The sequence below is a fragment of the Oceanobacillus chungangensis genome (assembly GCF_003369565.1).
Lineage (GTDB): Bacteria > Bacillota > Bacilli > Bacillales > Amphibacillaceae > Oceanobacillus > Oceanobacillus chungangensis.
On sequence record NZ_PIOD01000001.1, the window covers coordinates 1 to 115,343 of the forward strand.

The following is a 115,343-nucleotide window of genomic DNA, read 5'->3' on the forward strand; positions in this document are numbered from 1 at the left end:
TTTTAAATTCTTCACTATATTTGACCATAAAAACACCCCCGAAAGTTAGATTTTCTACTCTAACTTTCGGGGGTCGGTACCTTTATTCAGTCTCTTTTAGTTTGTAGTAATTTATTCCAATTGTATTACTACATAAGTGCAACTAAGGCTGTCACCTAAAGGATTAGTTAAACCTTAGTTTTCTAATACTTGTATAAAGGAAAATAATAGAATGTATTAGGTTCTAAGTGAAAGGGATCTGCTGTTGGGTTTAATTGTTTGAAGTCAGCCATTATCATCGGTATATCTAACTGATTATTATTATCAAAATTAATTTCCTCTATTACAGATAAAACTGTATCACCAATAGTGATTTTTATTTGCGTTATAGTATAATTAGATTGAGGAGATTGTTCAAAAAGACTAGCATTTTCTGGACTTGATGTACCATTAATCGATAAGTCTTTATAAATACTTATACATAATAAAATAAATAGCATATAGATTATTAATCGTTTCATAAAATAATAATATTCTCCTTTTTTGAAACTTATTATGAAATGAATACGTATTACTGACATAGGGAGGTGTTCATTTGGAAATTTTTGATTTGGTTTGGATTGGTTTTGTGATCACTGGACTTGGAACTTTATTTTTAATTGGTGAAGTATTAGTTAATGCACGCGGTATTTTCGGTATTTTGGGAATAGGCTTTATTACTGTTTATTTTGGTGCATACCTCGAATCAAGTTCCTTTATCATTATGCTTATTTTATATTTCGTCGGATTATTACTTATAATTATTGATGGTAAAGTCTTAAATGATGGTACTTTAGCGACGATAGGCTTGGTCATTATGTTAACTGCCGTTGCACTTGCTTCACCTAATTTTACAGCGGGTTTATATTCGGTACTAGGTGTTTTAATTGGAGGAGCTGCCTCGTTCCTATTCCTGAAAGTATTCAAGAAAAGGCAGATGTGGACGAAACTTGCACTAAATGATCAATTAACAACGGAAGCAGGATATAATTCCATGAATATGGATTACGAGTTGTTAATTGGCCAAACTGGAGTTACATTAAATAACATGCGACCAGTTGGTACAATTAGAATTGATAATAAGGACTATAGTGCCGTATCTGACGGACAATGGATTGAAAGTAATAGCAGGATCCGTGTTGTTCAAGTAGATGGAACAAAGATATTAGTGGAGAAGTTACGATAAAAAATAGCATGTAAAAGCGATCATTCTCAATGTGTGGAATGATCATTTTTTTCGAGAAGAAATAACATAAGTGACCAAGAATTTATAGAAATCAGTCTGTTTTTAAATAAATTTAGCTTAATTGTAAAATTTATGTTGATTTTCTGTTTTGAAGATGATAATATAACTATTGTCGCTTCGGACGCTTCATACATAATCAAGTTTTTAAAAGAAAATAAAAAAATAAAAAAGTGTTGACAGATATTGAAGAACATGATAAATTAGATTTTGTTGCTAATTATTCAAAGCAAACAAATGTTTCCAAATTGAATTACCAATCATAATTATTTTTCCACAGTAGCTCAGTGGTAGAGCTATCGGCTGTTAACCGATCGGTCGTAGGTTCGAATCCTACCTGTGGAGCCAAATTGGCGGCGTAGCTCAGCTGGCTAGAGCGTACGGTTCATACCCGTGAGGTCGTGGGTTCGATCCCCTCCGCCGCTACCAATTTAATAATGATTATGGCGGTCGTGGCGAAGTGGTTAACGCACCGGATTGTGGCTCCGGCACACGTGGGTTCGATCCCCATCGATCGCCCCATAACATTTTTAATAAGGACCCTTAGCTCAGTTGGTTAGAGCTATCGGCTCATAACCGATCGGTCGCAGGTTCGAGTCCTGCAGGGTCCATCATAAAAACTCGGAGGTATACCCAAGTCCGGCTGAAGGGATCGGTCTTGAAAACCGACAGGCGGGTCAAACCGCGCGGGGGTTCGAATCCCTCTACCTCCTCCATAGATTTCTAAAGTAGGACTAGCAAAGCAATTATTAATTTATATGGCTCGGTAGCTCAGTCGGTAGAGCAAAGGACTGAAAATCCTTGTGTCGGCGGTTCGATTCCGTCTCGCGCCATCATTTAAAAAACAAGCAGCTTGCTTGTTTTTTTATTTGTTTAACAGTATTTATATCGATCGGTTAGTAGTGAGAGTCAGATGAAATGCTGCACTGCTGTTTTCTGGATATTCTTCGTCCGGTAGTAAAATGATTTGTTTAGCTTTAATTTTGCGTCGTGGGATTAGCTAGAACCCTTAAATTTTGAAGTGAGCTTCCACAGCTATGGTAAGGTATCATTGAACATTTTCATTAATATCCAACAAATTTCTTCGTTTTATTTGGATTTAGAGCAAATAAATTGCAACTAGTAGCCAGCAGTGATAATCTACATATTAAAGGGTGATAAATCCCTTACATTATCATTTGAGGAGGAATATTCATGGCAAAATTTGAATTACCTGAATTACCATATGCATATGACGCATTAGAACCAACAATCGACAAAGAAACAATGAACATCCATCATACGAAACATCACAATACGTATGTTACTAACTTAAATGGTGCATTAGAAGGTTTAGCTGATCTTCAAGATAAATCTCTAGAGGATTTAATTAGTAATTTAGACGCTGTACCTGAGAGCGCTCGTACTGCAGTACGTAATAATGGTGGGGGACATGCTAACCATAGTCTTTTCTGGAAAGTTCTATCTCCAAACGGTGGTGGAGAACCGACTGGCGAATTAGCTGAGAAAATTAATGCGAAATTCGGTAGCTTTGATACATTTAAAGAAGAATTTGCAAAAGCTGCTACAACTCGTTTTGGTTCAGGTTGGGCATGGTTAGTTCTTAATAATGGCCAACTCGAAGTAACAAGCACACCAAATCAAGATTCACCACTTATGGAAGGTAAAACACCTTTGTTAGGTCTTGATGTATGGGAGCATGCGTACTACTTAAATTATCAAAACAAACGCCCAGATTATATCTCAGCATTCTGGAATGTAGTTAATTGGGATCAAGTTGCTAACAACTATAACGAAGCTAAATAATACAGTAATGATAATGAGCCTAAAAAACACGCGAATCTTTCGCGTGTTTTTTGCATATCTAACACTCAACTGTTCACACTAAAGGATAGTAAAAGGAGTAGTTGTATGCAGGCAATTCGAAAATTTATTAATAACAAAATGAGTATGAATCGAGATTTACTATTATTATTAGTTATTGGCGGATTATACGCTCTAGGCATTTTTCTGTCTAATACATTTGTAAATATTTACATATGGAAGCAGTCGGGGGATTATATAACCATTGCTCTTTATAATTTAGCAACTTATATTTTTCAAGCGATGACCTTTATTGTTGCTGGAAGGTTTGCTAAAAGAGTTGATCGCATTATTGTTCTTCGATTAGGAGTTATTTTTTTAGCTTTATTTTTCTTAAGTGTATTGTTAATTGGTAATCATGCTTCAACCTATAACTTCTTGTTAGGGAGCCTGCTCGGAATAGGGTATGGTTTTTATTGGTTGGCATTTAACGTATTAACTTTTGAAATCACTGAGCCAGATACAAGAGATTTCTTCAACGGATTTTTAGGAATTTTACAATCGTTTGGCGGAATGATTGGTCCATTATTAGCAGGGATTATTATTTCCAATATGAACGCAAATGTAGGATATACAACAATATTCACAATTTCTTTAATCTTGTTTATTTGTTCTGTAGCAATTAGCTTTCTGCTGAAAAGAAGAAGTGCAGAAGGAAGCTACCAATTTTTCCAAGTATTAAAAGAGCGGAAAAATAATAAGAATTGGAAACGAATATTGCATGCGCACTTTTTACAAGGGCTACGTGAAGGAGTCTTTGCATTTGTTATTTCGATCTGGGTGTTTGTGCTAACACAAAGTGAATTTGCTTTAGGGATATTCAATTTATTTCTTTCTGGAATATCCATTGTTCTATATTTTTTTGCTACAAAATATATTAAACCTGCCGCACGGAAAAAGGCAGTCCTGATTGGTTCTATCCTGCTTAGCATTTCCAGCTTCATTTTCCTATTTCCGATTGACTTCATCTTTCTAATTGTATATGCAGTTTTTATTGGGATTGCATATCCAATTATAAATGTGCCTTACGTTTCATTGACATATGATGTAATCGGTCATGCACGTAATGCTAAGGAATTACGAATAGAATATATCGTTGTGCGCGAATTATTTCTTAATGTTGGCAGAATCATCTCGATTGTAATCTTTATCGTCCTGGTGCATCTCTTTACTGCAGTAAAAGTGATTCCAATCCTATTAGTTGTATTGGGATCAGCACATCTATTCATTTACCTATACGTAAAGAATATTTCATTAGGAAGTCACAAAAAAAGAGAAATCTTAATAAAAGATCAAATAACAGACGAAAAAGATCGCTAAATATGGTAAAATTTAATACGTAAGGAATTGGATTAGAATCTTGAAGTGGGGGAGAACCATTGGTTGACAAGAAGAAAAAAAAGAAGAAAAAACAACTCCCATTCCGTATAAATTTACTGTTTTTTGCTATCTTTCTCATGTTTTCTGTATTAATTTTACAGTTGGGAGTTGTGCAAATTTTAAATGGGGAAGCTTATCAGGAAGAAATTGACCGTACGATACAGGACACGACTAAAATTCCTGTACCACGAGGGAAAATTTATGATAGGAATTATAATGTTGTTGTTGATAATGAGCCGGTATACTCGATTACGTATACCCCTGCAAAAGGTACCCAGGCGGAAGAACGACTTGCTGTTTCAAAGAAATTAGCTGAATATATCTCAATGGATAGTGAGGAACATCTAGATAAAGTGACAGATCGAGATAAAAGGGAATACTTCTATTTATTGAATAAAAAGAATAAAAAGGAAGTAGATGAGCGATTAACAACTGAGGCTAAGGCCGATATGGACAATGGAGAGGTTTATAATGCGACAATCGATTTAATTACCGATGAAGAGATAGCCAATTTCTCCAAACAGGAATTAGAAGTTATCGCAATTAAACGGGAATTGGATAAGGCATTTTCGTTAACACCGCAAATTGTTAAAAATGAGGGTGTAACTGCAGAAGAGTATGCACAAGTATCCGAGCACCTTAGTATATTGCCAGGAATTAATGCAACAACCGACTGGAATCGCAATTACGTTTATGATGGGACAATCAGAAGTATAATCGGCTCTATCACAACACAAAAAGAGGGGATTCCAGCTGAACAGGAGCAATATTATTTAACGAGAGGCTACAGCAGGAATGATCGTGTTGGCAAGAGTGGTCTAGAAGAATTTTACGAGGATATTCTAAGAGGAAGAAAAGAACAAATTGAGTATACCACAACGAAGAATGGGGTTGTTGTTGATTCAAAGACCATTGTTGAAGGGCAACGTGGGAAAGACCTCGTACTAACAATAGACATGGAATTCCAGGAAGAAGTAGACAAGATTGTAAGAGAGGAATTACAAACCGCTATCAATAAGTTTCCATATCAAAACCGTTTCCTCGAAGATGCACTTGCTGTTGTAATGAACCCGCAGAATGGCGAAATCTTAGCAATAAGCGGGCAGCATTATGATCGCGAAACAGGGGAATATGCGAATGAGGATTATCGAACATTGTATAATGCGACTGAGCCGGGATCTGCTATCAAAGGTGCAACAGTACTTGCAGGGTATGAATCAGGAGTTATTACGCCCGGACAAACGTTTTATGACAGACCGATTCAAATAGGTCAAGGCGGACCATGGAAAGGGTCATGGGACAACCTTGGAGCCGTTGATGACTTGAATGCATTAAAGATGTCATCAAACGTATACATGTTCTATATTGCGCTAAGAATGGGTGGAGACTACCGCAATCCATATCCAAATGGAAGCAAAACATCATTAGATGTTCAAGCATTTCAACAAATGCGCAACTACTTCTGGCAATTTGGACTAGGGGTTAAAACAGGTATTGATTTTCCTTATGAAGCAACTGGCTATGTTGGACCTGATCCACTGGCAGGGAACCTATTGGACTTTGCTATCGGACAGTATGATACGTATACAACGATGCAGCTTGCACAATACATCTCAACAATTGCAAATGGCGGCTATCGCGTACAGCCGCATTTCCTGAAAGAAATACGTGAACCAATTGGTTCCAAAGAAGAAATTGGTCCAATTTATCAAAGTTATGGTACAAAGGTGCTGAACAAAATTGAAATGGAAAATATCGAAAGGATTCAGGAAGGATTTCGCAGAGTTTTCCATTCTGACCGTGGTACAGCAGTAAGCTTCTTTAATGATAAAGATTACACATCAGCAGGGAAAACAGGTACAGCGGAAACAGAAAGATATGAAAATGGTGTTAAGATAGATACAGAAAACCGCACATTAGTGGGCTACGCACCGTTTGAAAATCCGGAAGTCGCTTTTGCTGTCGTTGTGCCGGGTCTGGGAATCGTAACACAACAGCATCAAATAAATAATCTGATCGGTGAAAGAATACTTGATACCTATTTTGAAATGAAAGAAAATGGCGGTATTCTTGACGAAGGTACTGATACTGAACAAGATGAGGAATTATAAGAAGTGAAGGTCTAAACTATTTAGGCCTTTTTCTTCGTTAAATTAGTATTATTTCCAATTCTATATTTTCTGTGATAAGCTATATCATATAGTTTAATACATTAATGAGTTGAAAAGTATGGAGATTGTAATGAATAAATATTGAAGGGGCTGACCAAATTGGTTACACGTGATCAATTCCAACAAGAACTTGAAGAACTAGATAAGAGTATTATTGAACTTGCGCGAGATGCAGGTAAAGCATTGCAAGATGCAATTGAAGCACTATATAATCAAGATTCTGATTTAGCAAAACGTATCATTGAAGAGGACAGTAAAATAGATCGTAAAGAATTAGATATTAATAATAAAGCAATCCTACTTATTGCAAAACAACAGCCAGTTGCAACCGATCTTCGTAGAATTATCATCGTCTTACGAATTGTAACAGATATTGAGAGAATGGCTGATAATGCGAAGAATATTGCTAGATCGACGATTCATTTAGGAGAAAATACGTCAATGCTTCCGCAGGGGTTAAGAAAAATGCAGGAAATGACGATGGAAATGCTAGAAGTTGCTATTCTTGCTTTCCAGAAAGAAGACATTGTCAGTGCAGGGAAACTTGCAGAGATGGATGATAAAGTCGATAAATTGTATAAAAAAGTTGTTAGTGAACTACTTGGTGAAACAGCAACTAATCCTGATAAAATTCAATTTGTTATGCAGGTATCATACTGTGGTCGGTATGTAGAACGATTCGCGGACCATATCACAAATATTGGTGAAAGTATTTTATACTTAGTAAAAGGTGAAAATTTCAATCTAAACTAAAAGCTATAGGGTAGAAACGTAGAAAACGTTTATCTACCCTATAGCTTATTTTGTAATTGCTTCTGCTAGTTCATAAAAACTCATGGCACTAGTTACCTTATGTGTTCCCATTCTAACTTTAAGTGTATAATCATGTTCGTCTAAATAATTATTAAATTCACTAGCATCATCAATAATTCCTTGATCAGCCAGTACGGAAGTGATGGTAGATGCAGGCATACCTGGCTCAATATTCAATGTATAATTAATGATTTTTTCTTCTTGCTTTTTCTCTGGAGTTGAAGTTTCTTCTTTTGTTTCTGCTTTTTCCTTCTTGCTTTGATTTGCGGCTTGCGTTTTTTCTGTCTCTTCTTTCACAGGTTCTTTAGTCTTAGTAACTTCCTTTTTGTCAGTTGCTTCATTCTCAGCTTTTTCTTCAGAATCAGTGTTGATATTTTCGCTCTTAACGGATAAAGAAATATATTCGTCACTAGTTAATACATGGTAACCATCTTCCTTAATTAAAGGAATCATTTCTTCAGCTGATAATTCATCCAGTGTATTGGAATTAGAATCAAAGAAAAATATACCAATAACCATAATGATTCCAGCAGTAAACAAACCGATGGCGAATGTACGGATGGTTTTTTTCATTTCTGTTTTCCCTCATTTATTCATTAATTATCCTAGATAGATTTCATAGTCTTCAGGAACAATTATTATTTTCTAGTAAAATTTTCAGCTAGATCATTTGGTAATAATTCTTCTTCAAGTACTTTAATTTTCTTTTGCATTTGATATGTATCTTTCATGTTTGTCATCGATAGTTGCTCCACTTGACGTTCGAGTTCTTCTAATCTATCATTCATAAAAAATGATATTATAAATAAGACGACAGCTACTACAATGATTGTAATTACTGCATAAATCATTCGTTTCCCTCCTATTTTATTCTCCATTAATAGTTATACCATAGATTCTAGTGTTAGAAAACCTTAAAATAATTGTAACTGATTGTTGATTGTTTTAAAAAACTCTGCTATTATAATAAAAGTCTGTAGATCATTTTCTATGCTGTTTAGAAAGTATCAATTTGTATAGAAGATACTGCGAACGTCACTTGGAGTTATGGTGACAATCAGAATTATTTAAAATTTTACATCGTTAGATTTAATAGTTTGGAGGGAAAACCATGCGCGTAAACGTTACTCTTGCTTGTACTGAAACAGGAGACCGTAATTATATTACGAAGAAAAACAAACGTAATAATCCTGAACGTATTGAGCTTATGAAATATAGCCCACGTCTAAAAAAACATACTTTACATCGTGAAACGAAATAGTAACCATAAATGAACTCTTATCTTATTATCGGATAAGAGTTTATTTTTATATTTTATTGTCTGTTCACTTTAGAATACAGCGAAGTCCTAATGGTATCCATAATCTTGTTATAGATACCTTATAAATGTAACAATTGTCACAACTTTGTTATCATGATAGGAAGGGAAGGTGACATATGTTTTTAAATGAGCAATATACTTTATATCAAATTGCAATTCATTTCTTAAGAAAGGAACAGTTTGAGATCCTTACAATAAATGAACATGCAGACGAAATTTGGTTGGAGAAGTATGCAAATAAGAAATCAACAATTATCCGACTTGTCCATAAAGGATTTGACTGGCAAAATCACTTACGAAAAGATATTGCGCAAGTTTTCCAAACGGTACACAATATGCAGCGAATGATAAAAGGGAAAGATATTGAATTACATAATGTCTATGTTGCAACTAATGCTCCAGTTGATGACTGGGAAAGACTGAAAAAGCCAATGCAATTGAATGATAAACGCCCAAAAAAGATGAAGGTATACTACTTAGACCAAGGAAATATTCATCAGGAGATTGATCGGTTACAATCTGATACTTGTGACCAGCCCATTACGATTAATAATAATGCTGACGAATCAGAGAAGGAAAATATTGTTAAGGAAATGAAGAATCAGGTAATCGAGTTGTTTCAACAGAAGAAAAAGGAATTTCAAAATATTTTCTCGAGAAGCAAACCATTTTTTACGTATTTTCTAATTGTGATTAATATTATTCTGTTTATTTTATTAGAAATGAACGGTGGAAGTACTGCAACTGCTACCTTAATTGAATATGGTGCCAAATATAATCCAGCAATTTTAGAAAATAATGAGTGGTGGCGAGTAATCAGTGCAACATTTTTACATATTGGTTTTCTACATCTAATCATGAATATGCTAGCATTATATTACTTGGGAACAGTTGTGGAGCGAATTTATGGACGCTTTCGTTTCCTAATCATTTATTTTCTGGCTGGAATCGTTGGGGGACTTGCGAGTTTAGCTTTTACTGTAAATATATCAGCAGGTGCTTCAGGTGCCATCTTTGGATTGTTTGGCGCTTTATTATTCTTTGGATTGATTTACAAGCAGATTTTCTTTCAGACGATGGGATATAACATTTTATTAATCCTTGGTATTAATCTGATCTTCGGTTTATTCGTTCAACAAATTGACATGGCTGCACATATAGGTGGTCTTGTAGCAGGGTTTATTGCCTCTGCAATTGTATATCTTCCTAAGAAAGGTAGTATTAACAAACAATTATTAGCTGTAAGTGTATATATGATATTATTTGTCGGTATCGTTATTTTAGGATATGAAAATAATAATCAAAATCAGGCATACCACTTGATGGTTGCGGAAAATTCAATACAGGAAGAAAACTATCAGGATGTTATTGAATCAACAACTCTAGGACTAGGTTTACCTGGGGATTTACAAGGAGCACTGTTATTCCATCGTTCTTATGCTTATATTGAGTTAAACAAAATTAATTTAGCTATTGATGATCTTGAGAAGAGTCTGACCTATGATGAGCTTCCAGAGTCTTATTATAATCTAGCGATCCTTTACTATAATACAGAGGAATTGGAGAAAGCAGAGGATAATATTATTCTAGCATATGAGTTGAATCCTAAGCTTGAAGGACTTGCTGAACTCTATGAATTAATAACTGGTGAACCAGTAAAAGAATGAGGATAAGTATTTTTTGTTAATCTTTTTCTTATATGAAAGTATGAATAAGAATATCTTATTTATACAATCGTTGGTATAATAATTGTGGTGATTGTAATGAAAAATGTTTATGATGTGCAACAAATACTTAAGAAATTCGGTACCTTTATTTATAGTGGTGATCGGATTGGGGATCTTGAGTTAATGGTGATGGAGATTGAAGATTTATTTAAAATGCGATTTATTGAAAATGAACAATATCTCCAAGCAAGGCTTATTTTAAGAAAAGAAAAAACTAGGTTATATAAGTGAAGGGGTGTTAAGCATGAATGAAGAGATACTAGTTGGAATTGATATTGGTGGGACGGCAGTGAAACTTGGCTTTATCAATTCTCAAGGAGAAATTTTAAAGAAATGGGAGATTCCAACAAACTTAGCAAATGCAGGGAATGGAATCATAGACGATATTTGGAACTCGATAAAAGCACAATTAGATCAAGTAGATATAAAAAATAAAACGATCCTTGGATTAGGTGTTGGGGCGCCAGGATTTATTGAAGCGAAAACAGGGTATGTTTATGTAGCTGTTAATATAGGCTGGAAGGACTTTGATTTGGCACAGAAATTAAAAGAAAAATCTGGTCTACCAGTCTTTGTGGAAAATGATGCTAACTTAGCTGCGCTAGGTGAGAACTGGTTAGGAGCCGGTGAACAGGCTGATAATATGATTGCGATTACGCTCGGGACCGGTGTAGGTGGAGGGATAATTGCCAATGGGAAGGCATTGAATGGTGAGAATGGCATGTCTGGTGAAATTGGCCATATTACAATTGATCCGAATGGGTATTCATGTAATTGTGGACGTAAAGGATGCTTAGAAACCATTGCGTCTGCAACTGGTATTGTTCGACAGGCGATGGACTACATAAACGATAATGGTAATAGCAGCATTGCGGCATTCTACGAGGAAAATGGGAAATTAACAGCGAAGGATGTTTTTGATTTAGCAAGTGAAGGTGATGAAGGTTGTGAAGCAATCGTAAATAACACTATGGAAATTTTAGGGTTAACGATTGCTAATATGTGTACAATAATCAATCCATCAAAGGTATTAATCGGTGGGGGTGTTTCTAAAGCTGGAGACCATTTGTTAACAAAGATTACAACTGCATTTGAAAAATATGCACTTCCTAGAATCCAAGAGGCTTGTGAGATTAGAATTGCTAAATTAGGCAATGATGCTGGAATTATTGGTGGAGCATATCTTGTCAAACAAAAGCTTAAGCAATAATACTTGTAATTTATTGTCGGAAAATGAAACTTTTTATACGCATTATTCGTCATAGTTAGTAGCTGTTAAAATGAAACTATAGTAATCTGATAAAGGATGATTGAAAAATCATCCTTTATCTACATTAATTAATAATTATAATAAATATTAGCTAATGGTATTGTTGAATTTCGATAATTAACAGTGAAGCACAAATTTATAGGAGGAAATATTGTATGGAGCTTAAGTCAACCAGATTACCATTATATGCAATAGCTACGGTACTATTTGGTTTGAAGACTTATCTAGTCTATCGCTTTATGTTTGCAATTGAACTCGATAATTTTTTGCAAGAAATTATATTATTTATCAACCCTTTTGTTTCCGCATTTTTACTTTTTGCTATCAGTGTTTGGTTTAAAACAGATGAAAAACAGCTGAAATATATTCGGTACAGTGCACTCATTGCATCGTTTATCATTTTTGCAAATCTAGTATTTTATCGTCAATTTGATGACTTCATTACGCTTCCGCAATTATTTCAAGGTAGTAATATGGCAGACTTAGGATCTAGTATTCTCACATTAATAAAAATCTATGACATATTTCTATTTACTGATGTATTGTTCATTTGGATATGGAGTAGGAAGAATATTTCTACATTAACCGTTACTTACAATCGTAGAAGAAAAGCAGCTACATTGACTTTATCGTTATTATTAATAGCAACGAATTTCCTAATTGCCGAGTCGTCCCGCCCGCAATTATTCACACGTGGATTTGATCGAGAATATTTAGTTAGAAGTGTTGGACTATTTAACTATCATGTTTATGATATTATCGCACATTCTAAAGCAGAGAGCAGACGTGCTTTTGCAGATGGAAATGAACTGCTGGATGTTCAAGAGTATATCGAAGAGAATGTGAAACAAGATGAAAATTCTAACTTGTATGGCGCTGCAAAGAACAAAAATATTATCTTTATTAATGCAGAATCTTTACAACAATTTGTGATTCATAACGAGGTGAATGGGGAAGAGGTAACTCCATTTTTAAATCGACTAATTAACGATGAAGATACTTATTACTTTGATAACTTTTATGAACAAACTGGCCAGGGCAATACAGCTGATTCTGAGTTTTTAGTAGAAAATTCTTTATATCCACTAGATAGAGGAGCGGTGTTCTTCACCCATGGCGGTAACGACTTTAATGCAATTCCAGAAATTATTGATGATGAAGGCTATGAATCTTATGTCTTTCATTCCAACAATAAAAGCTTTTGGAATCGGGAGCAAATGTACGAAAGCTTAGGTATTGATTATTTCTACTCAGAAGAAGCGTTTGATGTAACAGAAGATAATTCAATCGGCTGGGGTTTAAAGGATAAACCTTTCTTTGAGCAATCCATCCCTTATCTACAATCATTAGAACAACCATTTTATGCGAAATTTATCACTTTAACGAATCATTTTCCATTTGATATGGATGAAGCAGATAAATCAATAGAACCATATCATTCAAACTCAGATATTCTAAATAACTATTTTCCAGCTGTTCGCTACATGGATGAAGCGCTTGAAGATTTCTACGAAAAGTTGAAGGAAACAGGGCTATATGAGAATTCGATATTTGTAATTATGGGTGACCATATAGGAATTAGCGCTAATCATAATGAAGCTCTGAGTATGTATCTAGACAAAGATGAGATTACACCAATCGATCAGCTAGAACTGCAACGTGTTCCGTTTATCGTACATATTCCTGGCAATGGAAATGGAAAGGTTATTTCTGAAGTTACTGGACAAATCGACGTCAAGCCAACCTTACTTAATTTACTTGGTATTGATGCAGGATATGATATTCAGTTTGGAAATGATTTATTTGCTGATAATCGGAAAGGCTATATTGCATTGAGAAATGGTGACTTTATTTCAGAAGAGTTCATTTACACAAATGGAAGCTGTTATTTAATTGAAACAGGGGAACAGATAGATGTGACAGAGAAAAAAGATTACGTTATTCCAGAAAGAGAGCATACACTATTAAATGCGTGTAATAAAATAAACGAGAAGGTAAAAACTGAATTAAAACTTTCAGATGATTTGATTTACGGTGACTTGTTTCGCTTTATTAATTTTGACAAAAAAGGCTAACCAATAATGGATAGCCTTTTTGTGTAGCATATGTTTACTAGCCAGTAATCTCAGAAATAATAGTTGCTATTGAGAAAAAGCCAAACGCTAATGCTGTAATGGCTGAAAAAGCAAGTGCAAAAAGATTTTTATATTTCAGCTGACGAATGACAGATATTACGGCAAGCAAAGCAACCGCAAGAAATACAATCCCTAAGACAATATGCATGAATTTCATGCCTCCTTAAACGCTTTCTTTTCAAGTTGATTCACTATTCATATGTATATAACTATTCTATACTTATTGTATAGCAATCGACTGTTCTTGTCGAGCAATAATAGTTACAATCAAGTGTATCGATTTGTAAAAAAATAATATTTCATTGGACAGTGAAGACACTGCAATTTGCCCATTTACAGAGTCTTTTTTTGGTCTTGAATAGCCATAAATCGTAAGAGGAGATGCCAAGTCCAGCCCCGACGCCCAGCGAGATTTTTCTAACGACTTGACAAGATAAGTCAGAATCGACTGGCCATACTTCCTGAGCAAGGAATGTTCGATCAAATTCGTCACATCGTATGACATTCTCGAACTACTTTAGGTAAACCCTTTTTCTGCTTCTAATGGAAGCATTCCTTGACCTATTGGGATGTAATTTTACGTCGTTAAGCGGGCGCTTTGGCATTAGATTTTAATGACCGAATCCAGGTACAAGTATAAATTCTGAATACCATGTGAAACCAACCATGAAGACTGTAAGGTAGGCACCGAATAAATACATATACATCCTCTCAGATAATTTCAAATAACCCAATGTAAGGAAAAATACTGTTTGTACTAGGGATAATATTGCTGCTGGGATCATATCACCTACGTAAAACATGACTGTAAAAATACTAGTCCAAAAGCCAAGCATACGAAACACACGATCCATTTCTTTTCCCCCCCTTTGTATTTAGATAGCGTTATCACAATAATTATATATGAGTAACTTAATATTGTAAATGAAACACCATTTACAATTGCAAGATTTGCTGTAAAAGTGCAAATTTATAGGTTGATTGTCAAAGGTGTTTGTATGATTGCGAGTGATAAGAGCTATCGTTTAAGTCCAGGTCTGCAATGTGGATTTCCGCTCCTGACTGTCGCTTTTCATGAAAAGTAGTTCAGTCTGGAGCGGCAGAGCAATCTATTTTTCAATTATGTTACTCGATGTAATTTAGTTTTAAAAAACTATTGATTGATTTTTTAAAAACTTTATTTGTTCTGATGGGGTGCTTGTCGCTCGTAGTCAATGTATTAATTATTGTATAGCGATGGTTTTTATTCGTTAAAATTGAGATATTCAGCTCATGCGTTTGATTTATGCTTCTAATGATTGTAATTTTCACTATCCCATCAGGAAAATGATAAATTGTATCAGTATTAGGTATCCCATATTTCTTAATCTCTTGTTTGAATTGCTCTCGCTGCATTTGGAATAATGTTTCAATCTTTACTTGTTCGATTTGATTTTCAGTAAGCTGAAGATCATTCCGGTACATTGTTATATTTGTTGTTACGATTATGAAAGCGACTGCGGTAATAAATAAAACATATGGCAAGAAGAAACCTTTTTCGTTATTCATAAAATACAATTCTTTTTTCATACGCATTCCCTTGTAAAGTTGTAACCCTAATTAAGAATCCAATAGGGTCATGGATAAATGTTAGTTCTTTTACATCGAACAAAAATATTTCATGACCAGTTCCATCTACTTGTCTGCGAATAAGTGAATCATATTTTTCTATGGTTGTGATTGCAGGCTTATTATTTATCTTTTGCAGTAATTGTAGTTTTCCATCAGTAATAGAAATATCAGTAGATCTAATTACTTCATCTCTGAGGAATTGGAAAAATTGATAAACAGAAATCTGTTCATAATTTGATGTATTCGTTGTTCCATTTAACAGATATCCTGTGAACGGCAGTGTGATGAAAAGGATTGTAATCGCGAATAGCATTGAGACAAAAGTAAACCCACGTTCATGTAGCATATATTCCAAATAAGCAGATGGTCTCTTTTCTTTTTCTAACATTTTCCCAATTCACACATCCCTTTATATAATCACTTTCCGTTGAGAAGCGGAATACTGCCTGCCTCCGATTAATTTCTTTTATATGCTCCGTCGGCTTCCGCAATGGATTTCCTACTATGAATGACTGCAACTCATCGTGTAAGGTGTGAATCATAATCCGGCGATCACTTAATACTTTTTGTTCTTTTTCCACCGTTGAAACAATTGGAATGATAGTAGTGATCACGGAAAATAGAATTACTGATGCAACGATAACTTCAATCATAGTGAATCCATTATTCTTCATTGATGTAAAACCTCCCTTTTCCAAGAGGGAAGACAATGTCAAAATCTTTTTCACCCACATTTATTTTGATCTTTCGAGGGTTAATAATGCTCCCGTATTTATTAAATACAATCGTATCTTTGTTTTTAAAATCTATTTGAAATCCAGGGGGGTACTTTCTTATGGCAAAAGCTGGTTTCCAACCTTGTAGAATGCTGTAACGATCGTTATAGAAACGGATACTAAATGAATCATCGACTGTTGTACTAAGGTTTTGAATCATTAACATATCGAATTCAAGCTGTTCAATAAATTTTGTTGTTTGTACTTTCTCGATATTGCTTTTATTTATAGGTACAATGAATAAAAGCATTACAGATAAAATAGAAAGAACAATTAGCATTTCTAATAGTGTGAAGCCTTTCTTATTTGTTACGAACCATTTATAGGCTAACTTTTCCATTTGTAATACTCAATTCATTTCCATTAGGACATGTTGTTTGTTTGTCTGTAATATAATTAGGAACTAGCGTACTTATGTCTGTTGCTGTTAATCCTGATTCAATAAAATATGCATCTGCTTGTGACTGTACAAGTGCGACAAGAGCTTCACATCCTTTATCATTAACATCTGCGCTTCTTCCACTTAAATTTGGAACAATCAGGATAATTAGAACTGTAATGATCATTAGTACAATTAACATTTCAATCAATGTGAAGCCTCGATTATTATTTAACATTTTATTTGCTCCTTTTAAATTGTATTTATTAACTCAAACATCGGCCACATCAGTGTTACGTAGATGAAGACGATAAAAAGTGCTAGTAAAATAAAGAATACTGGTTGTAAAAAGGTGATGAATTTCATTAATTTATCTTCAATATCCTCCATAAGTAAGTCGCCATAAACCGATAAATCCTTCTCCAATGCGCTAGTATCCGCATTCTTTTGGAAAATAGATACTAGCTGTTCCTCAAATAACGTGAATTGTGAGAGGAGATACGTAATATGTAGTCCTCTTGATAATTCAGCGCTAATTAAAGTTGCGTAATAGGTGATAATGGGTATTTTTTGTTGATTTGCCATATGTTGTAGAATTTCTTTGAAGGACATACCAGTTTTTAAAAGGGAACTAAAGTGAAGTGCAAAAAAGTAGGAGGTTTGGGCTTTTATGAAGCTTCGGTAAATTGGGATTGATTGATATATTTTTATTTGGTGTACAATAGAAATTCGGTGTTTCATAAGGTGCCATGTTGCGAACACTATCATACCTAATATTCCTATCGCAATTAGGCCTGTCATGAAAAGGTCAATTAGAATAATCGAGATAACGATGATAGAAGATGCATTGGTATTTGATTGAAACATTTCCATAAAGGAAGGGAGGACCGACTGTTTGATAAATAAGAGTAGCAATGAAAAGATTATAAATAATATTAGTGGATACCTTGCCATTTGCTGAAATTTCTTCGTATAATTCATTCGTTGTTCAAACATTTCGATACTTTTCATTATGCTGCCTTGCAAATCACCATTTGCCTGTACAAAATACAAGTAGTTGGTAATGGCCTGATGAAACCTTGCTTTTTCGAACGCTCGATCAATTGTCATGCCATTTTGCAAGGAGGTGATTATATGGGTTGCTATTGGTTGCAAACTTTTATCCCATTTCATTGTTTCCATCGCTTCTAATAATGGGTAGCCATTTTCTAATAAGCGATGCAATCGTTTCAAGAAGCGGAGCTGAATTTCTTTCGGAAGTTTTTTCTTATGAATGATGAAAGGTCTCCTCAGAAATAAATCCATAAGCAAATGCCTTCTTTCTTAAATGATAAAATGATTGGAACGGAATAGATTTACGAATATCAACTCCTTTCAGTGCATCTTTTAGCTGGGTTTCGTCTAGAAGTTCGAGTACTGCAGCGCGTTGTTCTTTTTTGTTAATTGTTAAAGGTATTAATTGGATGGATGCAATAGCGATGAGTGTCTGCTCTAAAAAAATTTGTTCGATCCCCATTTCCTGTAAACGATGAATGGTTCCGAGGGTATCTTTAGCGTGCAGTGTACTTAGTACAAGATGTCCTGTTAAAGCAGCTTCAAATGCAAATTGCGCCGTGTATTTATCACGAATTTCACCAATCATTAGAATATCCGGATCATGTCTTAATGCGGCCCTCAATCCAGTCTGATAGGTGATTCCTGCCTTTTCGTTAACTTGTACTTGTAAAATATCGTCTATTTCTTTTTCAATGGGATCTTCCAATGTTATTGTCTGATATGATTCCTCTTGTAAAATAGCCTGTAATAATGCATACATTGTTGTCGTTTTCCCACTTCCTGTGGGCCCAGTCAGCAAAATTAAGCCAGCACGTTTAGAAATCCACTTTTTTAGTTTTTTAAATTGGGCTGGGAATAAAAATAAATTTTCTAGTGCAACATTCTCTGTTTGTGGGAGGATTCGTACAGCGAGGCTTTCCCTCTGGTTGACAGGAAGTGTAGATAAGCGTAATGAATATAGATTGGACTTTTCATAGTGCGCTAACGTTCCATTTTGTGGTTTGCGACTTTCCCCAATATCCATTCCAGAAGTAAATTTGTAAAATGTTAATAATAGTTGGTATTGTTCTGTTTTTATTTGCTTGAAGAGTTTTCGTTTTCCATGTATTCGGAAGTAAATATCGGTTTGCTTTGGAAATGGATAGAAGTGGAGGTCTGTTGCATGATGTTCAATCGCGGCTTGAAGTAGTCGTTTCGATAGTGTTGATGTGGGGTTCAAGTAGTGTCACCTCCTTGATGTTATTTCACTATGATTACTTAATTCGACGTGTTTTTATTAACTCCTTCTTTTTATGAAAAATATTTGTAGAAAAAGCAAGAATATTTTTTTCCTTTAAGTAAATAATAAAGATGATGTAGGTTGAATGTCTGATTATTAGAGGTGGCTAAATGAAAAGTAATGAATATGTAAAATTTATGACACAGCAAATAGTAACCTATATGGAATTACCTATGGAGGAAAGAAAAAAACGTAAATTAGAACAAAAGAATCCATCGATCTACGCGAATCATTGGCTAGGTGTTTTACCATTTGCATTAAGAGTTATGCGTAAAAAAGCGGAATAGCAGGAATCATGCTGCTATTCCGCTTTTTTATACAATATTCGATCATTAGAAGGATTTAAAAATGTGCTGGTCATAACACCATTTATTCACTCAGATAAAATATACCTCCATTAATAACATGGAACGTTATATTAGGCTCATATCGTTCTTTGATTTCATTTCGTTCTTTTTCCATCTGTTCATTCTCTTCCAATTCTTCATAGAAATGATTTAATGTGTCTAATTCCTCATTCAAGGCAAGCAATGATTCTTTGGCCCAATCCTTAGGTTGATCTTCAAGGTAATTTAGTACGAGCGATTCAATACGGGAAAAGCCGCTTTTTATTTTTATAAGTGGAGAAATTGTAAAGCAATAATCTGAAATCGTTGATTGTAAAGGAATCGTTTCCAAGTACCGCATCATATCTAATCTCATTTTTCCATTTACTAATTGTAGTCCAATGGAAAGTATATCGTCCTTTTTTTGTTTCCCTCGAAAACTAATTTTCATATTGATTACAAGCCAAGGGTATAATGGTGTGTTTGTTCTTGTATCAATCGTTTGAAACAACTTCGTGTACCGCTCATACTCCTGTAAATGATTCATGATTTGCTGTAAACGTGGACTGCCAAAATGAATCCAATCTCCTTTTTCAGCGCGTTTATCCGGATTGGTAATTAAGGTTAGTTGTAATGGCTGTCCTGCATTTCCCATTTTGTTAATATAGTGCCAGTAAAAAGGGCGATTCATTAATGCTAGATCCATCTCTTCCGTTAATTGGACTGTTAATATTCCATCTGTATTATCCATAATTTCGCAATTATGAGCAATAAAATAATCCTGCAAGAAATGATTTAAGTTAGTTATAGCCATAATGTTGCTCCTCGCTTTGGGGGTGATCAATCGTATCTTTAAGAATACTTGATAAATTATCTAACTTAATTTTCGCTTCACCGGAGGAAGTAGAGCCATCATAAATCTTTGTGATTTCTTTCTCCAGATTTGAAAGATTTAATTCGGACAAAATGGCATCTAAGTTACCGATCACTTGTTCAAAAAGATTAATTTTTTCATATAATAATGTCATAATATGTTCTTCAATTGTATTTTTGATTGCAAAATTATAGATCATCACATCTTGATTCTGACCGTAACGGTGTATTCTACCAATTCGTTGCTCTAATCGCATCGGATTCCATGGAAGATCATAATTAATCAAGTGATGGCAGAATTGGAGGTTGATCCCTTCACCTCCAGCTTCCGTTGCAATTAAGACTTGGGCATGATTTTGAAATAACTGACGCATCCAATCTTTTTTGCCGCGTTTGAAACCCCCGCGAAAAGGAACAGAAGTGATTCCATGCTGTTGCAAATACCACTGAAGATAGTGCTGTGTCGCACGATATTCAGTAAAGATAATAACTTTTTCATCACCAATCTTCTTAATTAATTCTACTGCCTTCTGGGCTTTAACATGATGTGGCAGCTGTTCTATTTTTGATATTAAGGTTTCAATGTGACTATTCTTCGTATTCTCTCCGCCAATTTTCTCTAATGACATATAACAAGCTTCACGCGACGAGCAAATCTCTCTTAAAAAGGTAATCTTAGAAAACGTCGAATGAGAAGACATGCTGGAATCTAGATATTCATAAAACGCTTGTTCTTTTTTTGTAAAATCAATCCAAATCGATTGGATATTTCGTTTCGTTTCCTGAAGGTCTGTATTGATTCGCGTATTTCGAATCATAACTTTCTGAATTAATTGCTTTAGGTACTGGTCTTCTTTTACTTTTTTTCGATCCTTTCCATACCTCTCTAGAAATGATTTATAGTTTCCAAGATGTCCTGGTTTTAAGATTGAAATTAGGTTGAAAATCTCGACTAATCTGTTTTGCACCGGTGTAGCAGTAAGTAATAAGCAATATTTTTTCTTTAATGCACGAACAAATTCATAGTTCTTAGTTTTATGGTTTTTTAATTTATGTGCTTCATCAATTAAAATAAAGTCATAGTCAACTTTAAGTATCTCCTCTCGATGTGGCGAACGTTTCGCTGTATCAATTGACGAGATAATAATATTTTGTTCCCAATTATAATTTTTTCGATGTGCAACTGCAGGAATATAGAATTTTTCATTTAGCTCCTGCACCCATTGACTAACAAGAGAGGCTGGAACAAGAATTAACGCATTTTTTACCATTCCTTTAATCATATATTCCTTTAGTATCAATCCTGCTTCAATTGTTTTTCCTAAGCCAACTTCATCCGCTAATATTGCCCTGCCGTTCATTGTTTCAACTACTTGCTCCGCAGCCTTTAATTGATGATCAAGAAAGGTCACGTGTGGCAAATGCTCTGGTGCACGAAGTCCCGTAAATGAAGGTGATATTCGTGTTAATTCTGCTTCATATGCCATTGAGAATAACTTCCATGAAGATAAGGCATCGTTTTTATCTAAGTTTTCTTCCAAATTACCTATAAATGCAGAATCTTTCGTAACATGAATAGAATCCATATGATACATCCTTTACTTCGAAATAAAATTTGGATTTTCCTATACCAATCCGAAAAATTATGATATTATTCAATTTAGATAGAGTTATTTTTTATACTATGCATAGTATAACCAAATATCATAATTTCATTTTAGCGGATGATTACAAGGGGAGAGCTTACGAATAGCGTAACGCCGACGGAGCAAGTGAAGAGCGAATCTCTCAGGCAAAAAGACTCTTGTAGGACGCAACTCTGGAGAGTGTTTACGAATATCGTAAACCACCTACGAAGCAAGTATTGGTATCATTTTATTTTTGTATGAAACCAATATGCAACTTTCTGGTAGAAGGACAGAGATTTCTTTAGTATTAAAGGAATCTCTGTTTTTATGCATTTCTTCATCATTTTATTCAAAGGAGTGGAAGAATGAGCAATTTAAAAAGAACACCAATATTTTCTGAATATGAGAAGTATGGTGCAAAAACAATTGATTTTGGTGGTTGGGACCTTCCAGTACAATTTTCAAGTATTAAACATGAACATGAAGTAACAAGAACGAAAGCTGGATTATTTGATGTTTCACATATGGGAGAAATAATTGTAAAAGGACCAAAAAGCTTGGCGTTCTTACAGCAAATGACTACCAATGATGTTGCTAAGCTTTCACCAAAACGCATCCAGTATACATTTATGTGCTATCCAGATGGTGGTACTGTTGATGACTTTGTTGTCTACATGATAGACGAGGAAGAGTACTTATTAGTAGTGAATGCTGCGAATACAGATAAAGACTATGAATGGCTAGTTAAAAACAATCATTATAGCGATGCAGAAGTAACAATTGACAATGTATCGAAAGATTATGCGCAGCTTGCATTACAGGGCCCTCTATCTGAAGAAATATTACAAAATTTAACCGACACTAATCTTAGTGAGATAAAATTCTTCCGTTTTGAAAATGTAGCTTTATCATCAATTGATAAGCCTGCAATTGTGTCTCGAACTGGCTATACAGGTGAGGATGGATTTGAAATTTATATTGATCCTTCCGCAGGACCTGAACTATGGAATTTATTACTGGAAACTGGTAAGGAAAAAGGACTAGAACCAATTGGTCTAGGTGCTAGAGATACACTTCGTTTTGAATCTAATTTAGCATTGTATGGTCAAGAGCTTTCGAAGGATATTTCTCCAATAGAAGCAGGACTTGGTTTCGCAGTGAAAATTAATAAGCAAGCTGATTTTATTGGTAAACAAGTTTTACAGAATCAAGTAGGAAATGGACCAAATAGAAAACTAGTTGGTATTGAGATGATAGATAAAGGTATTCCAAGACATGGCTATGCTGTGCTTAAAGACCAGGAGGAGATTGGTTATATCACTTCAGGAACGCAATCACCAACATTGGAGAAAAACCTTGGCTTAGCAATGATACAAACAGAATTTGCTGAAGAAGGTACCGAATTAACAATTCAAGTACGTAAAAGGGAGTTACGTGCTGTTGTTGTTAAAACACCATTTTACAAGCGCCAAAAATAGGGGGAGAGAGCTATGGATTTTCGTTATTTGCCAATGACAGAGACCGATAAACAGGAAATGTTAGATAGTATCGGTGTCAACTCGACTGAGGAATTATTTTCTGACATTCCGAGTGACGTTCGATTAAAAAGAGACTTAAACCTTAAGAAACCAACGAGTGAATATCAATTAATGAAAGAACTAACAGAACTGGCAAATAAAAATGCTAATTTGAAAGATTATCGTTCATTTTTAGGTGCTGGGGTATATGATCATTTTATTCCATCTGTTGTAAATCATGTAATTTCAAGATCTGAATTTTACACAGCTTATACGCCATACCAGCCAGAAATTTCACAAGGGGAGCTGCAAGCTATCTTTGAATTCCAAACGATGATTTCTGAGTTAACAGCAATGCCGGTTGTTAATTCTTCATTGTATGATGGCGGTACAGCAGTTGTTGAGTCGGTCTATTTAAGTACGACACATACAAAGAGGAAAAAAGTTCTTATTTCGAAAGCGGTACATCCTGAAACTCGTGCTTTAGTTGAGACTGCGGCTAAAGGGAAGAAACTGGATATTATTGAACTTGATATTCAGGATGGTCTAACAAATCTAGAGCAATTAGAAAAAGAATTAGATGAAAATACTGCAAGTGTCATTATTCAGTACCCAAATTTCTTTGGTCAAATTGAGCCATTAGATCAAATTAACGAACTCATTAAAGAACAAAAGAAAACAATGTTTATTGTTTCAAGCAATCCGCTTTCCTTAGGGTATTTAACGCCACCAGGTGAATTTGGAGCTGATATCGTTGTCGGTGATACCCAAGTATTTGGTATACCAGCACAATTTGGCGGTCCGCATTGTGGTTACTTTGCAACGACAGAAAAGTTAATGCGGAAGGTACCAGGACGACTGGTAGGTCAAACGAAGGACGAAAACGGAGCTCGCGGTTTTGTACTTACACTACAGACAAGAGAACAGCATATTAAACGTGAAAAAGCAACTTCAAATATTACTTCAAACCAGGCTTTAAATGCATTGGCAAGCTCTGTTGCAATGAGTTCGATTGGTAAGAATGGGGTAAAAGAAATGGCTGTTCTTAATATGCAAAAGGCGAGATACACGAAACAGCAATTACAAAGAGTAAATATCCCACCAACTTTTAGCGGACCATTTTTCAATGAGTTTGTAGTTAAACTATCTAAAGCTGTTTCAACTGTAAATGAGCAATTATTTGAAAAGGGTATTATTGGAGGTTACGATTTAGGGCTTGTATATCCAGAGCTCCAGAACCATATGCTAATCGCTACAACAGAAATCCGTACAAAAGAAGAAATAGATGCTTTTGTTAAAGAATTGGGGGATATCAATGGCTAATCAAGACTTTCCATTCATTTTTGAAAGAAGTAAAGAAGGCAGAACGAGCTATAATTTGCCCGAATTAGATGTTCCGGAAGTTAATTTGGAGGAAGAACTTGACGATTCCTATATTCGTAAAACAGCACCTAATTTACCAGAAGTAAGTGAATTAGAAATCATGCGTCACTTTACAGGGTTATCCAATCGAAATTATGGGGTAGATTCAGGATTTTATCCACTAGGGTCCTGTACAATGAAATATAATCCAAAAATAAATGAAGATGTAGCAAGACTTCCCGGATTTAGTCATGTCCACCCGTATCAAGATACGAAAACAGTACAAGGTACGATGGAAGTGTTATATGATTTACAACTTTCATTACAAGAAATTACTGGAATGCATGAAGTTTCATTGCAGCCTGCAGCAGGAGCGCAGGGGGAATGGGCAGCCTTAATGATGATTAAAGCATTCCATGAAGCAAATGGCGACTATAATCGTACGAAGGTTATTGTTCCTGATTCTGCCCATGGTACAAATCCTGCATCCGCGGCTGTAGCTGGTTTTGAAGCTGTTACAGTGCAAACGAATGAAACGGGTTTAGTTGATATTGAGGATCTGAAACGTGTTGTTGGAGATGATACAGCTGCATTGATGTTAACGAATCCGAATACATTAGGTTTATTTGAAACAGAAATTTTGGAAATGGCGGAAATTATCCATGGTGTCGGAGGAAAGCTATATTATGATGGAGCTAACCTAAATGCCATTATGGGATATACACGTCCGGGAGATATGGGATTTGACGCTGTGCATTTAAATCTTCATAAAACCTTTACTGGCCCACATGGTGGTGGAGGCCCAGGTTCTGGTCCTATTGGTGTATCAGAAGAATTAGCACCTTTTTTACCAAAGCCAGTAATTAGTAAAAATAATGGATTATATGAATTTGACTATAATCGACCGCAGTCAATTGGTCGAGTAAAACTATATTATGGTAATTTCGGGATTTATTTACGAGCATATACGTATATTCGTACAATGGGTGCAGAAGGACTTAAAAAAGTAAGTGAGTATGCTGTTTTAAATGCTAATTATATGATGCGTAAACTAGAAAAGGAATATGATTTGCCATATAAACAGCATTGTAAACATGAATTTGTTTTATCTGGAAAGATACAGAAGAAATTGGGAGTACGCACGTTGGATATTGCCAAACGTTTATTAGACTTTAACTATCATCCACCAACTGTTTACTTCCCATTGAATGTTGAAGAAGCGATTATGATTGAACCAACTGAAACGGAATCGAAAGAAACCTTAGATGGATTTATCGATGCCATGCTTGCTATTGCAGAAGAGGCGAAGACTAATCCTGAAAAGGTACAGCAAGCGCCATATAATACGATTGTCAAACGTATGGATGAAGCAACAGCAGCCAGAAAACCAGTTTTAACATATAAGGAAGACTAAGAATGGGATTATTGTTCCAATGAATTCGTTTGACTCATAGAAGAAGGGAAGGCCCCAAGGTTGATTTTAAACCTTGGGGCCTTCTTGAATTGCTGCAACTAAGAAGAATTTCTTTCTGCAATTCATTAACTACTTACGCTTAATTTTTCCGGTCCATTTCTTGAAACCACCTTTTAGCTGGTAGATTTCCTGGAAGCCCTTTTTGTGCAATAAGTGTGCAGCACGTGCCGATCTTGTACTGCCTTGACAATAGAGATATACTGGTTTATCTTTACGCAATTCAACTAGACGTTGACGCATTTGAGTCACAGGAATATTTCTAGCACCAAGAATATGACCGCCATCAAATTCTTGAGGCTCTCTTACATCAATAAGCTGTGCTTTACGATATCCTTCAACGAATTGTTCCTCCGTTAATACTTTTAAGAATGTGCGTTGTCTGTAAAATCTAAACAGCCCGAACGCAAGGAGTACAACTACTAAAATAATTAAAAATGCCATAATATTTCCCCCGTCTTTCACATATGTTCTATTCTATTATATGGCGGTTCTCTATTTTTTTCAAAGTTTATTTCATTATTTTTAGTACAGAGGTATTTGATACGAAGGTAATCGTGAATTTCTTGTCAATTTCTAAAATAGTTAAGTAAGCGATTTGTACATAACATTCCTATGATTGCTTACAGCCTTCTACATAAGTCGTTTTAAGTTTGATATTGACAAATAAGGTGTTTTACCCTTCAATATACAATATGTAGTTAAAAATAAATAAGATAACACAATATATTGTTTGATTGTCACTGATTGTGGTATTGTTATACTAGATATTTTATATTTTACTAGAGGAGCGATTGAATGACAACAATTGTCGAACGGAACAATAAGATTAATATTGATTCCTTAAACGAGGACATTAAACAATTTGAAGCTGTACACCCTATTACAGAAAATATGAACATTACCCATAAAGGGGTTTCTCGTTTAGTAATGCTAGACAGATATGCCTTTAAAGATACGGCAAAGAAAACCTTAAAAACAGGTGATTTCGTTGTTCTAACGGTAAAAGCTGATCCTAAATTTCCAGCGAGAGGATTAGGTTTTGTTGAATCAATTGATTGGGAAAACAATCTGGCAGATATCGCAGTCGATTCAGAGTTTGTTTCAGTCTTAGATGACGATACAGAGGCTGCTACTGGAATTGTTAAACGGTCATTAGATGTTATCGATAAACCTTTAGAAGTGTATTATGAGCAAATTGCAAAGCGAAATGCAACAGGACTTGCTACTGTTGAACAGACGAAAGAAAATCAAGAAAAATGGTTCCAGATTTTTAATGAAGAACTGTCAAATTTAAATTTCATCCCAGCAGGGCGTGTACTTTATGGCGCTGGAGCAAAAACCGATGTAACTTACTTTAATTGCTATGTAATGCCATATGTAAAAGACTCACGTGAAGGAATTTCTGATCATCGTAAACAGGTAATGGAAATTATGAGTCGAGGTGGTGGAGTAGGTACGAATGGTTCTACACTGCGACCTAGAAATACACTGGCAAGAGGGGTGAATGGAAAATCATCTGGATCTGTCTCATGGTTAGATGATATTGCTAAACTTACTCATCTAGTAGAGCAAGGTGGTTCAAGACGTGGTAAATTAGCATAGTGCTTCGTCTATAAATAAACCTCGTGAATTGCTGGAAAATCTTTATAGTAGCAAATGTTCGAGAGCATCCAAGTTTACTTTTATTTTTTATTATAAGCTTGAGATGAATAACATTGAAACTATATGATGCAAAACAAATCCAAAAATGTAATCTTTGGGGATTTAAATTATCTCGTAAAGTGAGATAGTTCTTAAAGATGGATATCAAACTGTCCGTTTTGGAGTATGACATTATTAATAATCTTAATCATGTTAAACGCATCAAACATGACTTGCTGGCTACAACGTAACTGGAAACGGTAGGCGTGAATGCTTAAAAACAGCAAGTGGATAAAGACTATCAGCAGCCAAGCTCCTTAGAGGGAGAAGGTTCAACGACCATCGAAAACACACTATATTTATAGTGGAAGCGAGTAGAGTAGGGATCAAGTGATCCCGAAGCGCGAGGGCACTCTAAAGTGTAAGATATGGTCTGAACTCTAAGGTGACTTAGAGAGTTGATTTAACGAATCAACGTAACGAATTGGCACAAATGATAATGCTCATAGATTCCCACCCGGACATTATTGAATTTATTATTTCTAAAATGCAAAATCCTAGAATACTTCGTTATTTGATTGAAAACACAAATGATAGTCAAATAAGAAAAATGGCAGAAGAAAAATTGAAATTTACGCCACTGACCAATACGGAAGAAGATTTGTATCAAGGTGTTGTTAATTACAAATCAATGCCAGGTCTAGGCGGATTCCCAGAAGCTGCAATTTATGAAGCTGAGGATAAATTAAGAAATGGTGGAACATATTCAGTACACAATCCAGAATTTTTAACAGGGGCAAATATTTCTGTTTGTATTACAAAGGAATTTATGGATGCTGTTGAAAATGATGATTGGTATGACCTTCGTTTTCCTGATGTTGAAAACTATACAGAAGAAGAAATGAAGACATATAATGAAAATTGGCATGAGGTCGGCGATGTACGTAAATGGGAAGAATTAGGATACGGTGTTAGAGTATATCGTCACATTAGAGCAAAGGAGTTATGGAAACTAATCAATATTTGTGCAACCTACTCAGCCGAACCTGGAATCTTTTTTATCGATAACGCAAATGATATGACGAATGCAAAAGCATACGGACAGCAAGTAGTTGCAACGAATCCATGTGGAGAGCAGCCGCTCGCGCCATTTTCAGTATGTAATCTTGCAGCAGTGAATCTTGCTGAGATGGCTAATAAGGAAACAAAAACGGTAGACTATGACAAGATGATTCAAACAGTTAGAACAGGTGTTCGCATTCAGGATAATGTAATCGATGCTACACCGTATTTTCTTGAAGAAAATAAGAAACAGGCACTTGGCGAACGAAGAGTTGGCTTAGGTGTAATGGGACTTCACGATTTATTAATTTATTGTGAAACAATTTACGGTTCGAAAGAAGGGAATGAGCTTGTAGATAAGATATTTGAAACTATCGCAACAACTGCCTATCGTACGTCGATTGAGCTCGCAAAGGAAAAAGGCAGTTTCCCATTTTTAGTCGGTGAAACAGATGAAGAGACAGCAGCATTGAGAGAAGCATTTATAAATACAGGCTATATGAAGAAAATGCCAAATGATATTCGAAATGATATTATTAAATATGGTATTCGAAACTCTCATTTATTAACGGTTGCTCCAACAGGAAGCACGGGTACGATGGTCGGCGTCTCTACCGGATTAGAGCCATACTTTTCCTTCTCTTATTATAGAAGTGGAAGACTTGGTAAATTCATTGAAGTCAAGGCAGATATTGTTCAGGAATATCTAGACAAAAACCCAGATGCTAATCCGGATCAATTACCTAATTGGTTCGTTGCTTCAATGGATCTTACACCTGAAGCACATGCGGATACACAATGTGTCATTCAACACTGGGTTGACAGCTCTATTTCCAAAACGGTAAATGCACCAAAAGGATTCACAGTAGATCAAGTTGAAAGTGTGTACCAACGGTTATATAGTGGCGGTGCTAAAGGTGGTACTGTTTATGTTGATGGTAGTCGTGACTCCCAAGTATTAACTTTGAAAGCAGAAGAAAACGTATTTGGCGAACAAACAGAATTATTTAAAGACGATGAAAAGCCGAAAGTTGTTTTAATGGATACAATTCAAGAATTAGGCAATACGAATGTCAATATTGGAAATGAAGTCGGAGACACCTGCCCAGTATGTCGTGAGGGAAGTGTTGAGGATATCGGAGGTTGCAATACTTGCACTAGTTGTGGTGCACAATTAAAATGTGGACTTTAAGCGTATAAGAATATGAATTTATGTAGTTTTGAAATAAAGTTGTGATGTTTATAAAAAGGTCACGATGATTATAAAAATTGCGAAGAAATACCTCTTTGGATATTATTATCTTAAGGGGTGTTTTTTTATGTCTGAAAGAACTAGAACATCTAAAATAAATAAATGGATTAAAGAAGGTCGTGGCTCTGGGATTGGCTCAGATTATAAAGGCAACACGAATACTTGTCCGATTTGGAACGAAATTACTTTTATTTAACTGAATACTCGGATTTTGTTATTTATTTCCGTTGGAAGACACAACTGTCATTGCAGATGAGTTAGGTATTAAACATCCAACAGATCCTAGAACGAATGGACGGCATTTAGAGGACTTAGCGATGGCACTTCTTCAACGATTGTTAAAATCAGAAGAAAGCATACGTACTGTTACATCTACTTTTGATAAAGAGGTATATCTCCCATTAGGAAGCGGTGTGACACTATTTCCTTATTTAGAAGAATATATAAGAAAGAGGCAGACAGATATATGAATAAATAATATAGATTTCAAGGTGTCTGCCCTAATTGTACTAATCTTTGTTCCGTAAAAGATCGTGGAATAATACAGTTAATAGGTTTTACTAAAATATTAGATATCAATTGTGAAGAATTATACTTAAACCTAACAAGAGCTAATTTAAGGAAATAAGTTATGATTAAATGTGAATACAGTAAAAATTCCTTGTTGCTAATTAGTAACTTGGTAATAAAATCAATATAGAGGTGGAATTATATGCCTAAAATTGACAATATACTAGCAGTTCTATGGATGCTAAGTTCAGGTAAAAAAATTACTGCAAAACAAATCTCAGAAAAGTTGGAGATGAATATAAGGACCGTGTATCGTTATATTGATACACTTTCAACAAGTGGTGTACCAATAATTTCAGACACAGGTCATAACGGTGGATACACTTTAATGAACAATTTTATTGAAGCTCCTCTTTTTTTTGATTTTGAGGAGCAAACCTCACTATTTCATGCTGCTGTTTTTGCAGAAGAGGCCGGATATTATGGAGGTGAAGCACTAAATAGGGCTATTTCAAAACTTAGCAAATATCCAAATCAAGAGCAAGAATCAAAGATAAACAAACATTTTAATAGTCTTGAAGTAATAAGTCGATTAAGTTCCCCCTCTCTGGTCCCTTTATTGAAGGAGTTGGAGATGTCCGTCACTGGCGGGTACTCAGTTAAAATTCATTACCCTAAGAGTGGCGAAAAGCAATTAAAGTATAGATTGCTCGACCCGTATAGAATTATCTATTGGAATAATAAGTGGTATGTGATTGGATTTTGTCATCTTAGGAATGAGATTCGTAGTTTTAGAGTAGACCGAATTAAAAGTCTAGTGCTAACGGAAAATAAATTTAATCGGGCAGAAAATTTTTCAGCAAGTGGCTTCTTTTTGAAAAACCTTCTTCCAACTATAGAAGATTATGAAAGAATTACTTCTTTAGTTATTAATGGGGATACAAGGACGTTAGATGATATTTGCCAACATTGGTTTTTAGGACATTATTTACAAGACCGGTCTTTAAATCAAGCAGTATTTCTTCTTGAAAAAGATATGCTAAATACATTTGTACCTTATTTACTTTTAGCTTATGGTAAATCTATTCAAGTTATTGAGCCAATAAGTCTAAAGGAAAGACTTGTTGAAGTTTTGACTGATTTAATAAAATTTTATCAAGTATGAAAACTTCCCTGACGGTAGTTGTCAGGGAAGTTTTATTATAATAGGATATATCAATTGTGATTGGAGTGTTATTATATGCAAACAAAAAATGTTTATCTTTATGTATTTAATACAATGTCAGACTGGGAATATGGTTATTTAATTGCTGAACTAAACTCAGGAAGATATTTCAAAAGGGACTTAGCACCTTTAAAAGTAGTCACAGTAGGAGCTAATAAAGAAATCATTACTACGATGGGAGGTCTGAGCATAAAACCAGATACTTCTCTTGGTGAATGTACTTTTGAGGGGAAAGATCTTTTAATCTTACCGGGTGGGACTACTTGGAGAGAAGATATTCATCAACCAATCTTGGAAAGAATTGGCCAATCTTTAAAGCTTGGCACTATTGTTGCTGCAATTTGTGGTGCAACTGAGGGTCTCGCAAACATGGGATACCTAGATTCTAGAAAGCATACAAGTAATGACTTAGAGTATATTAAAATGGTATGTCCTAATTATAAAGGAGAAAAATTTTATGAGATTGGGCCTGCGGTATCTGATGCGAATTTAGTTACTGCATCAGGAGTAGCGCCTCTGGAATTTGCGATGGAAGTACTAAAAAAAATAGATGTATTTACACAAGATACATTACATTCATGGTATAACCTGAATAAGACTCATAAACCTGAATTCTTCTTTCAGTTAATGAATTCAATAAATGGATGAGCTATCTAATTAGCTTTGTTAAAATAAGAACTGGTAAATAATACCCTTTGGTAATTATTATGGAACGACCCTCAAGCATCAGTTGCTTTTGTTAAAGATTGGATTTCAGAAAATGATCAAACTTTTTTATTAAAAAAGTAACCTCTTCGGTATGATGCCCCAAATGTTACTCAATATTACCAATAGATAAAGCAATTTTATCGAGAATTAATAGCATTAGAAAAGCTAGTAAGAATTACAGGTACATTATTTAGCGAACGATTAAACATATTCACCTCGCAATAACAAGTTATTTGGAAACATGCCATAGACTAACAAGTTAGTTAATGAAGTTACAGATACAGTCCAAGAGTTTCGAAATCGACGTTGTTGCATAGTTATAGACCAAATGTTGGAAGAAGATACTTGCGTGAGGTTTGATAAATTGAAGGAATCATGTGCGGTAGAACCAAGAATTTTTTAAAAAATAAAATCTTTCTTGAATATATAAGTAAGAGGCAGAAAATATTATACTAAAAAAAGATGTAATAGTCAGCTTTAAATGAATTAATCTTTGTTCTGCAAACGGACCCGATTGTTGGAAATTTGAGGGGGTGGAATAATGAAAGATTTTTATACAGCATTAAATTATGTAAATAAAATGATTTACGAACCCAATGACTTAACTGTAAAGTCGGTTCAAGAAGAAAAGCAAAATTCTAAGTATGGTGCTGGTACATTTCGATTATCTTCGAGAACAGTTCGTTTAAGAGTTGCAAATATAACCTCCACCAAAGTAGGGCAGTTTGTTGCATTTTTGGAAAAAGATGGAAATAATAAAAACCAAGCCTTTACATATGAGGAAGCACCTGAATTATTAGTTATAACTACTTTTAAAAATGATAGTGAGTTTGGACAGTTTATTTTTCCAAAAGAAGTTCTTTTCAAACAGAATATTCTTCGGTCTAATTCAACAAAGGGAAAAATGGCAATAAGAGTTTATTCTAGGTGGGATAAACCGACTAGTGAGCAAGCGATGAAAACTCAAAAATGGCAGTTGCCTTATTTTGTTGATATGAGTGATCCGGGTAAATTACCCATAGACAAAATAATAGAACTGTATTCGCTTTAATTCTATGCAAACGGGCGCGTTATTGAAGATAGGATCTCGGAAAGTTATCAAACTTTTTTACAAAGGATGTTTAATATATCACAAATAAAGACCCCGTTTTGATCACTCTTTTTTTCAAAACGGGTTCTTTAAATTCAACGGGAGATGTGGGTTTGTGAGGTATTTTTGATCAAACTATAATTCAAAGCAACAATTTAATGTGCTAATCGAATCGATTGGCTCATTTGTCATTACTTGTTAAACAAACACTATTAAGGTATCCTTAAATAAGAAACAATTTTGCACCAACTAAAAATTATTCTATGAATTGAGGTACTTACATGCCAACACCTAGTATGGAAGACTATATTGAACAAATTTATAATTTAATTGACAAAAAAGGATATGCTCGTGTTTCTGATATCGCAGAAGCATTAATGGTTCATCCCTCCTCAGTAACAAAAATGATTCAAAAATTAGATAAAGACGAGTATGTTGTTTATGAAAAATATCGTGGTTTTGTTTTAACTGAAAAAGGTAAGAAAGTCGGCGAAAGATTAGTTTTCAGACATGAATTATTAGAAGAGTTTCTTAAAATAATTGGTGTGGAAAATGAAAACATTTACGAGGATGTAGAAGGAATTGAACATCATTTAAGTTGGAATTCAATTGATCGGATTGGTGACCTTGTGAAGTATTTTCAAACAAATGAAGACCGGGTAGAAGATTTAAAACAAGTCCAGAAGATGAATAGAAATTAGTACACATGTTAGAAAAAGTAAATGTTTAACGGTAAGTTTTTTTGCCATTCGTACTCTAAATTTTGCGAGTTCTAATTTATTTACTTTTGCTTAAAATTAGTATAAAAGCAAAAGGGGAGAGAGTGCATGAAAATTGATGCCGTCTTTTCTGGTGGTGGAGTAAAAGCTTACGCTTATATAGGAGTGCTTAAAAGTATTGAGGAAAACAAACTTATTTTAGAGCGTGTTGCCGGAACATCTGCTGGTGCAATTGTAGCATCCTTAGTTGCAGCTAATTATACGTTAGAAGAGTTAACAACTACGATAAGTGAACTTGATTTGAAGCAGTTTATAGACCCACCAAAATTTACGAAATATCTACCAATGAGTAAATGGTTGCTATTATATTTTCAGCTGGGAATTAATAAAGGGGATCGCCTTGAAAACTGGCTCTATGATCTGTTAGCAGAAAAAGGCCTTTACACATTTAATGATATTAAAAACGGATATCTGAAAGTTGTAGTAAGTGACCTTTCACTCGGTAAGCTAATCGTGATACCTGACGATTTAAATCGAGTGTATGGAATTAATCCGAACCATTTTCCAATTTCTAAGGCTGTAAGAATGAGTGCAGGATTCCCCTATTTTTTCATGCCAAAAAAACTCCCCGGTAAAACGAATAAGAAAAGTATTATTATTGATGGAGGTTTGCTAAGTAATTTCCCTTTATGGATTTTTGAAAATGGGGATGGTCAAATTAATCGTCCCGTACTTGGAGTGAAATTTACTAGTAAACTTGAAAAATTGAATCAGCCTGCAGAAATAAACAATGCATATGATATGTTCCATGCGCTTTTTACAACAATGAAGCAAGCGCATGATGCACGGTATATATCGAAATCACAGCTAAATAACATATTATTTATACCAGTGGATGATGTCGGAGCAGTAAATTTTCATATTTCTCAAGATACGAAGGAGAAGTTATATCAATCAGGTAAAATCAATGCAGATAATTTTTTGAAACATTGGCCGAACTAAATTGAAAAAGAAAAGATCTGCTGCTCTTACAGAGAAGCACGATCTTTTCTTTTTGATTTATTCCCTTCAATAACTCTTAAATGCGTTGCAGTACGTTTGTTTCTTTTTTTTCTTATGAGATCGGGCTGTTTTTTAGTCAATACCTTTGTATTTCGTATATTATCAGACTTATATTTTGCTTTTGACTGTCTGACAGCCTTTTTATATTTTTTCATATCGTTAGAAGGTGTTCTATTTCTGAGAAAGACAAAATAAAATACTGCAAATATTGCAGCACTACTTCCAATCACAATTAATATTGTGAAGAGAAAGTTCGCTGTATCAGTAAAAAGCTTTGAAACTAACCCCACCGCTGCTAAACTAATAATGAGAAAAGTCAAGATTGAAATTGTTTTACGAACCATCTTTTGTCCACCTTTCCACACAAATGATATATCTACACACATTTAATAAATGTATACCACTAAGTAAGAAGTTTTATAGCTAAATTTATTAAACATTTTTGTGTACCCGTGTATTACAAATTATTTCCTGCATTACATAATTTATTCAAGTATATTATTATAATTATAAAGCTTTTATACAAACTTTACTAGGTATCTAGATCACGATTTATAGTTAGAATTTTTAGTAAAAAAGCTGTTTGGTTGATATTCGAATAAATGGTCAATAATATCCCTGAGGTGGATATTATGGTTGAAAATAAACATGTAGAGAAAAATCAACAAAAGGAATCACTTTTACCTAGCACGATTTTGACTGGATTTGTTGGTGGTCTGTTCTGGAGTTTAGTAGGGGTTATCATTTCTTATTTTAATTTCACTGAGCTATCACCAAGAACCTTTATACTAAGACCATGGCTCCGATTAGAATGGACAGAAGGCTGGCTTGGCAATGTTTTATCAATTGGTATTATCGGTTTACTTTCCATTATTGTAGCCCTTATTTATTTCGTATTATGTAAAAAGATCTACTCAATGTGGATGGGGGTTATATTTGGAATCATTCTTTGGGGGATTGTCTTTTATTTACTGCAACCAGTATTTACAAATGTTCCACGACTTACTGAATTAACGCCGAATACAATCCTTTCTACAATTAGTTTATTTATATTATACGGGACATTTATTGGATATACAATTTCTTATAATTATCATGATTCAGAAAGGCAACTACATCATTAAACAAACGCAATGCTCAACTATTCTATTAACAGATTAAATCAGTTAAAAATTAATATTCATATGATATGATTTATGATAAAATAGATGAACTGAGTGTAATGGGATGAGAAGCTGTTTGGAAAGGGGAAGTAAAGATGGATAAATTAGAGAAATTAAGAAAAGCCCTAGAAGCAAATGAACTTGATGCGATTATTATCGAAAGTCCAATTAATCGAAGGTATATTACTGGATTCACTGGAACATCTGGTGTTGCAATTGTTTCGAAAGCAGATAATCGTTTTATAACCGATTTCAGGTATACAGAACAGGCTACTGCCCAGGCACAAGGGTATAAAATAATCGAACATAAGCAAGGAATTAATGTAGAAATCAAAGCTCAACTAAATGAAATGAATGTTAAGAGAGTCGGCTTTGAGAAAGACTATGTTACATACAGTCAATTTGAATCCTATCAGAAGGAATTTGATGTTGAGCTTATTCCTGTAAGCGGCATTCTTGAAGAAATCCGTTTAATTAAAGATAATGATGAATTAGCGCTTTTAAAGAAAGCTGCAGAAATTGCTGATGATGCGTTTGAGCATATCCAGTCATTTATTAAACCAGGTGTAAGAGAAATAGAAATTTCGAATGAACTTGAATTCTTCATGCGCAAGCAAGGTGCAACTGCATCAAGCTTTGACACTATTGTTGCTTCAGGTCTACGGTCTGCTTTGCCGCATGGAGTTGCATCCAGCAAAGAAATTCAATCTGGTGAATTAGTAACTTTGGATTATGGTGCAATTTATGAAGGTTACTGCTCCGATATAACAAGAACTGTTGCAGTTGGTGAAATAAGTAATAAGCTGAGGACGATATATGATACCGTTTTAGAGGCGAATATTCAAGGAATAAAAGGAATTAAACCGGGTATAACAGGAAAAGAAGCAGATGCCTTAACGAGAGACTATATTACGGAAAAAGGCTTTGGACAATATTTCGGTCATTCAACCGGCCACGGGATTGGTCTTGAAGTGCATGAAGGACCAGCTTTATCAAGCCGTTCAGATGTGACATTAAAAACTGGTATGATTGTAACAGTAGAACCAGGTATTTACATCGCTGGTGTTGGCGGATGCAGAATTGAGGATGATCTTGTCATTACAGAAAATGGGAATGAACGATTGACATTTTCATCTAAAGAATTAATACAACTATAGTTTATCCCGCATATTATTGACAGTAGATGTCAGATTCAATTTAACTAACCACCAGTGGGGGACATAGAGACCTCACTGATGGAAGTTTCACTTTATGTCTAGGAGGAAATAAGCAATGATTTCAGTAAACGATTTTAAGACAGGATTAACAATTGAAGTAGATAACGGTATTTGGCAGGTCCTTGAATTCCAGCATGTTAAACCAGGAAAAGGTGCTGCGTTTGTTCGCTCTAAACTTCGTAATCTTAGAAATGGCAATATTCAAGAGAAAACTTTCCGTGGTGGCGAAAAAGTAGGAAAAGCACATATTGAGAATAAAAAAATGCAATATTTATATGCTTCAGGAAGTGCGCATGCATTTATGGATACAGCCACATATGAGCAAATCGAAATTCCAGAATCACAAATCGAAGAACAACTTAAATTTATGAAAGAAAACATGGAAGTCCATGTGATTTCTTATGAGGGTGAAATTCTTGGTGTAGATCTTCCAAATTCAGTTGAATTAGAAGTTATTGAAACAGAACCAGGAATTAAAGGGGATACTGCTAGTGGTGGTTCAAAACCAGCTACAGTAGAAACTGGGCATGTCGTACAAGTACCATTTTTCGTTAATAAGGGTGATGTACTTGTAATAAATACTTCTGATGGTAAATATGTTTCTAGAGCATAAATAATTTGATATATGATAGTAAAACAGTCCTAGTATTTTAGCTAGGACTGTTTTTTTATGCCTTCATTCCCCATTTAAGCAACAAGAGAGTTCCACTCAGCTACAGTGATGAAAATGACCGAGGCTTTATTCACCAAAATACAAATCCTCGTTATTTGCATAAGCTCCAAAAGCGCTCCCTTTATATTCAACTTAGGAATGTTCGAGTAAGTTTGCGCCATCCCGAGTAGAGCGCAAACTATACGCTTGTGATTTCAACCTGTTCAAAATTATTTGTTGAACGTCATAATCTAAGATGGCAGACATACAATTATTATTAAGCTACAAGAACGAAATGAGGAATCTAGATGGAAGAAATTTTACGCTTATTTCCACCTAAGATTAGACAAGCTGTCGAGAAGAAAGTTAAAAATCGTTGGAATATACTTCAAGAAATTCGGATACGTATTGATAAACCAATGGAGCTTAGCTTTGATATGAAGACGGAGTGGATTGGAAATGAACGACCAAATCAACAGGATGGATTATTTATCGTCAATCAACTAAGTGCATTTTCCTTATATCGCATGGAGGATGAGCTTAGAGAGGGTTATATTACAATTGAGGGTGGCCATCGTGTTGGGATTGCTGGAAAAGTAAATACATTAAAGGGCTCAGTTAAAGCAATTCAACACATCACCTTCTTTAATATCCGGATTGCTAAGGAAAAAATCGGTGCAGCAATTTCATTACTCCCATATATGTATGAACGTAATTATTTAAATACGTTAATCATCGGTCCACCACAAACAGGGAAAACGACGTTAATTCGTGACATTACAAGATTAATTGCTACTGGCTGGAAAAAGGTAGAGGCAAAGAAGGTAGGAGTCATCGATGAAAGATCGGAAATCGCCGCTTCAATTAGAGGTGTTCCCCAGCATGATATTGGATTACGCACCGATGTGCTCGATGCATGCCCGAAAGCAGAAGGATTAATGATGATGATTCGCTCCATGTCACCAGATGTACTAATCGTGGATGAAATCGGGAGTAAAGAAGATATTGCAGCGCTAATAGAGGCGATTAATGCAGGTGTAACAATAGTCTGCTCTATTCATGGTCAAGACTTGGACGAGTTAAAAAAGCGACCATCATTACAAATTCTTTTTGAACAAAATGTCTTTCAACGTATGATTTTATTAGAAAGAAAAAATAGACCTGCACAAGTACAACGAATCTACGATGAAAATGAGATAAATATTTTAAAGAAATCGAGGTATTTCGCGAATGAAGTGGATAGGAGCACTTCTTTTCATCGGTACAACTACATGGATGGGGTTTGAATGGAGCAATAAACTAACACAGCGGCCGAAACATATCCGCCAGCTTAAAAATGCATTGCAAATACTAGAGGCAGAAATTATTTACAGTCAATTACCATTACAAGATGCCTTTTCTTCCATAGCGAAACAATTACCAAACCCATTAAGGACCTTCTTTGATTCACTTGGAAAATACATGAAGGATGAATATATCGATTTTCATATATTATGGGAGAAACAAGTAAATGAGTTAATAAGGATTTCGAGCTTAGGTACGAATGAAAGAGAAATACTCATACAATTCGGGAGAACCTTAGGACAACATGATTTTTACCAGCAGCAGAAATATATCCAATTAACCTTAACCCACCTTGATCGAGAACTCGAGGATGCAAGAGATGAACAATATAAGTACAGTAAATTGGCTAAGAGTATTGGCATATTATGTGGCATATTTATCGTATTACTGCTTATTTAGGCAGGTAGGAAAGTATAAATTCCTTCGCTGCATAAGTGCAACTAATGCATTTGCAATAAAGCTTGCCAAATGCCAAGTTTTCTAATGTGAAAGGGGGGTATTCATGTTTTTTGACGCCTCTATATTATTTCAAATTGCAGGGATTGGCATTATCGTCGCATTGATTCATACAATATTAAAGCAAATGGGAAAAGAAGAGATTGCGCAATTTGCAACATTAATCGGATTTATTATTGTTCTCATAATTGTGATTAATGGACTTTCTGATTTGTTTCAGCAAATTAAATCGGTATTTCTATTCTAGGGGTAATAAACATGGATATATTACAAATTGTGATTCTCGGAATAATTGCAAGCATTCTTTACATTATTCTAAAGCAAATTAATGCTTCATTTGCATTTATTTTAATCCTCATTACAGGGATTATTATATTTATGTCCATCATCAATCAAATTGGAGTTATTTTTCAATTAATTCATACACTTGGGCAGAAGGCGAATGTTCAAGGAATGTATTTAGAAACCATCTTAAAGATTATAGGGATTGCGTATATTGCTGAGCTTGGTGCAAGTTTAACGAAAGAAGCTGGACTCGGGGCTGTAGCTAAAAATATTGAGCTCGCCGGGAAAATTTTTATCCTCTTACTAGCAGTGCCGATTATTACTGCTGTAATAGAGGCGATTATCAGCTTCTTGCCAGCTAGTTAAATTTAGCAAAAAGGGATTCATCTGAAGGGAGATATGAGGATGAATGAAATCTAATAAAATTGCTGTTGCATTCCTACTAATATTCCTTTTTCTCTTCAGTGGACAAGCAAGTGTTCATGCTAGTCCGTCATCAAATGAAGTAGAAGATGCACTGCTCGAAGAAATCTCCTTAGATAGTATTCAAGATTATTGGAGTGAAGTCGTGGATGAATATGGAAATTATTTACCTGATTTAGAGAAAACTTCAATATATGAAATGATTAAAAATCAAGAATCCTTTTCAATTAAAGATACAGCTTTAGGTTTAATTGAATACTTATTCCATGAATTGATCCTCAATGGAAAGCTACTAGGAACATTATTAATGCTTACTTTATTTTCAATTATCTTGCAGACGATGCATGCTGCCTTCGAACAAAGCATGGTAAGTAAAATAGCGTATTTTGTAGTCTATGTTGTTCTAATATTCATTGCATTAAATAGTTTTTACGTTGCTGTTAGTTATGTTGTAGAAGCAATATCAACGATGAGCAGCTTCATGATTTCACTCATACCGCTTTTACTAGGACTAATGGCATCGTTCGGAAACATTGTATCCGTTTCTTTTTTTCATCCAATTATTATTCTGCTCATTAACATGAGTGGTGTCATAACCTCTCACTTTATTTTACCATTACTATTTATATCTGCATTATTAGTAATTGTCAGTAGCTTAAGCGAAAATTACAAAGTAACCCATCTTGCAAAATTATTTAAAAATGTTGGTGTCGGTACGCTTGGTGTGTTTTTGACGATATTCTTAGGTGTGATGTCAGTACAAGGTGCAACAAGTGCAATTCAAGATGGTCTTGCAATGAAAACGGCAAAGTTTATAACTGGAAACTTTATACCGGTTGTAGGCCGTACCTTTACAGATGCTGCGGATACAATCTTAAGCGCATCATTGCTGTTAAAAAATGCTGTAGGTATTGTTGGATTAATCATTATTCTCTTCTTTGCATTATTCCCGGCAATTAAAGTAATGGCAATTGCACTTATTTATAAGATTGTTGCCGCGATTTTGCAACCGATTGGTGATGGACCAGTGATCAAAACATTAAATACGATTAGTAACTATATTTTGTATATTCTTGCTTGCTTATTAGCAGTATCGCTGATGTTTCTACTAGCAATTGTAATCATAGTAATTGCTAGTAATATTACGCTGCTCTTACGATAGGATGGTTACAATGGAGATACTCATTGACTGGGTTACACAAATAATTTTGTTTATTATTCTAGCAACAATTATTGACTTATTGATTCCTGCAACAAGTATGAAGAAATATATTAAATTAGTTATCGGATTAATCCTAATTCTAATCCTATTAAAGCCTATCTTTTACTTATTCAATATTGACATAGAGAAAGCTGTTGAATCCTCAATTCAATCAGCAATCAATGGTGAAATGAAGGATGATTCTCTTGAAAATTTAATAAAATTTCAAAAAAATGAGATAGAAACCACTCAAGATGCATATATTTTAGAACAAATGGCTGTCCAATTAAAGGAATTAGCAAATGATTCTCTTAATAAGGAATTTCAGCTAGAGATAACTAACATAGAATTCCTCTTCACATCGAATCAAGAAAAGACCTACGAGAATCTAAATGAAGTCATTGTACATTTATCAGAATTAGAGAATGGGGAGGGAGCTGTGAATGTCGTTGAAGATGTGGTAATAAATACCGATAACCCAGTAGAAATTGAAGAAAGGATAAATGAACAAGAAATAATCAAGATGCTTGAAGATATATGGGAGCTTAATGACAAGGAAATCATACTAAATTGGGAGGGAGGGTCATCTTGAAACAAATATTTAAGAACTTCTTTCGTCCTAAAGACACAACTGGAAGTAATCATCCGATTTCCAAAAAAACAGGTTATATCATTGTCTTAGGTTTAATTGGATTAATGATTATTATTTTGAGCAATTTCTTTTCACCTGCCAAAGAGGAAATGGGGGTAGAGTTTGATCCAGCAATCAATAATCCGCAGCATGAAGAAGTCGAAGTATCAAATCCGGAGGAATCACCATTAACCTCAGATGTCGCAGAATTAGAAAAAAATTATGAACAAGACCTTGAGGGAATGTTGAATAAGATTCAAGGAGTTACAGATGCAGAGGTCATGGTGAATCTTGAATCAACTAAAGTAAATATCTATGAGAAAAACTTAATCATTGGTGAACAATCGACAGATGAAAACGATCGAAATGGCGGGACAAGAAAGGTGGAGGATCATACCGAAGAATCACAAATTGTCTTCGTAAGACAAGGTGATCGAGAGGTTCCACTATTAGTGAAAACAGAACGCCCAAAGGTTAGTGGTGTTTTTGTTGTAGCAAAGGGAGCAGACCATGCTACAGTAAAAAGCTGGATAGTTGAAGCAGTATCACGTGTACTTGATGTCCCAACACATAGAGTTTCTGTAATGCCAAAGAGCTAGGAGGAGGATTTTTTATGTTAAAAAAACAAACGGTTTGGTTATTGACAATGCTCAGTTTGATGATTGTGCTAAGTGTCTATTACATTCTTGGTGGTAGTAACAATGATAATTTGGCATTCATTGATGATGGACAGCCAGAGCAAGATCAATCTGTTGCAACTGATTCTAATACAACAGAAGATAATGGTGAGACTGAAGTAACTGGTATTGAGAGTTCAAGTGAGGACGAGCTTTTTACAACGATTCGCATGGAAGTAAGCGATGAAAGAAGTATGAAGATCGAGAGACTAAATGATGTGCTTGCAGCGAGCAGCTCCAGTGTAAGTGAGAAAAACCAAGCAAAGGAAGATATTGATGTACTAAGTTCAATAACATCTAAAGAGAAAATATTGGAGAAAACTATTTTAAGCAATGCCGAATACGAAGATGTTCTTGTTCGAGTAGATAATGATAAAGTACATGTTCATGTCCAAGTTGATGAATTATCGGCTACAGAAGCAGATAATATTATGCAAATGGCGAGAGACGAGTTTGGCGATGAGGTAACTACAGAGGTTAATTTCCAGCCATCGACTGAACAAGAATAAGTATAAAAGTAAACTAAAAATCCAGGTGTAATCAAACATCTGGATTTTTTATTTAATTTTTTTCATAGTGGATATAAACTACGGACTAGACGTAAGTTGATTTATGCTCGGTACAGTCGTACACCTTAGGTAATGCACAGTCTACTCCAATAGGAAGGAAACCGCTTTGAAACGGTCTTCAGCAGCAGTTTTTATTCCCTCAATATCCATCTGTCCTCCGATACAGTCAACAATCATTAGAGAGCAAAATATCACTCATCTTATAATGATTTGATAAATGATAGTAAACGCACAATCCAAGTCAGCCAGAGAGTGCTTATAAACTTATGCTAGTTTACAGTATATGAACTTTATTTTTTCAACTTCAATTCGCATTACAGCCTCAACACTGGTATAATTTCTAGGAGCACTGTTCAAGATTTATATATGCTCTTAAGAAAAGCTGAATTTATTGTTAAGATTCTGGGGCTTAACAAAGATGATTTCTGAATAAAAGAACTTTAAAAGAACAAAGGAATCAATGCTTTTGAATACTTTGTTCTTGAAGAAATCCAATATTTTCTTTAAAATGTTAGAAGGAGTTATTAGTACCTAATAATAATTTGGCAGAAAAGGGAGTTTAAAAAACTTTCTCACTGTATAGAAAGACTAAGGTTGTCACGTAAAATCCTGGTGGCAGCATAGTTTTCAAATATTCCTATTTTAAATCGAATAAATGAGGTGGCAATTATGTTGAAAGTAGAAGAAATCCGTGAATTAATAAATTTAGTTGATCAATCATCTATTAGTGAATTCACATATGAAGCAGAAGGAACAACAATTACAATCAAGAAAGAATCAGATAAGCAAGCCATCGTTAGTGGGCTTGTAAGCAATGTACCTGCTCCTGTTAAACAAGAAAGTGTAAGAGTTGAAGCTCCGGTTCAAGAAATAAATGAAGAACCGGTAAATGTAGCAGCTACAGATAATACTGCAAAAGCAAATTATGATTATGAAATTGTTTCCCCGATGGTAGGTACATTTTATGCTAAAGCATCTCCTGAAAGTGAAAAGTTCGTTTCACAAGGCAGTAGTGTAGATAATGACACAGTAGTATGTATCGTAGAAGCGATGAAGCTATTCAATGAAATTGAAGCTGAAGTAAAAGGTGAAATCGTTGAGATACTAGTTGAAGACGGTGAGCTTGTCGAATACGGCCAGCCACTATTCAGAGTAAAGTCAAAGTAAGGGGATGTAGTAAGTGATAAAGAAACTGTTAATTGCTAATAGAGGAGAGATCGCTGTTCGAATCATACGTGCATGTAAAGAGCTGGATATTGAAACAGTGGCCGTATATTCAGAAGCAGATAAAGAATCTCTTCATGTCCAGTTAGCTGATGAAGCATATTGTATTGGACCTAAATTGAGTAAAGATAGCTATCTTAATTTCACGAATATCATAAGTGTAGCTAATTTAACAAATGTTGATGCAATCCATCCTGGTTATGGTTTTTTAGCTGAAAATGCTGATTTCGCTGAGATTTGTAAAGCATGCAATATCACATTTATTGGCCCTAGTGCAGAAGCAATTCAAAAAATGGGGATCAAGGATGTTGCTAGAGAAACGATGAAAAATGCGAATGTTCCAATCGTACCAGGTTCAAATGGTATTATTAGGAACATGGAAGAGGGTCTTGAAATCTCTAATAGTATCGGTTTCCCGGTTATAATAAAAGCTACTGCTGGTGGCGGTGGTAAAGGGATTCGTGTTGCTAGAAACGAAGAAGAATTGATTAAAGGTATCCAGGTAACCCAAAAAGAAGCAGAAACTGCATTTGGTAATCCAGGTGTATATATAGAGAAATTTATTGAAGACTTCCGTCATGTTGAAATTCAAATAATAGCTGATACTCATGGAAATGTAGTACATCTTGGTGAAAGAGATTGTACGATTCAACGACGTTTACAAAAGCTAGTTGAAGAAACACCCTCTCCAGCATTAACTCCAGAAATAAGAGAACAGATGGGGCAAGCTTCCGTTAAAGCTGCAAAAGCGGTAAACTATGTTGGAGCAGGTACAATTGAATATATTTTCGACCGGAAATCAAATCAATTCTATTTCATGGAAATGAATACGAGAATTCAAGTTGAACACCCGATTACAGAAATGGTAACTGGAGTTGACTTAATTAAAGAACAAATTAATATTGCTAATAACGAGGTACTTTCAATAAAGCAAGAGGATATTGTCCTTAATGGTTATGCAATGGAATGCAGAATTAATGCTGAAAATCCTTTTAAAAACTTCATGCCATCTGCAGGTACAATTGATATGTATTTAGCACCCGGTGGATACGGGGTCAGAGTGGACTCAGCAGCATATTCAGGTTATTCTATACCACCGTATTATGATTCTATGATTGCAAAATTAATCACCTATGGTTCGACTCGTGAAGAGGTCGTAAGCCGAATGAAACGTGCACTGGATGAATTTGTCATTGAAGGTGTGCATACTACGATTCCTTTCCATAGTTTGATTATGGATAATGAAGTATTTCTTAAAGGTGATTTTAATACCAACTTCCTAGAAGAGAACCCAATTGTTGAAAAGAAGTAAATTTCGTCAATTCTCATGAATAAGGAGTGATCGGATGTCTGAACAAACGTTATTAAGTGTAAGTGACAATGACGCATTAGGAAAAGTAGAAATTGCTCCAGAGGTCATTGAAGTAATTGCTGGGATAGCAGCTACTGAAGTAAAAGGACTATTTGCAATGCGAGGTAATTTTGCTTCAGGTGTTGCAGAACGATTAGGGAAAAAACCACATAATAAGGGTGTTAAAGTGGAGTTAACAGAGACTGGAGTTTCCATTGAACTCTATGTCATCTTACATTTCGGTGTGTCCATTCCACTTGTAGCTCAAGAAATCCAATCGAATATTAGACAAACTTTAATTAATATGACAGCACTCGAAATAGAAGAGATAAATATTCATGTTGTCGGAATTCAAATGGACGGTAAAGAGGATACAGATGTAGAAGATTAAGCAGGAGGTCAAAAGATAATATCTTTTGACCTCTATCATTTTAGGTATTCGCTAATGACAGAATCTAGCATTGCCTATTTAATCATGTTATTATTTGAAAGAGAACGATAAGGGAGCAATGAACGATGAATCGACATACTGCTAGAGAAAAGGCATTTCAAATCCTTTTCCAACTAGATATTAATGATAATGAACCAAAAGAAGCGATAGCAGCCTTTTTAGAGACAGAAGAAAGTGACATATTTTTAAAAGGATTAGTTGAAGGCGTGACAAATGTGAAAGATGAAATCGATACAATTATTACGGAAAATTTACAAAACTGGACATTGGATCGTGTCGCAGCTGTAGAGAAAACAATTTTGCGCATCGCCACATATGAAATACGATATTTAGAAGATATTCCTAGAAATGTTTCAATCAACGAAGCAGTTGAACTAGGCAATGTTTATGGTGACGACAAATCCGGCAAATTTATTAATGGTGTACTTTCAAGAATAGAAAAATAGAAGCTAGGCTCACTTCGTATCGATTGTTGCTATTTAAAAAAATGCGAATTTGTGATAATTTGATTCCAGATTTGAACATCAGTTTATATTCACTAACGAATCTCCAATATTTCCCTATAATGATCGTTGATTGTTAGTGAGTAAATCATACTATTTTCGTTAGTTTTGCACTATCCCAGCGGAGAAAATATACGAAGACTCCGCGAAAATAAAGTTCAATTTTTTCGTGCGATGTAACGCTGCCGAAGTTTCCTTGTCCTGTGGGAGAAGGGCCTCGGCGAGGCTTCGAAGTGCGCCAGCATAAGAAGGTTCGCCAGCCCCCCACGGATAGCAAAGTGTATTTTCGGAGCGCCCAGCCTGAGAGCAGTCGTCCTACCAAGTTAGTTCGCATTTTATGTCGGCTTATTATTACTTGAATAACAACAAACTTTAAAAAGCTTTAAACTATTTTAGGGGTGGATATTTTATGACAGCAGAGATAATAAACGGTAAGGATTTAGCGCAAGAACTAAGAATGGCAATGAAGGAAGAAGTAGCAGCATTAATTCAAGATGGAATAACCCCACAATTAACGGTTGTGTTAGTTGGAGATAATCCTGCATCAAGATCCTATGTTAAAGGAAAAGAGAAAGCCGCTAGTGAAGTTGGGATAGATTCTTCTTTAATTGAGCTACCTAATTCTACAACGGAAGATGAGCTTCTTAAATTAATCCAAAAATTAAATGAAGATGCTGGGGTCCATGGTATTCTAGTTCAACTTCCATTGCCAAAGCAAATAAGAGAACAGGAAGTTATTGAGGCAATTTCTCCGAGTAAAGATGTTGATGGTTTCCATCCAATTAGTATCGGACGTATGATAACTGGTGAGGATACATTTCTGCCTTGTACACCTTATGGAATAATAACGATGCTGAAATCAAGAAATATAAAAATTGAAGGGAAGCATGCCGTTATTATTGGCAGAAGTAACATTGTAGGTAAGCCAGTTGGACAACTACTCTTAAACGAAAATGCTACTGTTACTTATTGTCATTCAAGAACTGCTGATTTAAAAACGTATACACAAGATGCAGATATCTTAATTGCAGCAATTGGTCGTGCAAATGCAATTACTAGTGAATATATTAAAGAGGGCGCAGTAGTAATTGATGTCGGCATTAACCGACTAGATAATGGTAAATTAACTGGAGATGTAGATTTTGAGGGAGCATTAGAGAAGGCATCCTTTGTTACACCAGTTCCAAAAGGTGTCGGGCCAATGACGATTGCGATGTTGTTAAAGAATACTATTAAAGCGGCAAAAGGACTCAATAACGTTGGAAAATAAATACTTAACAGTTGCTGCCCTCACAAAATACATCAAACGTAAAATCGATGTAGATCCACATCTGAAGGACGTATTGTTAAAAGGAGAGATATCGAATTTCAGTCATCATAGTCGCGGACATATGTATATGACGATTAAAGATGATCAAGCTAAAATTCAGGCAGTAATGTTTGCAGGAAATAATCGATATTTGAAATTTAAACCTGAAAATGGCATGAATGTATTAATCAGAGGTGAAATTAGTGTCTATGAAGCCTTTGGTCAATATCAGTTATATATTCAGCAAATGGAGCCAGATGGACTAGGTGCCTTATATTTGGCCTTTGAGCAATTGAAAGAAAAATTACATAAGCAAGGTTATTTTGCAGAAGAGCATAAAAAAGAGATCCCTTTATTTCCTAATCACATTGGTGTCATTACCTCGCCAACTGGTGCAGCTGTTCGTGATATTATAACGACGATTAAGCGAAGATACCCAATCGTCCAGATTACAGTGATTCCAGTACTAGTTCAAGGAGAGAATGCAGCTAGTTCAATTGCAGCTGCAATCGATTTAGCAAACGATATTAATTCATTTGATACGCTAATCGTAGGACGTGGCGGTGGATCGATTGAGGAGTTATGGGCATTTAATGAAGAAATTGTTGCGGAATCTATTTTTCGATCCAAAATCCCAATAATCTCTGCAGTTGGTCACGAGACAGATATTACTATTAGTGATTATGTAGCGGATTTACGTGCACCAACCCCGACGGGAGCTGCAGAACTTGCAGTACAGTCCCAGATTGAATTAAGAGAAAAGATAGATACATTAACAAGGTCACTAACGAGAGAATTAACGAATGAGCTGAGAAATAATCAAAGGCATTTAGACCGTTTAAAGGCAGCCTATGCCTTTCGTTACCCAGGACAGCTTATTAAACAGAAGGAGCAGGCACTGGATAGCTTTGTAGCTAGTTTACAAAAAGGGATGGTTTCAACTAAGAAAGAAAAAGAATTGAGATTATTAAATCTTTATAAACGATTCGTAACGCAGCATCCGCAAAGACAACTCGAGCAATCCAAGTCAAAGCTAGATGAAAAAATAAAATCGCAAAATTATTATATGACGAAACTGCTTGAAAATAAAACGATTCAACTAACTAATACGATAGATAAATTATCTTTAGTTAATCCACTAGAAATTATGAAACGTGGATTTGCCTTACCATACACGCCAGAACATAAAATTATTAAATCGGTTAATCAAGTGAAAGTAAATGATTATATAAAATTAAAAATAAGTGATGGAAATTTGCATTGCCAAGTATTGGAAGTAGAGGAGGAAGTAAACCTTGAAAACGGATGATCTTACGTTTGAAGAAGCAATGGAGAAATTAGAAGCTATTGTGGAGAAATTAGAAGAGGGAGATGTCCCTCTTGAAAAAGCCATTAATTACTATCAAGATGGAATGACGCTATCTAAATTATGTGGAGATAAGCTCAATACCGTCCAAGAAAAAATGACGAAAATTATGAACGAACAGGGAGAATTTGCTCCATTTGAAATACAGGAGGAACAATAAACGTGCCAGCAAATCTTACGGATTATATGAACCATTATATTACAATTATCGAGCAAGAAATAACAAATCAACTTGAAAAACTAGAGATTCCAAAACCACTTAAGGATTCTATGCTTTATTCGATGAATGCAGGTGGTAAAAGACTACGTCCAATCTTGTTAATCGCAAGCTACGAGGCATTTGCAAATGACTATAAAAAGGCTTTGTCCTCTAGTGTGGCTTTGGAAATGATTCACACCTATTCACTAATTCATGATGACCTTCCGGCAATGGATAATGATGATTATCGCCGTGGAAAATTAACAAATCATAAGGTGTTCGATGAAGCGACAGCAATCTTGGCTGGAGATGGATTATTAACTTATAGTTTTGAAGTAATTGCTAACGATCCATTGCTAGACGAAAAGCAAAAAATTGAGATAATTAAGATGCTTTCCCATACTAGCGGTCCTAATGGAATGGTAGGCGGACAAATATTAGATATGCAGGCAGAGAATAGGGAATCAAACTTGCAAGAACTAGAAAGAATTCATGAGCTGAAAACGGGTGAATTAATCAAATTTGCCATCTATACGGGGGCCTATTTAGGAAATGCAACTAAAGAACAGTTGCAATATCTCGAGGAATTTGCATATTATTTAGGACTGATTTTCCAAGTACAGGATGATATTCTTGATGTTACTGGTGATGAAGCGAAACTAGGTAAAAGATTAGGCAGTGATGAAGAAAGTAAGAAGAGCACTTATCCTAGACTTCTAGGAATTGATGGTGCAATTGAATTGAAAAATCAATATGTAACAAGTGCAAAGAATGCTTTAAAGAAAGCAGAAGTAGAAGATTCCTACTTAATGAACTTAACAGAACATTTCAGCAAACGGGACCATTAGAAAATGTAAAATAGAGCATTCTCCATCAACAACCGTTTTCACACTCGTGTAAACGGTTGTTAGTGCTGCTCATTCGAAAATAAGCCAAGCTGTAGTTAGTATTTAATTTGTCTAAAAGACGGTGGATTTGATATAGTAATGATAGAAAATAATACAGTGACATAAGAAAAGGGTTAACATAAATGAGTAAAAAACGATTGGATGAAATATTAGTTGAACGTAATCTAATAGAAAATAGTGATAAAGCAAAGCGGATCATCATGGCTGGACTGGTGTTTAGCGAACAGCAACGCTTAGATAAGCCAGGAATGAAAGTGGACGAAAATATTTCGTTAACAGTAAAAGGAAAGTCCAATCCTTATGTCGGTCGTGGCGGCTTTAAATTAGAAAAAGCATTAAAAACATTTAATATTTCGGCGGAGGGTAAAATTTTAATCGATGTTGGATCATCAACAGGAGGTTTTACAGATTGTGCCCTGCAAAATGGAGCAATGCTCAGCTACGCCATCGACGTTGGTTATAATCAATTGGACTGGAAATTAAGAAATGATGCACGTGTAGTCGTAATGGAAAGAACTAATTTTCGGTATGTAACAGCGGATATGCTGAAAAAAGGTACACCTAATTTCGCAAGTGTCGATGTATCTTTTATTTCTATTAAAAAGATATTGCCAGTCCTAAACCAATTACTCGCAGCAAATAGCGATGTTGTAGTCTTAATCAAGCCACAATTCGAGGCTAAGAAAGAACAGGTTGGTGAGAAAGGAATCGTAAATGATAAATACGTTCATGAAGAGGTTTTACGTGAAATAATTGCATTTGCAAATAAAGAGCAATATGAATTAATTAACTTAACTTTTTCACCGATTACTGGTGGGGAAGGCAATATCGAATTTTTAGCACATTTCGGCTGGAAGACAGGAATTAATAACGGGGATGAAGTTATCGATCAAATCGAAAACATTGTTAAAGGAGCCCATTATTTATTAAAATAGAAATATCGTACATGGGGGTATAAGATGAGTAAGATTCAGCGACATTTGAAAATACGTGAATTAATTTCTGAAAATGAAATAGAAACACAAGATGAACTTGTTAATCGTTTACAATCATTAGGAAAAAATGTGACACAAGCAACTATTTCTAGAGATATAAAAGAACTGCAATTAGTAAAAGTTCCGACAAATAATGGGACATATAAATATAGCTTGCCAGCTGATTCAAGATTTAATCCATTTGAAAAATTGAAACGATTAATTGCTGACGTATTTGTGAAAATTGACCATACCAGCCATTTTATTGTATTGAAAACATTACCAGGTAATGCACAAGCAATGGGAGTGCTAATTGACAATTTAGACTGGGAAGAGATTATGGGAACGATTTGTGGAGATGATACATGCTTAATCATATGTAGAACAGAAGAACAAGCGGTTGCCCTCAAGGAACGCTTTATAAACATGTTATGATGATGTTGCATTTTTAATGAGGTGAATAATATCCATGCTAACAGAATTATCTATTCGTGACTTTGCAATAATTGATGAAATTTCAATTAATTTTAATGAAGGATTAACCGTGTTGACAGGGGAAACAGGGGCTGGGAAATCTATCATTATTGACGCAATCCAGTTATTAGCAGGTGGCAGAGGTTCCGTGGAATTTGTTCGGCATGGAACAAAACGGGCCGAAATCGAAGGGTTATTTTTCATTCCAAATAAGAGCCATGCTATTTATAATGTTGGGAAGCAATTTGGAATTGAAATACTAGATGATCAGGTTGTACTCGAACGAATCATCACAGTCTCAGGAAAAAGTATTTGCCGTGTTAATAGCAAGTTAGTCACTTTAGCCATATTACGGGAATTTGGCAAGACGTTGATTGATATACATAGTCAACATGAAACTCAATCATTAATGGATCCGGAGCATCATCTGGATTTACTTGATATGTATGATCCAAAGTCAATGGCAAAATCGAAAGAAGAATATAGTCGTTTATTTAGCAAGCTTGCTACATTAAAAGGACGTTACAAAAAACTAAGTGAAAATGAACAAGAAATCGCACATCGCTTAGATCTCTTAGAATTTCAAAAAAAAGAGCTGGAACAAGCAAATCTTTCACCAAATGAAGATATAATTCTTGAGGAAGAAAGAAGCTCGTTAGTTAACTTTGAGCGAATTTATCAAGCATTACAGGATTCGTATACTGCGCTTTACGGAGAACAAAAGGGGCTTGAATGGCTTAATCAAGCACAATTAGCGTTACAGGATAGTAAAGTATCCGATGCCTTTATTACGGAAAAAGCAGAAGAGCTTTCCAATCATTATTATGCCTTAGAGGAAATTACGTATGCAATTCGCAGTCAGCTCGAAGAATTACAGTACAACCCAGAGCGATTAAATGAAATAGAAACTCGTTTAAACGAAATACATCGATTGAAGAAAAAGTATGGAACTAATGTAACGGAAATACTCGAGTATATGGCAAAAATCGAAGAAGAATTAGAACAGATTACGAATAAGGACTCCCACCTTTCTACATTAAATCAACAAATAGAAGATATTGAAAAAGATGCATACTTAGAAGCGGTACAGCTGCATGATATAAGGAAGAAAGCAGCCGATTCGTTAACAAAAGCTATTTATAAAGAATTTAAAGGCTTGTATTTAGAGAAGGCATCGTTTGCAATTTCTTTTGAACCTGAAGAAAGTCATGTGGAAGATGGCAATTATATACTTACAAAGGATGGATTTGACCAAGTTCGTTTTATGATCTCAACGAATCCAGGGGAACCACTAAAAGAGCTGAGTAAAGTAGCATCAGGTGGAGAACTTTCTCGCATTATGTTAGCACTTAAAAAAATCTTCGCAAAACATCAAGGCGTGACAAGCGTAATATTTGATGAAGTAGATACAGGTGTAAGTGGACGTGTTGCACAAGCGATAGCAGAGAAGATTTATCAGATTTCCGTTGATTCACAAGTTCTGTGTATTACGCATTTACCACAAGTTGCTGCTATGGCGGATACACATAAATTCATTAAAAAAGTTGAGAAAAACAAACGAACCATTACACAGATGGAAGAACTATCCATAAAAGATCAAATTAATGAATTAAGTCGGATGATTACCGGAACAAAATTAACGGAGACAGCAAAAGAGCACGCAAAAGAATTACTTGAACTTGCTTCAACGTTTAAAGCAGTTTAAGTATAATATTCATTAATAAGTCAGAAGCTAGAGTATACATTTATTTTCCTAAAGTGGGAATGAATGGTTTACATCATGAAGCATCTGGCTTTTTTATTATGTTTTTTTGTCAAAAATGATTGATTATTCATACCAAATGATTATGAATACATGAAGATTCAGTCTAATAGTAAGGCCAGTAAACTGTCAGGACATTCATAAATCATTACAAACGGTCTTACTTCATTAAGACCTAGTTGCCAATAATAAACATGCATAATTGAGATACGTTTATTTAACAAGTTTAACAATTTTTATTGCTGTATTAAGAGGTAATCTTAAACATTTTTCATAGGTTTATCCAGTTTAAAAACACCGTTATTAGGTCAAATTAGGTGTATAGAAAAATAATGGTATGGGTTAGGTATAGGAGTGTGAAACGGTTGAGTAAACATTTGAATGCGATTCGAATTTGTATTGGCGTTATACTCCTGATTGCATGTATTGCAATCCCTATGTCTACCCCAGTGCAGAAATATTTTAAGATACCAAATGAGCTTGTAACAATGCAAAATGAACAACCGATTGAAATACCAACTCTGGGTGAGAACATTAATATTGAAACATCTGATGAAAGCGTCCTTGCCATTGATTCCGCTGAATTTTATGCAAAAGAATCAGGTAATAGTGAATTAGTATATGAAGTGGCCGGCATTCCAATTAAAAAAGTAGATCTATCTGTATTGAATGATATTCGGGTGGTCCCTGGCGGTCAATCAATAGGTGTGCAATTACACACGCTAGGAGTCCTTGTCGTTGGACATCATCTTGTAAATGGTATGGAAGGAAAAGAGTCCCCTGGAGAAGTAGCCAATATTAATGTTGGAGACGTTATCTTGAAAATAAATGGTCAGCCGATTAAATCAATGAATGAAATAAAAAGTTATGTTGATCAAGCGGGTAAGGTTAATCGTGACTTAGATATAACGATTAAAAGAGGGAAGGAAGAAATGCAAACAACACTTCATCCTGTACTTGATAAACAAAATAATCAATATCGAATTGGGTTATATATTAGGGATACAGCTGCAGGTATTGGTACGATGACCTTTTATGAACCAAAGTCTAAAAAATATGGTGCATTAGGACATGTTATTTCAGATATGGATACAAAAAAACCAATTGAAATACACAATGGAACAATTGTTAGGTCCTCTGTAACAGCTATTGAAAAAGGAAATAATGGAACTCCTGGTGAGAAACAAGCTAGTTTCTCTATTGAGAATAATAAAATGGGGACGATAACGAAAAATAGTCCATTCGGTATATTCGGTGAGTTGCAGCATAAGATTGAAAATGGAAAATATGAAGAAGCATTGCCAATCGCTCTATCACATGAGGTGAAAGAAGGGCCTGCCAAAATACTCACCGTAGTAGAGGACGAAAAGGTAGAAGAGTTCGATGTAGAGATTGTAAGCAGTGTGGCACAGAAGTTCCCGGCAACGAAAGGAATGGTTATTAAAATTACAGATCCAGAATTATTAAAACGAACAGGGGGAATCGTTCAAGGAATGAGTGGTAGTCCGATAATACAGAATGGGAAAGTGATTGGCGCAGTTACCCATGTGTTTGTTAATGATCCGACATCTGGATATGGTGTTCATATCGAATGGATGCTGCAGGATGCGGGCATAAATATTTATGAATCAAATAAAAAAGCAAGCTAATCAATTGAACTTGTAGTGGAATCCTCCATTACAAGTATTTTTTTGTACTTGAAAACATCTTTTGATATCGTAAATTCATCCATTTTAGTTTAATATGAGTATAAAGAGGGAAAATTAACAATAGAAAAATTATTAAAAGCTTTTTGAAATAAAAAAAGGATATTCGCAATTTTTGTAGAATAAGTAGAATTAGGATAGGAGTAATCGTTATGTATACAAAAGGGGGAGCAACTTTGGAAAAAACTAGTATTGTTTTAGTTGATGATAATAAGGAACTAGTACAAATGATGGAGGAGTATTTTGAAGAACAACCAGATATTGAGGTAATTGGCAAAGCTTATAATGGTAGAGATTGTTTAATGCTGTTAGATGAAGTAGAGCCTGACGTATTAATATTAGACATTATTATGCCGCATATCGATGGATTAGCGGTACTTCAGACAATTAGGAACAAAGATAATCAGCAAACTCCAAATGTGATTATGCTTACTGCATTTGGGCAAGAAGAGGTCATGAAGAAAGCAGTCGATCTAGGGGCATCATATTTTATATTAAAACCATTTGACTTGGATAATTTAGGTGATCAAGTCCGCCAAGTAAAAGGTAATTATACTGTAAATTCCAATAAGAATAAAGGAACGAAAAAGGATAAGAGGAAATTAGATCTTGAAGCAAGTATCACGAATATTATTCATGAAATTGGCGTTCCTGCACATATTAAAGGGTACATGTATTTAAGGGAAGCCATTACAATGGTCTATAATGATATCGAGCTTTTAGGTTCGATTACTAAAGTACTTTACCCGGAGATAGGGAAGAAATTCAATACGACTGCGTCACGGGTAGAACGAGCGATACGTCATGCAATTGAGGTTGCATGGAGTAGAGGAAACATTGATTCTATTTCGGCACTATTCGGATACACGATAAATATCTCTAAGGCAAAACCAACGAATTCTGAATTCATTGCGATGGTCGCTGATCGTTTACGTTTAGAGCATCGAGCTTCTTAATAGAGGGAGTATAAAAATCAGGCTGTCACCATTCTTTGGTAACAGCCTGATTTTTAATTGTTTTTTTCAAAATATGCACGATATATGGATTTAATTGCTCGATCAATATCGGATGATTGAATGCCGAACATCATCGATACTTCTGATGAACCTTGGTTTATCATTTCAATGTTAACTCTTGCTTCTGCTAAAGCTGAGATTGCTTTATTGGCCACACCAATTGTATTTACAAGACCTTCACCAACTACCATAATAATAGCGATTCCTCGGTGTAGGCTAACCGTATCAGCATGCAATTCTTCTTTTATTCTGTTTAAAATAATTGTCTCCTTAGCAGGGGAAATATTTCTTTCGCGAATGATAACGGACATGTCATCTATTCCTGATGGAGCATGCTCAAAGGATATTCCCTCGTCCTCTAATATTCCTAATAACTTCCGTCCAAATCCAATCTCGCGGTTCATTAAATATTTACTCACATATAAACTGCAGAAACCAGTATCACTTGCAATCCCTGATACACATTCATCCTCTTTTATTTCTCTTTCAGCAACAATGTATGTGCCTTTTGCATCGGGATTATTTGTATTTTTAATACAGATAGGAATCTTTTCTTTAATGACTGGAATTAATGCTTCGTCATGAAAAACAGAAAAACCAGCATATGATAATTCACGCATTTCTTTATACGTTAATATCGTTATTTCTTTTGGATTCTCTACAATATTTGGATTCACAGAATACACCGAGTTTACATCCGTAAAGTTCTCATATAATTCTGCTTGAACACCAGCTGCTATAATAGAGCCAGTAATATCTGATCCACCTCTTGAGAAAGTTGCAAGTTTACCTTGCTCGGTGTAACCAAAAAAACCTGGTATTACTAATATTCCATTTTTTTGATGTAATGTATAGATTTTTGCAAAGCTTCCGGGTAATATTTGAGCATTTCCTGGTTCATCACTTACAATGATTCCTGCATCCTTAGGGTTTATGTAATGTGCATCTAAATTAAGACTTTGTAAATATGCACTCATAATTTTCGCTGAGCTGTCTTCTCCAATAGCTTTAATTGCGTCTAATTTTTCCGTATTCAGTTGATCTGCTGTTAACACATTTCTAATCGATAATTCAATTTCATTTAGTATCTCTATTGAGAGATTTAATTCTTCCGTTATTTCAGCAAATCTACTTATAATTAGATCTAAGTCGGTTTCATATTGTAATCCATTTAAATAGGAATTGCCTAATTGGATTAGCAAATCTGTCATTTTCGTATCTGTCTTATCCCTTTTCCCAGGTGCGGAAACAACAATAAATTTTCTTTCTGGATCACTTTTAATGATTTCGCCAACTTTTTTAATTTGTGTTGCATTTGCTAACGAACTTCCACCAAACTTTGCTACCTTCATCCCTAAATCCTCCTGAAAAACAATAATATTTTCTAATCATACCACAATTCTCACCATTTTCAGTTAAAAGAATAAAAAAAGACGGAATCATCCATCCTTTTTAAGTATTTCTATTTTGTCTTTTCGGTTTTATATCCCTTTTTTCGATCCCGATAGATGATAAACCCACCAAGAAAGGCGATTCCTCCTAATGTAAAGAGTAATCCAATTACAAATTGTATTCCTGAATTAAAGAAGATTGGATAGAATTCCGCGAACAAGGCGTCACGCATCATTTTAATTCCAAATACTGTTAAAAAACCAGGTATAAATAATAGCAATAAGGCGATGATTCTAATCATTGCATCTCTTCCCTCAAATCCTTGTTACAATCTCTAACTATAAGTATATCAAATTTAAAGATAAAGCGAAACTTCTGAAATAGGAGGGAACAAGCTAATCTAAAGGAATTAATGAGACTTTGCTTAACAAAAGCTAGTAAAGTTTTTTAAAATAAAAAACCCATTACCCAGATGCCAATTTAGGCGGGGGAGATTCTGTGAAGTCAGGATTTCGAAGCCATTCTCCTAAAAAAATCAAGGAACACTTCGTCAGAAAAAAGTTGTCTTAGCGTGAGCTACTACCCGCAGTGGAAGTCATCGGTGATTTTAACTCACAAATTATGTATAATTATCATCGTAAAGCTATTCTATGGTAATGTACACTTACATTTTTTGGGATTGCAATATTTTTCTTTGTTATGTATCCTAAAGTAAAGCGCTTACATTGTTTGTCGCCCATTTCTAATTAATACAGTTAATCAAAATTTACATCTATTTCTTGTACATATTTTCATAAATATATATAATAGTTACTATTAGTAGGAGGTATTAAAATGGAAATTTTCACTTATATGGAGAAATACGATTATGAACAACTTGTTTTTTGTCAGGACAAAAATTCTGGACTAAAGGCGATTATCGCTATTCATGATACAACACTAGGACCTGCTTTAGGTGGAACAAGAATGTGGACATATAGTTCAGAAGAGGCTGCGATTGAAGATGCACTTCGGTTAGCGAAGGGAATGACTTATAAGAATGCTGCTGCTGGATTAAATTTAGGTGGAGGTAAGACGGTTATTATAGGAGATCCACGAAAGGATAAAAATCCGGAAATGTTTCGAGCATTTGGCCGATATATACAAGGATTGAATGGTCGATATATTACTGCAGAAGATGTTGGAACAACGGTTGATGACATGGATTTAATTCACTTAGAAACAGACTATGTTACAGGGCTGTCAGGTTCATCAGGTAATCCGTCGCCAGTCACAGCGTATGGTATTTATAAAGGAATGAAAGCTGCCGCGAAAGAAGCATATGGTGATGATTCACTAGAAGGTAAGACCATTGCCGTTCAGGGTATTGGAAATGTTGCCTTTGCACTATGTGGGCATTTGCATAAAGAAGGCGCAAAATTGATTGTGACCGATATAAATAAAGATGCTGTAGATCGTGCTGTTGAAGCATTTGATGCTACTCCGGTTGATCCGAATGATATTTACGATGTTGATTGTGATATTTATGCACCATGTGCTTTAGGAGCCTCAATTAATGATGATACAATTCCGAGATTGAAGGCTAAAGTAATTGCTGGTTCTGCAAATAATCAATTGAAGTCAACTGAACACGGGAATATTCTCTATGAAAAAGGGATAGTTTATGCGCCTGACTATGTTATCAATGCTGGCGGAGTAATCAATGTGGCAGACGAATTGACAGGTTATGATCAAAACCGTGCATTAAGAAAAGTAGAAACTATTTATGATAGTTTAACGAAAGTATTTGAAATTTCTAGACGGGATAATATACCTACATATGTTGCAGCAGATCGGATGGCGGAAGAAAGAATTCAATCTGTTAGAAATTCCCGTAATCAATTTCTGTTAAATGAACACCACATATTAAGTAGAAAAAAATAATCTTAAATAAGGTAAGGATAATTCTATAAGTAAGATTATTTTCTTTACTGCTTAATTAGACAAAGGAGTCTATACTATATGGCGAAAGATTATGATTTAGTTATACTCGGTGGAGGTACCGGAGGATATGTAGCCGCTATCCGAGCTGCGCAGTTAGGGTTGCAAGTTGCAGTAGTCGAAAAGGAAAAACTAGGTGGAACGTGTCTACACCGAGGCTGTATTCCTTCAAAAGCATTGCTTCGCAGTGCAGAGGTATTTAGGCAAACACAAGAAGCGAATGCTTATGGGATTGAAACGGAAAATACAACACTAAATTTTTCGAAGGTACAGGAAAGAAAAAACAATATTGTCAATAAATTACATCAAGGTGTACTAAGTCTCATGAAAAAGGGCAAAATTGATATTTATGAGGGTTATGGCCGCATTTTGGGTCCAAGTATCTTTTCTCCAATTCCCGGTACGATTTCTATTGAACATGATAATGGAGACGAAAATACGATGCTAGTTCCTAAAAATGTATTGATTGCTACAGGTTCTAAACCAAAATCTCTACCTGGCTTAGAAATTGATGGTAGCTATGTTATGACCTCAGACGGAGCATTAGAGATGGAAACTTTGCCTGCATCTATGTTAATAATTGGTGCTGGAGTTATCGGAATCGAATGGGCTTCTATGCTTGCTGATTTAGGTGTAAAAGTTACGGTTCTAGAATATTTGGATCAAATACTACCAACAGAAGATGAAAGTATAGCCAAAGAAGTAGAAAAACTTCTAATAAAAAAAGGCATTACTTTTGTTAAGGGAGCTAAGGTCTTAGGAGAAACCATACAAAAGAAAGAGCAAGTAGCAATTGATGCTGAAGTGGATGGAGTAAAAACATCATTTACAGCAGAGAAATTACTTGTTTCTGTTGGACGTGAAGCAAACACAGTTAATATAGGGGTCGAAAATACTGATATTGTGCTGGAAAAAGGTTATATCCAGGCTAATAAATTTTATCAAACCAAGGAACCTCACATATACGCAATTGGGGATGTGATTGGTGGAATGCAATTAGCACATGTTGCCTCACGTGAAGGGGTGATTGCGGTTGAACATATGGCAAATGAAAAGCCATATCCAATTGAATATCATAACGTTCCTACATGCATATACTCTAATCCTGAAGTAGCAAGTATAGGCTTTACAGAGAAAGAAGCGCTTGATAAAGGCTTCGATATAAAAGTTGGTAAATTCTCGTTCCAAGCGATCGGGAAAGCCCTTGTTTATGGTGAAACAGAAGGGTTTGTTAAAATTATCACAGATAAAAATTCCGATGATTTATTAGGAATTCATATGGTTGGGCCGCATGTTACTGAGCTAATTTCTGAAGCGGGGATTGCTAAAGTTCTAGATGCAACTGCATGGGAAATTACACAATCAATCCACCCCCATCCATCCCTTTCTGAAATAATCGGTGAAGCGGCATTAGCGGTTGAAGGAAAACAAATACATGGATAATACAACAGTTAATCATTGGGGATCAATTCCAGCTCCAATGATTATTACTGCTTATTTCAAATACTAAATAACGAATCATAATGAGGTTTGATTAATTAAGGAGGAATGTTTCATGCCTAATAATCGACATGATGCACTCGGTTTATCAGATGCGGAAGTTCTAGAAATATACAGAACGATGCTACTTGCTAGAAAGATTGATGAAAGAATGTGGTTATTAAACCGGTCGGGGAAAATTCCATTCGTTATTTCTTGTCAGGGACAAGAAGCGGCACAAGTCGGAGCATCATTCGCATTAAATAGACAAACCGATTATGTTGCACCATACTATCGTGATCTCGGTGTTGTTCTAGCGTTTGGGATGACAGCAAAAGACTTGATGCTATCGGCATTTGCGAAGGCTGAGGACCCTAACTCAGGAGGAAGACAAATGCCAGGCCATTTCGGTCAGAAAAAAAATAGGATTTTGACAGGCTCTTCACCAGTTACTACTCAAGTACCACATGCGGTTGGTGTAGCACTAGCTGGAAAAATGGAGAAAAAAGAGTTTGTCTCCTTTGTAACTCTAGGAGAGGGGTCATCAAATCAAGGTGATTTTCATGAAGGTTTGAACTTTGCTGGAGTGCATAAATTACCTGTCATTACGATGGTTGAGAATAACAATTATGCAATTTCCGTCCCATTTGAGAAACAAATTGGAAGTGAAAATGTATCGATACGTGCAAAGAGTTACGGTATGTTCGGAGAGACTATTGATGGAAATGATCCGTTAGCAGTTTACGAAGCTGTCAAACAAGCAAGGGAACGGGCAATTAATGGTGAGGGACCTTCATTAATAGAAGTAATTACTTATCGATTGACGGCACATTCAAGCGATGATGACGATCGCACGTATCGTAAAAAAGGAGAAGTTGACGAGGCTAAGAAAAAAGACTCGATTATTACTTTTGCAACTTATTTAAGGGACGTTAACGTGTTAACTAGTGAAATAGAAGAAGCATTAAATAATGAAATTAATATTATTGTCAATGAAGCAACTGACTATGCAGAAAACGCTCCATATGCAGCGCCAGAAGACGCTTTAAAACACGTATACGAAATGTAAGGGGGATATGTTTATGACTGTAATGTCCTACATTCAAGCAATTACAGCTGCACTTAGAGAAGAAATGATTCGCGATGAAAAGGTATTTATCTTAGGAGAAGATGTAGGGGTAAAAGGCGGTGTATTCCGAGCAACAGATGGATTATACGAAGAATTCGGAGAGGAACGAGTATTGGATACGCCACTTGCAGAATCGGCAATTGCTGGTGTTGGAATCGGTGCAGCAATGTATGGGTTGCGTCCAGTTGCAGAAATGCAATTCGCAGATTTCATTTTACCTGCTGTCAATCAAATCATTTCCGAGGCTGCGAAAATTCGTTATCGCTCAAATAATGACTGGAATGTACCAATTACGATTCGCGCACCGTATGGCGGTGGTGTTCACGGAGCATTATACCATTCACAATCATTAGAATCCATATTTGCTAATCAGCCGGGATTAAAAATTGTAATGCCGTCCACACCATATGACGCAAAGGGATTACTGAAAGCAGCAATCCGTGATAATGACCCTGTGCTATTCTTTGAGCATAAGCGTGCATATCGACTATTAAAAGCTGATATTCCGGAAGAGGATTATGTAATTCCGATTGGTAAAGCTGATATAAAACGTGAAGGATCCGATATTACGATTATCACGTATGGTCTTTGTATTCATTTTGCCCTTCAGGCTGCTGAGAAATTAGCAGAAGAAGGAATAGACGCACATATTCTTGATTTAAGAACGGTTTACCCATTGGATCAAGAGGCGATTATCACAGCAGCAAAGAAAACCGGCAAAGTATTATTAATAACAGAGGATAATAAAGAAGGTAGTATTATCGGTGAAGTTGCAGCGATTATTGCTGAAAACTGCCTGTTTGATTTGGATGCACCAATCATGAGACTAGCAGGTCCAGATGTCCCAGCAATGCCATATTCACCACCAATGGAGAAATATTTCATGGTTAATCCAGATAAAGTAGAAAAAGCAATGCGTGAATTAGCGGAATTCTAATAAAGGAGGGATGTATAAAATGGCAAGGGAAAAGATTACGATGCCACAGTTAGGTGAAAGTGTTACTGAGGGTACGGTCAGTACTTGGCTTGTAGCCGTTGGCGACAAAGTAAATAAATATGATCCAATTGCTGAAGTATTGACAGACAAAGTGAACGCAGAGGTTCCTTCCTCATTCTCTGGAATCATTCAAGAGTTAATCGCAGCAGAGGGCGATACAATCGCTGTAGGCGGTTTAATGTGCTACATTGAAACTGAAAAAGATGTTCAGGATGAAGAGACGGCAGCAAATGATGAAAATGATAAAGATTTGGTATCGGTAGATAATACCGCTAAGGAAAATCAATCAATGAAGCAAAGATATTCACCCGCTGTATTACGATTAGCGCAGGAGAATAACATTGATTTATTAACTGTTAGTGGTACTGGTCGTGGTGGCAGGATTACTCGGAAAGATATTGAGAAAGTAATTAATGCAGGAACAATTGATACATTAAAGTCTGAAACCATTGATGTAGCACCAACTATGTCGAAACAAAGAGAAACTTTCATTCCTGACGTCAATCACGGTGATATTGAGATTCCAGTACAAGGTGTTCGAAAAGCTATTGCGCAAAACATGGTTAGATCCAAGCAAGAAATTCCTCATGCATGGATGACAGTGGAAGTAGATGTAACAGACTTGGTGACCTATCGAAACAAGATAAAACATTCATTTAAACAACAAGAAGGATTTAATTTAACGTTTTTTGCCTTCTTTGTAAAAGCGGTAGCCCAAGGATTGAAGGAATACCCTCAATTAAATAGTCAATGGGCAGGAGATAAAATCATCCAAAAGAAGGATATCAATCTCTCAATAGCAGTGGCGAATGATCAAGAGCTATTTGTCCCAGTGATCAAAAATGCAGATGAGAAGAGTATTAAAGGGATTGCGAAGGATATAGTTGAACTTGCAAATAAAGCGAGAACAAGAACGTTAAAATCTGATGATATGAAGGACGGTACATTTACCGTTAATAATACGGGGTCATTTGGTTCAATTCATTCAATGGGAGTCATTAACTACCCGCAGGCAGCAATCTTACAAGTTGAGTCAATTGTAAAACGTCCGGTAATAATTAATGATATGTTTGCCGCAAGAGATATGGTTAATTTATCATTATCTTTAGATCATCGGATCCTTGATGGCTTAGTTTGCGGAAGATTCCTAGCTCGAGTGAAAGAGATACTAGAAAATATGAATGAAACGACAACAAATGTATATTAATTAGCATAAACCAGCTGTTAAGTTATATAAATTGAAAATAATTACTTATCTTGTTAATCTTATATTAGTATTAATAATACGTTAAATAGAAAGGATGGGTTTAGATGGATTTTAATTTATTTATGAATGATGTTGTTGATGCAGCACGTAAAGATATAGTCGAAGCTGGTTATGAAGAGTTAAAAGAACCTGAAGAAGTAGATGCAGCACTGTCACGTGAAGGTACGACATTAGTGATGGTGAATTCAACTTGTGGCTGTGCAGGTGGAGTTGCCCGTCCAGCCGCAGCTAATTCTATTCATTTTGACAAGCGCCCAGACCATTTAGTTACAGTATTCGCTGGTCAGGATCGCGAGGCAACAGAGAAAGCGCGTGAATATTTTGAAGGTTACGCTCCATCATCACCTTCATTTGCATTATTAAAAGACGGTAAAATCATGAAAATGATTGAACGTCATGACATTGAAGGATATAGTCCAGTTGAAGTAACGGGTAAATTACAGCAATTATTTGATGAATACTGTGAAGAAGTGTAAAGTGATTTCTCTCTTTATTACTAAATAAACGAATTGAAGGCTGACTCTTTACAAGTGGGTCAGTCTTTTTTTATAAGAAAACAATAAGTTAATAATCTAGGAAGAAACGTTTATTCCTGAATATATTTATGAGGAGATATTACTGTGAAAATTGGCTATCGAACGATAAAAACTGCAATAGGAACACCAATAGCAGTATCGATCGCTCAATTATTAGGTTTAACAAACTTTGTATCAGCTGGGATTTTAACTATCCTGTGTATCCAGCCATCAAGAAAGCGTTCCTTTGTTACAGCATGGGATCGATTTTTAGCATGTGTGATTGCAAGCATTTATTCCATCTTTTTCTTTGAATTATTAGGTAATAATCCTTTTGCTTTAGGAGTTATGCTGATTGTTTTTATACCGACAACCGTCTATTTGAACATTACAGCAGGTATTACAACAAGCTCCGTTATCATCTTAAACCTTTATAGCGCTTCTAGTAACCATTCCTCCTTTTTATTTGACCAGTTCCTGCTTATTATAATTGGAATAGGCACTGCTTTATTATTAAACTTATATATGCCTAGTTTAGATAATGCTTTCGAAAACCAACAAAAAAAGCTTGAGGATAATTTTCAAGAAGTGCTTTATCAAATCTCAGTGTACATAAGAAATAATGATCAAGAATGGGATGGAAAAGAGATTATTGAAAGTGAAGAAATTTTAAGTAAAGCAACTAATTTGGTTGAAAGAGACCTGGAGAACCATCTGTTACGAAACAAACATACTTACCGTGATTACTTTCACATGCGCAGCCGTCAGCTTGAGCATTTAAAGGCAATGCTACCATTAGCATCTGAGCTAGAGAGTTCAGACTCATTATCAGAAAAAATTGCTGACTTCTTTGAAAAGCTTTCAAAGAATGTTTATCCAGAAAACACAGCGATTATTTTCTTAAATGAGCTTAAGGACCTTAAGAAATCCTTTAATCAAGAAGAATTGCCGACTACTAGAAAGGAATTTGAAACTAGAGCCAATTTGTTTCAATTATTGCATGAGGTTGAAGATTACATAAAAATTAAACAAAAATACAAAAAAACAGATGTTAACCTAGTCAAACGGCATGAAAAAAGTAAACAATAATTGCAAAACTGTCTTTTTTCTCAAAAAAAGACTGGGATTAAATTTCACCAGTCTTTTCTTCATGATTAATAGTAAATAAAATATGCTAACCCAGCAGTAATGGTAGATATTATCATCGCAATAATCATAATATATACGACTATTTTTTGTCTTTTTTCACGTTTTGATTTCTTCCTAGGTAGTTGTTGAGCATTTTGTTTTGCAGCCAAAAATAGCCCTCCTCTTCTCTGCATTGCTATTTATCATTTTAACGTGAAAATCTACGTTGGACAAGTATTATTCACAATAATTATCTGTTCTTTCGGAGAAGTGAATAATTTAGAATTTTTCGAAGGGTATCGGAAATTTTGAAATAATTTGATACCGATAGCTTCTATTGTAATAAATAATAAAAATGTAGTAATCTATATATGTAGGAGGTTTTAAGAAATGACAACAGTGAATCAAGAACGATTAGTAGATGAATTTTTCGAATTGGTAAAGATTAATTCAGAAACAACAAACGAAGCAGAAATTGCAGAAGTATTGAAAAAGAAGTTTTCAGACTTAGGTGTAGAAGTAATAGAAGATGATAGTAAAAAAATAACGGGACATGGTGCTAATAATTTAATTTGTACTCTTAAAGGAAATAAACAAGATGTCGACCCAATTTACTTTACATCTCATATGGATACAGTTGTGCCAGGGCAGAATATTAAGCCACAGGTAAAAGATGGTATGATTGTTTCTGATGGAACGACAATTCTTGGTGCTGATGATAAAGCAGGACTGGCAGCTATTTTCGAAGCTATAAAATTAATCAAGGAAAATAGTATAGCGCACGGTGATATCCAATTTATTATTACTGCCGGAGAAGAATCAGGGCTAGTAGGTGCGAAGGCTTTAGATCGCTCATTAATCCATGCGAAGTATGGTTATGCATTAGATAGTGATGGAGAAGTGGGGGATATTGTTGTTGCAGCCCCCACTCAAGCAAAGGTTCATACGATAATTAAAGGAAAAACAGCCCATGCAGGTCTCGCTCCGGAAAAAGGTGTATCTGCAATTACAGTTGCAGCAAAAGCTATTTCAAAGATGCCTCTTGGTCGAATTGACGAAGAAACAACTGCTAATATTGGTCGTTTTGAAGGTGGAAAACAGACTAATATAGTTGCCGATCACGTAGAAATTTTAGCGGAAGCTAGATCATTAGTACCGGAAAAAATGGAAGCACAAGTTGCTAAAATGAAGGAAGTATTCGAAACGACAGCAAAATCATTGGGTGGAGAAGCAATTGTTAATATCCAAGTCATGTATCCAGGCTTTAACCAGCAAGCAGGAGATCAAGTTGTAGAAGTAGCTAGAAGTGCTGCAAAGACAATAGGAAGAGAAAGCAAGCTACTTAAAAGTGGTGGTGGAAGCGATGCGAACGTTATCGCCGGCTTCGGTATACCTACTGTTAATTTAGCAGTTGGATACGAAGAAATCCATACAACTAACGAACGAATTGCTGTAGATGATCTCGTAAAAGTAACAGAGTTAGTTGCTGCAATAATAAAAGAAGTGGCAGCTAACTAGTCTAAATGTTGAACAGGCCCCTCAAGCTCTAAAGCAAAGAGGGGTTATTTATTGAGAATAGGTGTACGTTACAGTACAAAGTTGTCTTTCGTTCTGGATCATTGATTTATGCAGGGGAAAACTAGTAAGCAGTGTGTGTAACGTTCGTTATGTTATCCATTGCCATCAATGATTTGTTGAAAAGCGAAATATTTTTTAATATTTATACAGAGGATGAATAATCATGATTAAAGCCAATGCGAAAAAAAGTCGTGTTATTTTTCATATTGATATGAACTGTTTCTATGCATCCGTAGAGATGGCTTATAATCCTAAGCTTAAAGGAAAGCCCTTGGCTATTGCTGGAAATCCTGAAGAAAGAAAAGGTATAATCGTAACAAGTAGCTATGAGGCAAGATCAAAGGGAGTAAAGACGACAATGAACATCTGGCAGGCCAAAAAGCTTTGTCCAGAATTAATTGTGATGCGGCCCAATTTTGACAGGTACCGAGAGGCCTCAAGGGAGATATTCAAAATACTATCCGAAATTACACCATATGTACAACCAGTTTCAATTGATGAAGGCTACATGGATGTAACATCGAGTAATATGGACGGAACACCGATAGAGCTTGCAATAAATTTACAGCAACGAATATTAAATGAGCTTGATATTCCATGCAGTATAGGTATTGCTCCGAATAAATTTCTTGCGAAAATGGCATCTGATATGAAGAAGCCTTTAGGAATAACAGTTTTAAGAAAAAGAGAATTGTCAAAAACACTTTGGCCGTTAAAGGTAGAGGAAATGTATGGTGTTGGAGAAAAAACTGCTGAGAAACTAAATACAATTGATATTTATACGATTGGCGATCTCGCCAAGAAAGATCCGTACCAATTAAAACAGTTATTAGGGATAAATGGTGAGCGATTAAAAAATCGAGCAAATGGAATAGATACAAGACCCGTAGATCCAGATGCTATCTATGAATTCAAAAGCATCGGCAGCTCACAAACAATGCCTGAGGACACAACAGATTTGATAGTTATTCAACGACTATTGAAACAGCTAGCAGAAAATGTGGAGCGGAGAATGAAGCGGAAGGATGCAGCCGGAAAAAGCATACAAATTATGATTCGCTATCATGATCGTAATACGATTACTCGCAGCAAAAAACTGCAATCTTTTATTGAAGAAAAGGAAGATATTTATCGACTAGCAGATGAATTATTTCAGAAGCATTGGAGCGGTGAACCTGTTCGCTTGTTAGGAATATCCGTTCAAGATGTAGAGGAAAAGCGAAATATTGGTCAACAGTTGGATTTATTTACGTATGAAAAAGTTGCAAGTAAAGAAAACCTATACAGTACGATTGAGACTTTGACGGAAAAATATGGGAAAAACCCATTTAAAAAATGGAGCCCAGGAGATAAAAAAGATGATATTCAACCCAGAACTAGCTTTCAAAAGGATTTTTTAGACGACTATAAAAGATAGAAGCTTACATATACAATCGATATCTTGTAAGCTTCTACAACTTATTTCATAATTTTCTGTGCGATAGTTTCACTGATTTTTCCACCAGGATATCGGAAAGGTACATCAAATTTAGTTGTTTGTTTTAAGATACTTTTATGATGAGAGAATGTGTCAAAACTAAATTTACCGTGATAAGATCCCATTCCACTTGCACCAACACCACCAAATGGAAGATGTGGGTTTGCAAGATGATAGAGGCTATCATTTATCGATCCGCCACCAAATGATAAATATTCAACCACTTGTTGCTGGGTCTTATCATCCTCACCAAAGTAATAAAGTGCGAGTGGTTTATCTCCTCTTTTTATTTTAAATAGGGCTTCATCTAAGTTGGTAAACATTACTATTGGTAGAATAGGACCAAAGATCTCATCCTTCATTACATCATCATCCCATGTTACTTTATCTAAAATCGTTGGTTCAATGAGTAATTCTTCCTTATCAACATTTCCCCCATGAACAATATTTTCCTCATTTAAAAACATTTCAAGTCGTTCAAAATGCTTGGTATTAATAATTCGAGAATAATCTTTGTTTTTCAATGGGTCCTTACCATATAATGATTTAATCTGTTTAATCATTGCCTTTAACAGTCTGAACTTTACTTTTTCATGGACAATAACGTAATCTGGAGCTACACAGGTTTGACCCGCATTTGTAAATTTACCCCAAACAATTCGTTTCGCTGCTAAGTTAATATTTGCATCTTGATCAACGATAGCAGGACTTTTCCCACCTAATTCTAACGTTACAGGTGTCAAATGATTACTAGCTGCTTTCATGATTATTTTTCCAACATGTTTACTTCCTGTAAAGAAAATATAATCAAATGGATAGGTTAATAATTCAGTTGTCTTTTCTTTTCCACCTTCGATTACAGTGAAGAAAGAGCTGTCAAAGTAAGACTTAACCATTTCTGCCAATAAATATGAAGTGGAGTTTGCTAGTTCCGATGGTTTCAGTATGACGCAATTACCGGCAGCGATGGCACCGATAACAGGTGCTAGTGCTAGCTGTAATGGATAATTCCACGGAGAGATAACTAGAACTACACCATATGGTTCTTTGAGAATGTAACTTTTTGAACCTTTATGCGTTAATGGGGAAGCTACTTTGTCAGGAGCCATCCAGTAACGTAAATTTTTTATTGCAAAATCAATTTCAGTGTAAAGGAAACCCAATTCTGTCGTAAAAGCTTCATGCTTAGACTTATTTAGATCCATTTTTAATGATAAGTATATTTTCGTTTCATTGTCTTTTAACATTTGCTTTAAATTTTCTAATTGTTTTTTACGAAATTCATAATCAACAGTATTTCCATTTAGGAAATATGCTTGCTGATCCGTGAATGTTTCTTTCATTTGTTCCAATGAAATCTCTCCTCTATTATGCTTTATGTTCAATAGTAAGTTTATAAAAATCAGCTGCGATGCTAGTGTTTGGGAAAATTTCACATGCTTCTTTAAGTAATTGCTGTGAATCATCATCTTGATAACGTGAAGAGATATGAGTTAAGACTAGTTGTGATACATTGCCCGTCTTAGCAAGATTAGCAGCTTGTGTAGTAGTGGAATGGTAATAATCAGCTGCCATTTCGGACTTATCATCTTCAAATGTTGCTTCATGAACGAGGACATCCGAATTTTTGATAAAACCGTGATGTTCTTCATGATAACGTGTATCACCTAGGATACTTACTACTCGACCTTTTTTAGAAGGTCCGATAAAATCTTTCTGATTCAGGTTTTTACCGTCCTCAGTTTGAATCATAGCATTTTCTTTTATTTGTTTATAGATTGGACCTGGCATGATGCCGTTATCCATTAATTTTTGTACTAGTAGCTCTCCAATCTTATCCTTCTCAATGATACGAAAACCATAGCTAGGTATTACATGATCCAGCTTTTTTGCAAATACTTGAAAATTTTCTTCTTCGATTATTTTACCTTCATCTATTTCTACGATTGAAAGGGGGTACGCCAAATGAGAACAGCTGAGTCGTAAACTTGTTTCAATATATTCTTTGATCCCAACAGGTCCATATACTGTCAGTAAATCGTCGCCACCTTGAAAAGAACGACTACTCAATAGTCCAGGTAGTCCAAAAATATGGTCACCATGTAGGTGTGTAATAAATATTTTGTTTATTTTTCTAGGTTTAATTGATGTTCTTAATATTTGATGCTGTGTTGCTTCCCCGCAATCAAATAACCATATATGATTAATTTCTTGTAATAAAGATAAGGCAATTGCCGATACATTCCTTTCCTTCGAAGGGAGACCTGCACCTGTGCCAAGAAAAGTTAACTCCATTATTCATCCTCCAACAGTTAATACTTGCTTCATTTATGAAGGCTAGTTTCTGATTTTTTCCGATATATTGTGATGTAACTCAGGATAGCTTAATACTATTATATCAAATTTAACCTTATTTCTATCAATCTAATACAATCTTGCCCGAAATGGATGCAATTAATCTTTTTGTGACTAACATTCAAGCAAGTACTTCTCATTATCGTATAGAAAGCTGTATTTATTGATCCACTTTAATTTAACAATAAAGTACATATTCAACAGCTAAATGTCAATTGGTTTAGCTATTGGCTTTAAAAGTGTATAATAAAGGGGAAATAGTTTCAATAAGGGGGTACTTCCATGGAATTAACGATTACAAAAGAAGCGGAAGATACAATTAAAGAAATGAATACAGATAATCTAAGTTCATTATTGCTTTGGTATGATACAGTCGGTTGCGGATGTGGTGTCAATGGTTTGCCAACTTTCCGATTAATTGATGATATTAAGCCACATTATCAAAAGGTGGATAATGGTAGTTTTTCAACTTACATTTCCGAACAACAGGCCGTTTTCTTTGCTAAATCAATGAAATTGGACTATAAAAACGGTACTTTCAAGTTATCCAGTCCTGAAGGGATGCTAAATCCTTTCATTGCTGCTAGTAGCATAGTCGATACAGATTTTAAGTAGGAGGGTTGGAGGGTTAATCCTAAGATTAATCCTCCTGCTGCTTTTGATAATATGAATATTTTATAAAGTCCATACAATGAATTGGAGGAATACATATGAAAAAATTTGAAGAGACAACTATAAAAAGCGAACAAATTTTTACAGGAAAAGTAATTCAATTGCATGTCGATCAAGTTAGATTGCCAAATGGGGAAACATCTACTCGCGAAATTATTAAACATCCAGGAGCAGTAGCTGTTATACCTATAACAAAAGATAATAAAATCGTGTTTGTTGAACAATATCGTAAACCTTTAGAAAAATCACTCGTTGAAATACCAGCTGGTAAGTTAGAGGATGGGGAAAACCCTGAAACAGCAGCAATAAGAGAATTAGAAGAAGAAACTGGGTATACTACAAATGAGTTATCCTTTGTAACTTCTTTTTATACTTCTCCAGGTTTTGCAGACGAATTAATTACGATCTATATAACCGATACAATCGAAAAATTGACAGAACATGTCGCTGGTGATGATGACGAATTTGTTGAGATTATTGAACTAACATTGGATGAAGCAAAACAGTATGTCGAGGATGGCCGTATTCAAGATGCGAAAACCAATTATGCGATTCTCTATTTACACGCACTAGAAAGAAGGTAATCGATTGAATTCATATTTTGCCGATATGCATATCCATATTGGGCGTGATATGTATAATAAGCCAGTAAAAATTACAGCGTCAAAGACCTTAACATTAACTAATATCCTAGTCGAATCAAGTAGGAATAAAGGAATCGATTTGATAGGTATTATTGATTGCCACGCTCCAGCTGTACAACAAGAAATTATCCAGCTGATTAATCAAAAAAAAGCCTATGAGTTAAAGGATGGTGGAATCCGTTTTGAGAACGTAACCTTGTTGCTAGGATCAGAAATAGAAGTATATGATGCAAATTGTAAAGGTCCAATCCATGTTCTCTGCTATTTTCCGACGCTAGCAAATATTGCTTATTTTTCAGAATGGTTAACGACTAGGATGAAAAATATAACCCTAAGCTCACAACGTTATTATGGAACTGCTAAGGATCTTCAATATAAAGTGAAGGAATTAGACGGTATTTTTATCCCCGCACATATATTTACACCGTTTAAAAGTTTGTATGGACGAGGAGTAACACGAACTCTACAAGAAGTGTTTGACCCTGATTTAATCGATGGGGTAGAGCTTGGCCTTAGCTCTGACACATCAATGGCAGATCAGATAAGTGAGCTTCATGATTATACATTTGTTACGAATTCAGACGCACATTCATTAGCAAAGATCGCCCGGGAATACCAAGAGCTAAATATGGACGAGCCTTCATTTAAGGAATTTAATCTTGCTTTACATGGAGTAGCTGGTAGAGGAGTTAAACAAAATTATGGAATGAATCCTCTTCTAGGCAAGTACCACCAAACCGTTTGTAATAATTGCTTGGAGCAGGTATCGTTAGAAACAACGGAATGCCCGAATTGCGGATCAGCGAAAATTATTAAAGGAGTGTCCGATCGAATTCAAGAATTAAAGGATACCAATCTGAAGGTGGGGCACCGTCCTAATTATTTATATCAGGTTCCACTGGAGTATTTACCAAAACTAGGACCAAAGACATTTGAGAAATTACTAGAACGGTTTGGTACTGAGATGAATGTGATCCATTATGCCACTTACGAGCAATTAATCGATGTGGTTTCTGAAAAACTAGCACGCTCTATTATTGATATGAGAGAAAGTAAATTGAAAATAAATGCTGGCGGTGGCGGGAAATACGGTACTATCTCATAGTTAATCTTTTTTTTTAGCAAATAAAAATAGATTTTTAGTATTATTGCACGGAATTCTTCATAGTTTTAACTATAGTGTTATTTCTTGAATGGGGGATTCCGATGAATAATAATCGAATATTACTATTAAATCACGTAAAAGAAAATGCCATTATTTATCTTTTTATGATGATACTATTTTTAACAGGTATCGTTTTTGGTGCAATTATCGTGAATAGCATGAATTTTGTTCAGAAACAGGATTTGTTTTTTTATTTAGAACGTTTTTTTGGAGAAATCGTGAATGAGCAATCAATTGACCATATCACAATTTTAAAACAAAGCTTCTTCTATCATATTAAATATTTGTTGTTATTGTTTATCCTTGGCTTATCTGTAGTGGGATTACCTATTGTCTGGATATTATTATACATAAAGGGGCTTGTCATTGGTTTCTCTGTTGGTTTTATTGTCAATCAACTTGGCTTTAAAGGATTATTGCTTGCTGCACTGTCAATTGCACCGCAAAATATACTTATAATCCCTATTTATATAATTGCTGGTACATTATCAATGGTTTTCTCATTAACATTAATTAATAAATTGTTTTCACGCAGAAATTCACAAACAATATTCCAGCCGTTTAGTCGTTATGTGGTCATCTTTACTATGCTCATCGTAGCTTCTTTCGTGGCTGCTTTGGTTGAAGCATTTGTTTCCAATGCCGCAATGGAGACTTTAATTAAATCATTTTACTAATAATAAAACTTATATTATAATTATTATAAATATAAACTAAATATATATATTTTTTGACACGTGTTTCATAGGTGCATATAATAAAGAAGGATATGAGGAGGCGACCTACTATGGAACATCGGATAGAGCGCATAAAAAAACAGCTCCATTCGGAGAGCTATAAATTAACTCCACAAAGAGAAGCTACATTACGTGTTTTACTAGAGCGTGAGGAAGATCATCTTAGTGCTGAAGACGTATATTTACTAGTTAAAGAAAAATCACCCGAGATTGGATTAGCGACAGTATATCGTACACTAGAATTACTTTCTGAATTGAAGATTGTGGACAAAATAAATTTTGGTGACGGTGTATCTCGCTATGATCTAAGAAAAGAAGGGGCAAAACATTTCCATCACCACTTAGTTTGTATTGAATGTGGTTCTGTTGAAGAAATTGTAAATGACTTATTAGAAGATGTAGAAAAAATTGTACAAAGTGAATGGGGGTTTGAGGTACAGGATCATCGGCTTACCTTCCATGGAATTTGTAAACAATGTCAATTAGCAGCTGTAAAAGCTACGCAATAAGTGTTTTCAAGTATGCCTTTTTCCGCTGAGGAAGAGGCTTTTTGATTTTTGAAAATAGAAATATGAAGGCGTAGTCCCTTATTTGATAACCTAAATAATCCGACTGATTACTATTCTATTAATCCAGATGTATATTGTTTAACTTTTTTGGCATATCTTTAAATAGGATACTATTTTATAAGGAGAGTTGCCAATTGAAGCGATTGCTTTGGGATACAATCAAGGTATTTATTATATTTATTGCATGTACATGTTTGTTTTATTTTGGATTGCGAATGCTGTCTACGGAATATGACAATTATCATCGCTATGATCCACCAGAAGGGCCTTCTGTTAAAGTCTTTAATACTGAACAGACTTTAATTGATCGATTGGACTTATTTTTTCGATTAGGAGAGTAGAAGAAATGTTAAAAGATGCTAAAGAAGATTATTTTCACTTTTTACAAATAGAAAGAGGGCTGTCTGAAAATACGCTGACGTCGTATCAACGAGATCTGGATGATTATATACAGTATGTTGAGAAAGTAAGTGAGAAATCAGACTGGAATTCTGTTGCTAGAAATGATATTATTGGCTATCTCTATGTGCTAAAGGATAATGGGAAGTCGACTGCAACCATTTCTCGTCATGTTTCCTCGATACGCTCGTTTCACCAGTTTTTGATTCGTGAACAACTTGTCACACAAGATGCAAGTTTACATATAGAAACACCGAAAAAGGAAAGAAAACTACCAGATATACTTTCTCAAGAGGAAGTTGAAGCAATACTTTCAGTGAATGATCAGTCTTTACTAGGTATACGTAATAAAGCAATGTTAGAGTTACTTTATGCAACAGGATTGCGTGTTTCTGAATTGATAACATTAAAGGTAAGTGATTTGCACCTATCCATGGGTTTTGTCCAATGTTATGGAAAAGGATCGAAGGAGCGAATTGTACCGATTGGAGATGTCGCAATAAAAGCAGTTGACCACTATCTCCAACATGCAAGGGGAAAAATTTTGAAACAAAACAAGGAAACGATTTTATTTGTGAATCAGCATGGACGACCACTAACTCGCCAAGGATTTTGGAAAATACTTAAAAAGGTGACAAAGGATGGTGGAATTGAAAAGTCCATAACACCGCATACGTTACGTCATTCATTCGCAACACATCTATTAGAGAATGGTGCGGATTTAAGGGTTGTTCAAGAACTGCTAGGACATGTTGATATTTCAACCACTCAAATATACACCCATGTTTCAAAAACTAGATTAAAAGATATGTATAAAGCTTTTCATCCTCGCGCGTAATTTCAATCATTTAAAACATAGATTCACGCGAATTTGGTAAGATATAAGTTAGGAGGGCTATTAAATGACAAATTTTAAACGCGTTTTTTTAGTTGTATTGGACTCTGTAGGCATTGGTGAAGCACCTGATGCAGCAAAATTTAATGATGCCGGTTCAGATACGTTAGGGCATATTGCCGAACGAATGAATGGTTTACATATGCCGAATATGAGCATGCTTGGCTTAAGTAATATTAAAAAGATCAAGGGGATTGACAGTACTCGGTCACCAAAAGCACATTACACAAAAATGCAAGAAGCTTCAAATGGAAAAGATACAATGACAGGGCATTGGGAGATTATGGGTCTAAACATCCAGGAACCATTCCAAACATTTCCAAATGGTTTTCCCCCTGAACTAATAGAAGAATTAGAAGCAAAAACAGGAAGGAAAGTTATTGGAAATAAACCTGCGTCAGGAACAGCAATTATTGAAGAGCTTGGAGAAGAGCATATGAAGACAGGAGCGATGATTGTCTATACATCAGCAGACCCTGTGTTGCAAATTGCTGCACATGAAGAGATTATTCCAATTGAAGAACAGTATCGTATTTGTGAAATTGCTAGGGAATTAACATTGGACGAGAAATATAAGGTCGGTCGTATAATTGCCCGCCCATTTATTGGTAAACCTGGTGCATTTGAAAGAACATCTAATCGTCATGACTATGCATTAAAACCATTTAATCGTACTGTGATGAATGAATTAAAAGATAGTCAGTATGATGTTATTGCTTTAGGTAAAATCTCGGATATTTATGATGGTGAAGGTATTACCGAAGCAGTACGCACCGTGGATAATGATGATGGTATGACGAAATTAATAGCGTCACTTAAGCAGGAGTTTACTGGAATTAGTTTCTTAAATTTAGTCGATTTTGATGCAAAATATGGTCATCGTCGTGATCCTGAGGGCTATGGAAAAGCTTTAGAGGAATTTGATGTGAGACTTTCTGAAGTATTTCCTTTACTGCAAGATGATGACTTGTTAATAATAACAGCAGACCATGGGAATGATCCAACCTATCACGGCACAGATCATACACGTGAATATGTACCATTACTCATTCATCATAAACAAATTTCAAAAGGTAAAGAATTACCTATAAGAGACACATTCGCAGACATTGGCGCTACAATTGCAGATAATTTTGATGTAAAGATGCCAGCATATGGGACAAGCTTTTTATCAGATATTAAGTAAGGGAGAATAGAAATATGAATCAAGCTACAATTAAAGAGGCAAGTAAATATATCGAAAATAAATATACGGGTAAACCAACGATTGGTTTAATTTTGGGTTCTGGTTTAGGTGTGCTCGCTGACCAAATCGAGAATCCTGTTACAATTGAATATAAAGATATCCCCCATTTCCCTGAATCAACTGTAGCAGGTCATAAAGGGCAATTGGTTATCGGTACTTTAGAAGGAAAACAAGTTATCGCGATGCAAGGGAGATTCCATTATTATGAAGGCTACACAATGGAACAAGTAACATTTCCAGTTCGTGTAATGAAACAATTAGGAATTGAATCTCTTATCGTTACGAATGCTGCTGGAGGAATCAACACAAACTTTAATCCTGGAGATTTAATGCTTATTACTGATCATCTAAATAATATGGGAACGAACCCATTAATCGGAAAGAATGATGACGGGCTTGGTGAAAGATTCCCTGATATGTCTAGGTGCTATGACAAAACATATATTGAGCATGCAGAACAATGTGCAAACGAACTTAGTTTATCGATCCAAAAAGGAGTTTACGTAGGAAATACTGGACCAACGTATGAAACACCCGCAGAGATAAAAATGTTAAGAATTTTAGGTGGAGATGCTGTTGGTATGTCTACTGTTCCTGAAGTAATTGTCGCTAACCATGCGAAGATTCGTGTACTAGGAATTTCATGTATCTCTAATATGGCTGCAGGGATTTTAGATCAACCATTAACACATACAGAAGTAATTGATACGACAAATAAAGTGAGAGAAGACTTCCTCCAATTTATTAAAAAAGTAATCCATACACTACCACAATAATTTGAAAGCTGGTGATAGACTTGAGAATGTATGACATTATCGAGAAAAAGCGTGACGGCAATGAATTAACTAATGAGGAAATTCAATTTTTCATTAATGGTTACACTGCAGAAGAAATACCAGATTATCAAGTAAGTGCATTGTTAATGGCAATATTTTTTCAAGGAATGACTGCGAAGGAACGAGCAAATTTAACGAAAGCAATGGTAGAGTCTGGTGATCAAATCGACTTATCGGCAATTAATGGAATAAAAGTAGATAAACATTCTACAGGAGGTGTCGGGGATACAACGACATTAGTTTTAGCACCTTTAGTTGCATCACTTGGTGTACCAGTAGCAAAGATGAGCGGTAAAGGCCTAGGCCACACAGGAGGGACAATCGATAAATTAGAATCTGTACCTGGATTCCATGTTGAAATAACAAACGATGAATTTGTTCGATTAGTAAATGAAAATAAAGTTGCCGTTATCGGACAATCAGGGAATCTGACACCGGCTGATAAGAAACTATATAGCTTACGAGATGTAACAGCGACCGTGAACTCCATCCCACTTATTGCAAGTTCGATTATGAGTAAAAAGATTGCGGCTGGTGCTGATGCAATCGTTCTCGATGTAAAAACGGGTGAAGGCGCATTTATGAAAAAGCTTGAAGATTCCAAGGAATTGGCGAAAGCAATGGTATCTATCGGTAATCAGGTGGGACGAAATACTGTGGCAATTATTTCCGATATGAATCAACCGCTTGGATTTGCAATTGGTAATGCATTAGAAATTAAGGAAGCAATCGATACACTTCAAGGAAAAGGTCCTGAAGATTTAACGGAGATTTGTCTCACTTTAGGTAGCCAAATGGTCGTATTAGGCGGTATGGCGGCAAATGTAGACGAAGCAAGAGCAAAATTGCTTGAAAATCTTAATAATGGAAAAGCATTGGAACAATTTAAAGTATTTCTTCAAGCGCAAGGCGGGGATTCGACGGTTGTTGATGAGCCAAGTCGATTACCAGAGGCAGCTTTTAAAGTGGAATTACCAGCAAGATCCTCTGGGACTGTTGAGTCTATCATTGCTAATGAACTCGGTACAGCAGCGATGCTTTTAGGAGCTGGACGTGCAACGAAGGAATCAGAGATTGATCTTGCTGTTGGAATCGTTTTGAACAAAAAGATTGGTGACGAAGTTTCTGAAGGGGAATCACTATTGACAATCCATGCCAATAGTAAAGAACTCGATCAAATTAAGGAAAAATTATACGAAAGTATAGTTATCACAACCAAATCAGTTAAGGCACCAAACTTAATCTATGATACGATAACAGAATAAGAACTTAAGAAGCACGTCCTAATAATTAGGGCGTGCTTTAAATTTCTTCCTCGAAAATCGAGTATAATTTACCAAACTCTTGGCAAGCCTAATGTTATATCGATTGTTGGAGGTAACCCTATGAAAAAGTACATACTAATTGTTACAATGATATTTTCAATTTCCGCTATTTTTCCATCTATTTCAGTTTTGGCAGAGGAAAAGCCTGCAGACGAAACATCAGAAGGACTAAATCTCGCACCAGATTCTAAATCCGCGATTTTAATTGAAAGAGATACAGGGAAGCTTCTATTTGATAAAAATGCACATGAAAAACTTCCACCTGCAAGTATGACGAAAATAATGACATTACTTTTAATTATGGAAGCCCTTGAACAAGGAAATCTGAAACTTGAAGAAACGATTCGTGTTAGTGAACATGCAGCATCCATGGGTGGATCACAAATCTTCCTTGAAGCAGGAGAAGAAATGTCGGTAGATGATCTCTTAAAGGGGGTTGCAATTGCTTCTGGAAATGATGCGAGTGTTGCATTAGCTGAAAGAATAGCAGGCAGTGAAGAAGCATTTGTGAAAAAAATGAATGATAAAGTAAAGGAACTTAAGCTTGAAAATACGAAGTTTCAAAACACAACTGGATTACCCGCTGATGATCATTACAGCACTGCATATGATATGGCAGTCATGGCGAAAGAGTTATTAAAATATGAAACAATTACAAACTATACTTCTATTTATGAAGATTATTTAAGAAAAGGTAAAGAGAATGAATTTTGGTTAGTAAATACAAATAAACTAGTTCGTTTTTATCCTGGTGTGGATGGTTTAAAAACAGGATTTACTAGTGAAGCAATGTATTGTTTAACTGCGACTGCTGAAAAAGATGGAATGCGTGTGATAGCTGTAGTTATGGGGGCAAAAACACCTAAGGAACGGAATTCAACAGTATCTGCTATGCTTGATTATGCGTTTAATAGCTACGAAACGAATAAGCTGTTTGAAAAAAATGAAAAGATTATGGATTTAAAATTATTGAAAGCAGACAAAAATAATATTAAAGTTGTAACATCAGAATCGATTAGTACCTTACATACAAAAGGGGAATCGGTAGAAAATATTACATCTGAGGTTGTACTTGATAAAAATATCAGGTTACCGATCAATATTGGCGATCAAGTTGGCAAGTTAATTGTAAAAAATGGAGATAAAAAAATTCTTGAATCTCCTCTAACAGTGGATGAAAATATTGGAAAAGCATCCTACTTCACATTATTAAAAAGATCAGTACAAGCGATTGTTAAAGCTAATTAATTCATTTGCAAACTAAGGCTTTGCCATGCCATTATGCTAAAGTCCTTGTACTTATGCCATGAGAAAGTTTTTTTACTTTCTTATTTGCCAAGAATTTCGTCGAAATGCTTCTTCTTTTGTCATAGAGCAGGAATCTACCCATATAATCGAGAAATGTAGTATATAGCGTCTAAATGCGAGGAGGAATAGTTATGGGACTTCACTCAATGTTTGATGTAAAAGAAGATGTATTAATTGTTAGGCTTGCCGGCGAGCTCGATCACCACGAAGCAGAGCACCTACGAGATAGCTGGAAGGATATGATATATTCAAATTCGATTAAACATGTTATCTTAAATCTTGAAAATGTTAGCTTTATGGATAGTTCCGGCCTAGGCGTTATATTAGGGAGATATAAAGAAGTACTGCAGCTTGGTGGAGAAATGGTTGTATGCTCTATTTCACCTTCGATCAAACGTTTGTTTGAAATGTCAGGACTCTTTAAAATTGTTCGTTTAGAGGAGAATGAAGCTTTTGCACTAGAAACACTGGGGGTGGCTTCATGAAAAATCAAATGAAAATAGAGTTTTCTAGCATTAGTGAAAATGAAGCTTTCGCACGGGTTACAGTAGCAGCCTTTATTTCCCAGCTGGATCCAACAATGGATGAATTAACAGAAATAAAAACGGTCGTTTCTGAAGTGGTAACGAATGCTATTATTCACGGCTATAATAATGAAGGGCACCATAAAATTTACATTTCTTGTACCATTGAAAATGGAGAAATTGAACTTAGCATCAAAGACAATGGGATAGGAATCGCTAATATAGACAGAGCAATGGAACCTTTATACACGTCAAAACCGGATTTAGAACGATCTGGTATGGGATTTACAATTATTGAAAATTTCATGGACTCGGTTGTTGTTACGTCCACTCCTGAAAAGGGAACAACCGTAAACATGACAAAGCAACTCATTAACAGTAAAACGGTTTATAATTAGGGATATTGCCAATGGATGTAAATGTAAAAAATAATAAGCGTAAAGCAACCTTATCGGACGAACAGGTGAAGGATTATATATATAAAAGTCAGCAAGGGGACAAGTTGGCCAGAGATATATTAGTTGAAAATAATATTCGATTGGTTTGGTCTGTTGTACAGCGTTTTATTAATCGTGGCTATGATCCGGATGATTTATTTCAGATTGGTAGTATTGGTCTGATAAAATCAATTGATAAATTCGATTTATCATATGATGTTCGTTTTTCTACGTATGCCGTGCCAATGATTATTGGTGAAATCCAACGTTTTATCAGAGATGATGGAAGTGTGAAGGTTAGCCGGTCATTGAAGGAGATTGGCAATAAAATCCGAAGAAAAAAGGATGAATTGACGAAGCAGCTAGGAAGAACGCCAACGATCAATGAGCTTGCACAAGCCCTTGAAATACCTCCAGAGGATATCGTACTAGCGCAAGAAGCAGCTAAAACCCCGCACTCAATCCATGAGACAGTATTTGAGAATGATGGCGATCCTATAACATTATTAGATCAAATTGCAGATCAGGACACGAAATGGTTTGATAAATTTAACTTAGAAGAAGCAATTAAAAACTTAAACGATCGTGAACGATTGATTATCTACTTACGTTATTACAAAGACCAAACCCAAACAGAAGTAGCAGAAAGACTTGGAATCTCACAAGTACAAGTATCGCGCTTAGAGAAAAAGATATTACATGACATGAAAATAAATATGGATCCTTAAATATTTCTAGAAACTAAACAGATCATTACAAATTGTAATGATCTGTTTTTCTATAAACTCTATTTTCCAGATGATTTATTCATGAAATGTTGATATAAACTGCGAACTAGTTAGGTGCTTCTAGCCAACCGCTCCGAAAATACACTTCGCTTTCCGCGGGGGGCTGGTGAGCCATCTTGTGCTAACGCACTTCGAAGTCTCACCTAAGCCCTTCCTCCCGCAGGAGTCTTCGTGTATTTTCTACGCTAGTATTGTGCAATACTACTGTCATCATTTTATTTATGATATAAGACGAGCGGATAATTCCTCTATCATGGCCGTTGATTGCAGCGGGGGACAGAAGACTCCCTGAAAAAAACGATTCTCATCGTGTGATGTAACGATGTCGAAGCCTTCCTTGTCCCGTGGGAATAGCAACGGCTGAAGATTCATCGGAAGTGGTCTTCTTCCGAAGGAGCAGACCGGGTCACCCTCCGGATGCGTGACTGTCCGCGGCGGAAATCAACGTAGCTCATAGTTCGCAGTTTATCTAAATACCGATTACTTAAATCAAGATTTCAAGATAAAGCTTGGATAAATAATCAATTCTCGCCAATACTATAAAAGCAAAAAGTTACTAATAGAAGGTGATAGCTCAATGACAACCATTGTTTATTTACGAATGAAGAAAAATATTGATTTTAGTGAAATGCAGGAAGTCCAGTTAAAGCATATTGCCTATGTTAGCTCAACAGAACCATTATTAAACAAGAAACTTGAAAATACCCCAATCTATCGTATTACGAAGAAGGATAAAAACATCGTCGTTATGGACAGTTTTTTAATTATCGATCACTTAACAAATATATTTGAAGCAATAGAAATTCAATTGATAGGTCATTCACAAACCATTATTAGAGTAGTTCCAAAAAAGAAGCCTATCAACATATTCTTTGTTTCTGTCGTCTGGATAATCTTGTTTATCGGAACAGCAATGACAATCATGAATTTCCATTATGATGTTAGTATGCAGGAAGTGCAGCAGAAGCTTCACTATTTATTAACAGGGGAGCAGAATCAATACCCACTATGGATTCAAATTCCATATTCATTAGGATTAGGTATTGGTACTCTTTTGTTTTTTAATCATTGGTTTAATAAACGATTTAATGAAGAACCTAGTCCACTCGAAGTAGAAATTTATAAATATCAACAAGACCTCGATAACTATTTGAATCAATATGAAAATAAATTAAATGATACAAACCCTACTAATTAATTTTTTACAAGTGCTTATTGGATTCAGTGGAGGTCTTGCAGTTGGTGGTGGGTTTGTTGCGTTTATTACCGTATTAGGGATTATTCCAAGATTAATTCAACTAACAAAAACAGAGAAATTAGTAAAAATGTACGGTGGATGTGTCATTATCGGCCTACTGATTGGGACTTATTTTTCATTCGCAGACATTATATTAAATCAATCAATTATCATTTTAATTCTTTGGGGTTTATTTCATGGAATATTTAATGGGCTACTTGCAGCGGCGCTAACAGAAGTGTTAAATGTTTTTCCAATCATTTCGAAACGAATTAAAATGGAAAGACATTTATTAATTTTACTAATGGCCATTGTGTTTGGAAAGATAATCGGCTCATTATTTCAATGGACAATATTCGTTAAATAGGAAGAAAGAGTGGTGTAAAGCATTATGGGGTTTGCAAACACAAAACATCCGGTTTCAGCTAAACTAATTGAAAATCAACAATATTTGAAAGAACACCTTGGAATTGGTCTCTCATTCGATGTTGGATTTCGTGAAATAATTATCTTGAAAAAAAAGGTCCAGCTCTACTATGTAACTGGACTTTGTGATTCGATTGTATTTCAGGAGATTTTAAAAGTATTAATCCAGATAAATGATTTCGAGAGTAATGTTAAGAAAATTCCTGAAATTATACATAATCGATTGGTCCATCAGCAAGTAACAGAGGTTCAATCAATGGATGAAGTAGTTGATCAGCTTCTTTCTGGCTTAATTATCGTCTTTATTGATGGAGAAAAGTATGCCTATGTTGTTGATGTACGAAGCTATCCTGGCAGGACACCACAAGAACCAGATACAGAAAAGGTAATTCGAGGTTCAAGGGATGGATACACCGAGAATATTATCCAAAACACTGCACTAACACGGCGAAGATTACGCGATGAACGATTACGGTTAGAAATGATGAAGATTGGTGAACGATCGAAAACGGATGTCTGTATCAGTTATTTACAAGATATTGCTGATGATGGGCTAGTGGAACTTATTAAAGAAAAGCTAGGTTCAATCGAAATTGATGGAATAACGATGACGGATAAAACAATAGAAGAATATTTTATTGAGAATAAATGGAATAATTATCCTCTCGTTAGATATACCGAACGACCGGATGTTGCAGCAAGTCATTTATTAGAAGGGCATGTCATCGTTATTGTCGATACCTCACCCAGCGTCATGATTCTACCTGTAACCTTCTTTCATCATCTACAGCATGCAGAGGAATATCGTCAGGCACCGATTGTAGGAACGTTTATTCGCTTTATCCGGTTTATGGCCGTACTTGCATCATTGTATTTAATGCCGTTTTGGTTGTTGTTAGTAATCGATCCATCGTTACTGCCAAAGCAATTATCATTTATTGGACCTAATGAAGTTGGAAATATCCCCATCTTTGTCCAAATAATTGTCGCAGGTCTTGGAGTTGAGTTTTTACGAATGGCAGCGATTCATACACCAACACCATTATCAACATCAATGGGTCTAATTGCAGCAGTGTTAATTGGACAAATTGCAATTGATGTAGGGTTCCTAAGCTCAGAGGTAATCCTCTATACATCTGTAAGTGCGATTGGTTCCTATGTGACACCGAGTTATGAACTTAGTATTGCGAATAAGTTAGTAAGTTTCGCATTAGTAATTGTGGTTGGCGTCTTCGGAATAACTGGGTTTATTATTGGAGTTGTCGCTCATTTATTATATCTCATTCACTTAAAATCAATAAAAGTACCTTATATGTGGCCGTTTATCCCATTCAATGGTAAAGCGATTTTACATGTTATTTTCAGAATTCCTGTTCCATATACAAATACAAGACCAAGTTTTGTGCATCCTAAAAATGTGTATCGTCAGCCGATTAAGAAGAGCTAACATTGTGTTAGCTCTTTCGTTTTTTACTTTCCTATGGTAAAGTAATTTCCATAGGTTTTGCGAATACAAATGCTTCATAGGCCTAACTTGTGACCAAATATGAAAGTAGCGAGGTACTTAGTTTTACGTTTTACTTTAATCAGTTTACTGTAAAGAAAAGGGGATAATTATGCTAATAAACCATCATCCATTCAAAGTAAATCAACATGGACATTTAGAAATTGGTGGGATAGATACAACAATGCTTGCTGAAAAATATGGAACGCCACTATATGTATATGATGTTGCGATGATTCGAAATAATGCAAGAACCTTTGTACATACTTTTAAAGAATTAGGTGTAAAAGCAAAAGTAGCATATGCAAGTAAAGCTTTCTCCACAATCGCGATGCTTCAAGTTGCTAAACAAGAGAATCTATATTTAGACGTCGTTTCAGAAGGAGAATTATATACGGCTTTGCAGGCTGATTTCCCTACTGAAAAAATTCATTTGCATGGAAATAATAAGAGTATTGAAGAGTTGACAATGGCGATTGAACATAACATTGGCTGTATTGTAGTCGATAATTTCCACGAAATTGACCTACTTACAAGAATACTTCAAGAAAATAATAAAAAAATAGATGTATTAATGCGTGTTACTCCTGGGGTTGAATCACATACTCATGATTATATTATGACTGGTAATGAAGATTCTAAATTTGGATTTAATCTTCAGAATGGTCAAGCAGAATCAGCATTTAAACAACTGTATCAGCATGAATCAATCCAATTGAAAGGATTACATTGTCACATTGGATCACAAATCTTTGAGACGGAAGGTTTTATCCTCGCAACTGATATATTGTTTAATACGTTAGCAAATTGGAAAGAAAATTATGATTATATACCAAGTGTTTTGAATCTAGGTGGAGGATACGGTATCCGATACACCGCGGAAGATACACCACTGCCATACGATAAATATGTTAAGGATCTTGTAAAGGCTGTTGAGCATCGTGTGGGTGAACTTGACATTGCGATGCCTGAAATCTGGTTAGAACCTGGTCGCTCAATAGTTGGGGAAGCAGGAATAACGTTATACACGATAGGATCGATGAAGGAAATACCTGGTGTTCGTAATTATATTTCTATTGATGGTGGAATGGCAGATAATATTAGACCTGCACTATACCAAGCTAAATATGATGCAGTCATCGCAAATCGAGCAAACAAACCAGCTACAAATGAAGTAACAATAGCTGGAAAAGCCTGTGAATCTGGTGACCAGCTCATTAAGGATTTACCTGTTCCGGAAGTAGAATCTGGTGATATACTCGCAGTATTCTCAACTGGAGCGTATGGTTATTCGATGGCAAGTCACTATAATCGCTTTGCGAATCCTGCAGTAGTTTTTGTTGAAAACAAAAAAGACAAGCTAGTAGTAAGAAGAGAAACATATGAAGATATTGTTCGTAATGATTTGTCCTATGAATAAACAATCAAGGCATTTAAGTTGAATTCTTTCAAATAAATTTATTAAGTGGTAGAATATAAAAGGTTCAATAATATTATTTTTTGAGGAGATGTAATAATGGCTAAAAAAGGATATATCATTATGGAAAATGGCGAGAAAATCGAATTAGAATTTTTCCCAAATGAAGCTCCAAATACAGTAGCAAATTTTGAGAAATTGGCAAATAGTGGATTTTATGATGGGGTAGTATTCCACCGTGTTATTCCTGGGTTCGTAAGTCAAGGCGGAGACCCAACTGGTACTGGTATGGGTGGCAGTGGGACAACGATTAAATGTGAAACAGAAGGTAATCCTCACAAGCACGTAGCAGGCAGCTTATCAATGGCACATGCAGGGAAGGATACCGGTTCAAGTCAGTTCTTTATCGTTCATGAGCCACAACCACATTTAAATGGTGTTCATACTGTTTTTGGAATTGTTACATCTGGATTAGAAACAGCTTTAGCAATGCAAAACGGAGATGTAATGAAGGAAGTTAAGGTTTTCGAAGCGTAATATACAATCCTTGTAATTTAGTAGTTAAGAGAGCAGAAAGCTTTCTTCCTAAATAAGTATAACTTGGTTGTCACTGAAGACAAAAGTAACAACCAAGTTTCTAATAAATAGGGTGTTAGTAATGGATATTTCATTATTATTAGTTTTGATATTGATTATAGTTCCATCTAGCACCCTAATTCATGAAATCGGTCATGCTTTAGCTGCTAGAATGGTTCAAGCCGAGTCTATTGTTCTATCAATTGGAAGAGGAAAGCATCTGCTTCAATTTAATTTTGAACGGCTACAGTTATCTATTTATGCTATTTTTTTTATGGATGGTCTTACGTCAAGTAGCAGAGCTAAGCCATACAGCAAGAGTGAGTTATTATGGATTACTGCACTAGGCCCGATTTTTAATGGGATAACAGCTTTGCTATTATTAATTGTCCTTTATTTGTACCCAAATGATTTTATACGTCTATATTTTTGGTATAATATTTGGTTAGGGATTGTTAATTTAATTCCTTTTAAATATAAGGATAAACATACAGATGGTTATATACTTTATAAGCTAATAACGGAAAAACTTCCACCTAACTTATATTAGGTATGGTTCCTTATTAATTCGTACATAATGGTAATATTATTATAAAAACCCGAGTAATTAGTAAATTGAACTTAAACAAATAGTATATACTCTTTTCATAAGTTATGATATTATCAATTACAATGAAATCTTTTTATATAACAGATATGGAAGAAGATATTTACTTCTAATGTGACGAATAACAACGGATAAAGTCTAACATAAGTTTACATTTTCTATTCATGATAAGTTTTTTATTAAGAGGGGTATCTATGCTAATTCGTTATAAAAAAAATCTAGAAAAGATTGCAATGGGATTATTGTCTTTCATGCCGGATGAAAAAAAAGACGTTAAAAAATTGTTGCAAACGATTAAAGAATATGAAACCAACGACGACTGGCATCTCTATTTATGGAAAGAAGAGGATGTCTTAGGTGCGATTGGAGTTAAGGTAGAGAATGATAATCAAGTTATTATTCAACATCTATCCGTTACACCATCACATCGTAATTTAGGGATCGGTAAACATATGGTACATGACATAAGAAAACAATATCAGGATAAATACACAGTAAGTGCTACAGATGAAATACAGGGTTTCTATGATAAGTCTGAAGATATTAGTGATCAAGTCGATGAACAGTGAAAAACCAGCCCGATTATTTATAGGGCTGGTTTTTGAGTTCGACTAACAATACCAAGAAGCACCAACAATAATTAAAAGAATGAACAATACAACGATTAGCGCGAATCCTCCACCATAACTACCACTCATGATGAAATTCCTCCTTTTTCTTCTTTACATAAATGTTTTATGGTAACATTTATCTTACGTTAATAATTTATGATGGTAGCTGTCTCGATGTATAGGCGTTTGTGACATATTTACATAATTAACTAAAGGACGAGGTGTGTAAAAGACATGAATCAATATCAAGTTGAATTAGATGTATTTGAAGGTCCGCTTGATTTATTACTACATTTAATTAATCAACAAGAAATTGATATATACGATATTCCAATGGCAGCTATTACAAAACAGTATATGGAGTTTATCCATACGATGCAGAAATTTGAGTTAAATATCGCTAGTGAGTACCTCGTAATGGCGGCAACGCTTGTGGAGATAAAAAGCCAGATGTTACTACCGAACCAAACGATTGATGATGAAGCGGAAGAATATATGGAAGACCCAAGAGAAGAATTGATCGGGAGATTGATTGAATATAGGAAGTATAAAGATGCTGCTCAGAAACTAAAAGAGAAAGAAATAGAAGCGAATCAAATTTTCACACGACCTCCGACATTGTTCGATGTGTTAGAGAATTCGAAGCAGCCGGTAACAAAAGGAGAGGTATCTGTTTACGATATGCTGACTGCACTCGGCAAGATGTTTGAACGAAAGAAATGGAATGAGCCATTGGATACAAAAATAGAACGGGCAGAAATTCCGATCCAAAAGCGAATGGAAGAAATCGTACAAGCCGTTAAACAGAATAAGAACGGAACTGCTTTTGATCAGCTATTTCCATATCCTTCACGAGCCCATGTTGTCGTGACATTTATTGCTATATTGGAATTAATGAAAAATAAGGATGTTTACTGTAAACAAACGAAACATTTTGATACACTTTTTGTATTTTATATGGAGGAATAACATTGGAAATTGGTGAAGTAAAAGCAATTATAGAAGGATTATTATTTGCAAGTGGCGATGAAGGAATTAACATCAAACAAATAAGTAAAATTATCGAAATTCAAGAATCGACTGCAATTCATATTATCGAGGAATTAAAATATGATTATGAACATTCCAATCGCGGGATGATGATCATGCAATCTCATGATATCTTTCATTTAACGACAAAACCAGAACATAGCAACTATTTCAAGAAGTTATTAGACATTCCGAAGCAAACCCGTATGTCACAGGCAGCTCTGGAAACTCTTGCAATTATCGCATACCGGCAACCAATTACAAAAACGGAGATGGAAGAAATTCGCGGGGTAAATAGTGATCGTGCGGTACAAACATTACTTGCTAGATCTCTAATAGAAGAACTTGGTAGAAAAGATGCCGTTGGTAAACCAATCTTGTTTGGAACAAGTAAAGATTTTCTCACCTATTTTGGTTTAACCTCCTTGGAAGAGTTACCAGCACTTCCAGATACAGCGAACACGGAAGAGATGACACAGGAAGCAGATTTATTTTTTGAGCGATTTGGTGATGAGTTTGAACTAAGCGGCAATCAAGAAGTGGAATAGAATATATTTGCTTAAAATCCTTACATGTAAAAATGTAAGGATTTTTCACATTTTATTGCTATGGGCATATGATTTAGAGGGGTGATAAGATGGATAACAGTCAATCATATTTGCAAGAACTAAACAGATGGGCAGATGAAACGAAGAAAACACTAGAAAATACAAATCTTCCAGAAAATGAAAACTGGATAGAAACTATTACTGATTGGAAGGCAAGCGTAATCCGTTATTTAGAACAAGGGGAAGAAATCATGACGGAGGACCTTCAAGTCTTGCAGGATCAAGGTCAAAGAATCTTAAATTCGATGGTTAATTATTACCAAATGGACAGTGTCCCTTATGGGAAGCACCAATTACCGCCTCTTCCATATGCCTATAATGCACTTGAACCATATATAAGCGAAGAAATCATGCACCTGCATCATGATATCCATCATAAGGCGTATGTTGAAGGACTAAATAAAGCTGAGAAAGCATTATATTTAAATTTGAAGGATAAGAATATAATTAAACATTGGCTAAGGGAACAAGCATTTAATGGCTCCGGTCATAATTTACACACGATATTTTGGTTCAATATGACACCTAATTCTACCAAGTATCCAATTAAAGAAATTAAGCATCAACTGGACAAAGATTTCGGGTCTTGGGAAAAATTTAGAGAACTTTTTACAAATGTTGCAAGTTCCGTAGAAGGTGTAGGTTGGGCTGTATTACTTTGGAATCCAAGAAGCGGAAAACTAGGAGTGCAATCTATTGAAAAACATCAACTTTTCCAGCTTGCAGATTCAATACCTTTACTTGTCCTTGATATGTGGGAGCATGCATATTATTTACAATATAAAACAGACAAAGCTTCGTATATTAAAAATTGGTGGAATATAGTGAATTGGGAGGATGTAAATAATCGTTTTGTAGAAGCAAAAAATGTGAAATGGAAGCTGTATTAGCTCCTTGGCACTTAGGAGCGCATTGTTTATTTTATAGCTAGGTTACCCGCAGATTACGTCTAATTGAATAAATAATTCATAACCGATATTATCCTGCATAAAATGTATGGACATCATATCTGTGGGAGGAAACCTACTATGCGAACTATTATAGGAGTATTTATAGGATTATTTGTTGTCAGCATTTTTCCAGTTATTGGACAAGCAGCACCCAATGTCTCGGCAAATAATGCTGTTTTAATAGAGCAAAGTACTGGCAGAGTATTGTATGAGAAGGATGCATATGAACAAGCATCGATTGCAAGTATTACAAAAATTATGACCGCACTTATTGCAATTGAATCTGGAAAAATGGACGAGAAGGCAAAAACAAGCAGGAAAGCAATTTACACGGAGGGATCATCAATTTATCTTGAACAAGGAGAAAAAATGAAATTAGAAGACTTAGTCTACGGGTTAATGCTTCGTTCTGGAAATGATGCTGCTGTAGCAATCGCAGAGCATGTTGGAGAAAGTGAAGAAGGTTTTGTATTCTTAATGAATGAGAAAGCAAAATGGCTTGGAATGAACAATACAAATTTTGAGAATCCGCATGGTCTGGATTCGGACAACCATTACTCAAGTGCATATGACATGGCACTCCTTATGCAGTATGCAATGAAAAATGAGAAGTTTAGAACTATAACCGGAGCAAATTCATTTCGCTCTGAAAATAGATCCTATAGCTGGGTGAATAAAAATAGATTATTGACGCAGCTGTATGAGCCAACAAACGGAGGGAAAACCGGATTTACTAAGAAGACAGGAAGAACATTAGTCTCTTCAGCTTCAAAAGATGGGATGGATCTAATTGTTGTTACATTAAATGCACCTGATGATTGGCGTGACCATATCAATTTATATGAATGGGGATTCGAGCACTACCAGTTAGAGACACTTAGTAAAGAGGGTAACGTTACATACAAGCTCGGCAATAGTGAAGAAGTAAATGCATTTGTAGCTGAAGAAATCAAATACCCACTGACACAAGATGAGCTGAAAGAATTGAAGAAAAAAACCTACTTACTTGACCAAAGAAAAGATATGGATATAATTGGCAAAACAGTTTTTGAATTAGGTGACGGGCAATTAGCAGAAACACCAATCCACCGGGGGAAGCAAGAAGACATTGTATTTACAGTTTTAGACACATATAAAAAAATTGCAGGTATGAGTAAATGGTAAATTTAATATGGGCTTTCATGGCAATCGTTGGAATCGTTTATGCAATGTTTAATGGAACAATGGATGAAGTGAATAAGGCATTATTTAAAAGTGCAAATGATGCGGTGACATTATCGATTGGACTAATTAGTATTCTGGTTTTTTGGTTAGGGATTATGAAAATAGCAGAAACAGCAGGTATTTTGAAGGCCTTATCGAAGGCTTTAATGCCTATTGTCAGCAGATTATTTCCCGAAATACCAAAAGGACATCCGGCAATGGGATACATTTTGTCTAATATTACTGCAAATATATTTGGCTTGGGAAATGCAGCAACACCGATGGGCCTTAAAGCAATGGAACAAATGAAGCAATTAAGTGGAACGGATACTGCTTCAAGGTCCATGATTACGTTCCTGGCCTTAAATACATCTGGATTAACTTTAATACCTACTACTGTTATTGCTATTCGAATGCAGTACCATTCTGTATCTCCGACAGAAATTGTGGGGACTACGATCATTACAACTGTTATTTCCTTAATAAGTGCCATTTTGCTTGATCGGCTGTTCTATTACCAAAGTGTTAGGAGGAAGAAATAATGGCTTTTATCACAGCGGTAAGTACTTGGTTGATTCCTTGCTTTCTTTTAATAGTTCTCTCTGTTGCCACCTGGAAGAAAATTCCTGCATATGAATTATTCGTTGAAGGAGGAAAAGAAGGTGTCAAGATGGCATTTTCTTTACTCCCATTTTTGGTAGGAATGATTGTATCGATTTCGATATTAAGAAGCTCTGGCGCTATTGATGCAATGATTAATCTTATTGCGCCAGTTCTTATGGCCATTGGCGTTCCACCTGAAATTATTCCGCTCGCATTTGTCCGGCCGATATCAGGAACAGCTGCATTAGGAATTACAACGGAGTTAATTAGTACCCATGGACCAGATTCCTTTATAGGTAGACTAGCATCAACAATGCAAGGGAGTATGGATACAACACTCTACATCTTAACCGTCTATTTCGGTGCGGTTGGTATTAATAAAATGAAATATGCTCTAAAGGTTGGACTATTAGCTGATTTAGTTGGTATAATAACATCAATCCTTATTGTAAGAATGGTATTTGGATGATGTATTTCTTGTTAAAATGAAATAAGTCAAAAGAGTAGCGTTAACAATCCGGTTAGCGCTATTATTATGTAAGAATAAATAAAGAAATTATGGTGATAACATGACAGACAACCAAGAAAGATTGCAGAAAGTAATTGCACAAAGCGGCATTACATCTAGAAGGAAAGCAGAGCAGCTTATTTTAGATGGAAAAGTAAGGGTAAATGGACAAGTAGTGACAACGTTAGGTACGAAGGTATCAAAAGACGATCAAATTGAAGTGAATGACGTTCAATTGGAAAAGGAAGCGCATGTTTATTATATGTTATATAAACCTCGTGGGGTTATTTCTAGTGTTAGTGATGATAAAGGGAGAAAAGTTGTTACAGATTTATTAGAAGGTGTGACGGAGCGTGTATTTCCAATAGGCAGATTGGATTATGACACATCTGGATTATTACTACTTACGAATGACGGAGATTTTGCTCAGCACCTAATGCATCCTAAATACGAAGTTGAGAAAGTATATGTTGCGAAGATAAAAGGAATTCCAACGAAACTAGAATTAGAAAAGTTAAGAAAAGGGGTAAAGGCAGAAAAAGATTTATTAAAGCTTGCAGGCTATAATATTTTGTCAGTAGATAAGACGAAAAATACAATGATACTAGAAATCAAATTACGTGAAGGAAAAAATCGTCACGTTAGAAGAATGATGGAACAATTAGGCTATCCTGTTATCAAGTTAAAACGGGAACAATATGGGATGTTAACATTAAAAGGGTTAAAGCCGGGAACATATCGTGCGCTGTCACTAAAAGAAGTAAAACAAATTAGAAATCTCGCAACTGAAATTGTTAAATAATAGTCAAAATTTAGTCTTTACTCTCATGATATAATGGCTTGGGGAGGGTCAGGAATAAATGAGCTTAGATCAAATAAAAGAAAAGAAAAAAAAGAAAAAAAGAAATCGATTAGTATTTAGGACTTCTATTTTAGTTGTTCTTTTAGCTGCAGTTGTATTTGCGCTAGTTTCTAACTTGAAAGCAGATAATACAATATACCGTGCCGGTGATGAAGCGCCAGATTTTAAATTACAACAAATTAGTAATAATAATGAATTGGAATCTGTTCAACTAAGTGATTTTAAGGGGAAGGGTGTCATGCTGAACTTCTGGGGAACATGGTGTGAGCCATGTAAGGCAGAAATGCCCTATATGCAGTCTCTATATCCAGAATATCATGATAAAGGAATAGAAATCCTTGCAGTTAGTTTGGATAATACCGAATTAGCTGTAGATCGATTTATTGATGAATATGATTTGACATTCCCTGTCCCCTTCGATAGTACCAGTGAAGTAGAAGACTTATATAAAGTAGGACCGATTCCAAGTACATTCTTCATTAATCCAGAAGGGAAGATAGAAGAAGTTGTAAACGGTGCCTTATCATTAGAACGTCTCGAGGGGTATTTACAAGACATTCAACCAAAATAGGATGGGTTACGATGGGGGATAGACATGAGAGAAATAAAATGTGAATGTGGGCATGTAAATCCAGTTGGTACTGTCCTATGTGAAGCATGTGGTAGGCCAATAGAGGGAAATCAGCATCTTGATGGAAATAATAATAAAAAATTACTTAATATGCGCTATGACGGGACAGCACGACGCTCACAAACGTATAATAAATCAATTATAGATAAGATTTGGAGTTTCTTTTCTTCAGTTAAAGTGGGTGTGTGGTTAATTGTTATTGCCTTAGTTGCTTCAATGGTTGGGACAATTTTCCCACAGGAGATGTACATACCAGCAAATGCAATATCCCGTAATCCATCGATTTATTACGAGGATCAGTATGGGATATTCGGTTTGATATTTTATCAATTAGGATTTCATAATTTATATACATCATGGTGGTATCTTGTCATCATCGCTTTAATTGGAATTTCCTTAGTTATTTGTAGTCTTGATCGATTTATTCCATTATTTAAAGCATTACGTCATCAAAAAGCGAAGAAACATATTAGCTTTCTTAGTAGACAACGATTATACAGCGAAACAAAAGTCGTATCAAATGAGGAAATCAATCTATTAAAAACAAATTTAAAAAAGCAACGTTTTAAGATTAAAGTAGAGAATGGTCATTTGCTAGCCGAGAAAAATAGATTCTCAAGATGGGGTCCATACGTCAACCATATTGGTTTAATTATAATTTTACTTGCGGCTATATTAAGAGTTTTACCATTCTTCTATATGGAAGAATATGTTTGGGTTCGCGAGGAGCAAAAGCCGATTGTCATACCTGGAACTAAGGGACAATACTATATTGAAAACAAAGATTTCATTTTAGAGACTCATAGTGAAGAAGATGACAGATTTGAAGCAGCAATTGCTCAAGAGGGTATGATTCCGAGTAACTTTCAAACTGACATAGTTGTCTATCAATCTGGTGAAAAATCAGTGCCCGGAGCAGAGGCTGAGCTTGAACCAATTCTAGATGACTCGGTTCGAATGAATAAACCTGCTAAATTCGATAAGTATACGGTGTATCAATCTGGATATCAACTTAACGAGTTCACTTCCATGACATTTAAAATCCATGAAACATCGGATTCGGAAGAAGTGGCTTTAGATACGTTCACCGTTGACCTAGCAGCACCTGAACCAGAATATAATCTTGAAAACGGCTTCCGTGTTGTAGTTGATAAATATTATCCTGATTACTATCTTGATAATAACGGGATTCCTGCATCTGAGACGAACTTCCCAAGAAACCCTGCATATGTATTTATCGTCTATCCACCAAATAGCGATGTTGCTGAAGTAAGTTTTGTTGGAATTGGAAGAAATATAGATGCAACAGGAGAAAACAACTATAAGCTAGGGATTGAAGACTTTGAAATGCATGATGTCAGTGGCCTTACAGTGAAATATGATCGTTCATTGCCATTATTTGGTCTTGGTGCTGCTATCTTTATGATAGGAGTAATTCAGGGTATGTATTGGCAACACCGTCGGATTTGGATCCACCCAACGGAGAATGGCATATTAATGGCAGGCCATACGAACAAAAATTGGTTTGGAATTAAAAAGGATATCGAGAATGCGATTGAAGGTACTAATATAACAATGGTGGAAGATCAACAGGAATTAGATGAAAAATAATACACTCCCTGCACAGGATGCAGGGAGAAGTATTCATACAGCAGGAATTCTTAGTTAGGTTTCAAAAGGGGGATTTATTAATGGACTTATTAAGTGTAAGCAGTGGAGCGCTTTATACAGCATTTATACTCTATTTAATCGCAACACTTTTCTTTGGGGCAGCGGTAAGGGATAAACGGACCGATAAGAAACTGCATACTACTTCAGAAAAAATTGGTATAACCTTAACAATGATTGGACTTGTCGGGCAAATTATATATTTTATTACAAGGTGGATAGTAAGTGGACATGCACCAGTAAGTAATATGTTTGAATTTATGACCTTCTTAGGAATGTGTATGATTTTTGCATTTATTATTATCTATTTTTACTATAGATTGAGCTTTTTAGGATTATTTGCATTACCAATCACAATGATAATTATTGCATATGCCAGTATGTTCCCAACAGATGTTGCACCGCTTGTTCCTTCTCTTCAAAGTCATTGGTTATATATCCATGTGACAACTGTTGCTTTAGGGCAAGGGATATTGTTTATCAGCTTTGTTGCAGGTCTAATGTATTTAATTAAAGAAATAGATCAAACGGTTAAAAGTAAAAAAACAATTTGGTTAGAAGTCGTCATTTATATTCTAGTCGTGTTTATCGGGTTCATTGGAATTACATCTGCTTTTAATATGATGAACTACAATGCTGCATTCGAATATCCATCCGGCGGAAATACAATAACTACAGAATATAGGTTACCTGCTGTTGCAGGTCCAAACGAAGGTACCTTAGTAACGGAAGGTGTTATGAATCCATGGTTTGAAACACCTGGATGGCTGCAAGGTGAAGATGCCGGCCGTAAATTTAACACCGTTATTTGGTCACTAATTACTGGAACTATTTTATATGGAGTTGTTCGTTTAATTATTAGAAAAAGAATCGGAGCAGCAATTCAACCGCTCTTTAGAAATCTTAAAGCTGACTTATTAGATGAAGTTGGCTATCGCTCTGTGACGATTGGTTTTCCTGTATTCACTTTAGGAGGATTGATTTTTGCGGCCATTTGGGCGCAAATCGCCTGGGGGAGATTCTGGGGGTGGGATCCAAAAGAAGTTTGGGCATTAGTAACATGGTTCTTCTATGCAGCCTACTTGCATCTTAGACTCTCAAGAGGCTGGCACGGAGAAAAATCCGCCTGGCTCGCAGTAGTCGGATTCGGTATTATTATGTTCAACCTAATTGTCGTCAACCTAGTCCTAGCAGGCTTACACTCCTACGCATAGAAAAAACATAGGTTTATCAGGTTTATTCAGATATAGTTAGAAGTAGATAAAATCTGGAACAAGTAAAGATTGTGTCCCTTGAATCTGGACTGTCGATGTAATTTATACCTTTGTCTCTTGTATATTGCTACAATCAGCGTTGATAGTTAGCGGGTTTGTAATTGTTTTGTTTCTAGATTCTACTCTATCTTCAGCGGAAGAAATACACGAAGACTCCTGCGGGAAGAAGGCTCACCAGCTCCCCGCGGAAAGCGTAGTGTATTTCTGAAGCGGCGGTCAAGAACGCTAATATCATCCTAAGTTATTTCGCAGTTTATATTAACAGTAACAGGCGATGTAATTAAGCATGTTTAAGATCTTACAGGCGAAGTATCATTGATGCTTCGCCTGTTTTCTTATACAAATTGCTATAAATCATATATACTTTAAGTAATAGTTGAATTTAGGGGGAACATGCATGAGTTCAGATACTAAGATATTAGTCGTTGATGACGAAGAGAGAATCCGAAGATTAATCCGAATGTATTTAGAAAGAGAAGATTATATAGTTGAAGAAGCAGATAATGGTAAAGACGCTTTAGAAAAAGCATTAGCAGATGACTACGATGTCATATTATTAGATATTATGATGCCAGAAATGGATGGAATAGAAGTATGTCAAGAACTTAGGAAAGAGAAGACAACTCCAGTAGTAATGCTAACTGCTAAAGGTGAAGAAGCAAACCGAGTTCAAGGATTTGAAGTCGGTGCAGACGATTACATCGTTAAACCGTTTAGTCCAAGAGAAGCAATTTTACGTGTAAAGGCATTGCTGAGAAGAGTTTCTACAGCTAAATTTAATGATACAGATGTATCGACAAAAGACATACTTGTGTTTCCGCATATAACAATCGATCATGATGCACATAGAGTAACTGCAGATGGACAAGAGGTTACTCTAACACCTAAAGAGTACGAGCTGCTTTGTTTCTTAGCTAAATCTCCAGATAAGGTTTTTAAGAGAGAGCATTTACTGAAAGAAGTGTGGCAATATGAATTTTTTGGGGACTTACGTACCGTTGATACCCATGTCAAGCGATTAAGAGAAAAATTGAGCAGTGCATCAAAATCTGCAGCTAAAATGATTGTTACCGTTTGGGGCGTTGGCTATAAATTTGAGGTAGATGATGAGTGATGATATGGCGTAGTGTAGTCGGTAAGCTTGCTATTACGATTTTCCTTTTAGTAAGTTTTGTACTATTTATATTATCTATTTTCTTACTGGAGTTTTTTAAAAATTATCATATAAACGAAGCAGAGAATGATATGATGCAAACTGCTTCAAAAATCTCATTGTTTGCTGACCAACAATCAGATAGAAGCTATATCCAAGAAACAACAGAGCTTATAAAGACTCCGGCTAGTCGTGTTGCCATTATATATCCTGACGGTGAACTGTGGATATCCAGTACTAGCTCAAGAGATTTAAAGAAATTAAATGAAACGTGGATTGAAAACGAACAAGACTTGTCAGAAGTTATCACAGCGGATAGAAAAGTCCAAAAAGAGATTCATCTCCCTGATAACGATATGGAAATTATCATTGTTGGTGAGCCATTATTGGATAGTGGAGCTATATTTGTTTACCAATCACTAGAGGTTATAAATCAAACGGAGGCAGAAACGACTAAAATAATCACACTTGCTGGTGGAATTGCGTTAATCCTTACTACTTTTTTTGCGATATTCTTGTCGACGCGGATTTCTTCACCATTGATAAAAATGCGTCAAGCAGCCTCAAACTTAACGCGTGGAGAATTCGATACAAAGGTTCCTATCTTAACGAATGATGAAATTGGAGATCTGGCAAAAGAATTTAATCGCATGGGAATGCAGCTTAAGTTCCACATCAATGCTTTGAGGCAGGAAAAAGAGCAATTATCCAGTATTGTAAGCTCAATGGCAGATGGTGTTGTAACACTGAATCGAAACGGTGACATGATTGTAACAAACACACCTGCAGATAAATTTATGGAGAATTGGTATTTTGAAAATAATATTAAAGTAAATCTTAAAAATCAGGAATTACCAACAGAACTGAATGAAACATTACAAGTAGTTATTAGTGACGAAAAAGAAGTCTTACGCGAAATACATCTGCAAGGAAGAAATTACGTTATGCTGATGACGCCTTTATATGATCAAACCTATGTAAGGGGTGCTGTTGCAGTCATCCGCGATATGACTGAGGAAAGGCGATTAGATATTCTGCGTAAAGACTTTATCGCTAATGTTTCTCACGAACTTCGTACACCAATCTCTTTACTCCAAGGCTATAGTGAAGCAATTGTAGATGATATTGCCGAAAGTAAGGAAGATAAAAATGAACTCGCTAAAATCATTCATGATGAATCATTAAGAATGAATCGTCTAGTTAATGAACTATTGGATATCGCTCAGATGGAAGCAGGTCATATAAAACTCAATATTGAAAGAGTCAATCTTGATAGCTTTGTACAACGAATTATGAAAAAATTCCAAGGACTGGCAAATGATAATCAGTTGGTACTAACTCTTGATGAGGAATTTACAATCCCGGATGCATATTTTGATCCCGATAGAATCGAACAGGTTTTTACTAACTTAATCGATAACGCAATTCGTCATACAGGCGTAAATGGTTTTGTTAGAGTAATCGTAAAAAATACAGAAAATGAATTTTATGTAGCTATTGAGGATAATGGTAGTGGGATACCTGAAGGGGACCTGCCATTTGTTTTTGAACGATTCTATAAGGCAGATAAATCGAGGACTAGAAATACACAGAAAAAAGGAACAGGATTAGGCTTGGCCATTGCTAAAAATATTATTGACACCCATAATGGCTTACTAAATGTGAAGAGTAAATTGAATCAAGGAACAACCTTCAGCTTCATAATTCCGCAAAGGAAAAATAGTAAGTATCCGAATTAGATGAATTCTTTTCAATCTATTGAACATATGGTATGATACGAGTGTAATTTTAATTGAATACAAGATATTGAATTTGGTGTTAACACTTAATAGGGAATCTAGTTAATATCTAGAACTGTCCTCGCAACTGTAATTGATTTACGAAATAAGTAATGACCACTGTATGGCCAGCCGTATGGGAAGGGCTTAAAGTAGGATAAAATCATTAGTCAGTAGACCTACCAAATTCAATTGTTTCAGAAGCTTCGAGGAAAAGCAAAAAGGGACATCCGGATAAGTGCAATGCTTTGGTGTTGCCTTGATTTCGTATGTATAAAAAGCTATATTCCTAATAAGAAATAGCTTTTTTTAGTGGCTAACTACATCATTTAACAGTGCCAATTGCTTTAAATCTCCAGAACATGAAAATTACAAATACTTAAGAAAAAGGGTGAGCGGTATGAAAAAGTGGATATTTCCATTAATTACTTTGTTTATGGTTTTTGTATTATTTGGTTGTTCATCAGAAGGAAATAATACGAACACAACTGTAAGTACGAATAGTACATCACAATCTGAAGAAGTTGCTGAAGATTCAGTTCGAATTACGATTTCTATTAATGAAGGGGAAGAGTTTGTTAACGAGAAAGAAATAGGAATCGAGGAAGGCGACATATTAATGGATGTTATGAAAGAAAATTTCTTTGTTGAGACGGAATATGATGGAACCTTTATTACATCAATTGAACGAGTTAAAGCTAGTGATGAGGAAAAAACTTCTTGGATGTTTTTTGTTAATGATGAAATGGCAACTGTCGGAGCTGCTGAATATCAATTGTCTCCTGGAGATAAAGTAGTCTTTGATTTACAGTCTTGGGAATAATTTAATTGAATACGTATAAATTGACACTGCTCGCACTTCTTGCTGCACTGGCTATTGTAGGCAGGGTTGTCTTTCAATTTATTCCAAACGCACAACCAGTTACTTCGTTAGTTATTATTTGTGGAATATTACTTGGACCATTGTCTGCTTTTATTCTAGCGATTTTAACAACATTTTTATCAAATATGTTGTTAGGTATGGGGATTTGGACAATTTGGCAAATTATTTCATGGGGATTAATTGGACTAATAAGTGGTATATTAAGTAAAGTTTTAAAAAAGGTTCCAATGATAGTTATCGTATTGTTTGCTTTCCTTAGTGGCTATTTGTATGGATTTATTATTTCACTCACTACGTATCAAGTATCTGGTCACTTTTGGCCATATTACATTGCAGGATTGCCTTTTGATACAAGTCATGCAATAGGTAACGTTGTTTTTATAATAATTTTCTATCCAATCATTTCTCTATTAATGAAGAAATACGCATCGAAGCGTTTTTCCATTCGAAATACCAATTAATTACTAATTGGTATTTTTTTAGTATACTAAGGTTAAACCAAGCTTTTGAGTGAAAGCCTTAGTTGCGCTTATGTAGTAAGAAAGTTGCTATAATTTATATCAAATCCCTTTTTAAAATGGTCTGGATAAAGTATAATTAATGCAACTAGTAGTCATTACATATTACTTGGTTCTTTGTTAAAGGGTGTATTAGATAATTTAATGGAATCGGTCGGACATCCCTCATATGCATCGTAAAGGTCGTCTACTAGTCTTTTGGGAATTTTCTTTGTACCTGTATTTTCATCGATTGCAACGTATGAGAGACCTTCATCATCATAGCTGAATATTTTAGGAGCAGCAGCCCCACATGCACCACATGCAATACATGTTTCGATATCAACTAACGCAAATTTTGCCACTACTTTTCCTCCTTACATTAAACTATCTCCAGTATTTTTTAAACTACTAACTATTGTAAAGCTGATTCCCATTCATTTCAATATAGCAATTTTAAGTAATCAGTATGTAATAACTATAATAACAGCAAGGGATCATATTTAAGGAGATAAGTCAATGATATTTCATTGTATATTACTCGAATGTTGTAATCAAATTCAAACGGAGAGAACTGCTTCGAGTATCTATCATTTACTCAGGGGCAGGCGGTCAATTCAAACAGTTCAGGATGCACACCTCTTTAAACTTGAGCGTTATTTCGGTATCTATAAAAACCTATTAAGGAACCATTTTAACCATACGATGGAGTTGCTACAATTTGAAGGTTTACTTAAAAGAGTTAATTCGAGTCAGATGGTTTATGAAACCACTCCAGCTACTGCTGATTGGTTTACAGATATTTATAAAACTCCATTTCCATTTGAATCCTTTGCAGGACTAGCGTACCATGAAATAATGGATCCATTCTTTGACCGACTATTGCTCCTTATTCAAACTTTGACCAATAGTAAAATGGACTATTTCTCCTTTATTCCTGTAATTGATAATCCAGTAATTGAAACATGGGTGAAGGTGTTTTATCGTAAAGTAAAAAATCATGAGGAAAAATACTTAAAAATTATCTATCAAGAGCTTCGGAACATATTACAATATGTCTCAAGTGATGAAGCAGGACTATTTATTGATCGATTAACAGGATATAAAAATTATGGCATGAGTATCAATCAACTATCATCAAAATATAACTTATCTGTGGATGATGTCCAGTTAATTATTGTAAATATAATCCATCGTTTACTTTCAGTTTTACATAATGAAAAAAATAACTATCCTTTTCTTGCTTATATCATAAATGATATTTCAAATGCTACATTATTATCAAATTCGGCATTCCAGACTTCCCATTTACTAGGACAGGGTTATTCAATAGAAAAAATTGCAAGTATACGTAATTTAAAAATAAATACAATTCATGACCATTTAATAGAAATTGCTTTTTATGAAACGGATTTTCCTTTATATCATTATGTAACCAAAGAAGAGCATCAGGATATCTTGAATGCAATCCAAAAAACAAATTCTTCAAAATTGAGGGACATAAAACAACAGGTTAATAATGATATCAGTTATTTTCAAATCCGACTTATTCTAGCATTACATCATAAGCAAATATAATAGGGTGAAACAAATGAACCAGCAAATAACATTAGAGCAGGAATTGAATAAATACTTTAACTATTCTTCTTTCCGACTTGGGCAGAAGGAAATCATCGAGGATATCTTACAAGGGAAGGATGTACTTGGTATTCTGCCAACAGGTTCGGGGAAGTCGATCTGTTATCAGCTGCCGGCGATGCTCTTAGAGGGAGTAACAATAGTTGTATCACCACTTATTTCATTAATGATTGATCAAGTTAAGCAGCTGAAAGCCATGCAGATTAAACAGGTTATTGCTTTAAATAGTTTTATGGATCCTGCAGATAGGAAAATGATATACAATAATATACATTTATATAAGCTTATCTATATTTCTCCTGAATTATTACAACAGAAAGAACTAATTCGATTATTACAACAAACGAGAATAAGTTTATTTGTCATCGATGAAGCGCATTGCATTTCGCAATGGGGACATGAGTTTAGACCAGACTACCTTAAGTTAAATACGATAATTGAGAAATTAAACCATCCTAGAACACTCGCCTTAAGTGCAACAGCGACTCCAGATGTACAGCAGGATATTATTCATTCTCTGAATAAACCAAGAATGGTAAAACATATTTATCCTATGGACCGGACGAATTTAACGTTTTGCATTGAGGAAGTGACTGATGAGAAAGAAAAGACAGATCAATTAATTCAGCTATTAAATACATACTATGTGCCTACCATAATTTATTTTTCAAGTAGAATGGTTTCAGAAAATGTTGCAAAATTACTTTCAGAGAAACTTCCAAATCGTAATATTGCATTTTATCATGGTGGCATGGAGCAAATGGATAGAATAACGATACAACAACAATTTATGAATGACCAATTAGATGTAATTTGTTGCACCAGTGCATTCGGCATGGGAATTAACAAAGGAAATATTCGATTCGTCATTCACTACCACTTACCATTGCAATTGGAGTCCTATATACAAGAAGTAGGAAGAGCGGGGAGGGATGGGAAATCTAGTGTCTGCTTATTATTATTTTCTAATAATGATTTTTACATTCCTTTAAATTTAATAAAAAACGAACTACCATCTGAAGAAATGCTATCCTCTATTTTTCAATATTTATATCGATTATTCACTGAACGGAGAGGATTACCAACCAAAGATGCAGAAATTGAAAATTTATTTCAATTAAATGAAATTCAGTGGCGATTTTTACGTTATCAATTCGAAAAACATGGTATGATTGCAGGTAATCGAATAAACTTTCACGAAGAAAACTGGAAGCAGAATTATCAAGAAATAGAACAGTTAATCAAAGACAGAACCTCAATTAAAGAGAAAAAATTAAATGAAATATTACAATGGGTTCACGATAAGGGGTGTCTGCGTAAAAGCTTATATAAAAGTTTTCAGCCCTTTTATAGTGAAGTAAAAGAGAAATGCTGCAGTAATTGTGGTTTTTCTTGGTCAGAATGGAATCCAGCAAAAACAAATATTAGATTGGATGAGGAAACGAATTGGGAAAGTAAGCTAAGAAAGCTACTGTTAGTAGAGGAAAATGAAAAGTTTTAATCCATCAACGTCAAAATCGCTTTCCTAAAGATGAGGTGTAGATAAAGTGAAAAATGAGACAGATATACGTAAAGATCAAGCTGAGGATTTGCGTTATTTAGTTGAAGAGATTGAGGATAATAAGGAAATGGAGAATGATACTTCCGCAATTTTAGAAGAAGCCACTGAAAAGCGAGAGATAGATATATTAAATCTCCCTCCTAGAAGAGATGTACATATAACGAATAATCGAACGCGTCTTAGGATTAGCAAACCATTTTTTCGTATCACTATCGTTGTCATTATTCTAATATTGATTCTAATCGTTAGTTATTATTTTATAGATAATTTTGATTCAATACCCTTTTAAAAGAGGATTGTAACGAATGAATAGTGTGCAAAGATTTTTAACGGCTGCTAAGAAAAATAAAGTTTAAATAAATCATTAAAATAATTGGTAAAACCTCAAGTTTAATCAAGTTCAGTCTTATCAAATAGTATTGAAAAGGGTATAATATACGCACATACTATACTTGCAAAAAAGAATGCTTACTTCAGCTAAAGTGATACTCTAGGTACGTAATTTATTGTTACATAGACTGTACTAACAATTAATGGAATAAATTTAACTGAAACGGTAAATGTAATGTTCAACAATTTCTTGAAGTGCATATAGTATATAAACAGTTGTTTCACCATATGAAGAATATGGTTTCACAATAGGTATTAATTGCTATAAAATAGTATAGAGACTCTAGATGAGGCACAATTAAAGGGGGATACTTATGCGCATTGAGCGATTGTCCGATGATCAATTTACCATTTTTTTGACGTTTGATGATTTAATTGAACGGGGTTTTACTACAAATGATTTATGGGATGATGCATCAAGTGTCCGTAATTTATTTAGTGATATGATGTATGAGGCGAGTTCTGAGTTAGGTTTTGAGCTGGAAGGAATGTTGTTAGTACAAGTTCATATTATGCAAGCGCAAGGTATGCATGTCATTGTCACGCAAAAATATGATGATATGGAATGGGATGAAGACTTTATTGAAATGAAGGTTACATTGGATGAGAGTAAAGAACTAATATTCTCATTTCCAGAGTTTGAAAATATAATTCAGGTTTCTTCATACTTAACAAACTTAGAAATAAATGGTGGTCAAGTATATTATATGGATAATCGATATTATATGTTATTCAAAGATGAGGATCTTAAACATAATGATAAAGAAGACGTAATCGCAATTATGTCCGAATACTCTTATCCAAGTATCATAACTTCCTTTCGCTTAAAAGAATATGGAAAAGAAATTATCGAACAGAATGCAGTAAAACAAATTATGGACAAATTTTACTAGCAGTTAGGAAAAATACAAATCTGCATATAAATAGGCTTACCATTCTAAGTTTTATTAAGGACTGGATAGCCTATATATTAAAGAATGAAAAGTTGTTGGAAAGAGTATGGAGGGTGAGAACGTATGAAAATTGCAGTACTTTATGGTGGAATTTCTGGCGAACGAGAGGTTTCACTAGCTTCAGGAAATGGAATTATGAATGCTTTAAAACAAAAGGGACATGATGTCGTCGGGATTGATTTTAATCCATATAAATTAGATGAAATTATTAAATTAGAAGTGGATTTAGTCTTCATAGGGTTACATGGTAAATATGGTGAAGATGGTAGAATCCAAGGTTTATTAGATATGTTAAATATTCCATATGTTGGGTCAGGAGTACTTGCTTCAGCTCTTGCGATGGACAAAGCTAAGGCAAAAAATATTTTTGAAATGAATCACATACCAGTAGCAAAAAGTAATGTATTTCGTTTAACAAACAAAATGGATATTACTACAATAGTGCAAGAAATAGAGAATTCATTTACTTTACCATTTGTCATTAAACCAAATCGAGAGGGTTCTACATTGGGACTCTCAATTATTCAAGACAAAAGTGATATCACGCAGGCCGTTCAAAACGCATTATCAAGTGATGATACTATATTAGCAGAAGATTTTATTAAAGGTAGAGAACTAACAGTCCCTGTTTTAGGAGAAGTCGGTCACGAAAAAGCACTGCCAATAATCGAAATTATCCCTAAAAATGCATTCTATGATTATGAATCAAAGTATGCTCCAGGGGGCAGTGAACATATTGTACCAGCACCAATGGATGATTCTTTGGCGAAACAGATTCAGGAATACGCTGTACTTGCTCATCAGTCACTAGGCTGCGAAATCTATTCAAGAGTAGATTTTATACTTTCGGAGAATAATACGCCAATTATATTAGAGGTAAATACGCTGCCTGGTATGACACCGACAAGTCTTTTTCCAGATTCAGCAAAAGCAGTGCATATGAGTTATGAAGAAATGGTTGATACTTTTGTTACACTATCTTTAAAAAACCGCTAATTGCTTCTATTTAATTGTATAGAACATTTTTTATTGCATATTTACTTGGAGGGTGTATACTAACTCTGAATGGAAATTATTTAAAATATATTTGGATAATTGTAGGAGGTAAATTCATGGTTGCCGACAAAGCAGTTGATTCTGCAAATAAAACACAAGAGAACATGGATGTATTAACTTCAACACGTGCAGTTATTAAAAAGGCTTTAGAAAAATTAGGTTATCCTGATGAATTATACGAACTATTAAAAGAACCTTTAAGAATGATGGCCGTTAGAATTCCAGTACGAATGGATAATGGGGCAATAAAAGTGTTTACAGGATATCGTGCACAGCATAATGATGCTGTCGGACCTACAAAAGGGGGAATTCGTTTTCACCCAGATGTAACAGCAGATGAAATCAAAGCACTTTCCATATGGATGAGTTTAAAATCAGGAATTGTCGACTTACCATACGGTGGGGCGAAGGGCGGAATTATTTGTGACCCGCGTCAAATGTCGTTCCGTGAATTAGAGGGATTAAGTCGAGGCTATGTTCGTGCTGTAAGTCAAATCGTAGGACCTACAAAGGATATTCCTGCACCAGACGTATTTACAAATTCGCAAATAATGGCGTGGATGATGGATGAGTACAGTCGAATGGACGAGTATAATAGTCCAGGTTTTATTACTGGAAAACCGATTGTACTTGGTGGTTCGCATGGTAGAGAAACAGCAACTGCAAAAGGGGTTACGATTGTTCTTAAGGAAGCAGCTAAGAAAAAGGGTATCGACGTAAAAGGTGCTCGTGTTATTGTACAAGGTTTTGGTAACGCAGGTAGCTACTTATCTAAATTCTTACATGATGCAGGAGCAAAAGTTGTCGGGATTTCCGATGCATACGGTGCATTGTATGATTCGGAAGGTCTTGATATTGATTATTTACTCGATAGAAGAGATAGCTTTGGAACTGTAACGAAGCTATTTAATAATACAATTTCCAATAAAGAATTACTTGAACGCGAATGTGACATCATTGTACCGGCTGCCGTTGAAAATCAAATAACAGAAGAAAATGCACCTAACATAAAAGCTAGTATTATTGTGGAAGCAGCTAACGGACCGACTACAATGGGGGCAACGAAGATATTAACAGAACGTGATATATTACTAGTACCTGACGTATTAGCCTCTGCTGGTGGAGTGACGGTTTCCTATTTTGAATGGGTACAGAATAATCAAGGCTACTACTGGTCGGAAGATGAAATTGACGATAAACTCCATGAAATAATGATTCGCTCTTTTAACACAATTTATGATTTAGCAGCATCTAGACGAATTGATATGCGATTGGCTGCTTACATGGTTGGGGTACGAAAAATGGCTGAAGCATCACGTTTCCGTGGTTGGGTATAAAGAACAAAAGCGGAAACGCCCTGTATGGACTTCGCCCCGCAAGTTGGGGTGGTTCGAAGTCGAACAACTTCTTAGGAGATAAAGGAAACATGCCCCTTTGAATAAAACCGACGCAAATCTAATAAGTAGATTTGCGTCGGTTTTTATTCTTCAAATATTGCTTTTAACTTACTATAATCCTTCGTTTTCTCTAAAGCGATTAATAATTTTATTCGCGCCTTTTGACCACTAAGCCCATTTGCAAAGATAACGCCCATTTCTTTTAATTGTTTTCCTCCGCCATCGTATGCATATGTAGGCTGTACATTGCCTTGATAGCATCTTGATACTAGAATAATGGGGATATTATCTCTGAGCATTTGTTTAATGGCAGGAATCGTTTCGTTTGGTAGATTTCCTTGTCCTAGTGCTTCAATTACAACACCGTCAGGATTAATGGAATGTATCGCTTGAATAATCGATTGATCCATCCCAGTGAAAGCTTTTAATAGCATAACTTTATGATTCGATAATGTATCAATAGAAAAGGTCGTATGGCTAATAATCGTATGGTTAAATATAATCGATTCTTTTGTGACAATACCAATTGGTCCGTACTGCGGACTTTGAAAAGTTGCAACATTGCTCGTTGAAGTTTTAGTAACATATTCAGCGGTATGAATTTCATCGTTCATTACAACTAACACACCTTTGTTCATTGCATTGTCGTCTGATGCAACCCGAACAGAGCTAATAAGATTATAGAGTGCATCGGATCCAATTTCATTGCTCGACCTCATGGCGCCTGTAACGATAACTGGCTTTTCTGTCTCTAGCATTAAATCTAAGAAATATGCCGTCTCTTCTAAAGTATCTGTACCATGCGTAACAACAACCCCATCATATTTTCCAATTAATTTATTAATCTTTTTCCCCAATAGCAGCATATGGTTCGGTCTAATTTGTGGAGAGGGGAGATCAAATATTGTTTGTTCATAAATATTTGCATAGTTTAGTAAGTACTCCGTGAAATTTGATAACGGATGATTGTCTGTTGTATTAACTTCACCAGTATCTTTATCCTCTAGCATAGAAATTGTTCCACCGGTATGGATAATTAATATATTTTTCATTAAACTCTCCTTTTTCCTATTCTCATTATATACACATAATGATACGATAAAAGCATCGGCATTGGAAAGAGGTATTTAGAATGTTTGCGATTTTATCTGCGGGACTGGCTCCGATCATCGGATTAATGTCTTATTTCTATTTGAAAGACCGTGTTACCGAGCCACTTTCATTAATTTTAAAGGCGTTTATTTTTGGGGCATTATTAGTATTCCCAATTATGTTTATCCAATATGCACTTGAAACAGAAGGTATCAGTAATAGTATCTTCATTCAGTCCTTTTTCTTCGTTGCTTTTTTTGAGGAATTTTTCAAGTGGTTTATCTTTTTGTTTGTCATGTATAATCATTCACAGTTTGATGATCATTATGATGGGATTGTTTATTCAGTTGCAATAAGTCTCGGATTCGCTTCATTGGAAAATGTATTATACTTATTTACAAATGGGATTGAGTATGCTTTATTAAGGGCATTTTTCCCTGTTTCCTCTCATGCACTTTTTGGTGTTATTATGGGCTATTATTTTGGAAAAGCAAAGCTAACAAATTTTCACACTAGATGGAATATATTTTTAGCACTCTATATTCCATTCATCCTTCATGGAATATATAACTATATACTAAAGTCGCTTGCAAGTTCTTGGAGCTATTATTTAATTCCATTTATGATAATACTATGGTTTATCGCCTTACATCGAGTAAAAATTGCGAATCAACCAGTTAAAAACTAATCGTACATATCATCCCCCTGTAAAAATAAGTACAGGGGGAATTTTTATTTCAGCAACTTATCTGCTTCGTAAATCTACTTCGCTGCATTGTCTTTATCATATCCTCTTAGCCAGTTTCTGTGGAAATCAAAACCTTTATTACTGACTTTTACAATTAATGTATTAAACAATGCTTCCACAAACTGCTTATCATAATTAATCTGCTAATAGTTTTACAATTAATGAATAAAATAGACATTTACTCAAAAAATAGATAGTACAAGACAATGTAAAGCAGGAGGAATCTAGATGAAGAAGAATACTGTGTCTCTTATTTTCATTTTGGGTTGTATGTTTGTTATCGGATTTGGCTCAATTTATCATCCGAATACATCCCATGCCTTTAGTCCACAAGTCATTCAACATGGTGCGACAGGCGACGATGTGATTGAATTGCAAGCTAGATTACAATATTTAGGATTTTATAATGGAAAAATTGATGGGGTGTTTGGTTGGGGAACATACTGGGGATTAAGAAACTTTCAGTATGAATTTGGGTTAAAGATTGATGGTCTGGCTGGGCAAACAACGAAAGATAAGCTGGTAAAAGCAAGTAAATATGATGAAGCCTATGTAAAAGAGCAAATAGCGAAAGGTCACAGGTTCACACATTATGGAGGTGTAGCAAGAGAAGGGCAAACTGCTCCTAAACCCAACCAAAATACAGGCACAACGAATACAGAACCAACAACAAATGTTACTTCTGTGAATGTTCCACAAGGATTCTCGCAAAATGATATTCAACTAATGGCAAATGCAGTTTATGGGGAAGCTAGAGGAGAACCCTATGAAGGGCAAGTAGCTGTAGCGGCTGTTATTCTGAATCGGGTAGAAAGTGCATCATTTCCTGATACTGTTGCAGGAGTTATCTTTGAACCAAGAGCTTTTACTGCTGTAGCCGATGGGCAGATTTGGTTAACACCAAATGAAAGGGCAAAAGAGGCGGTAATCGATGCAATCAATGGCTGGGACCCATCAGCAAATGCAACGTATTATTTTAATCCTGATACTGCTACTTCTCCTTGGATTTGGACAAGACCACAAATTAAAAAAATAGGTAAACATATTTTTTGTAAATAGAAAGGTGGAAGGAATATGATTCGGTGGATACTAGTAACTGTACTTGCACTTGGAATTGCGGGTACTGCCTATTGGGGTTATCAAGAGCATCAAGAAAAGAACGAAATTCTTATACAGGCAGAAAATACGTACCAACGTGCCTTTCATGAGCTAAGTTATCATATGGACATGCTGCATGACGAGATTGGTACCGTACTCGCAATGAATTCTGATAAACGATTGTCTCCACAAATGGTTGAAATATGGAGATTAACTTCTGAAGCATCATCTAATGTCGGGCAATTACCATTAGGATTACTACCTTTTAATAAAACAGAAGAATTACTAGCAAATATCGGTGATTTTTCTTATAAAACAGCAGTAAGAAATCTAGATGATAAACCATTAACCGATGAAGAAATGCGAACATTAGAGAAACTATATACACAATCTGGTGATATTAAGGATGAATTAAGGCATGTCCAGAATATTGCGATGAATAATAACTTAAGGTGGATGGATGTACAGCTTGCAATTGCAAATGGGGATGAACAAACAGATAATTCGATTATTGATGGGCTTAAGACAGTTGAGAAAAGTGTGGAAGGATTCTCTGCAAAGAATGTAGATAATTCATTGATTGGTGGCAATTCTTCTCTAAAGGAGCATAAGTATGAGCTAATCTTAACAAGTGATAATGTAACAGAAAATGAAGCATTAAGAATAAGTCAGGAATTATTTAATACAAAGGAAAATGATGAAATCACGATAACCGAAAGCGGTGAAGGTGCCAATATTCCACTGTATTCTACTTCGTTCCATAGTGATAAAATGAATGCATATATGGACATGACAAAGCAAGGAGGTCATCCGATTACATTATTAATAGATAGACCAGTTAATGAGAAGAATATAAGTTTAAATGAAGGATCCGAAAAGGCAAAGGCCTATGTAGATGATTTAGAATTTCAATCAATGGAATTGTTTCAAAGTACCGAATATGGCAATATAGGCGCGTATTCCTTCCTATATAATCAAGATGGTGTCAGAGTATATTCTGATGCGATTGAATTAAAGGTTGCGCTAGATAATGGAGAAATTACTGGGTTAACCGCAAAGAATTACCTAATGAATCATAAGGAGAGAGAAATTCAACCCCCTGCGATTTCTGAAGAAGAAGCCAGAGAATTCGTTAACCCAAATGTTAACATTCAAGAGCATTTTCTAGCGATTATTGATAATGATTTTGGT

Annotated in this window: 120 protein-coding genes, 6 tRNA genes, 3 pseudogenes and 2 riboswitches (1 of these 131 running past the window's edge); of the genes and pseudogenes, 105 read left to right on the top strand and 24 right to left on the bottom strand. The window is 35.2% G+C overall.

Annotation, left to right across the window (positions count from 1 at the left end; genetic code table 11):
• Positions 1-182 precede the first annotated feature (182 nt).
• Positions 183-500, bottom strand: coding sequence for a hypothetical protein (locus tag CWR45_RS00005; protein WP_115747750.1), 318 nt, complete (start codon positions 498-500; stop codon positions 183-185).
• A 74-nt stretch (positions 501-574) separates the two neighbouring features.
• Here CWR45_RS00005 and CWR45_RS00010 point away from each other — a divergent pair, with 74 nt between their 5' ends.
• The 11 genes from CWR45_RS00010 (at position 575) to phoU (ending at position 7,428) form a co-directional block, all read left to right on the top strand.
• Entirely contained in the window at positions 575-1,204 is a 630-nt protein-coding gene (locus CWR45_RS00010; protein ID WP_115747751.1) for an NfeD family protein, read from the top strand.
• A 330-nt stretch (positions 1,205-1,534) separates the two neighbouring features.
• Positions 1,535-1,609 (top strand) — tRNA-Asn (locus tag CWR45_RS00015).
• Positions 1,610-1,613: 4 nt separating this feature from the next.
• Positions 1,614-1,690, top strand: a tRNA-Met gene (locus CWR45_RS00020).
• Between the two features lie 17 nt (positions 1,691-1,707).
• A tRNA-His gene (locus CWR45_RS00025) sits at positions 1,708-1,783 on the top strand.
• Positions 1,784-1,798: 15 nt separating this feature from the next.
• Positions 1,799-1,872 (top strand) — tRNA-Ile (locus CWR45_RS00030).
• Positions 1,873-1,884: 12 nt separating this feature from the next.
• Positions 1,885-1,977: transfer RNA gene (locus CWR45_RS00035), tRNA-Ser, on the top strand.
• A 44-nt stretch (positions 1,978-2,021) separates the two neighbouring features.
• Positions 2,022-2,094, top strand: a tRNA-Phe gene (locus tag CWR45_RS00040).
• A gap of 361 nt (positions 2,095-2,455) precedes the next feature.
• Entirely contained in the window at positions 2,456-3,067 is a 612-nt protein-coding gene (gene sodA / locus CWR45_RS00045; protein WP_115747752.1) for a superoxide dismutase SodA, read from the top strand.
• A gap of 105 nt (positions 3,068-3,172) precedes the next feature.
• A complete protein-coding gene (locus CWR45_RS00050) occupies positions 3,173-4,444 on the top strand; it encodes an MFS transporter (protein ID WP_115747753.1) in 1,272 nt (423 codons plus the stop codon).
• Positions 4,445-4,503: 59 nt separating this feature from the next.
• Entirely contained in the window at positions 4,504-6,615 is a 2,112-nt protein-coding gene (locus tag CWR45_RS00055) for a peptidoglycan D,D-transpeptidase FtsI family protein (protein WP_245975298.1), read from the top strand.
• Between the two features lie 159 nt (positions 6,616-6,774).
• On the top strand, positions 6,775-7,428 hold the full coding sequence (phoU, locus tag CWR45_RS00060) for a phosphate signaling complex protein PhoU (RefSeq protein ID WP_115747754.1): 654 nt from the start codon (positions 6,775-6,777) through the stop codon (positions 7,426-7,428).
• A gap of 45 nt (positions 7,429-7,473) precedes the next feature.
• Here the strand turns inward: phoU and CWR45_RS20005 are convergent, their stop codons facing one another.
• Both CWR45_RS20005 and CWR45_RS00070 read right to left on the bottom strand, forming a co-directional pair.
• Complete coding sequence (locus tag CWR45_RS20005; protein ID WP_245975299.1) at positions 7,474-8,061, bottom strand: hypothetical protein; 588 nt, start codon at positions 8,059-8,061, stop codon at positions 7,474-7,476.
• Positions 8,062-8,126: 65 nt separating this feature from the next.
• The gene (locus CWR45_RS00070) at positions 8,127-8,339 is read right to left on the bottom strand and encodes a hypothetical protein (protein WP_115747756.1); all 213 of its coding nucleotides are present in this window, start codon (positions 8,337-8,339) and stop codon (positions 8,127-8,129) included.
• A 260-nt stretch (positions 8,340-8,599) separates the two neighbouring features.
• On the opposite strand from CWR45_RS00070, the gene rpmG reads away from it, so the two are divergent.
• The 5 genes from rpmG to CWR45_RS00095 all read left to right on the top strand — a co-directional run bounded on the left by rpmG (position 8,600) and on the right by CWR45_RS00095 (position 13,881).
• Positions 8,600-8,749, top strand: a complete 150-nt coding sequence (gene rpmG, locus CWR45_RS00075; protein ID WP_114916753.1) for a 50S ribosomal protein L33 — start codon at positions 8,600-8,602, stop codon at positions 8,747-8,749.
• A 176-nt stretch (positions 8,750-8,925) separates the two neighbouring features.
• Positions 8,926-10,476 (top strand): rhomboid family protein, encoded by a 1,551-nt coding sequence (locus CWR45_RS00080; RefSeq protein WP_115747757.1) that lies wholly within the window; start codon positions 8,926-8,928, stop codon positions 10,474-10,476.
• 96 nt (positions 10,477-10,572) lie between these two features.
• Positions 10,573-10,767: a YqgQ family protein gene (locus CWR45_RS00085; protein WP_115747758.1), complete on the top strand. Its 195-nt coding sequence runs from the start codon at positions 10,573-10,575 to the stop codon at positions 10,765-10,767.
• A gap of 13 nt (positions 10,768-10,780) precedes the next feature.
• Positions 10,781-11,746 carry an ROK family glucokinase gene (locus tag CWR45_RS00090; protein WP_115747759.1) on the top strand — a complete coding sequence of 322 codons (966 nt, stop codon included), beginning with the start codon at positions 10,781-10,783 and terminating at the stop codon, positions 11,744-11,746.
• Between the two features lie 215 nt (positions 11,747-11,961).
• A complete protein-coding gene (locus tag CWR45_RS00095; protein WP_115747760.1) occupies positions 11,962-13,881 on the top strand; it encodes an LTA synthase family protein in 1,920 nt (639 codons plus the stop codon).
• A gap of 37 nt (positions 13,882-13,918) precedes the next feature.
• Here the strand turns inward: CWR45_RS00095 and CWR45_RS00100 are convergent, their stop codons facing one another.
• The 9 genes from CWR45_RS00100 to comGA form a co-directional block, all read right to left on the bottom strand.
• Positions 13,919-14,089, bottom strand: coding sequence for a DUF2759 family protein (locus tag CWR45_RS00100; RefSeq protein ID WP_205317600.1), 171 nt, complete (start codon positions 14,087-14,089; stop codon positions 13,919-13,921).
• 463 nt (positions 14,090-14,552) lie between these two features.
• Entirely contained in the window at positions 14,553-14,795 is a 243-nt protein-coding gene (locus CWR45_RS00105; RefSeq protein WP_115747762.1) for a DUF2626 domain-containing protein, read from the bottom strand.
• A gap of 271 nt (positions 14,796-15,066) precedes the next feature.
• Complete coding sequence (locus CWR45_RS00110) at positions 15,067-15,510, bottom strand: hypothetical protein (RefSeq protein ID WP_115747763.1); 444 nt, start codon at positions 15,508-15,510, stop codon at positions 15,067-15,069.
• A complete protein-coding gene (locus CWR45_RS00115; protein ID WP_115747764.1) occupies positions 15,482-15,940 on the bottom strand; it encodes a competence type IV pilus minor pilin ComGF in 459 nt (152 codons plus the stop codon). The genes CWR45_RS00110 and CWR45_RS00115 overlap by 29 nt, the downstream gene beginning before the upstream one ends.
• Complete coding sequence (locus CWR45_RS00120) at positions 15,888-16,226, bottom strand: type II secretion system protein (protein ID WP_170138755.1); 339 nt, start codon at positions 16,224-16,226, stop codon at positions 15,888-15,890. The genes CWR45_RS00115 and CWR45_RS00120 overlap by 53 nt, the downstream gene beginning before the upstream one ends.
• The gene (gene comGD / locus CWR45_RS00125; protein ID WP_115747766.1) at positions 16,216-16,668 is read right to left on the bottom strand and encodes a competence type IV pilus minor pilin ComGD; all 453 of its coding nucleotides are present in this window, start codon (positions 16,666-16,668) and stop codon (positions 16,216-16,218) included. Before comGD ends, CWR45_RS00120 begins: the two co-directional genes overlap by 11 nt.
• Positions 16,649-16,945: a competence type IV pilus major pilin ComGC gene (gene comGC, locus CWR45_RS00130; RefSeq protein ID WP_115747767.1), complete on the bottom strand. Its 297-nt coding sequence runs from the start codon at positions 16,943-16,945 to the stop codon at positions 16,649-16,651. The genes comGD and comGC overlap by 20 nt, the downstream gene beginning before the upstream one ends.
• 14 nt (positions 16,946-16,959) lie before the next feature.
• The gene (gene comGB / locus CWR45_RS00135) at positions 16,960-18,012 is read right to left on the bottom strand and encodes a competence type IV pilus assembly protein ComGB (protein ID WP_115747768.1); all 1,053 of its coding nucleotides are present in this window, start codon (positions 18,010-18,012) and stop codon (positions 16,960-16,962) included.
• Positions 17,975-18,982, bottom strand: coding sequence for a competence type IV pilus ATPase ComGA (gene comGA / locus CWR45_RS00140; protein WP_115747769.1), 1,008 nt, complete (start codon positions 18,980-18,982; stop codon positions 17,975-17,977). The genes comGB and comGA overlap by 38 nt, the downstream gene beginning before the upstream one ends.
• Before the next feature lie 170 nt (positions 18,983-19,152).
• On the opposite strand from comGA, the gene CWR45_RS00145 reads away from it, so the two are divergent.
• Complete coding sequence (locus CWR45_RS00145; RefSeq protein ID WP_115747770.1) at positions 19,153-19,329, top strand: YqzE family protein; 177 nt, start codon at positions 19,153-19,155, stop codon at positions 19,327-19,329.
• Positions 19,330-19,411: 82 nt separating this feature from the next.
• Here the strand turns inward: CWR45_RS00145 and CWR45_RS00150 are convergent, their stop codons facing one another.
• A complete protein-coding gene (locus tag CWR45_RS00150; protein WP_115747771.1) occupies positions 19,412-20,182 on the bottom strand; it encodes a YqhG family protein in 771 nt (256 codons plus the stop codon).
• A complete protein-coding gene (locus tag CWR45_RS00155) occupies positions 20,169-21,827 on the bottom strand; it encodes a DEAD/DEAH box helicase (protein ID WP_115747772.1) in 1,659 nt (552 codons plus the stop codon). The genes CWR45_RS00150 and CWR45_RS00155 overlap by 14 nt, the downstream gene beginning before the upstream one ends.
• 138 nt (positions 21,828-21,965) lie before the next feature.
• A riboswitch (glycine riboswitch) is annotated at positions 21,966-22,055 on the top strand.
• A 179-nt stretch (positions 22,056-22,234) separates the two neighbouring features.
• On the opposite strand from CWR45_RS00155, the gene gcvT reads away from it, so the two are divergent.
• The 3 genes from gcvT to gcvPB are packed head-to-tail and all read left to right on the top strand — an operon-like array spanning position 22,235 to position 26,162.
• Positions 22,235-23,347, top strand: coding sequence for a glycine cleavage system aminomethyltransferase GcvT (gcvT, locus tag CWR45_RS00160; RefSeq protein ID WP_115747773.1), 1,113 nt, complete (start codon positions 22,235-22,237; stop codon positions 23,345-23,347).
• A gap of 12 nt (positions 23,348-23,359) precedes the next feature.
• Positions 23,360-24,709 (top strand): aminomethyl-transferring glycine dehydrogenase subunit GcvPA, encoded by a 1,350-nt coding sequence (gene gcvPA, locus CWR45_RS00165; protein WP_115747774.1) that lies wholly within the window; start codon positions 23,360-23,362, stop codon positions 24,707-24,709.
• Positions 24,702-26,162: an aminomethyl-transferring glycine dehydrogenase subunit GcvPB gene (gene gcvPB / locus CWR45_RS00170; RefSeq protein WP_115747775.1), complete on the top strand. Its 1,461-nt coding sequence runs from the start codon at positions 24,702-24,704 to the stop codon at positions 26,160-26,162. Before gcvPA ends, gcvPB begins: the two co-directional genes overlap by 8 nt.
• 129 nt (positions 26,163-26,291) lie before the next feature.
• Here the strand turns inward: gcvPB and CWR45_RS00175 are convergent, their stop codons facing one another.
• Positions 26,292-26,663: a rhodanese-like domain-containing protein gene (locus CWR45_RS00175; RefSeq protein WP_115747776.1), complete on the bottom strand. Its 372-nt coding sequence runs from the start codon at positions 26,661-26,663 to the stop codon at positions 26,292-26,294.
• Positions 26,664-27,017: 354 nt separating this feature from the next.
• Between CWR45_RS00175 and CWR45_RS00180 the strand changes: the two are divergent.
• The 8 genes and pseudogenes from CWR45_RS00180 to CWR45_RS00215 form a co-directional block, all read left to right on the top strand.
• Positions 27,018-27,812: pseudogene (locus CWR45_RS00180) on the top strand (ribonucleotide reductase N-terminal alpha domain-containing protein); the annotation flags it as partial.
• A gap of 538 nt (positions 27,813-28,350) precedes the next feature.
• Positions 28,351-30,117: pseudogene (locus tag CWR45_RS00185) on the top strand (vitamin B12-dependent ribonucleotide reductase); the annotation flags it as partial.
• Between the two features lie 127 nt (positions 30,118-30,244).
• Positions 30,245-30,647: pseudogene (locus CWR45_RS20010) on the top strand (hypothetical protein).
• Positions 30,648-30,889: 242 nt separating this feature from the next.
• Entirely contained in the window at positions 30,890-31,852 is a 963-nt protein-coding gene (locus CWR45_RS00195; RefSeq protein WP_115747778.1) for a helix-turn-helix transcriptional regulator, read from the top strand.
• Positions 31,853-31,927: 75 nt separating this feature from the next.
• Positions 31,928-32,560, top strand: coding sequence for a type 1 glutamine amidotransferase family protein (locus CWR45_RS00200; RefSeq protein WP_115747779.1), 633 nt, complete (start codon positions 31,928-31,930; stop codon positions 32,558-32,560).
• A gap of 601 nt (positions 32,561-33,161) precedes the next feature.
• Positions 33,162-33,671, top strand: a complete 510-nt coding sequence (locus CWR45_RS00205; RefSeq protein ID WP_115747780.1) for a MepB family protein — start codon at positions 33,162-33,164, stop codon at positions 33,669-33,671.
• A 320-nt stretch (positions 33,672-33,991) separates the two neighbouring features.
• Positions 33,992-34,411 (top strand): transcriptional regulator MntR, encoded by a 420-nt coding sequence (mntR, locus tag CWR45_RS00210; RefSeq protein ID WP_115747781.1) that lies wholly within the window; start codon positions 33,992-33,994, stop codon positions 34,409-34,411.
• 126 nt (positions 34,412-34,537) lie between these two features.
• Positions 34,538-35,431: a patatin-like phospholipase family protein gene (locus CWR45_RS00215; RefSeq protein WP_115747782.1), complete on the top strand. Its 894-nt coding sequence runs from the start codon at positions 34,538-34,540 to the stop codon at positions 35,429-35,431.
• A gap of 26 nt (positions 35,432-35,457) precedes the next feature.
• Here CWR45_RS00215 and CWR45_RS00220 read toward each other — a convergent pair whose 3' ends face one another.
• The gene (locus tag CWR45_RS00220) at positions 35,458-35,835 is read right to left on the bottom strand and encodes an SA1362 family protein (protein WP_115747783.1); all 378 of its coding nucleotides are present in this window, start codon (positions 35,833-35,835) and stop codon (positions 35,458-35,460) included.
• Positions 35,836-36,123: 288 nt separating this feature from the next.
• On the opposite strand from CWR45_RS00220, the gene CWR45_RS00225 reads away from it, so the two are divergent.
• The 24 genes from CWR45_RS00225 to spo0A all read left to right on the top strand — a co-directional run bounded on the left by CWR45_RS00225 (position 36,124) and on the right by spo0A (position 57,292).
• Positions 36,124-36,615 carry a YqhR family membrane protein gene (locus CWR45_RS00225; protein WP_115747784.1) on the top strand — a complete coding sequence of 164 codons (492 nt, stop codon included), beginning with the start codon at positions 36,124-36,126 and terminating at the stop codon, positions 36,613-36,615.
• Between the two features lie 134 nt (positions 36,616-36,749).
• Positions 36,750-37,811, top strand: a complete 1,062-nt coding sequence (locus CWR45_RS00230) for a M24 family metallopeptidase (RefSeq protein WP_115747785.1) — start codon at positions 36,750-36,752, stop codon at positions 37,809-37,811.
• A gap of 115 nt (positions 37,812-37,926) precedes the next feature.
• Positions 37,927-38,484 carry an elongation factor P gene (efp, locus tag CWR45_RS00235; protein ID WP_115747786.1) on the top strand — a complete coding sequence of 186 codons (558 nt, stop codon included), beginning with the start codon at positions 37,927-37,929 and terminating at the stop codon, positions 38,482-38,484.
• 347 nt (positions 38,485-38,831) lie between these two features.
• Positions 38,832-39,809, top strand: a complete 978-nt coding sequence (gene spoIIIAA, locus CWR45_RS00240) for a stage III sporulation protein AA (protein WP_115747787.1) — start codon at positions 38,832-38,834, stop codon at positions 39,807-39,809.
• Entirely contained in the window at positions 39,754-40,266 is a 513-nt protein-coding gene (spoIIIAB, locus tag CWR45_RS00245) for a stage III sporulation protein SpoIIIAB (RefSeq protein ID WP_115747788.1), read from the top strand. The genes spoIIIAA and spoIIIAB overlap by 56 nt, the downstream gene beginning before the upstream one ends.
• A gap of 103 nt (positions 40,267-40,369) precedes the next feature.
• Positions 40,370-40,570 (top strand): stage III sporulation protein AC, encoded by a 201-nt coding sequence (spoIIIAC, locus tag CWR45_RS00250; protein ID WP_115747789.1) that lies wholly within the window; start codon positions 40,370-40,372, stop codon positions 40,568-40,570.
• Positions 40,571-40,581: 11 nt separating this feature from the next.
• Positions 40,582-40,974 (top strand): stage III sporulation protein AD, encoded by a 393-nt coding sequence (gene spoIIIAD / locus CWR45_RS00255; protein ID WP_115747790.1) that lies wholly within the window; start codon positions 40,582-40,584, stop codon positions 40,972-40,974.
• 43 nt (positions 40,975-41,017) lie between these two features.
• Positions 41,018-42,193 carry a stage III sporulation protein AE gene (gene spoIIIAE, locus CWR45_RS00260; protein WP_115747791.1) on the top strand — a complete coding sequence of 392 codons (1,176 nt, stop codon included), beginning with the start codon at positions 41,018-41,020 and terminating at the stop codon, positions 42,191-42,193.
• A 10-nt stretch (positions 42,194-42,203) separates the two neighbouring features.
• Positions 42,204-42,824: a stage III sporulation protein AF gene (spoIIIAF, locus tag CWR45_RS00265; RefSeq protein WP_115747792.1), complete on the top strand. Its 621-nt coding sequence runs from the start codon at positions 42,204-42,206 to the stop codon at positions 42,822-42,824.
• Complete coding sequence (gene spoIIIAG / locus CWR45_RS00270) at positions 42,821-43,462, top strand: stage III sporulation protein AG (RefSeq protein ID WP_115747793.1); 642 nt, start codon at positions 42,821-42,823, stop codon at positions 43,460-43,462. The genes spoIIIAF and spoIIIAG overlap by 4 nt, the downstream gene beginning before the upstream one ends.
• A gap of 14 nt (positions 43,463-43,476) precedes the next feature.
• Positions 43,477-44,049, top strand: coding sequence for a SpoIIIAH-like family protein (locus CWR45_RS00275; protein WP_115747794.1), 573 nt, complete (start codon positions 43,477-43,479; stop codon positions 44,047-44,049).
• A gap of 729 nt (positions 44,050-44,778) precedes the next feature.
• Positions 44,779-45,276, top strand: coding sequence for an acetyl-CoA carboxylase biotin carboxyl carrier protein (gene accB / locus CWR45_RS00280; RefSeq protein WP_115747795.1), 498 nt, complete (start codon positions 44,779-44,781; stop codon positions 45,274-45,276).
• A 13-nt stretch (positions 45,277-45,289) separates the two neighbouring features.
• The gene (gene accC, locus CWR45_RS00285) at positions 45,290-46,645 is read left to right on the top strand and encodes an acetyl-CoA carboxylase biotin carboxylase subunit (RefSeq protein ID WP_115747796.1); all 1,356 of its coding nucleotides are present in this window, start codon (positions 45,290-45,292) and stop codon (positions 46,643-46,645) included.
• A gap of 34 nt (positions 46,646-46,679) precedes the next feature.
• Positions 46,680-47,075: an Asp23/Gls24 family envelope stress response protein gene (locus tag CWR45_RS00290; protein ID WP_115747797.1), complete on the top strand. Its 396-nt coding sequence runs from the start codon at positions 46,680-46,682 to the stop codon at positions 47,073-47,075.
• Positions 47,076-47,200: 125 nt separating this feature from the next.
• On the top strand, positions 47,201-47,581 hold the full coding sequence (gene nusB / locus CWR45_RS00295) for a transcription antitermination factor NusB (RefSeq protein ID WP_115747798.1): 381 nt from the start codon (positions 47,201-47,203) through the stop codon (positions 47,579-47,581).
• Positions 47,582-48,047: 466 nt separating this feature from the next.
• Positions 48,048-48,908, top strand: a complete 861-nt coding sequence (folD, locus tag CWR45_RS00300) for a bifunctional methylenetetrahydrofolate dehydrogenase/methenyltetrahydrofolate cyclohydrolase FolD (protein WP_115747799.1) — start codon at positions 48,048-48,050, stop codon at positions 48,906-48,908.
• Positions 48,898-50,256 (top strand): exodeoxyribonuclease VII large subunit, encoded by a 1,359-nt coding sequence (gene xseA, locus CWR45_RS00305; protein ID WP_115747800.1) that lies wholly within the window; start codon positions 48,898-48,900, stop codon positions 50,254-50,256. The genes folD and xseA overlap by 11 nt, the downstream gene beginning before the upstream one ends.
• The gene (locus CWR45_RS00310; protein WP_115747801.1) at positions 50,243-50,473 is read left to right on the top strand and encodes an exodeoxyribonuclease VII small subunit; all 231 of its coding nucleotides are present in this window, start codon (positions 50,243-50,245) and stop codon (positions 50,471-50,473) included. The genes xseA and CWR45_RS00310 overlap by 14 nt, the downstream gene beginning before the upstream one ends.
• 2 nt (positions 50,474-50,475) lie before the next feature.
• Positions 50,476-51,360 carry a polyprenyl synthetase family protein gene (locus CWR45_RS00315; protein ID WP_115747802.1) on the top strand — a complete coding sequence of 295 codons (885 nt, stop codon included), beginning with the start codon at positions 50,476-50,478 and terminating at the stop codon, positions 51,358-51,360.
• Positions 51,361-51,542: 182 nt separating this feature from the next.
• Positions 51,543-52,355: a TlyA family RNA methyltransferase gene (locus CWR45_RS00320; protein ID WP_115747803.1), complete on the top strand. Its 813-nt coding sequence runs from the start codon at positions 51,543-51,545 to the stop codon at positions 52,353-52,355.
• A gap of 24 nt (positions 52,356-52,379) precedes the next feature.
• Positions 52,380-52,829, top strand: coding sequence for a transcriptional regulator AhrC/ArgR (gene ahrC / locus CWR45_RS00325; RefSeq protein ID WP_115747804.1), 450 nt, complete (start codon positions 52,380-52,382; stop codon positions 52,827-52,829).
• Between the two features lie 34 nt (positions 52,830-52,863).
• Positions 52,864-54,573 (top strand): DNA repair protein RecN, encoded by a 1,710-nt coding sequence (recN, locus tag CWR45_RS00330; RefSeq protein WP_115747805.1) that lies wholly within the window; start codon positions 52,864-52,866, stop codon positions 54,571-54,573.
• Between the two features lie 389 nt (positions 54,574-54,962).
• Entirely contained in the window at positions 54,963-56,279 is a 1,317-nt protein-coding gene (gene spoIVB / locus CWR45_RS00335) for a SpoIVB peptidase (protein ID WP_115747806.1), read from the top strand.
• 209 nt (positions 56,280-56,488) lie between these two features.
• On the top strand, positions 56,489-57,292 hold the full coding sequence (spo0A, locus tag CWR45_RS00340) for a sporulation transcription factor Spo0A (RefSeq protein ID WP_170138756.1): 804 nt from the start codon (positions 56,489-56,491) through the stop codon (positions 57,290-57,292).
• Between the two features lie 53 nt (positions 57,293-57,345).
• Here spo0A and CWR45_RS00345 read toward each other — a convergent pair whose 3' ends face one another.
• A complete protein-coding gene (locus CWR45_RS00345) occupies positions 57,346-58,704 on the bottom strand; it encodes an aspartate kinase (protein ID WP_115747807.1) in 1,359 nt (452 codons plus the stop codon).
• 110 nt (positions 58,705-58,814) lie between these two features.
• Complete coding sequence (locus CWR45_RS00350; RefSeq protein ID WP_115747808.1) at positions 58,815-59,045, bottom strand: DUF2627 family protein; 231 nt, start codon at positions 59,043-59,045, stop codon at positions 58,815-58,817.
• A gap of 533 nt (positions 59,046-59,578) precedes the next feature.
• Between CWR45_RS00350 and CWR45_RS00355 the strand changes: the two genes are divergently transcribed.
• From CWR45_RS00355 to CWR45_RS00385, 7 genes are all read left to right on the top strand, one after another.
• Positions 59,579-60,667, top strand: coding sequence for a Leu/Phe/Val dehydrogenase (locus CWR45_RS00355; RefSeq protein WP_115747809.1), 1,089 nt, complete (start codon positions 59,579-59,581; stop codon positions 60,665-60,667).
• Between the two features lie 78 nt (positions 60,668-60,745).
• Positions 60,746-62,167: a dihydrolipoyl dehydrogenase gene (gene lpdA / locus CWR45_RS00360; protein WP_115747810.1), complete on the top strand. Its 1,422-nt coding sequence runs from the start codon at positions 60,746-60,748 to the stop codon at positions 62,165-62,167.
• 112 nt (positions 62,168-62,279) lie between these two features.
• Positions 62,280-63,272, top strand: a complete 993-nt coding sequence (locus CWR45_RS00365; RefSeq protein WP_115747811.1) for a thiamine pyrophosphate-dependent dehydrogenase E1 component subunit alpha — start codon at positions 62,280-62,282, stop codon at positions 63,270-63,272.
• Between the two features lie 13 nt (positions 63,273-63,285).
• Positions 63,286-64,269, top strand: a complete 984-nt coding sequence (locus CWR45_RS00370) for an alpha-ketoacid dehydrogenase subunit beta (RefSeq protein ID WP_115747812.1) — start codon at positions 63,286-63,288, stop codon at positions 64,267-64,269.
• A 19-nt stretch (positions 64,270-64,288) separates the two neighbouring features.
• Positions 64,289-65,536: a dihydrolipoamide acetyltransferase family protein gene (locus CWR45_RS00375; RefSeq protein WP_115747813.1), complete on the top strand. Its 1,248-nt coding sequence runs from the start codon at positions 64,289-64,291 to the stop codon at positions 65,534-65,536.
• A gap of 104 nt (positions 65,537-65,640) precedes the next feature.
• Entirely contained in the window at positions 65,641-66,072 is a 432-nt protein-coding gene (locus tag CWR45_RS00380; protein ID WP_115747814.1) for a BrxA/BrxB family bacilliredoxin, read from the top strand.
• Between the two features lie 144 nt (positions 66,073-66,216).
• Positions 66,217-67,200 (top strand): aromatic acid exporter family protein, encoded by a 984-nt coding sequence (locus CWR45_RS00385; protein WP_115747815.1) that lies wholly within the window; start codon positions 66,217-66,219, stop codon positions 67,198-67,200.
• A gap of 65 nt (positions 67,201-67,265) precedes the next feature.
• On the opposite strand, the gene prli42 is transcribed toward CWR45_RS00385, so the two are convergent.
• Positions 67,266-67,409, bottom strand: coding sequence for a stressosome-associated protein Prli42 (gene prli42 / locus CWR45_RS00390; protein WP_245975300.1), 144 nt, complete (start codon positions 67,407-67,409; stop codon positions 67,266-67,268).
• A 220-nt stretch (positions 67,410-67,629) separates the two neighbouring features.
• On the opposite strand from prli42, the gene CWR45_RS00395 reads away from it, so the two are divergent.
• Positions 67,630-68,757, top strand: coding sequence for a M20/M25/M40 family metallo-hydrolase (locus CWR45_RS00395; RefSeq protein WP_115747817.1), 1,128 nt, complete (start codon positions 67,630-67,632; stop codon positions 68,755-68,757).
• Between the two features lie 223 nt (positions 68,758-68,980).
• On the top strand, positions 68,981-70,234 hold the full coding sequence (locus CWR45_RS00400; RefSeq protein WP_115747818.1) for a DNA polymerase IV: 1,254 nt from the start codon (positions 68,981-68,983) through the stop codon (positions 70,232-70,234).
• Positions 70,235-70,275: 41 nt separating this feature from the next.
• Here the strand turns inward: CWR45_RS00400 and CWR45_RS00405 are convergent, their stop codons facing one another.
• Together CWR45_RS00405 and rnz are read right to left on the bottom strand one after the other, a co-directional pair.
• A complete protein-coding gene (locus tag CWR45_RS00405) occupies positions 70,276-71,637 on the bottom strand; it encodes an aldehyde dehydrogenase (RefSeq protein ID WP_115747958.1) in 1,362 nt (453 codons plus the stop codon).
• 25 nt (positions 71,638-71,662) lie between these two features.
• Complete coding sequence (gene rnz, locus CWR45_RS00410; RefSeq protein WP_115747819.1) at positions 71,663-72,589, bottom strand: ribonuclease Z; 927 nt, start codon at positions 72,587-72,589, stop codon at positions 71,663-71,665.
• 342 nt (positions 72,590-72,931) lie between these two features.
• On the opposite strand from rnz, the gene CWR45_RS00415 reads away from it, so the two are divergent.
• The 21 genes from CWR45_RS00415 (at position 72,932) to CWR45_RS00515 (ending at position 90,530) form a co-directional block, all read left to right on the top strand.
• Entirely contained in the window at positions 72,932-73,264 is a 333-nt protein-coding gene (locus CWR45_RS00415) for an iron-sulfur cluster biosynthesis family protein (RefSeq protein ID WP_115747820.1), read from the top strand.
• 95 nt (positions 73,265-73,359) lie between these two features.
• Positions 73,360-73,905, top strand: a complete 546-nt coding sequence (locus tag CWR45_RS00420) for an NUDIX hydrolase (RefSeq protein ID WP_115747821.1) — start codon at positions 73,360-73,362, stop codon at positions 73,903-73,905.
• A gap of 4 nt (positions 73,906-73,909) precedes the next feature.
• Positions 73,910-75,070, top strand: coding sequence for an endonuclease Q family protein (locus CWR45_RS00425; RefSeq protein WP_245975301.1), 1,161 nt, complete (start codon positions 73,910-73,912; stop codon positions 75,068-75,070).
• A 101-nt stretch (positions 75,071-75,171) separates the two neighbouring features.
• Positions 75,172-75,807, top strand: coding sequence for a stage II sporulation protein M (gene spoIIM / locus CWR45_RS00430; RefSeq protein ID WP_115747822.1), 636 nt, complete (start codon positions 75,172-75,174; stop codon positions 75,805-75,807).
• A gap of 110 nt (positions 75,808-75,917) precedes the next feature.
• Positions 75,918-76,376 carry a ferric iron uptake transcriptional regulator gene (gene fur, locus CWR45_RS00435; protein ID WP_115747823.1) on the top strand — a complete coding sequence of 153 codons (459 nt, stop codon included), beginning with the start codon at positions 75,918-75,920 and terminating at the stop codon, positions 76,374-76,376.
• 194 nt (positions 76,377-76,570) lie between these two features.
• A complete protein-coding gene (locus CWR45_RS00440; RefSeq protein ID WP_115747824.1) occupies positions 76,571-76,777 on the top strand; it encodes a YqzK family protein in 207 nt (68 codons plus the stop codon).
• 5 nt (positions 76,778-76,782) lie between these two features.
• A complete protein-coding gene (xerD, locus tag CWR45_RS00445; protein WP_115747825.1) occupies positions 76,783-77,673 on the top strand; it encodes a site-specific tyrosine recombinase XerD in 891 nt (296 codons plus the stop codon).
• Positions 77,674-77,737: 64 nt separating this feature from the next.
• Positions 77,738-78,916: a phosphopentomutase gene (gene deoB, locus CWR45_RS00450; protein ID WP_115747826.1), complete on the top strand. Its 1,179-nt coding sequence runs from the start codon at positions 77,738-77,740 to the stop codon at positions 78,914-78,916.
• 14 nt (positions 78,917-78,930) lie between these two features.
• Positions 78,931-79,752, top strand: a complete 822-nt coding sequence (locus CWR45_RS00455; RefSeq protein ID WP_115747827.1) for a purine-nucleoside phosphorylase — start codon at positions 78,931-78,933, stop codon at positions 79,750-79,752.
• Between the two features lie 20 nt (positions 79,753-79,772).
• Positions 79,773-81,077, top strand: coding sequence for a pyrimidine-nucleoside phosphorylase (locus tag CWR45_RS00460; protein WP_115747828.1), 1,305 nt, complete (start codon positions 79,773-79,775; stop codon positions 81,075-81,077).
• 120 nt (positions 81,078-81,197) lie between these two features.
• A complete protein-coding gene (locus CWR45_RS00465) occupies positions 81,198-82,385 on the top strand; it encodes a D-alanyl-D-alanine carboxypeptidase family protein (RefSeq protein WP_115747829.1) in 1,188 nt (395 codons plus the stop codon).
• 191 nt (positions 82,386-82,576) lie between these two features.
• Entirely contained in the window at positions 82,577-82,930 is a 354-nt protein-coding gene (gene spoIIAA / locus CWR45_RS00470) for an anti-sigma F factor antagonist (RefSeq protein ID WP_115747830.1), read from the top strand.
• Positions 82,927-83,367, top strand: a complete 441-nt coding sequence (gene spoIIAB / locus CWR45_RS00475) for an anti-sigma F factor (protein WP_115747831.1) — start codon at positions 82,927-82,929, stop codon at positions 83,365-83,367. The genes spoIIAA and spoIIAB overlap by 4 nt, the downstream gene beginning before the upstream one ends.
• A gap of 11 nt (positions 83,368-83,378) precedes the next feature.
• Positions 83,379-84,134, top strand: a complete 756-nt coding sequence (sigF, locus tag CWR45_RS00480; protein WP_115747832.1) for an RNA polymerase sporulation sigma factor SigF — start codon at positions 83,379-83,381, stop codon at positions 84,132-84,134.
• Positions 84,135-84,771: 637 nt separating this feature from the next.
• Positions 84,772-85,392, top strand: a complete 621-nt coding sequence (locus CWR45_RS00485) for a stage V sporulation protein AA (RefSeq protein ID WP_115747833.1) — start codon at positions 84,772-84,774, stop codon at positions 85,390-85,392.
• Entirely contained in the window at positions 85,370-85,798 is a 429-nt protein-coding gene (locus tag CWR45_RS00490) for a stage V sporulation protein AB (protein WP_115747834.1), read from the top strand. The genes CWR45_RS00485 and CWR45_RS00490 overlap by 23 nt, the downstream gene beginning before the upstream one ends.
• A gap of 24 nt (positions 85,799-85,822) precedes the next feature.
• Positions 85,823-87,304 carry a spore germination protein gene (locus tag CWR45_RS00495; RefSeq protein ID WP_115747835.1) on the top strand — a complete coding sequence of 494 codons (1,482 nt, stop codon included), beginning with the start codon at positions 85,823-85,825 and terminating at the stop codon, positions 87,302-87,304.
• 169 nt (positions 87,305-87,473) lie between these two features.
• A complete protein-coding gene (lysA, locus tag CWR45_RS00500) occupies positions 87,474-88,781 on the top strand; it encodes a diaminopimelate decarboxylase (RefSeq protein WP_115747836.1) in 1,308 nt (435 codons plus the stop codon).
• Positions 88,782-88,877: 96 nt separating this feature from the next.
• Positions 88,878-89,315 carry a peptidylprolyl isomerase gene (locus CWR45_RS00505; protein ID WP_115747837.1) on the top strand — a complete coding sequence of 146 codons (438 nt, stop codon included), beginning with the start codon at positions 88,878-88,880 and terminating at the stop codon, positions 89,313-89,315.
• 121 nt (positions 89,316-89,436) lie between these two features.
• Positions 89,437-89,904 carry a M50 family metallopeptidase gene (locus tag CWR45_RS00510; RefSeq protein WP_115747838.1) on the top strand — a complete coding sequence of 156 codons (468 nt, stop codon included), beginning with the start codon at positions 89,437-89,439 and terminating at the stop codon, positions 89,902-89,904.
• 251 nt (positions 89,905-90,155) lie between these two features.
• Complete coding sequence (locus CWR45_RS00515) at positions 90,156-90,530, top strand: GNAT family N-acetyltransferase (RefSeq protein WP_115747839.1); 375 nt, start codon at positions 90,156-90,158, stop codon at positions 90,528-90,530.
• 42 nt (positions 90,531-90,572) lie between these two features.
• On the opposite strand, the gene CWR45_RS00520 is transcribed toward CWR45_RS00515, so the two are convergent.
• Positions 90,573-90,659 (bottom strand): YjcZ family sporulation protein, encoded by an 87-nt coding sequence (locus CWR45_RS00520; protein ID WP_115747840.1) that lies wholly within the window; start codon positions 90,657-90,659, stop codon positions 90,573-90,575.
• 147 nt (positions 90,660-90,806) lie between these two features.
• Here CWR45_RS00520 and CWR45_RS00525 point away from each other — a divergent pair, with 147 nt between their 5' ends.
• The 14 genes from CWR45_RS00525 (at position 90,807) to CWR45_RS00590 (ending at position 104,183) form a co-directional block, all read left to right on the top strand.
• Positions 90,807-91,541 carry a segregation/condensation protein A gene (locus CWR45_RS00525; protein WP_115747841.1) on the top strand — a complete coding sequence of 245 codons (735 nt, stop codon included), beginning with the start codon at positions 90,807-90,809 and terminating at the stop codon, positions 91,539-91,541.
• A gap of 2 nt (positions 91,542-91,543) precedes the next feature.
• Entirely contained in the window at positions 91,544-92,149 is a 606-nt protein-coding gene (gene scpB / locus CWR45_RS00530; RefSeq protein ID WP_115747842.1) for an SMC-Scp complex subunit ScpB, read from the top strand.
• 89 nt (positions 92,150-92,238) lie between these two features.
• Positions 92,239-93,099, top strand: coding sequence for a superoxide dismutase (locus CWR45_RS00535; RefSeq protein WP_115747843.1), 861 nt, complete (start codon positions 92,239-92,241; stop codon positions 93,097-93,099).
• A 138-nt stretch (positions 93,100-93,237) separates the two neighbouring features.
• Positions 93,238-94,323: a D-alanyl-D-alanine carboxypeptidase family protein gene (locus CWR45_RS00540; RefSeq protein WP_115747844.1), complete on the top strand. Its 1,086-nt coding sequence runs from the start codon at positions 93,238-93,240 to the stop codon at positions 94,321-94,323.
• A complete protein-coding gene (locus CWR45_RS00545; protein ID WP_115747845.1) occupies positions 94,317-94,904 on the top strand; it encodes a nucleoside recognition domain-containing protein in 588 nt (195 codons plus the stop codon). The genes CWR45_RS00540 and CWR45_RS00545 overlap by 7 nt, the downstream gene beginning before the upstream one ends.
• Complete coding sequence (locus CWR45_RS00550) at positions 94,904-95,434, top strand: spore maturation protein (RefSeq protein WP_115747846.1); 531 nt, start codon at positions 94,904-94,906, stop codon at positions 95,432-95,434. The genes CWR45_RS00545 and CWR45_RS00550 overlap by 1 nt, the downstream gene beginning before the upstream one ends.
• A gap of 100 nt (positions 95,435-95,534) precedes the next feature.
• Positions 95,535-96,275: a pseudouridine synthase gene (locus tag CWR45_RS00555; protein WP_115747847.1), complete on the top strand. Its 741-nt coding sequence runs from the start codon at positions 95,535-95,537 to the stop codon at positions 96,273-96,275.
• Positions 96,276-96,333: 58 nt separating this feature from the next.
• Complete coding sequence (gene resA / locus CWR45_RS00560) at positions 96,334-96,906, top strand: thiol-disulfide oxidoreductase ResA (RefSeq protein WP_115747848.1); 573 nt, start codon at positions 96,334-96,336, stop codon at positions 96,904-96,906.
• Between the two features lie 24 nt (positions 96,907-96,930).
• Positions 96,931-98,577 (top strand): cytochrome c biogenesis protein ResB, encoded by a 1,647-nt coding sequence (gene resB / locus CWR45_RS00565; RefSeq protein ID WP_115747849.1) that lies wholly within the window; start codon positions 96,931-96,933, stop codon positions 98,575-98,577.
• Between the two features lie 80 nt (positions 98,578-98,657).
• Positions 98,658-99,848, top strand: coding sequence for a c-type cytochrome biogenesis protein CcsB (gene ccsB, locus CWR45_RS00570; RefSeq protein WP_115747850.1), 1,191 nt, complete (start codon positions 98,658-98,660; stop codon positions 99,846-99,848).
• Positions 99,849-100,305: 457 nt separating this feature from the next.
• Positions 100,306-101,022 (top strand): response regulator transcription factor, encoded by a 717-nt coding sequence (locus CWR45_RS00575; protein ID WP_115747851.1) that lies wholly within the window; start codon positions 100,306-100,308, stop codon positions 101,020-101,022.
• Positions 101,022-102,800 (top strand): ATP-binding protein, encoded by a 1,779-nt coding sequence (locus CWR45_RS00580; protein WP_115747852.1) that lies wholly within the window; start codon positions 101,022-101,024, stop codon positions 102,798-102,800. Before CWR45_RS00575 ends, CWR45_RS00580 begins: the two co-directional genes overlap by 1 nt.
• 57 nt (positions 102,801-102,857) lie before the next feature.
• Positions 102,858-103,040: riboswitch (cobalamin riboswitch) on the top strand.
• 199 nt (positions 103,041-103,239) lie between these two features.
• Complete coding sequence (locus CWR45_RS00585; RefSeq protein WP_115747853.1) at positions 103,240-103,662, top strand: DUF4430 domain-containing protein; 423 nt, start codon at positions 103,240-103,242, stop codon at positions 103,660-103,662.
• A 5-nt stretch (positions 103,663-103,667) separates the two neighbouring features.
• Complete coding sequence (locus CWR45_RS00590; protein ID WP_115747854.1) at positions 103,668-104,183, top strand: ECF transporter S component; 516 nt, start codon at positions 103,668-103,670, stop codon at positions 104,181-104,183.
• Positions 104,184-104,338: 155 nt separating this feature from the next.
• Here the strand turns inward: CWR45_RS00590 and CWR45_RS00595 are convergent, their stop codons facing one another.
• Positions 104,339-104,584, bottom strand: coding sequence for a ferredoxin (locus CWR45_RS00595; protein WP_115747855.1), 246 nt, complete (start codon positions 104,582-104,584; stop codon positions 104,339-104,341).
• Positions 104,585-104,738: 154 nt separating this feature from the next.
• Here CWR45_RS00595 and CWR45_RS00600 point away from each other — a divergent pair, with 154 nt between their 5' ends.
• The 6 genes from CWR45_RS00600 to CWR45_RS00625 all read left to right on the top strand — a co-directional run bounded on the left by CWR45_RS00600 (position 104,739) and on the right by CWR45_RS00625 (position 111,154).
• Positions 104,739-105,797: a YpbB family protein gene (locus CWR45_RS00600; protein WP_115747856.1), complete on the top strand. Its 1,059-nt coding sequence runs from the start codon at positions 104,739-104,741 to the stop codon at positions 105,795-105,797.
• Positions 105,798-105,810: 13 nt separating this feature from the next.
• Positions 105,811-107,358, top strand: a complete 1,548-nt coding sequence (locus CWR45_RS00605) for a RecQ family ATP-dependent DNA helicase (RefSeq protein WP_115747857.1) — start codon at positions 105,811-105,813, stop codon at positions 107,356-107,358.
• 46 nt (positions 107,359-107,404) lie between these two features.
• Entirely contained in the window at positions 107,405-107,707 is a 303-nt protein-coding gene (locus CWR45_RS00610; RefSeq protein WP_115747858.1) for a hypothetical protein, read from the top strand.
• Positions 107,708-108,122: 415 nt separating this feature from the next.
• Complete coding sequence (locus CWR45_RS00615) at positions 108,123-108,701, top strand: genetic competence negative regulator (RefSeq protein ID WP_115747859.1); 579 nt, start codon at positions 108,123-108,125, stop codon at positions 108,699-108,701.
• 123 nt (positions 108,702-108,824) lie between these two features.
• Positions 108,825-109,757, top strand: coding sequence for a D-alanine--D-alanine ligase family protein (locus tag CWR45_RS00620; protein WP_115747860.1), 933 nt, complete (start codon positions 108,825-108,827; stop codon positions 109,755-109,757).
• A gap of 116 nt (positions 109,758-109,873) precedes the next feature.
• On the top strand, positions 109,874-111,154 hold the full coding sequence (locus tag CWR45_RS00625) for a Glu/Leu/Phe/Val family dehydrogenase (RefSeq protein ID WP_115747861.1): 1,281 nt from the start codon (positions 109,874-109,876) through the stop codon (positions 111,152-111,154).
• A gap of 143 nt (positions 111,155-111,297) precedes the next feature.
• On the opposite strand, the gene CWR45_RS00630 is transcribed toward CWR45_RS00625, so the two are convergent.
• On the bottom strand, positions 111,298-112,266 hold the full coding sequence (locus tag CWR45_RS00630; protein WP_115747862.1) for an asparaginase: 969 nt from the start codon (positions 112,264-112,266) through the stop codon (positions 111,298-111,300).
• A gap of 80 nt (positions 112,267-112,346) precedes the next feature.
• Here CWR45_RS00630 and prsW point away from each other — a divergent pair, with 80 nt between their 5' ends.
• The 3 genes from prsW to ypeB all read left to right on the top strand — a co-directional run.
• Positions 112,347-112,994, top strand: coding sequence for a glutamic-type intramembrane protease PrsW (gene prsW, locus CWR45_RS00635; protein WP_115747863.1), 648 nt, complete (start codon positions 112,347-112,349; stop codon positions 112,992-112,994).
• A gap of 330 nt (positions 112,995-113,324) precedes the next feature.
• On the top strand, positions 113,325-114,113 hold the full coding sequence (gene sleB, locus CWR45_RS00640; RefSeq protein ID WP_245975309.1) for a spore cortex-lytic enzyme: 789 nt from the start codon (positions 113,325-113,327) through the stop codon (positions 114,111-114,113).
• Positions 114,114-114,128: 15 nt separating this feature from the next.
• Positions 114,129-115,343, top strand: partial view of a germination protein YpeB gene (gene ypeB / locus CWR45_RS00645; RefSeq protein WP_115747865.1) — the 5' portion only. 138 nt of this gene lie beyond the right edge of the window; the window shows 1,215 of its 1,353 coding nt (coding positions 1-1,215); it begins with the start codon at positions 114,129-114,131; the stop codon falls past the right edge of the window.

Bases quoted from the DNA above. Each gene is read 5' to 3' on its own strand.
- CWR45_RS00490 (WP_115747834.1), top strand. From the start codon at position 85,370: ATGATACAAACCCTACTAATTAATTTTTTACAAGTGCTTATTGGATTC.
- CWR45_RS00225 (WP_115747784.1), top strand. From the start codon at position 36,124: ATGGTTGAAAATAAACATGTAGAGAAAAATCAACAAAAGGAATCACTT.
- mntR (WP_115747781.1), top strand. From the start codon at position 33,992: ATGCCAACACCTAGTATGGAAGACTATATTGAACAAATTTATAATTTA.
- spoIIIAC (WP_115747789.1), top strand. From the start codon at position 40,370: ATGTTTTTTGACGCCTCTATATTATTTCAAATTGCAGGGATTGGCATT.
- efp (WP_115747786.1), top strand. From the start codon at position 37,927: ATGATTTCAGTAAACGATTTTAAGACAGGATTAACAATTGAAGTAGAT.
- ahrC (WP_115747804.1), top strand. From the start codon at position 52,380: ATGAGTAAGATTCAGCGACATTTGAAAATACGTGAATTAATTTCTGAA.
- CWR45_RS00535 (WP_115747843.1), top strand. From the start codon at position 92,239: ATGGATAACAGTCAATCATATTTGCAAGAACTAAACAGATGGGCAGAT.
- comGB (WP_115747768.1), bottom strand. From the start codon at position 18,012: ATGGATTTATTTCTGAGGAGACCTTTCATCATTCATAAGAAAAAACTT.
- CWR45_RS20005 (WP_245975299.1), bottom strand. From the start codon at position 8,061: ATGAAAAAAACCATCCGTACATTCGCCATCGGTTTGTTTACTGCTGGA.
- sigF (WP_115747832.1), top strand. From the start codon at position 83,379: ATGGATGTAAATGTAAAAAATAATAAGCGTAAAGCAACCTTATCGGAC.
- nusB (WP_115747798.1), top strand. From the start codon at position 47,201: ATGAATCGACATACTGCTAGAGAAAAGGCATTTCAAATCCTTTTCCAA.
- CWR45_RS00465 (WP_115747829.1), top strand. From the start codon at position 81,198: ATGAAAAAGTACATACTAATTGTTACAATGATATTTTCAATTTCCGCT.
- sodA (WP_115747752.1), top strand. From the start codon at position 2,456: ATGGCAAAATTTGAATTACCTGAATTACCATATGCATATGACGCATTA.
- spoIIAB (WP_115747831.1), top strand. From the start codon at position 82,927: ATGAAAAATCAAATGAAAATAGAGTTTTCTAGCATTAGTGAAAATGAA.
- CWR45_RS00365 (WP_115747811.1), top strand. From the start codon at position 62,280: ATGCCTAATAATCGACATGATGCACTCGGTTTATCAGATGCGGAAGTT.
- spoIIM (WP_115747822.1), top strand. From the start codon at position 75,172: ATGAATAATAATCGAATATTACTATTAAATCACGTAAAAGAAAATGCC.
- CWR45_RS00510 (WP_115747838.1), top strand. From the start codon at position 89,437: ATGGATATTTCATTATTATTAGTTTTGATATTGATTATAGTTCCATCT.
- spoIVB (WP_115747806.1), top strand. From the start codon at position 54,963: ATGGTATGGGTTAGGTATAGGAGTGTGAAACGGTTGAGTAAACATTTG.
- CWR45_RS00155 (WP_115747772.1), bottom strand. From the start codon at position 21,827: ATGGATTCTATTCATGTTACGAAAGATTCTGCATTTATAGGTAATTTG.
- CWR45_RS00555 (WP_115747847.1), top strand. From the start codon at position 95,535: ATGACAGACAACCAAGAAAGATTGCAGAAAGTAATTGCACAAAGCGGC.
- CWR45_RS00405 (WP_115747958.1), bottom strand. From the start codon at position 71,637: ATGAAAGAAACATTCACGGATCAGCAAGCATATTTCCTAAATGGAAAT.
- CWR45_RS00005 (WP_115747750.1), bottom strand. From the start codon at position 500: ATGAAACGATTAATAATCTATATGCTATTTATTTTATTATGTATAAGT.
- comGC (WP_115747767.1), bottom strand. From the start codon at position 16,945: ATGTTAAATAATAATCGAGGCTTCACATTGATTGAAATGTTAATTGTA.
- CWR45_RS00150 (WP_115747771.1), bottom strand. From the start codon at position 20,182: ATGGCTATAACTAACTTAAATCATTTCTTGCAGGATTATTTTATTGCT.
- CWR45_RS00290 (WP_115747797.1), top strand. From the start codon at position 46,680: ATGTCTGAACAAACGTTATTAAGTGTAAGTGACAATGACGCATTAGGA.
- CWR45_RS00420 (WP_115747821.1), top strand. From the start codon at position 73,360: ATGAAAAAATTTGAAGAGACAACTATAAAAAGCGAACAAATTTTTACA.
- CWR45_RS00415 (WP_115747820.1), top strand. From the start codon at position 72,932: ATGGAATTAACGATTACAAAAGAAGCGGAAGATACAATTAAAGAAATG.
- gcvPA (WP_115747774.1), top strand. From the start codon at position 23,360: ATGGATTTTCGTTATTTGCCAATGACAGAGACCGATAAACAGGAAATG.
- CWR45_RS00080 (WP_115747757.1), top strand. From the start codon at position 8,926: ATGTTTTTAAATGAGCAATATACTTTATATCAAATTGCAATTCATTTC.
- CWR45_RS00115 (WP_115747764.1), bottom strand. From the start codon at position 15,940: ATGTTAGAAAAAGAAAAGAGACCATCTGCTTATTTGGAATATATGCTA.
- CWR45_RS00525 (WP_115747841.1), top strand. From the start codon at position 90,807: ATGAATCAATATCAAGTTGAATTAGATGTATTTGAAGGTCCGCTTGAT.
- CWR45_RS00220 (WP_115747783.1), bottom strand. From the start codon at position 35,835: ATGGTTCGTAAAACAATTTCAATCTTGACTTTTCTCATTATTAGTTTA.
- CWR45_RS00100 (WP_205317600.1), bottom strand. From the start codon at position 14,089: ATGCATATTGTCTTAGGGATTGTATTTCTTGCGGTTGCTTTGCTTGCC.
- spoIIIAE (WP_115747791.1), top strand. From the start codon at position 41,018: ATGAAATCTAATAAAATTGCTGTTGCATTCCTACTAATATTCCTTTTT.
- CWR45_RS00090 (WP_115747759.1), top strand. From the start codon at position 10,781: ATGAATGAAGAGATACTAGTTGGAATTGATATTGGTGGGACGGCAGTG.
- CWR45_RS00095 (WP_115747760.1), top strand. From the start codon at position 11,962: ATGGAGCTTAAGTCAACCAGATTACCATTATATGCAATAGCTACGGTA.
- CWR45_RS00205 (WP_115747780.1), top strand. From the start codon at position 33,162: ATGAAAGATTTTTATACAGCATTAAATTATGTAAATAAAATGATTTAC.
- CWR45_RS00085 (WP_115747758.1), top strand. From the start codon at position 10,573: ATGAAAAATGTTTATGATGTGCAACAAATACTTAAGAAATTCGGTACC.
- CWR45_RS00345 (WP_115747807.1), bottom strand. From the start codon at position 58,704: ATGAAGGTAGCAAAGTTTGGTGGAAGTTCGTTAGCAAATGCAACACAA.
- resB (WP_115747849.1), top strand. From the start codon at position 96,931: ATGAGAGAAATAAAATGTGAATGTGGGCATGTAAATCCAGTTGGTACT.
- CWR45_RS00515 (WP_115747839.1), top strand. From the start codon at position 90,156: ATGCTAATTCGTTATAAAAAAAATCTAGAAAAGATTGCAATGGGATTA.
- CWR45_RS00215 (WP_115747782.1), top strand. From the start codon at position 34,538: ATGAAAATTGATGCCGTCTTTTCTGGTGGTGGAGTAAAAGCTTACGCT.
- CWR45_RS00370 (WP_115747812.1), top strand. From the start codon at position 63,286: ATGACTGTAATGTCCTACATTCAAGCAATTACAGCTGCACTTAGAGAA.
- CWR45_RS00395 (WP_115747817.1), top strand. From the start codon at position 67,630: ATGACAACAGTGAATCAAGAACGATTAGTAGATGAATTTTTCGAATTG.
- recN (WP_115747805.1), top strand. From the start codon at position 52,864: ATGCTAACAGAATTATCTATTCGTGACTTTGCAATAATTGATGAAATT.
- CWR45_RS00070 (WP_115747756.1), bottom strand. From the start codon at position 8,339: ATGATTTATGCAGTAATTACAATCATTGTAGTAGCTGTCGTCTTATTT.
- CWR45_RS00485 (WP_115747833.1), top strand. From the start codon at position 84,772: ATGACAACCATTGTTTATTTACGAATGAAGAAAAATATTGATTTTAGT.
- gcvPB (WP_115747775.1), top strand. From the start codon at position 24,702: ATGGCTAATCAAGACTTTCCATTCATTTTTGAAAGAAGTAAAGAAGGC.
- CWR45_RS00620 (WP_115747860.1), top strand. From the start codon at position 108,825: ATGAAAATTGCAGTACTTTATGGTGGAATTTCTGGCGAACGAGAGGTT.
- CWR45_RS00630 (WP_115747862.1), bottom strand. From the start codon at position 112,266: ATGAAAAATATATTAATTATCCATACCGGTGGAACAATTTCTATGCTA.
- CWR45_RS00105 (WP_115747762.1), bottom strand. From the start codon at position 14,795: ATGGATCGTGTGTTTCGTATGCTTGGCTTTTGGACTAGTATTTTTACA.
- CWR45_RS00505 (WP_115747837.1), top strand. From the start codon at position 88,878: ATGGCTAAAAAAGGATATATCATTATGGAAAATGGCGAGAAAATCGAA.
- fur (WP_115747823.1), top strand. From the start codon at position 75,918: ATGGAACATCGGATAGAGCGCATAAAAAAACAGCTCCATTCGGAGAGC.
- spoIIIAF (WP_115747792.1), top strand. From the start codon at position 42,204: ATGGAGATACTCATTGACTGGGTTACACAAATAATTTTGTTTATTATT.
- CWR45_RS00350 (WP_115747808.1), bottom strand. From the start codon at position 59,045: ATGATTAGAATCATCGCCTTATTGCTATTATTTATACCTGGTTTTTTA.
- spoIIIAD (WP_115747790.1), top strand. From the start codon at position 40,582: ATGGATATATTACAAATTGTGATTCTCGGAATAATTGCAAGCATTCTT.
- CWR45_RS00520 (WP_115747840.1), bottom strand. From the start codon at position 90,659: ATGAGTGGTAGTTATGGTGGAGGATTCGCGCTAATCGTTGTATTGTTC.
- CWR45_RS00120 (WP_170138755.1), bottom strand. From the start codon at position 16,226: ATGAAGAATAATGGATTCACTATGATTGAAGTTATCGTTGCATCAGTA.
- CWR45_RS00230 (WP_115747785.1), top strand. From the start codon at position 36,750: ATGGATAAATTAGAGAAATTAAGAAAAGCCCTAGAAGCAAATGAACTT.
- CWR45_RS00400 (WP_115747818.1), top strand. From the start codon at position 68,981: ATGATTAAAGCCAATGCGAAAAAAAGTCGTGTTATTTTTCATATTGAT.
- CWR45_RS00175 (WP_115747776.1), bottom strand. From the start codon at position 26,663: ATGGCATTTTTAATTATTTTAGTAGTTGTACTCCTTGCGTTCGGGCTG.
- CWR45_RS00605 (WP_115747857.1), top strand. From the start codon at position 105,811: ATGAACCAGCAAATAACATTAGAGCAGGAATTGAATAAATACTTTAAC.
- CWR45_RS00355 (WP_115747809.1), top strand. From the start codon at position 59,579: ATGGAAATTTTCACTTATATGGAGAAATACGATTATGAACAACTTGTT.
- CWR45_RS00380 (WP_115747814.1), top strand. From the start codon at position 65,641: ATGGATTTTAATTTATTTATGAATGATGTTGTTGATGCAGCACGTAAA.
- accB (WP_115747795.1), top strand. From the start codon at position 44,779: ATGTTGAAAGTAGAAGAAATCCGTGAATTAATAAATTTAGTTGATCAA.
- CWR45_RS00200 (WP_115747779.1), top strand. From the start codon at position 31,928: ATGCAAACAAAAAATGTTTATCTTTATGTATTTAATACAATGTCAGAC.
- CWR45_RS00625 (WP_115747861.1), top strand. From the start codon at position 109,874: ATGGTTGCCGACAAAGCAGTTGATTCTGCAAATAAAACACAAGAGAAC.
- CWR45_RS00275 (WP_115747794.1), top strand. From the start codon at position 43,477: ATGTTAAAAAAACAAACGGTTTGGTTATTGACAATGCTCAGTTTGATG.
- CWR45_RS00455 (WP_115747827.1), top strand. From the start codon at position 78,931: ATGAATCAAGCTACAATTAAAGAGGCAAGTAAATATATCGAAAATAAA.
- CWR45_RS00575 (WP_115747851.1), top strand. From the start codon at position 100,306: ATGAGTTCAGATACTAAGATATTAGTCGTTGATGACGAAGAGAGAATC.
- CWR45_RS00600 (WP_115747856.1), top strand. From the start codon at position 104,739: ATGATATTTCATTGTATATTACTCGAATGTTGTAATCAAATTCAAACG.
- lpdA (WP_115747810.1), top strand. From the start codon at position 60,746: ATGGCGAAAGATTATGATTTAGTTATACTCGGTGGAGGTACCGGAGGA.
- xerD (WP_115747825.1), top strand. From the start codon at position 76,783: ATGTTAAAAGATGCTAAAGAAGATTATTTTCACTTTTTACAAATAGAA.
- CWR45_RS00550 (WP_115747846.1), top strand. From the start codon at position 94,904: ATGGCTTTTATCACAGCGGTAAGTACTTGGTTGATTCCTTGCTTTCTT.
- spo0A (WP_170138756.1), top strand. From the start codon at position 56,489: ATGTATACAAAAGGGGGAGCAACTTTGGAAAAAACTAGTATTGTTTTA.
- CWR45_RS00195 (WP_115747778.1), top strand. From the start codon at position 30,890: ATGCCTAAAATTGACAATATACTAGCAGTTCTATGGATGCTAAGTTCA.
- spoIIIAA (WP_115747787.1), top strand. From the start codon at position 38,832: ATGGAAGAAATTTTACGCTTATTTCCACCTAAGATTAGACAAGCTGTC.
- CWR45_RS00540 (WP_115747844.1), top strand. From the start codon at position 93,238: ATGCGAACTATTATAGGAGTATTTATAGGATTATTTGTTGTCAGCATT.
- CWR45_RS00495 (WP_115747835.1), top strand. From the start codon at position 85,823: ATGGGGTTTGCAAACACAAAACATCCGGTTTCAGCTAAACTAATTGAA.
- prsW (WP_115747863.1), top strand. From the start codon at position 112,347: ATGTTTGCGATTTTATCTGCGGGACTGGCTCCGATCATCGGATTAATG.
- lysA (WP_115747836.1), top strand. From the start codon at position 87,474: ATGCTAATAAACCATCATCCATTCAAAGTAAATCAACATGGACATTTA.
- rpmG (WP_114916753.1), top strand. From the start codon at position 8,600: ATGCGCGTAAACGTTACTCTTGCTTGTACTGAAACAGGAGACCGTAAT.
- CWR45_RS00050 (WP_115747753.1), top strand. From the start codon at position 3,173: ATGCAGGCAATTCGAAAATTTATTAATAACAAAATGAGTATGAATCGA.
- folD (WP_115747799.1), top strand. From the start codon at position 48,048: ATGACAGCAGAGATAATAAACGGTAAGGATTTAGCGCAAGAACTAAGA.
- CWR45_RS00545 (WP_115747845.1), top strand. From the start codon at position 94,317: ATGGTAAATTTAATATGGGCTTTCATGGCAATCGTTGGAATCGTTTAT.
- comGD (WP_115747766.1), bottom strand. From the start codon at position 16,668: ATGGAAAAGTTAGCCTATAAATGGTTCGTAACAAATAAGAAAGGCTTC.
- rnz (WP_115747819.1), bottom strand. From the start codon at position 72,589: ATGGAGTTAACTTTTCTTGGCACAGGTGCAGGTCTCCCTTCGAAGGAA.
- resA (WP_115747848.1), top strand. From the start codon at position 96,334: ATGAGCTTAGATCAAATAAAAGAAAAGAAAAAAAAGAAAAAAAGAAAT.
- ccsB (WP_115747850.1), top strand. From the start codon at position 98,658: ATGGACTTATTAAGTGTAAGCAGTGGAGCGCTTTATACAGCATTTATA.
- CWR45_RS00585 (WP_115747853.1), top strand. From the start codon at position 103,240: ATGAAAAAGTGGATATTTCCATTAATTACTTTGTTTATGGTTTTTGTA.
- CWR45_RS00580 (WP_115747852.1), top strand. From the start codon at position 101,022: ATGATATGGCGTAGTGTAGTCGGTAAGCTTGCTATTACGATTTTCCTT.
- CWR45_RS00110 (WP_115747763.1), bottom strand. From the start codon at position 15,510: ATGAAAAAAGAATTGTATTTTATGAATAACGAAAAAGGTTTCTTCTTG.
- deoB (WP_115747826.1), top strand. From the start codon at position 77,738: ATGACAAATTTTAAACGCGTTTTTTTAGTTGTATTGGACTCTGTAGGC.
- spoIIAA (WP_115747830.1), top strand. From the start codon at position 82,577: ATGGGACTTCACTCAATGTTTGATGTAAAAGAAGATGTATTAATTGTT.
- gcvT (WP_115747773.1), top strand. From the start codon at position 22,235: ATGAGCAATTTAAAAAGAACACCAATATTTTCTGAATATGAGAAGTAT.
- CWR45_RS00320 (WP_115747803.1), top strand. From the start codon at position 51,543: ATGAGTAAAAAACGATTGGATGAAATATTAGTTGAACGTAATCTAATA.
- spoIIIAB (WP_115747788.1), top strand. From the start codon at position 39,754: ATGAAGTGGATAGGAGCACTTCTTTTCATCGGTACAACTACATGGATG.
- sleB (WP_245975309.1), top strand. From the start codon at position 113,325: ATGTTTGTTATCGGATTTGGCTCAATTTATCATCCGAATACATCCCAT.
- CWR45_RS00145 (WP_115747770.1), top strand. From the start codon at position 19,153: ATGAAAAGTAATGAATATGTAAAATTTATGACACAGCAAATAGTAACC.
- CWR45_RS00615 (WP_115747859.1), top strand. From the start codon at position 108,123: ATGCGCATTGAGCGATTGTCCGATGATCAATTTACCATTTTTTTGACG.
- CWR45_RS00375 (WP_115747813.1), top strand. From the start codon at position 64,289: ATGGCAAGGGAAAAGATTACGATGCCACAGTTAGGTGAAAGTGTTACT.